Below are 113706 nucleotides of genomic sequence, written 5' to 3' on the forward strand. Positions count from 1 at the left end.
ATCGGCACCTGGACCCGTCGCCTGCGCAATCGCCAGCAGGCCGAGGACCTGGCCCATGACACCTTCGTGCGGGTGCTTGAGTCGGATTCGAGCGGGGTCGAGCAGCCACGGGCCTATTTACATCAGACGGCACGCAACATTGCAGTGGATGGCTATCGGCGCGAAGATCGACGGGGGGCCATGGAAGAGGCTGTTATCGACCCTGGTCAGTCGTTTTCGGGCGACCCGGAGCACTTCATGCACGCGATCCAACTGGCGGACTCCATCGAGCGGGCGCTTGCCGAGCTGCCGGCCAACTGCCGCACGGTGTTCGTCTGGCAGAAGATCGAAGGCTTGACCCAGGCGGAAATCGCCGAGCGCCTGGGCCTGTCAAAAAACATGGTGGAAAAGTATATGATCCGCACCCTGCGGCATCTGCGCGATCGCCTGGACGGACCAGGCCAATGATCCGTCGTCTTCTTCCACCTGAGCCACAGGACCTTCCATGATGGATAGCCGTGAATGCCCGTGCGGGCAGGACAGGGTTCGCGACGCGGCGGCGCAATGGTTCGTGCGTTTGCAAGCGCCGGCCATGAGTGTCGAGGAGCGCCAGCGTTTCGAAGCCTGGCTGGACGAACATGCCAACCACCGTGACGAAATTCAATTGCTCCAGGGTATCTGGAGCGCCACGGACCTGCTGCCCAAGGAACGCCTGCGAGCGCTGTGCGAACCTCCCGCCGAACGTCCCAAGCGTCGGCCGCTGCTGCGCTACGCCGTCGCCGCCGGCCTGTTCGCGGTGGCGCTGGGGTTGGGGCTGTTCAGCGGTTTGAGTTCTTCCACCGACTACAGCGGCGAATACGCCACCGCCCTTGGCGAGCGTCGGCATATCGCCTTGCCGGATGGTTCGATGATCGACCTCAACAGTCGCAGCCGGGTGCGTATTCAATTCGCACACCGCCAGCGCCGGGTGGAGCTGGCCGAAGGCGAGGCCCTGTTCAGCGTCGAACACGATGCAGGCCGGCCATTCACCGTCGATGCGGGCAACGGCCAGGTGACGGTGACCGGGACGCGCTTCGATGTGCGCCGCGATGCCGACAAGACCCGGGTGGCGGTGGCGCAGGGCAGCGTCAAGGTCCAGGGCCAAGTCCAGGGCCGCGCCGCGTCCCCGGCTCAGTTGGTCAGCCTGACAGCGGGCCTCGGTACCCAGATCGATGCCCAGGGCAACGTCGCCACGCCTTACGCGGTCAACACCGAGGCGCTCACTGCCTGGCGTAATGGCAAACTGGTGTTCAACGACGCGCCGCTCAAGGAAGTGGCTGAAGAAGTCTCTCGTTATCGCACCCAGCCCCTGCGGGTCGGCAGCGCGGCGGTGGGCAACCTGCGCCTGACCAGCGTGTTCCGCGCCGACGACCCCGAGGCGCTGCTCAAGGCGCTGCCGAACATCCTGCCGGTGACCGTGCGCAACCTGGATGACGGCAGCCAGGAAATAATCGCACGATAGATTCAGGTTTTTTCCGAGTTCTTCGTCTTCTTGTCCAACTGCAACTGGTTTGCATTAACAGACGCGTATTCTTGCGATCAACAGGACAAGGTTCGACGTGAAAACCACCGCCAAAAACAACAACCGTACCCACGTACGCTGGCTGCCCCTGGCCCTGACCCTGGCGGTCAGCGCCGCGATGCCTCAGGCGTTCGCCGATCAGGCCGCCACCGCCATTCACATCCAGGCGCAACCGTTGGGGCAAGCCCTGAGCCAGCTCGCCCAGCAGACCGCGTTGCAGGTGTTCTTCAGCCCCGAATCGGTGGCCGGTAAACAAGCGCCGGCGGTGGACGGCAACTTGTCCCCGGAAGCGGCCTTGCGCCAATTGCTGCAGGGCAGTGGCCTGCAATACCAGATCGATAAGGGATCGGTGACCGTGTTGCCAGCACCTTCGGCGTCCAACGACGGCCCGCTGGAACTGGGGGCGACTGAAATCCAGGTGGTTGGTGACTGGCTCGGCGATGCCAACGCCGAAGTGGTACAGAACCACCCAGGTGCGCGTACGGTGATCCGCCGCGAAGCGATGGTGGAGCAGGGCGCCATGAACCTCGGCGACGTGCTGCGGCGGGTGCCGGGGGTACAGGTGCAAGACGCCAACGGCACGGGCGGCAGCGATATTTCCCTGAACGTCGGCGTGCGTGGCCTGACCTCACGTTTGTCGCCACGCTCCACGGTGTTGATCGACGGCGTACCGGCAGCGTTCGCGCCCTATGGTCAGCCGCAACTGTCCATGGCGCCGATTGCCCTGGGCAATCTGGACAGCGTCGATGTGGTGCGCGGCGCCGGCTCGGTGCGCTACGGGCCGCAGAACGTCGGTGGGGTGATCAACTTCGTGACCCGTGCCATTCCGGAGAAAGCCACCGGTGAAATCGGCACCACCCTGGAAACCTCCCAGCGCGGCGGCTGGAAGCACATCGACACGGCCTTCCTCGGCGGCACCGCCGACAATGGCCTGGGCGTGGCGCTGTTGTATTCGGGCGTCAACGGCAATGGGTATCGCCGGAGCAACAACGGCAACGACATCGACGACGTGATTCTCAAGACCCATTGGGCCCCCACCGATGTCGACGACTTCTCGCTGAATTTCCACTACTACGACGCCAAGGCCGACATGCCCGGCGGCCTGACCCAGGCCCAGTACGACGCGGACCCGTACCAGTCCGACCGCGACTGGGACAACTTCAGTGGTCGGCGCAAGGATGTGTCGTTCAAGTGGATCCGCCAGATCAATGAGCGCACCCAGGGCGAAGTGCTGACCTATTACTCCGACAGCTACCGGGGCAGCACCATCGCCTCCCGGGACCAGCGCAACCTGGTGTCCTACCCGCGCACTTATTACACCTTCGGCATCGAACCCCGGGTGTCCCACGTGTTCGACCTGGGCCCCACCACCCAGGAAGCCAGCGTCGGTTATCGTTATCTCAAGGAAGGCATGCACGAAGAGGCCAGCCGCCTGGCGTTGCGTAACAACGAACCGGTGGTGCGTCCGGGGGCCGATGGCCACGTCTATCAGGACCGTACCGGCGGCACGGAAGCCCACGCGGTGTATATCGATGACAAGATCGATATCGGCCAGTGGACCATCACCCCGGGTATCCGCTTCGAAAGCATCAGCACCGAATGGCACGACCGCCCGGTACTCGACACCGCCGGCCGCCCCGTGCAGGAAAAACGTCGCAGCATCGACAGCAACGAACCGCTGCCGGCCCTGAGCGTGATGTATCACCTGTCCGATGCCTGGAAGCTGTTCGCCAACTACGAGACCTCGTTCGGCAGCCTGCAATACTTCCAGCTCGGCCAGGGCGGCGATGGCAACAACACCGCCAATGGCCTGAGCCCTGAGAAAGCCAAGACCTACGAGGTCGGCACGCGTTACAACGATGACGTCTGGGGCGGGGAAGTGACGCTGTTCTACATCGACTTCGACGACGAACTGCAATACATCAGCAACGACGTGGGTTGGACCAACATGGGCGCGACCAAGCACCAGGGGCTGGAGGCTTCGGTGCACTACGACATGGACGCGCTCGACCCACGCCTCGAAGGCCTCACCGCCAACGCCGGTTTCACCTACACCCGCGCGACTTACGAAGGCGAGATCCCGAGCTTCAAGGGCCGCGACCTGCCGTTCTATTCCCGCCAGGTGGCCAACCTGGGCCTGCGTTACGAGGTCAATCGCTGGACCTATAACCTCGACGCCTTTGCCCAGTCCAAGCAGCGCTCACCGGGCAACAATGTGAACGCCGATGGCAGCTTCAGCGGCGACTACATCACCGATGGCACCGTCGATGGGCAGTACGGCGACATGCCGGGCTACGTGCTCTGGAATGTGCGCGCCGGCTATGACTTCGGTGCACAGCTGTCGAACCTGAAAGTCGGCGCGGGGGTGAAGAACTTGTTCGATCATCAGTACTACACCCGCTCCAGCGACAACAACTCGGGCATTTACGTCGGTGCACCGCGTACGTTCTTTGTGCAGGCGAGTGTGGGGTTCTGATCGAGAGTCAAGCAAGATTCTGTGGCTTGGAACCCAATCCTGTGGCGAGGGGATAAATCCCCTCGCCACAGATAAATCTCCTCTCCATAAGCGTTGTGTGGAGGCATCAGACCTTCAACACTTTGCCACTGGCCGCCACTACCACCAGCGACAACGCAATCAACCCGAACGCAAAGCTCAAGCTGCTGCCATGGGCGACGAAGCCGATCAGCGCCGGACCGGCGAGGATGCCGGCATAGCCGATGGTGGTGATGGCCGGTACGGCGATCGCTTCCGGCATCAGGGTCTGTTTGCCGACGGCGGTGTACAGCACCGGTACGATGTTCGAACACCCGGCACCCACCAACGCATACCCCAGCAGCGCCGCTTGCCACATCGGCGCGAGGGTCGCCAGCAGGAACCCCGCGGCGGCGATCGACCCGCCATAGATGATCACGCGTTTGGCCCCCAGGCGATGCACCACCGAATCGCCGGTCAGGCGGCCGACGGTCATGGTCAGCGCGAAGGCGGCATAACCCAGCCCGGCATAGGCGCTATCCACCGCGCGCTCGGTGGTCAGGAACACGGCGCTCCAGTCCAGCACCGCGCCTTCGGCCAGGAACACGATGAAGCAGAGGATGCCGATAAACAGCACTACGCCATGGGGAATGGCGAACGCCGGTCCCGAGCTTTCACTGCCGTAGGGCAACAGGTGCGGCGCCGCCTTGAACAACGCCACCAACAGCACGCCATTGACCACCAGCGTCGCCCCCAGCGGCGAAAGCCCCAGGCCGAGCAGGGCGCTCACGCCGGCCGCGCCAATGATCCCGCCGAGGCTGAACATGCCGTGGAAACCCGACATCATGGTCTTGCCACTGGCCCGCTCGACGATCACCGCTTGCAGGTTCACGGTCGAGTCCACGGTGCCGAGCCCGGCGCCAAACAGGAACAACGCCGCCACCAGCCAGGGCAGGGAAGTCATTGTCGCCAGCAGCGGCAGCGCCAGGCAGATCAGAAGCGTGCCGCCGCTGAGCACCCGACGGCAGCCGAACCGCGCCGCCAGCGCGCCGGAAATCGGCATCGCCAGGATCGACCCGACCCCCAGGCATAACAGCAGCAAGCCGAGGGTGCCTTCATCCAGGTTCGCCCGCACCTTGGCATAAGGCACCAGCGGCGCCCAGGCGGCGATGCCGATGCCGGCGATGAGGTAGGCGATGCGGGTGGACATCTGTTCCAGGCGTCCGGGGACAAAGGTGGGCGGGGGCGTAATGGCAGTCATGAAACGTCCTTGGTTTTCGTGCAGTGCAGTGCGGTGGTGCAGGCTGGGGGGCTATGCTTGCATATTCACTGACCGCACCGCGACCCCAAGGTGCCAAAGCCCTGAAGCCCCCTCCTCGGACATTGCGGGTCACTGGGCCTTGTACGGGTTCACCAGACGGCTGCGCACCTGTCGAACCTGACAGGCTTCGCCTAAACTACCGGCCCCTCCTGGCTTTCTCCGGACCCGATGCATGGCACCGTTCTACGACGCACGCGGCAATCTCTATGGAGTCGTTTCACCGCAGCAGGTCCGTGACCATGGTATCGGTCTGCCTCAGTCGGCCGCCCAGGCCGCGCAGACCCGCGAGTCCTGGGCAACGGCGGCCGTGCACGCGTTCTGCGCCTGGGCGCCGGGTGAGGCGCCGCCGGATGGCAAGGCGCATCGCAGTGATGGGTTGCTGATTGGCCCGTTCCAGAGTGAACCGCCCTTTGATCTGTTGATCGTCAATACCGACGGGACACTGGCCGAGCGCAGCGGCAATGGCCTGACGATTTTCTCCCAGGCCTTGCAAGAGCAGGGCTTGATGGCGGGGACGGGTGATTGCTTGCTGCAGGTGCATCACGATAAACCCGACGGTTTGTCACCGCTGCAAACCTCGGTTCGCGCCGCTGAATTCGAAGGCGCCCAAGGCTTCTGGCTGGACTTGGGCAAACCGCTGTTCGGGCCCGGGGCCGTCGGTGCCCAGGATGTCGAGAGTGTGATGTTCAACCAGCGCGATGTCAGCCGTGTGGCGGCGCTTGAACGGTTGAACCCGGCGTGGGGCAACAGCCAGTTCGTGAACATTGGCAATCCTCATTGCGTGACGCTGGTGGACGGTGCCGAGGCGTTGCCGAGCAATTCTCAGATGCGCGCTGCGGCGCTGTCGCAAAGCCTGGTTCGCATCGCCTATGCCGCCCCGGGTGGCGCCGGGCTGCCGTGCCCCGCGGGGGTGAATCTGCAATGGGCCAGCCTGCAGGCCGAAGGGCGAATCGTGGCGCGGGTGTTTGAGCGCGGCGAAGGCCCTACCGCGTCCTCGGGCACCAGTGCCAGCGCCGTGGCCAGTGCTGCGTGGCGGGTGGGCTGGGTGAAGGCGGGAGCGGTGAGGGTGGTGATGCCCGGTGGCACGGCGCCGATTTTGCTGGAAGAAGAGGCGGGCGAGTTGGTGCGGGTCAGGTTGTTCGGTACGGCGCGGCTTGTGCCGTAGGGCGTTCTGGAGGTTTTGCGGTGCGGTTTATACCGCCATCGCGAGCAAGCTCGCTCCCACAAGGGATCTTCAGTGGACATAGATGTTGTGTCCGACACAGAGCCCCTGTGGGAGCGAGCTTGCTCGCGATGGCGGCAGTACATCCAACATCAATGCACCTGACCCACCGCCGTCGCAAGCTCGCCGACAGGAGAATCAGCCCGGCTGCTGCGCAAACTCCACCACCGGCATCTGCCGCTTCATCAGCACTTCGCCATTGCGAATCGAGTAGAGCGGCAAGCCCTGGCTGCGGATCACTTCGTAGTCGCTGTCCGCCGACAGGATCAGCAGGTTCGCCGGGCGCCCCGGTTCCAGCCCGTAGCGCTCGCCCAGGGCCATGGCCTTGGCGCTGTTGTCGGTGACCAGGTCCAGGGCGCTTTGCAAGTTGCGGTAGCCGAGCATGTGGCAGATATGCAGCCCGGCTTCGAGTACACGCAGGATGTTGCCGTTGCCCAGGGGATACCACGGGTCGACGATGGAGTCCTGGCCGAAGCACACGTTCATCCCGGCTTCGAGCAGTTCATTGACCCGAGTGACCCCACGGCGTTTGGGGAAGGTGTCGAAACGCCCCTGCAGGTGAATGCTTTCGGTCGGGCAAGAGACGAAGCTGATGCCCGAATGCCCGAGCAGGCGGAACAGCTTGGCGCAGTAGGCGTTGTCGTAGGAGCCCATGGCCGTGGTGTGGCTGGCGGTGACGCGGGCGCCCATGTCACGGCTGCGGGCTTCTTCGGCGAGCACTTCGAGAAAGCGCGAGTGCGGATCGTCGGTTTCGTCGCAATGCACATCCACCAGGCAACCGGTGCGTTCGGCCAGGTCCATGAGGAATTTCACCGAGCTGACGCCCTGGTCGCGGGTGTACTCGAAGTGGGGAATGCCGCCCACCACGTCGGCGCCCATGCGGATCGCCTCTTCCATCAGCTCGCGGCCATTGCGGTAGGACTCGATGCCTTCCTGGGGAAACGCAACGATCTGCATGTCGATCAGGTGACGGCTTTGCTCGCGCACTTCCAGCATGGCCTTGAGGGCCGTGAGTTCGGGGTCGGTCACGTCGACGTGGGTGCGCACATGCTGGATGCCATGGGCGGCGAGGGCCTGGATGGTTTTCTTGGCGCGGGTGCTGGTGTCTTCCTGGGTGATGGTGGCCTTGCGCTCGCCCCAGCACTCGATGCCTTCGAACAGCGTGCCGCTCATGTTCCAGCGCGGTTCGCCGGCGGTGAGGGTGGCGTCCAGGTGGATGTGCGGTTCGACGAAGGGCGGGACCACCAGGTTGCCGCCAGCGTCGAGGTCTTCCGGGCCGAGGCTGGGGGCTTCGGTCTGACGGGCGATGTTGGCGATCAGGCCGTTTTCCAGGTGCAGTTCATGCAAGCCTTCGTGGTTGCGCAGGCGGGCGTTGATGATGTGCATCGGGCGAATCCTTTATAGGTCTTGTAGAGGTGTATCAGCGGTGCGAGTACCCATTACGCCGATCAATAACACATACGTTAGCGCGCCGGTGGCGATTCCTACCAGTGGCGCGACCCATGGCGAATTGAACGCGGCGAGTGTGCCGAGCCCATAGGCCAACAGCCCGGGCCAGTTGAACGCCGGCAGTTGCGCCTCGGCCAGGCGAGGATAACGGCCGCGCCAGCGGAAGAAGAAATCGGCCATGATCACCCCGCCAATCGGTGGGATGACGGTGCCCAGCAGAATCAGGTACGGCACCAGCAGATCGTACATACCCAACAAGGCCAGCAGCGTGCCGATCACCGCGCCGCAGAGGGTCACGGTCTTGCGCCGGCGGGTGCGCAGCAGGTTGCAACCGGCCACGGCGAAGTTGTAGATGGTGTTGTCCTGGGTGCTCCAGATGTTGAGCAGCAGCATCGCCATCGCCGCCATGGCGAAGCCCTGCAGCAGCAACACTTCGACCACGTCCGGTTGCTGATAGACGATGGCCCCGTAGGCGCCGATCAGCACCATCAGACCATTGCCCAGGAAGAAGCCGATCAGGCTCGCCAGCACCGCGACCTTCGCCGAGCGGGAGAAGCGCGTCCAATTGGTGGCCTGGGTCGCGCCGCTGACGAAGGTGCCGAACACCAGCGTGATGGCGGTGGACCAATCGAGGCTGCCCGTAGGCACCACCGCCAGCAAGCCTTCGAAGCCGCCGACCTTCACCGTCGCCACCCACATCGACAGCATCAGCAGCAACATCATGGCCGGTACGGCGATGTACGAAAGGATTTCCAGCCCGCGATAACCGATGTAGGCGGTGGCGCAGAATCCCAGGCCGAACAGCACCATCAACCCGAGCACGGTGCTCTCGCTCAATTCGAAATACTTGCCCAGCACCACTGCCGCCGTCGCCGTGCCCCAGGCGTACCAGCCGATCTGGGTGAACCCGAGGATCAAGTCACTGAGCTTGCTGCCCACCTCGCCGAAACAGAAACGCCCCATCAACACTGAATTGAGCCCGCTCTTGAAGGCGATGTAACCCAGGCCGGCGGCATAGAGGCCCAGCAGCAGGTTGCCAATCACAATTACGGTGAGCATCTCGGCAAAGCCGAACGCCACGCCCAGCTTGCCACCGGCAAACATCGTGGCGGTGAAAAAGGTGAAGCCCAGCAGCACCATGGCCGTGGAGGCCAGGCCCTTGCGGGCATGCATCGGGACTTCGCTCAAGGGGTAGTCGTTGCCCGGATCGTTCTGAGTCATGTGGCGGTCCTTGCGGATGAGGGGAATATCGCAAGCGTGCAGCGGCCGTGCCAAACGAGTGATCGCGAGGTTATTTATAGACAATCCAGGGGATTGGGTGGGCGCAAGGATCGAAAGCGGTGCGCGAGTGATTCAAGTTGGAACACAGATCTCATTGCGCATGCAGATCCCCTGTGGGAGCGGGCTTGCTCGCGAATGCGGTGAGTCAGGTACGAATATATTGGCTGACACACCCCCTTCGCGAGCAAGCCCGCTCCCACAGGGATGCGGTTTCTTCAGGTACAAGAGGACAATGACAGAAACCGCAACACCGCCGCCACGATGGCTTCCGGTGCGTCTTCCTGGACCAGGTGCCCGGCATTTGGAACGGGGTGAAATTGTGCCCCCGGGATCATCCGTTGCAGGGCCCGGCCGCGCTCGATGGGGATCCACTGGTCATCCTCGCCCCACAGGATCTGGGTCGGGCAGCGCACGTTCGGATACAGGCCCTCGGCTTCACGGGTGTAGCGTTCGTCCATCTGCGCGATCTGCCGGTAGAACGCCGCCTGGCCCGGCTCGCCGAGCCACGGCTGCACGTAGGGCGCCAACTCTTCGTCGGGGATGTCCCGTTTGATCGCGCCGCGGACATAGGTCGGTACGATGGCCCGCTGAATGTAATCGGGCAGGCCGCTGAAGGCCGCTTCATGCTGGCGGACATGCTGCACAAAGGGCGAACCCCAGGGCGACAGCGCCACGGGGTCGATCAGGGTCAGGCTACGGTAATCCTTGCCGTTGAGCAGGTGCGTGCGCAGGGCCGTGGCACCGCCAAAGTCATGGGCCACCACGTCCGGGCAATCCAGGCGCCAATGCTCCAGCAATTGTGCGAGCAACAGGTTTTGCACGCCGAGGGACACGTCGGCATCGGGTTGCGCGGATTGGCCATACCCCAGCAGGTCGAAGTAATGCACCCGGTGGGTGGTGAAGAACAGCGGGGCGATCCGGTGCCACACGTAGGAAGAGAAGGGCGTGCCGTGGACAAACACCAACGGCGGGCCATCGCCTTGGATGGCGTAGCGGATGGGGTGTCCGTTGAAGTCGTAGGTTTGATCCAGCGGCCAGTGGGTCATGCTCGATACTCCCCTGAAAATGGCTCAGGGGAGCAAGCATAGGCCAATGCTGCCGGGACAGGAAAACACAGTGATGGCAGCCAAGCCTGTGGGAGCGAGCTTGCTCGCGATTGCGGTCTGTCTGTCACCTAGGCGTTGAATGTGCCGCCGTCATCGCGAGCAAGCTCGCTCCCACAGGTTTTTATTCGCCGTGGTAGATGCAACCGCTGGTGCAGGTCTCGTGGATGCGGATGGCACTGAGTTCCGGCAGCAACGGCTTCAACTCGTTCCAGATCCATTTGGCCAACACTTCGCTGGTGGGGTTTTCCAGGCCTGGGATGTCGTTGAGGTAGTTGTGGTCCAGACGCTCATAGAGGGGCTTGAAGATCGCCTTGATCTCCGAGAAGTCGCGAATCCAGCCGGTGTGCGGGTCGATATCGCCGCTCAGGTGGATCGCCACCTTGAACGAGTGACCATGAAGGCGGCCGCACTTGTGGCCTTCCGGCACGTGGGGCAGGCGGTGGGCGGATTCGAAGGTAAATTCTTTGAAGATTTCCACAGGTTCGGGCTCTTTAAGGTCGCGGTCGCGAGGCAGGCGGCGGAGTTTATCAGTTTGATAACGGCGTTGCGCGACCGTGCTGACTAAAGGGTCAGCAAACGCTCGCCCAAGCCACCGTTGGCCGTCAGCTCCAGGAACTCGTCACCGAGCCGGCGGCTCTCGTCCATCGCCGTACGCCAATATTTGCGGCGGCTCGGGTCATCGCCCATGAAGCGCTTGAAGTCGTTGCGGTCTGGCAGTTTGCCGTAGGGCAGGCGCGCCAGGTATTCCCGGGACGGTGCCAGCAACAGAACGTCCTGCAGACGGTCGACGTTGCCCCGACGCCACGGCAGGCCCTTGTCGAACCAGCCGGGAATGACCCGGTCGGTGAAATGCGGGTAGAGCACGATGTCCTCGCCGCTGTAGGGCAGGTCGAGGTGGTAGTCCAGCAGACCGCCGTCGCGGTAGGTGCCGGCACCGGCGCCCGGCAGGTCGCGCACGCCTTCCATGACCATCGGGATCGAGCCTGACGCCAGCAGGGCCTGGCGCAGGTTGCCGGCCGCCAACGGAACGAAACGCGACGGAAAGTCGTTCAGCGGATGCAGGGGCGGGGCCAGGCGCGGGTCATGGATGATCAACCGTTCGAAATGCCGCGACAGCCGGGCACGGCCCCGCAGGTTGTCGGCGATCACCGACGACAGCCCCAGGCCCAGCCGGCCGCGATGATCCTGGGCGAGCAGGCCGTGGCTCTTGACGACCATGATATTGAGCCGGTAGCGCGGGTTATCGAGGATCGAGGCGTCGCGGCCGTCGAGCAAGTCATCGAGCATGCGCTGCGAGCTCTGGCTGACACCGGCCATGGTCACGCCTTTGGCGAAGCTTTGTTCGTTATACAAGGTGCCCAGGCGCCGGATCCCTTCGGCGGCGTCCGGCAGGCAGGCGCTGGCGAAGCGCCAGGCTCCCACCGAGGCCCCGATCAGCGAGCGTTCCCGGGGCGCGGCGGGCAGCCATTCGCCGAACAGCGCCAGGTCCAGCCCTTGGATGCCCAGGGCCTTGGGGCCACCGGCGGCGCCGGGCAGGATGCCGACGTCGGCGGCGTTCAGGCCGGCCTGGCGAATCCGCCCGAACGCACGGGGACCGGCCTTGAGGGTGAGGGCGGGAAACTTGATGTGAATGGCGGTCATACCGGTCTCGAATACGGGTAAGCGGCTGATTATAACGACACAAAACCCTGTGGGAGCGAGCTTGCTCGCGATAGCGGCGGCACATCTTGCATCGTTACAAGCTGACCCACCGCCATCGCGAGCAAGCTCGCTCCCACATTATTGATGTGGGTTCCAATGATGGCGATTCAGTTTCAGTTAAGTTCATCCCGATACAGTCGCCTCCGTGAAAGATTATAAAAAAGGAGACAACCCATGAACCGCCTGACTGCCTTTTTCATTGCGACCCTGATGGCCCTTGGTACGAGCCTGGCCCACGCACGAGACCTGGGCGCGGACGAAGCCCGTAAACTGCAAGACGCTGATACCATCCTGTCCTTCGAAAAACTCGACGCCGCCGCCCTGGCCGAGCACCCTGGCGCTACCTTGACCGATACCGAGCTGGACGAAGAGTTCGGCAAGTACATTTATCAGGTGGAGCTGCGCGATACGAAGGGCATTGAGTGGGACCTGAAATTGGACGCCACCGACGGCAAGGTACTCAAGAATCATCAGGATCTGTAATGAAGCTTAACTTATGCGCCCGCAGCCGATGGGCGCTGGCGCTGCTAGCGTTTTGTTCGCTGGCCATGGCCCGGGATCTGGATCAGGACGAGGCCCTGCAACTGCGTCAGCAGGGCGTGATACTGCCGCTCGAACAGCTGCTGCAACAGGCGCTGGACCTGCACCCCGGCGCCAAACTGCTGGAAGCCGAGCTGGAGGAGAAACACGGCGTCTATATTTATGAGGTCGAGCTGCTGGACACCGACGGCGTCGTGCGCGAACTGGACCTGGAGGCCAAGACCGGCCGTTTACTCAAAGATAAGGAAGACTGATGCGCCTGCTTCTGGTGGAAGATCACGTGCCCCTGGCCGATGAACTGATGGCCGGGCTTGCACGCCAGGGTTACGCCGTCGACTGGCTGGCCGATGGTCGCGACGCGGTGTACCAGGGCAGCAGCGAGCCCTACGACCTGATCATTCTCGACCTCGGCCTGCCGGGCGTGCCTGGGCTCGACGTGTTGGCCCAATGGCGCGCTGGCGGCCTGGCCACGCCGGTGCTGATCCTCACCGCCCGTGGTTCCTGGGCCGAGCGTATCGAGGGGCTGAAGGCCGGGGCCGACGACTACCTGACCAAACCCTTTCATCCTGAGGAGTTGCACCTGCGGATCCAGGCGTTGTTGCGCCGCTCCCATGGCCAGGTCAACCAGCCGACGCTCAAGGCTGCCGGATTGCACCTGGATGAGAGTCGCCAATGCGTGGTGCGCGACGGCACCGACATCCAGCTTACGGCCGCCGAATTTCGCCTGTTGCGCTATTTCATGCTGCATCCCGAGCAGATCCTTTCCAAAAGCCATCTCGCCGAACACCTGTACGACGGTGAGACCGAGCGCGATTCCAACGTGCTGGAAGTCCACGTCAATCACCTGCGGCGCAAGCTGGGACGCAGCGTGATCGAAACCCGTCGCGGCCAGGGTTACCTGTTCGGCGGGCAGGCGCAGTGAGATCCATCCAGCGGCGCCTGAGCCTGGGCCTGATCGGTGTGATGGTGGTGGTCGGCCTGGTCCTGGCGCAAACCAGTCTGTGGTTGTTCGAGTTGGGCCTGCAGCGCTACCTGGAAGCGGGGCTGCGTAACGACAGCGAGAACCTGCTGGTGGCCTTGGTGCGCGGCCCGCAGGGCTTGCAATTGGATGAGCGCCGCCTGTCGCCGGCCTATCAGCGGCCGTTTTCCGGGCATTACTTCCGCATCGATTTTGCCGATGTGCACTGGCGTTCCCGCTCCCTGTGGGACCAGGAATTGCCTCGGCTCGACCACCCCGGCCTGCACAGCAACCTGCAACTGGGCCCCGAGGGCCAGAAACTGCTGGTGCTGCGTACCGATTATCGACGGCTGGGACAGGCGATTTCCATCAGCGTGGCCCAGGACTACACACCCGTGCGGGACAGCTTCCGCCGGATGCAACAGATCGGCCTCGGGCTCGGGTTGGCGGGGCTGTTGCTGATTCTGTTGCTGCAACGCCTCACCGTGCGCCGAGCCTTGCGTCCGCTGGACCGGGCCCGGGAGCAGATTGCCCAGTTGCAGCGCGGGCAGCGTTCGCAACTCGACGAACAGGTGCCCCGGGAGCTGGAACCGCTGGTGACGCAGATCAACCACCTGCTGGCCCACACCGAAGACAGCCTCAAGCGTTCGCGCAATGCCTTGGGCAACCTCGGCCATGCCTTGAAAACCCCGCTGGCGGTGCTGCAAAGCCTGGCGTCGAACGAGAAGCTCGACCCGTATCCCGAGCTGCGCAAACTGTTTCTCGATCAACTGGAGCAGGTCCGCCAGCGCCTGAACCGCGAACTCAACCGTGCCCGCCTGTCCGGCGATGCCTTGCCCGGTGCGCACCTGGACTGCGACGCCGAACTGCCGGGGTTGCTGGCCACGCTGAACATGATCCACGGTGACCACCTGCACCTGAGCTACGTCGCCCCGCCGGGCCTGCACCTGCCCTGGGATCGCGAAGACTTGCTGGAACTGTTGGGCAACCTGCTGGACAACGCCTGCAAATGGGCCGATGCCGAGGTACGCCTGACCATGACCGAGACGGCCGAAGGTTTCAGCCTGGCCGTGGAGGACGACGGCCCGGGCATCCCCGCGGACCGCCGCGACCAGGTGTTCAGCCGCGGCACGCGGTTGGATGAACAGACCGATGGACACGGCCTGGGCCTGGGCATCGTGCGGGACATCGTCGACACCTGGGGCGGGATGCTGGCGTTGGACGACAGCGAGTGGGGTGGATTGAAGGTCGTGATCGAGCTGCCCAAGCGCTGATCTCTACCGCATGGCGCCGCCCATTCTGTGGGAGCGAGCTTGCTCGCGATGGCGTCAGTTCAGCCACATGGATAGCCACCGAAAGATTGCTATCGCGAGCAAGCTCGCTCCCACAGGGGGGAGGCGGTGGTGGTGGTCAATATTGCGAGACTTGAAAACCCGCTCCACGGCCCTTGCAGCTTGCCGCCGCTTGCTGCAAAGTCGCGACCTTTTTGTCCGGTGGCTTTCCATCGCTGTGCTTTGAGGTAACGATGATAAATGCAGTAATTGCCGCGGTTGGCGTCATGCTGGTGCTCAGCCTGTCCCGCGTGCATGTGGTGATCGCGCTGATTATCGGCGCGTTGGTGGGTGGCCTGACAGGTGGCCTGGGGATCGAGGCGACGCTCAAGGCGTTCAATGCCGGCCTGGGTGGCGGTGCGACGGTGGCGCTGTCCTATGCCTTGCTTGGCGCTTTCGCCGTGGCGATTGCCAAGTCCGGCATGGCCCACGCCCTGGCGGACAAAGCCCTGGCCCTGGTGGATCGCCAGGACGCCGCTGGCGGCACGGGCGTCAAGTGGGTGCTGATCGGCCTGCTGGGAACGGTCGCGGTCGCCTCCCAGAACATTCTGCCGATCCATATCGCCTTCATCCCGCTGCTGGTGCCGCCGCTGCTCTATGTGCTGACCAAGTTGCAACTGGACCGCCGCTTGATCGCCTGCGTCATGACCTTCGGCCTGATCACCCCCTACATGTTCCTGCCGGTGGGCTTCGGCAATATCTTCCTCAACGAAATCCTGCTGGCCAATATCGCCCGCAGCGGCGTGGACGTCAGTGGCATCAATGTCACCCACGCCATGGGCATCCCGGCCCTGGGCATGGTGTTCGGCCTGCTGCTGTCGTTGTTCAGCTACCGCAAGAAACGCGTCTACGACCTGAAGAGGATCGCCCGGGTCGAGCAGGTGGCGGTGCGCTACAACCCCATGACCCTGCTGGTGGCGGGGCTGGCGATTGTCGCGGCGTTCGCCATCCAGCTCCTGGTCGACTCGATGATCATTGGCGCCCTGGTCGGCTTCCTGATTTTCTCGGTATCGGGTGTGGTGCGCTGGCGCGAGACTGACGACCTGTTCACCGAAGGCATGAAGATGATGGCGATGATCGGCTTCATCATGATCGCCGCCTCAGGGTTTGCCGAAGTGATGAAGGCCACCGGTGAAGTCCAGAGCCTGGTGGAAACCTCGGCGGCCTGGATCGGCCACAACAAGGGCATCGGCGCGCTGATGATGCTGTTGGTGGGGCTGCTGGTGACCATGGGCATCGGCTCGTCGTTTTCCACGGTGCCGATCCTGGCGACGATTTTCGTGCCGCTGTGCCTGCAACTGGGCTTCAGCCCGCTGGCGATCGTCTGCATCGTCGGCACCGCCGGCGCCCTGGGCGATGCCGGTTCGCCCGCTTCGGACTCGACCCTGGGCCCGACCTCCGGCCTGAACATCGACGGCCAGCACCATCACATCTGGGACACCGTGGTCCCGACCTTCATCCATTACAACCTGCCGCTGCTGGCGTTTGGTTGGGTGGCGGCGATGGTGTTGTAAGGACGTTCAAAAACACTCCAGGACCGAGTCGAACCCTTCGCGAGCAAGCCCGCTCCCACCAAAGATCTGCTGTGAACACAGAATATGTGACTGCCAGCAATCCAGTGTGGGAGCGGGCTTGCTCGCGAAGAGGCCATTGAGTCCAATGGCAAAGCTGTAGACCACTCGCGCCAAGCCTTCTCACCTTGTCCTACAGTTTTGCCGTGCGGTGCCGTTAATACAGCTAACCACGCCAATAAAACCAACAAGAGTGAACAGCATGCGCCTGAGCCTGAAGGCTAAAGTCCTGTCCCTTGCGATACTGCCGGTATTGCTGTCCGCCGTGATCATCAGCCTGACCACGGCTTTCATCTTGAAGGAACAAGCGGGTAAAGAAGTCCAGCAGACCCGTGAGCGCCTGCTCAGCGAGGCCAAGGCCACGCTGCAGAACTATGTGGCGGTGGGCCTTACCGCGATCAAGCCGCTCTACGATGCCGCCACGCCTGGCGATAACGAGGCGCGTGCCCAGGCGATCAAGCTGCTGTCGAATATCAGCTACGGCAAGGACGGCTACTTCTTCGGTTACGACTCCGAGACCATTCGTCTGTTCAAGGCCAACAGCCCCGATGGCGTGGGCAAGAGTTTCAAGGACAACCGCGACCCGAACGGTGTCTACGTCAACCGTGACCTGGTGAAAGTCGCCAAGGACGGAACGCATTATCTGGAATACAGCTCGCCACTGCCCGGCAGCAAGGACCTGGTTCCCAAGCTTGGCTACACCGAATACCTGCCCAAGTGGGACCTCGCGGTCGGTAGCTCGGTCAACCTGGACGGCATCGAAGCCCAGGTGGCACTGGTGGAGGCCAAGGTCCACGATCGCCTGCAAGGCGTGATCTTGAGCATCGTCGGGATCGCCGCAGTGGTGTTGCTGGTGATTGCCGTGGTGGGCCTGGTGCTCGCCAACACGATCCTGCGTCCCCTGCACCTGATGAAGGACAACCTCGACGACATCGCCGCGGGCGAGGGTGACTTGACCCGTCGGCTGACCATCACCAGCCAGGACGAGCTGGGCCAACTGGCCGGTTCGTTCAACCGCTTCGTCGACAAGATCCACAGTCTGGTACGGCAGATCACCGACATGACTTCGCAACTGACCGGCCTGGTGACGCAGGTTTCCGAGCAGGCCCAGCGTTCCGAGCAGGCCATGGAACGCCAGCGCCACGAAACCGATCAGGTCGCCACGGCGATCAACGAGATGTCCTCGGCTGCCCAGGAAGTCGCCCGCAGTGCCCAGGGCGCCGCCGTCGCGGCCCAGCAGACCGACGAAGAAGGCCAGTCCGCCAAGCGCGTGGTGGCCGGCAGCATCCAACAGATTCATGCGTTGGTGAACGATATCCGCAGCAGCGGTGTGTCCCTGGACAGCCTGCAGCAGGACGTGGCCTCGATCGTCAGTGTGCTCGGGGTGATTCGTTCGATCGCCGAGCAGACCAACCTGCTGGCCCTCAACGCCGCCATCGAGGCCGCGCGTGCCGGCGAGGCGGGGCGTGGATTCGCGGTGGTGGCCGATGAAGTACGGGCCCTGGCCAGCCGGACCCAGCAGAGTACCCAGGAAATCCAGGGCATGATCGACCGCCTGCAATCAGGCACCCATGCGGCGGTGGAAGCGATGCGCCGTTCCAGTGAGGCCGGCGAAGGCACCTCGGAGCGGGCCAACGAGGCGGGCGCCTCCCTCGACACCATGGCGCAGTTGATCGGTACCATCAACTCGATGAACGCCCAGATCGCCAGCGCCGCCGAAGAGCAGACCGCCGTGGCCGAGGAAATCAACCGCAGCGTGCATCAGATCGCCGTGGCGGTGGACAGCGTCGCCGACGAAACTCAACTCGGTGCCCAGACCTCCCGCAGCCTGGCCGATCTGGGCCAGCGCCTGGGCAAATTGGTGGGGCAGTTCCGGATCTGACCCTCAGGAGCTGCCGAAGGCTGCGATCTTTCGCTCTCGATCCAGATGTTTTCACCTGGGCAACCGGGTCTTATCGGGAAAGAAGGATCGCAGCCTTCGGCAGTTTCTGCCGCGGGCCAAAAACCTGTTAGTTCGTAAATCCTGTCTTCACCACAAATCTCTGTGGGAGCGGGCTTGCTCGCGAAGGCGGTGTGTCAGTCAATATATTCACGCCTGACAAACCGCCTTCGCGAGCAAGCCCGCTCCCACATTTGTTCGGTGGCGACTGTCTGATTTGGGGGGGACTTCTACGCCTCCCGCACATCCCGCATCAACAACCCAAACCGCAGATCCACCGCATCCGGGATCGGCACGTAGACCACATGCCCATCCCCCGGTGCCACCTCGATGCTTTTGCCGTTGCTGTCCTGCAATTGATGCAGGTCGAAGTGGAAGTTGCCCTTTGGGGTCATCAGTTCCATGTGATCCCCCAGGCCGAAGCGGTTCTTGACCCGCACTTCGGCCAGGCGCTCGCGCCGCTCGCCGGTCAGTTCGCCGACGAACTGCTGACGCGCCGAGACTGAGCTGCCGTTCTGGTAGTTCTGGTATTCGTCGTGCACGTGGCGCCGTAGAAAACCTTCGGTGTAGCCGCGCTGGGCCAAGGACTCCAGGTCGGTCATCAGGCTGCGATCGAATTCCCGACCGGCCACCGCGTCATCGATGGCCCGGCGATACACCTGGGTGGTGCGCGCACAATAGAAGTGCGACTTGGTCCGGCCTTCGATCTTCAACGAGTGCACGCCCATGCGCGCCAGGCGTTCGACGTGTTGCACGGCCCGCAGGTCCTTGGCATTCATGATGTAGGTGCCGTGCTCGTCCTCGAAGGCTGGCATCAAATCCTCGGGGCGGTTCGCCTCCCGGAGCAGGAACACCTGGTCGGTGGGCGCGCCGAGGCCCAGGGTCGGGTCGGGTTGATAGCTTTGCACAATGTCGCCCGCGGCGTTTTCCACCGCCGGTTGCGCCGAATACTTCCAGCGACAGGCATTGGTGCAACTGCCCTGGTTGGCATCACGCTTGTTCATATAGCCCGAGAGCAAGCAGCGTCCGGAGTAGGCCATGCACAGCGCCCCGTGGACGAACACTTCCAGCTCCATGGCCGGGACCTGCTCGCGGATCTCGGCGATTTCCTCCAGGGACAATTCCCGGGACAAGATGATCCGGCTCAAACCCTGCTGCTGCCAGAACTCGACGCTCGCCCAGTTCACCGTATTGGCCTGTACCGACAGGTGAATGGGCATCTGTGGAAAATGCCGGCGAACCAGCATGATCAGTCCCGGGTCGGACATGATCAGCGCGTTCGGTGCCATGGCGACCACCGGTGCGAGGTCCTTGAGGAAGGTCCGCAGCTTGGCGTTGTGCGGGGCGATGTTCACCACCACGTAAAAGCGCTTGCCCATGGCCTGGGCCTCGGCAATGCCCAAGGCCAGGTTCGCATGGTCGAACTCGTTGTTGCGCACCCGCAGGCTGTAGCGCGGCTGGCCGGCGTACACCGCATCGGCACCGTAGGCGAAGGCATAGCGCATGTTTTTCAGGGTACCGGCGGGCGCCAGCAGTTCGGGGGCGGCGAAGGTCATGGTGGGGTCAGGTCGCAAAAAGTGGGAAGGGTACGCCAGGGCCAGCCGGGTCTTTTTGATCTGGATCAATGCGCAGTGCAAACGTGAAGGCACTCCGGCGAGTCCTGGCGGACTAATGTGTATCCCGCCTTTGGACATGGAAAGCTGATGAATCGAAAGATGCTGCAAAACAAAGCCCAGATGTTGCTCCTGGTGCTGGTCACGGTCGCCTTCATCTGGATTCTGCTGCCATTTTACGGCGCGGTGTTCTGGGCGGTGATCCTGGGTATCGTCTTTGCGCCGATGCAGCGCCGCCTGCAGGTGAAGTTCGGCTGGCACCGCAATGTCACCTCGCTGGTCACGTTGAGCATCTGTGTGGTCTGCGCGATCTTGCCGGTGATCATCATCAGTACGTTGTTGGTCCAGGAAGGCGCGGCGCTGTACAAGAGCCTGGAAAGCGGCGAGCTGGACATTGCCGATTACCTGGCCCGCTTCAAGGATGCCTTGCCACCGTACTTCCAGCACTTGCTGGACCGCTTCGGCCTGGGCAACCTGAACGGCTTGCGCGACAAGATCGTCAAGAGCGCGATGCAGGGCAGCGAGTTCTTCGCCACCCAGGCCTTCAGTTTCGGCCAGGGCACCTTTCAGTTCCTGGTCAGCTTTTTCGTGATGATTTATCTGTTGTTCTTCTTTCTGCGCGATGGCGCGGAGCTGGTGCGCAAGGTGCGCATGGCCGTTCCCTTGGGGGAACATCAAAAGCGCCGCCTGCAGTTGAAATTCAACCGGGTGGTGCGGGCCACGGTGAAAGGCAACCTGCTGGTCGCCATCAGCCAAGGTGCGCTGGGTGGGCTGATCTTCTGGATCCTGGGGATTCCGACGGTATTGCCCTGGGCGGTGCTGATGGCATTCCTGTCGTTGTTGCCGGCGGTGGGGGCGGGCCTCGTCTGGGCACCGGTGGCGGTGTACTTCCTGCTCTCGGGGGCGATCTGGCAGGGTGTGGTGCTGATGCTGTTCGGGGTGTTCGTGATTGGCCTGGTGGACAATTTCCTGCGGCCGATCCTGGTGGGCAAGGACACCAAGATGCCCGACTACATGGTGCTGGTCTCGACACTGGGCGGGCTGGCGGTGTTCGGGCTGAACGGCTTCGTGATCGGGCCGCTGATCGCCGCGTTGTTCATGTCCTGTTGGGCCTTGTTCGTCGAAAGCACGCCGCGTGTGCAGTTGCCCTAGGCGCTCAGCAGGTAGGGCCCGATGCGTTGCGACAGTGCCTGGGCGGCGGGCAGTGAAGTCAGCGGGCCGCTGATGGTCACGCCGTCCTGCACCAGGTACCAGCAGGCCAGCAGCCCGAGTTCCCTGAGTGGGGCGGGAACGGCGCTGCCAATGACAGACATGATTTGAACCTTGGGCATGGGAAACCTCCATCAATCGATGGGGTTACCTTACGGCTCAGGGGGAAGGACGGAAAATCAACTGGCTCAATAGTAGGAATCGATGCCGCTCAATCGACGACCAGATCGAGCATGTGCACCACTTCCTGCTCGTTGAGCAGGCCCTTGCGAACCAGGTTTTCCGCGAGCAGGGAAAGAAACTTGGCGCTGCGGTGGCCTTCCAGTTGCTTGAGTTCGGTCAGTACGTTGTACACCTTGCTGGAGGTGCACAGGCCGACAATGCGATGGGGATTTTGTGTGGGCATACCTTCGTCCTTGTTGTTTTGAAGCTGTTGTTGGCGGACAGTGCCAGTTTGCGGCCCTGTCATGACGCTCACGTGACAGCTTGGGTTGTCGGAAAAATAAAGCAGGATCCGGACCATATTGCCTTTTTGACGCCGGATTATTGTTCCGGCAGCGACCTCGGCCAGACTTATATGGCCATCCACCTGTTTTTCGCCCACAAAAAAAGCCCCTGGATCTTTCGATTCAGGGGCTTTTTGGTGTTGCTGTCTGGCTCCACGACCTGGACTCGAACCAGGGACCCAGTGATTAACAGTCACTTGCTCTACCAACTGAGCTATCGCGGAATGGCGCGTATGTTACTGATTGGAAAAGAGAAGTCAAGTGTCTATTGGCGGAAGGCGCATTCCCGGTGCCCATTGACGGTCAATCCGCGATTGGCAGTTACCGCAAGGGCGGGAGAGGGCTACCATGGTCGCCCGGAAGTGGCAGGACGCGCTGCCGGCCATTCGCCGACATTGAGGTACGCGCCATGAACCACCTGTTACCACTTCACACAGCCCGCTGCGCCGAGGTGTGCTTGTGAGCACCGCCCAGATCAGTTTGCCCAAGGGTGTGGGGCCTCACGCCGAGAAACTGTACGACGCCATCACCCAGGCGAGCACGGCCGAAGAATTGAACCGTGCCGGAGGCAAGGCCGAAGGGTTTGTCCTGGGGCTGGAAAGCACCAAGGCCATCAAGAGCCAGGTGGCCGAGTCGTTGTATGTCATCTATGACGATGCGGCGAGCCAGCGGGCGACGGAGTTGTAGTCTCGACAACAGCGTCATGTCTGGTACTTTTGTGGCCTTGCTTTTGTGGCGAGGGAGCTTGCTCCCGCTGGGCTGCGCAGCAGCCCCAAACAGTCAACTCATTCGGACTGACACACCGAGTTGCCTGATTGGGGGTCGCTTCGCGCCCCAGCGGGAGCAAGCTCCCTCGCCACCCATCCTGATAGGCATACTCAAAAAAAAGGGAAGCCCAATGGCTTCCCGTTTTTTATCCAGCGCCGAGGGCGTCAGATCACCTGGACAATGGCCTTGGTCACCGCATCGATGTTGTTCTGGTTCAGCGCGGCCACGCAGATGCGGCCGGTGTCCAGGGCATAGATGCCGAACTCGTTGCGCAGGCGCGTCACTTGCTCAACGGTCAGGCCGGAGTAAGAGAACATCCCGCTCTGGCGTGCGACGAAACTGAAGTCGTGTTGCGGGGCGGCCTTGGCCAGCATGTCGACCATCTGGTCGCGCATGCCGCGAATGCGCAGGCGCATTTCGGCCAGTTCGGCTTCCCATTGGGCCCGCAGCTCCGGGCTGTTGAGCACGGCGGCGACGATGCTGGCGCCATGGGTCGGCGGGTTGGAGTAGTTGGTGCGGATCACGCGCTTGACCTGGGACAGTACCCGGGCACTTTCTTCTTTCGACTCGCTGACGATCGACAGGGCGCCGACGCGCTCGCCGTACAGGGAGAACGACTTGGAGAATGAGCTGGAGGCGAAGAACGTCAGGCCCGACTCTGCGAACAGGCGCACGGCCGCCGCATCTTCGTCGATACCGGCGCCAAAGCCCTGGTAGGCCATGTCCAGGAATGGCACGTGGTTCTTGGCCTTGACCACGGCCAGCACGTTCTTCCAATCTTCCGGGTTCAGGTCAACGCCGGTCGGGTTGTGGCAGCAGGCGTGCAGCACAACGATCGAGCGATCGGGCAGGGCGTTGAGGTCTTCCAACAGGCCGCTGCGGTTCACGTCGTGGGTGGCGGCATCGTAGTAGCGGTAGTTCTGCACCGGGAAGCCAGCGGTTTCGAACAGGGCGCGGTGGTTCTCCCAGCTCGGGTCGCTGATGGCCACGACCGCGTCAGGCAGCAGTTGCTTGAGGAAGTCGGCACCGATCTTCAGTGCGCCAGTGCCGCCCACGGCCTGGGAGGTGATGACGCGACCGGAGGCGATCAGCGGCGAATCCTTGCCGAACAACAGGGTCTGTACAGCCTGGTCGTAGGCGGCAATGCCGTCGATTGGCAGGTAGCCACGGGAAACGTGCTGAGCCACGCGAATCGTCTCGGCCTCGACCACGGCGCGCAGGAGTGGAATGCGCCCCTCCTCGTTGCAGTAAACACCTACACCCAGGTTGACCTTATTGGTACGGGTGTCGGCGTTGAAAGCTTCGTTGAGGCCCAGGATGGGGTCGCGGGGTGCCAATTCGACAGCGGAAAACAGGCTCATTAGTGCGCGGCTCTGAATGGAGAATGAGGGGACGTGTGACGCTCCAGCCGAATGCACTAGAGCGGTGCACAAACGGGGAGCTAGTATAGAGGCCATCACCCGGCACGGCGACAGGCGATTCGGCTTTCAGGCTAAGTTTTTTCGATTTTTTTCGACCGTTAGTCCTTTCGCCGCGTCAAAGTCTTCAAGGCGTGTAGGACGTTCGTCTTGAAAGCGAAGGCATTCACCTCCACATTGTGTGCATCCCAGCTTTTTCCTCGGGCGACACCCGTCGTTTCGGTCTTTCTCGTTCCTGTCGGCTGGCCGGCAGGGGTGAATCCAGAGGTTATGTCATGTCTGAATTCCAGCTAGTCACCCGCTTCCAGCCCGCCGGCGATCAGCCGGAAGCCATCCGCCTGATGGTCGAAGGCATCGAGGCCGGGCTGGCGCACCAGACGTTGCTCGGTGTGACCGGCTCGGGCAAGACCTTCAGCATTGCCAACGTGATCGCCCAGGTGCAGCGCCCGACCCTGGTCCTGGCGCCGAACAAGACCCTGGCGGCGCAGTTGTACGGTGAGTTCAAGGCGTTTTTCCCGAACAACGCCGTGGAGTACTTCGTTTCCTACTACGACTACTACCAGCCCGAGGCCTACGTGCCGTCGTCGGACACCTTCATCGAGAAGGACGCCTCGATCAACGACCACATCGAACAGATGCGCCTGTCGGCGACCAAGGCGCTGCTCGAGCGCAAGGACGCGATCATCGTCACCACCGTTTCGTGCATCTACGGCTTGGGCAGCCCGGAAACCTACCTGAAGATGGTGCTGCACGTGGATCGCGGCGACAAACTCGACCAGCGCGCCTTGCTGCGGCGCCTGGCGGACTTGCAGTACACCCGCAACGACATGGATTTTGCCCGGGCGACCTTCCGGGTGCGGGGCGATGTGATCGACATCTACCCGGCGGAATCGGACCTGGAAGCCATCCGCATCGAGCTGTTCGACGATGAAGTGGAGAGTCTCTCGGCGTTCGATCCGCTGACCGGCGAGGTGATCCGCAAGTTGCCACGCTTCACCTTCTACCCCAAGAGCCACTACGTGACGCCCCGGGAAACTTTGCTGGACGCCATCGAAGGGATCAAGGCCGAGTTGCAGGAACGCCTGGAGTACCTGCGTTCGAACAACAAACTGGTGGAAGCCCAGCGTCTGGAGCAACGGACCCGCTTCGACCTGGAGATGATCCTGGAACTGGGTTACTGCAACGGCATCGAAAACTACTCGCGCTACCTGTCGGGTCGTCCGGCGGGGGCGCCGCCGCCGACCTTGTATGACTATCTGCCGGCCGATGCCTTGCTGGTGATCGACGAATCCCACGTCAGCGTGCCCCAGGTCGGCGCCATGTACAAAGGCGACCGTTCGCGCAAGGAAACCCTGGTGGAGTACGGCTTCCGCTTGCCTTCGGCGCTGGACAACCGGCCGATGCGTTTTGACGAATGGGAAAGCGTGAGCCCGCAGACGATTTTTGTCTCGGCCACCCCTGGCAACTACGAAGCCGAGCATGCCGGGCGGGTGGTCGAGCAAGTGGTGCGACCGACCGGGCTGGTTGACCCGCAAGTCGAGGTGCGTCCGGCGCTGACCCAGGTGGACGACCTGCTCTCGGAAATCAGCAAGCGCGTGGCCGTGGAGGAGCGGGTGCTGGTCACCACGCTGACCAAGCGCATGGCCGAAGACCTCACCGATTACCTGGCCGACCATGGTGTGCGGGTGCGTTACCTGCACTCGGACATCGACACGGTGGAGCGGGTCGAGATCATCCGCGACCTGCGCCTGGGCACCTTCGATGTGCTGGTGGGCATCAACCTGCTGCGTGAAGGCCTGGACATGCCGGAAGTGTCGCTGGTGGCGATTCTCGACGCCGACAAGGAAGGTTTCCTGCGCTCCGAACGCTCGTTGATCCAGACCATCGGTCGCGCGGCGCGTAACCTGAACGGCCGGGCGATTCTGTACGCTGACCGCATCACCGGCTCCATGGAGCGGGCCATCGGCGAGACCGAGCGCCGTCGCGACAAACAGATCGCCTTCAACCTGGCCAATGGCATCACCCCCAAGGGCGTGTTCAAGGACGTCGCCGACATCATGGAAGGCGCCACCGTGCCAGGCTCGCGCAGCAAAAAACGCAAAGGCATGGCCAAGGCGGCCGAAGAGAGTGCCCGCTACGAGGCCGAACTGCGCTCCCCGAGCGAAATCACCAAGCGCATCCGGCAACTGGAAGAGAAAATGTACCAGTTGGCCCGGGACCTGGAGTTCGAAGCGGCGGCGCAATTGCGTGATGAGATTGGCAAGTTGCGGGAGCGGTTGCTGGCTGTCTGAGGTTGTGTGGCGACCTTAAGGGCCTCATCGCGAGCAAGCTCGCTCCCACAGGGGATCATTGGGTGACTCGATCAAACTGTGGGAGCGAGCTTGCTCGCGATGGGCGCGACTCGGTCTGACGGCTGGCCACACAAATCCCGCTCTCACTGGAGCCCGCCCGCCATCGCCTGTTACCATTCGCCCCCTGTTTGATCTTCGCTTTTCATATTCTTTCCGAGACATGCCATGACCACCGTCCGCACCCGCATCGCGCCTTCGCCCACTGGCGATCCCCATGTCGGCACCGCCTACATCGCTTTGTTCAACTATTGCTTTGCCAAGCAGCATGGCGGCGAGTTCATCCTGCGGATCGAGGACACCGACCAGTTGCGTTCGACCCGCGAGTCCGAGCAGCAGATCTTCGATGCCTTGCGCTGGTTGGGGATCGACTGGAGCGAAGGCCCGGACGTCGGTGGCCCGCACGGTCCGTACCGCCAGAGCGAGCGTGGCGACATCTACAAGCAGTATTGCCAGCAGTTGGTGGAGATGGGGCATGCGTTCCCGTGTTTCTGCACCGCCGAAGAGCTGGACCAGATGCGCGCCGAGCAAATGGCCCGCGGCGAGACTCCGCGCTATGACGGCCGGGCGCTGCTGCTGTCCAAGGAAGAAGTCGCCCGTCGCCTGGCGGCTGGCGAGCCTCATGTGATCCGCATGAAAGTGCCGAGCGAAGGCGTCTGCGTGGTGCCGGACATGCTGCGTGGCGATGTCGAGATCCCATGGGATCGCATGGACATGCAAGTGCTGATGAAGACCGACGGCCTGCCGACGTACTTCCTGGCCAACGTGGTCGACGATCACCTGATGGGCATCACCCACGTATTGCGCGGTGAGGAATGGCTGCCGTCGGCGCCGAAACTGATCCTGCTCTACGAATACTTCGGCTGGGAACAACCGCAGCTGTGCTACATGCCGCTGCTGCGTAACCCGGACAAGAGCAAGCTGTCCAAGCGCAAGAACCCGACCTCGGTGACGTTCTACGAGCGCATGGGCTTCATGCCCGAGGCGATGCTCAACTACCTGGGGCGCATGGGCTGGTCGATGCCGGACGAGCGCGAGAAGTTCTCGCTGCAGGAAATGGTCGAGCATTTCGACCTGTCGCGGGTCTCCCTGGGGGGGCCGATCTTCGATATCGAGAAGCTGTCGTGGCTCAACGGCCAGTGGCTGCGGGACTTGCCGGTGGAAGAGTTCGCCGCACGCGTGCAGAAGTGGGCGTTGAACCCTGAGTACATGATGAAGATCGCGCCCCATGTGCAGGGCAGGGTAGAGACCTTCAGCCAGATCGCCCCGCTGGCCGGCTTCTTCTTTGCCGGTGGCGTGACGCCGGACGTGAAGCTGTTCGAGTCCAAGAAGCTCTCCGGCGACCAGGTACGCCAGTTGATGCAACTGATCCTGTGGAAGCTCGAAAGCCTGCGTCAGTGGGAGAAGGACAGCATCACCGCGACCATCCAGGCCGTGGTCGAGTCGCTCCAGTTGAAATTGCGCGATGCCATGCCGCTCATGTTCGCCGCCATTACCGGCCAGGCCAGTTCGGTGTCGGTGCTCGATGCGATGGAGATTCTCGGGCCGGACCTGACCCGTTTCCGCCTGCGTCAGGCCATCGATCTGCTCGGTGGCGTGTCGAAGAAGGAGAACAAGGAGTGGGAAAAACTGCTGGGCGCGATCGCGTAAGCGCTCGATGAGGCAGGACATACCCCGGTTTTCCGGGGTTTGTCGGTAAGTGATTGTTATCCCGGCAAAAAATTTTCAAATTTGTTGAAAATAAATTTGACAGGCCTCCGATACGCCCTTAAGATTCGCCCCGTCCTCAGCGATGAGGGGCTATAGCTCAGCTGGGAGAGCGCTTGCATGGCATGCAAGAGGTCGACGGTTCGATCCCGTCTAGCTCCACCAATTTACACTTCAAGGCCTGGCCACACCGGACTTGAAGCGATCAACACTCAGCGTTGATCAGTTGTATAGAAGGGTTTGCGTCCCCTTCGTCTAGTGGCCTAGGACACCGCCCTTTCACGGCGGTAACAGGGGTTCGAGTCCCCTAGGGGACGCCAGTTTTACAGAAGCGATGTTGCAAGATGTCGCTCCGCCGCGAGGCGAAAAATCCGGGGCTATAGCTCAGCTGGGAGAGCGCTTGCATGGCATGCAAGAGGTCGACGGTTCGATCCCGTCTAGCTCCACCAATTACAGGTTCAAGGTCTGGCCACACCGGCCTTGAATCGATCAGTTCTCAGCGCTGATCAAGTTAGAAGGTTTGTGTCCCCTTCGTCTAGTGGCCTAGGACACCGCCCTTTCACGGCGGTAACAGGGGTTCGAGTCCCCTAGGGGACGCCACGATTACCCGCTCTGCGGGATTTTATAAGGGTCATTCAATTCTTGAATGGCCCTTTTGTTTGTCTGGCGTTTGGCCAATCCCCTTATCCTTTGAAAAAGTCTTCTGACCAGCGGTGAACATTTACGCTTGCGGAAAATTATTACATGGATAATATTTCAATCGTAATATTCGGAGGCGACGATGAGCGATAAAAAGGCACAAACCCGTGAACGCATTCTCAAGGCCGCCAGCGATGCGCTGATCCAGCGTGGGCCGGCGGAGCCAAGCGTGGGCGAGGTGATGGGCGCGGCCGGGCTGACGGTGGGCGGCTTTTACGCCCATTTCGAAAGCAAGGACGCCTTGATGCTGGAAGCTTTCAAGCAATTGCTCAATCGGCGTCGTGGCTTGATCGCCGATATGGACGGTGAGCTGACAGGCGAAGAGCGGCGTGCGTTGGTCGCCGCGTTCTATCTGTCCCGAAAGCACCGCGACTCCACCGAGCAAGCCTGCCCGATTCCTGCGTCGATCGGTGAACTCGGACGACTGCCGGATGCGTTTCGTGAGGTGCTCAATGAGCATATCGAGTTGATGGTCGCGCAATTGGCGGCCAGCCCGGAGGACGCCGACAAGGCCCTGGCCGACATCGCCTTGATGGTCGGTGGCCTGGCCCTGGCGCGGGCCTTGGGCCCGGGAGAGTTATCGGATCGTTTGCTGCGCGCTGCCAAGTCGGCGGTGCGTTGAGCTGAGGCGCGAGCCCTGGAGATGCGCGATGGACAGGTTTAGCTGGATACGTAGTGTCAATGGCACGCTTGGCTGGGTGGCTCCACGCCTGGTGGCGAAGCAGATGCGTTCGCTGTTCATGCGCCCCCGAAACTTGCCGCCACGGGATTGGGAGCTGCCGTTGCTGGCGACGTCCGAGCGTATCACCTTGCGTTTCGGTCTCTCGGCCTTGCGTTGGGGCAAAGGCCCGGCGGTCTTGTTGATGCACGGTTGGGAAGGGCGGCCGACCCAGTTCGCGGCGCTGATCACGGCCCTGGTGGGCGCTGGTTATACGGTCGTGGCGCTGGACGGTCCGGCCCACGGGCGTTCGCCGGGGCGCGAGGCGAATGTCTTGTCGTTCGCCAGGGCGATGCTCGAAGCCGCCGCCGAGCTGCCGCCGTTGCAGGCGGTGATCGGGCATTCCATGGGCGGTGCCAGCGCCATGCTGGCGGTTCAGTTGGGGTTGCGTACCGAGACGCTGGTCAGCATCGCTGCGCCCGCTCGCATTCTTGGGGTGCTGCGCGGTTTCTCCCGGATGATGGGCCTGCCGCCCAAGGCGCGTTCGGCCTTCATTCGCCAGGTGGAAAGCGACGTGGGCATGCCCGCCTCGAAGATGGATGTGGCGCATTACCAGCTGGACGTGCCGGGGTTGATCGTCCATGCCGAGGACGACACATCGGTCTCGGTCAAGGAGTCGCAATTGATTCATGAGGCCTGGTTCGACAGTCGGCTGTTGCGACTGCCACAGGGTGGGCATCAGCGGGTGCTGGCCGATCCTCGTGTCATTGATGGGGTGTTATCACTGTTGGCCGGTCGCAGCCTGCAAGCGCGGCAATCGGCTTGAGCATCCGTTACACTGCCCCGATCCAAATTCGACCGGGAGAGGGGCATGGGCTGGGATCGGGCAACGCCATTCATCATTGATCTTCAGGTCAATGCCGAAGACATCGACGGGCTGGGCCACGCCAACAACGCGGTATACGTCGCCTGGCTCGAGCGCTGTGCCTGGCGCCATTCCCAGCGCCTGGGCCTGGATCTGGTGGAGTATCGACGCCTGGACCGGGCCATGGCGGTGGTGCGGCATGAAATCGATTACCTGGCGGCCGCCTATGAAGGCGACGAACTGCAATTGGCGACCTGGATCGTCGACTGGGACCAGCGCCTGAAAATGACCCGGCATTTCCAACTGGTCCGTCCCCGCGACAACGCCACGTTGCTGCGGGCCCAGACCACCTTCGTCTGCATCGAACTGTCCACTGGCCGGCCCAAGCGCATGCCGCAGGAATTCATCGAGGGGTATGGCCCCGCCCTGGAACCGTCCGGCATCCTCGTCGACTGACCCACCGCCATCGCGAGCAAGCTCAGCTCCCACAGGGTTTGGTGGTGGACTCCAATTCCGTGAACACCCTGGAGCCAGGGTGGGAGCGGGCTTGCTCGCGAAGGCGGTGGTAAATTCAATATCAATGCAAACTGACCCACCGCTTTCGCGAGCAAGCCCGCTCCCACACAGGATTTGTGCTGAATGCCGGATATGTGGGCAAAATCCGGTAAACTGCCGCACGTTTTTTCGTTGAGTGTATGTTTCCATGCAAATTGCCCTGGCGCCCATGGAGGGGTTGGTCGACAACATCCTGCGGGACGTCCTGACCCGTGTTGGCGGTATCGACTGGTGTGTCACCGAGTTCATCCGTGTCAACGATCGGCTGCTCACGCCGGCCTATTTCCATAAGCTCGCCCCTGAGCTGCTGACCGGTGCCCAGACCGCTGCCGGTGTGCCGTTGCGGGTGCAGTTGCTCGGCTCCGATCCGGTGTGCCTGGCGGAAAACGCGGCGTTGGCATGCGAGCTGGGCTCAGAGGTGATCGACCTTAATTTCGGTTGCCCGGCCAAGACCGTGAACAAATCCCGGGGCGGGGCGGTGTTGCTCAAGGAACCGGAACTGCTCAACGAAATCGTCGAACACGTGCGCCGCGCGGTGCCGAAACACATTCCCGTCACCGCCAAGATGCGCCTGGGTTTCGATAGCCCGGACGGCGCGCTGGTCTGTGCCACGGCGTTGGCCGAAGGCGGCGCGGCGCACATCGTGGTGCATGCGCGGACCAAGGTCGATGGCTACAAGCCTCCGGCCCATTGGGAGTGGATCCCCCGCGTGCAGGAAGTGGTCAAGGTGCCGGTGTTCGCCAATGGCGATATCTGGAGCGTGGAGGATTGGCGCCGTTGCCGCGAAATCAGCGGTGTCGAAGACATCATGCTCGGTCGCGGCCTCGTTTCCCGCCCTGACCTGGCCCGGCAGATCGCCGCCGCCCGGGCTGGCGAGGACGTGGTCGAGATGTCCTGGGCCGAATTGCAACCGATGCTCCATGACTTTTGGCAGCAGGTGGTCGAACAGTTGACGCCGCGCCAGGCCCCGGGCCGGTTGAAGCAGTGGCTGGCGATGCTGACCCGCAATTACCCCGAAGCGGTGGAGCTGTTTACCGCGTTGCGCCGGGAAACCGACCTGGACGCGGTGGGGCATTTATTGGGTGTGCGGCGCACCGAAGCGGCCTGAAAAAAATTCGAAAAAACCTCTTGAAAAGTTTTTGGCGGACCCTAGATAGGGGGTACGCGATGCCGAATTCGGGTCGCGGAGACAAAAAAACTTGCTGAATTTTTCAGGAGATTTGAATCATGAGTACTGCATTTTCGCTGGCCCCTCTGTTCCGTTCCTCGGTAGGCTTCGATCGCTTCAACGATTTGTTCGAAAGCGCCCTGCGCAACGAACCAGGCAGCAGCTATCCACCCTACAACGTGGAAAAACATGGTGATGACGAGTACCGCATCGTGGTCGCCGCCGCCGGGTTCCAGGAAGAAGACCTGGACCTGCAAGTGGAAAAAGGTGTGCTGACCATCAGTGGCGGCAAGCGTGAAGCCAGCAACGACAGCGTCACCTTCCTGCACCAGGGCATTGCCCAGCGTGCGTTCAAGCTGTCCTTCCGGTTGGCCGATCATATCGAGATCAAGTCCGCCGGCCTGCGTAACGGTCTGTTGAGTATCGACCTGTTGCGAGTGGTTCCGGAAGAGGCGAAAGCCAAGCGCATCCCGATCAACGGTGCGCAGCAGCAACCCGCGCTGCAAAACTGATGCATCGCAACTGAAGAAGGGCGCCCGATGGCGCCCTTTTTCATTGTGGATATCACAGGGCAGATTTCATTGTGGTGAGGGTTTGTTTCATAGCGGTATCACGGCAACAACCGCTCAAACGCCTCCAGCGGCAACGGTCGGCTGTGCAGGTAACCCTGGTACAAATGGCAATCGAGCCCCTGCAAAAAATGCAATTGCTCCAGGGTCTCCACGCCTTCGGCGATCATCACCAGATTGAGGCTGCGGGCCATGGCGACGATGGCGCGGATGATTTCGGCGTCGTTGGGGTCGCTGGTGGCGTCGCGCACGAATGACTGATCGATTTTCAGCGTGTCCACCGGCAGGCGCTTGAGGTAGGTCAGCGACGAATAACCGGTGCCGAAATCGTCCATGGCGAAGCTCACCCCCAGTTTCTTGAGGCGGCGCATCTTGGCGATGGTGTCGTCCAGGTTCTGGATCACGATGCCTTCGGTAATCTCCAGTTTCAGCAGCGAGCAGGGCAGGCCGTGGGTGGCCAGGCTGCTTTCGATGCGTTCGACGAAGTCGCTCTGGCGGAATTGTCGTGGGCTGATGTTCACGCACAGGCTGAATCGCTGCGGATCGATCTTGCCCTTGGCGATCAGTTGCTTGAAGCCGTCGCAAGCTTCATCGAGGATCCAGGTGCCGACTTCGAGGATCAGGCCACTGTCCTCCAGCACTTTGATGAATTCGTTGGGCGATTGGGCGCCGAGCTCCGGGTGATGCCAGCGCACCAAGGCTTCGGCGCCGATGATGCGGTTGTCCCGGGCATCGACCTGAGGCTGGAAATGCACGCTGAACTCGCCACGAGCCAGGGCCAGGCGCAGGTCGGTTTCCATGCGCAACCGTTCGCTGGCGGCTTTTTGCATGGTGGTGTGGAACATCTGCGAGGTGTTGCGTCCCGAGTCCTTGGCGCGATACAGCGCAATGTCGGCGCGCTTGAGCAAGTCGGTAGGGGTGGAGCCGTGGTCGGGGATCAACGCGATACCGATGCTCGGCGTGACCTGCAGTCGCTGGCCATCGAGAAACATCGGTTCCGAGAGCAGTTCACGCAGGGTGTCGGCCAGGGCCTGCACTTGCTTGCTGACCTCGTTTCGCGAGCCCTCCAGGCCGCTGAGCAGCACCACGAACTCATCGCCCCCCAGCCGCGCCACGGTGTCCTCCAGGCGTACGCTGGCTTCCAGGCGCGCGGTGATGATTTTCAGCACGGTATCGCCCACCGGGTGACCGAGGGAGTCGTTGATGTGCTTGAAGTGGTCCAGGTCGAGAAACAGCAGGGCGCCGCGCAAGTTGTGACGCTTGAGCAGGGCGATCTGCTGGCTCAGGCGGTCCATCAGCAAGGCCCGGTTGGGCAGGTTGGTCAGCGAGTCGTGGTAGGCCAGGTGGCGGATCTGGGCTTCGGCATTGCGCAGCAGGCTCACGTCTCGGGCGGTCAGTAGCAGGCACTCGGTTTCATTGAGGGTGATGGGCTCCACCGAGACCTCCACCGTGAGGAGTTCCCCACGTTTATTACGCCCGAGCATCTCCTGGTGGTGCACGCGGCCCTTGAGTTGCAATTCGGCCAGCAGGGCGGCGCGTTGCTTTTCTTCGGCCCAGATCCCTATCTCGTAGACCGTATGCCCGATCACTTCGTCGGCGCGGTAGCCGGTCAACCGGCAGAAGCCGTCGTTGACCTCAAGGTAGCGACCGCTTTGGTGTTCGGTGATGGTGATGGCGTCGGGGCTGGAATGAAACGCCTTGGCGAATTTCTCTTCACTGGCCTTGAGGGCGGCTTCGGAGCGTTGTTGCTGCGTGATGTCGCGCAAGGTCGTGACGATGCACGGCTGGTTGCCGACATTGATTTGCCGGCTGGAAATCACACAGGTCAGTGGCTGGCCGTTCTTGTGGTGAACGACGATGGCGACATTGTTCAGCGATTGTTCGCGGACCACCCGTTCGATGCGTTGCAGACTGCTGCCCGAGCCGCCCCAGAGGCCGATTTCGTCGGCGCTGAGGCCAATCACGTCGTTGGTGGTCCAGCCGAAGGTCTGGGTGAAACTGGAGTTGATCTCGAGGAAGCGCCCGCTGTCCTGGTGGGTGACGCAGATCGGGTCGGGACTGACCTGGAACAGCGTGGCGAATTTCTCTTCCGAGGCGGCCAGGCTTTGTTCGCGCTCCACCTGGTCGGTGATGTCCAGCAAGGTCCCGGCCATGCGCGAGGGGCTGCCGTCGTCGTTGCGGTAGAGGCGGGCGCGGCTTTCCAGGTAGCGCGAGCTGCCGTCGGGCAGCTGCACGCGGTAGGTCAATTGATAGTTGCCCGCCGGGCCTTCCCGCAGGCTGCGATAGGCGTTGCGCATGTTGTTGCGTTCTTCCGTGGGGACCCCCTCGAAAAACGCATCGAATGATTCGTGGAACGGCTTGGGTTCCAGGCCGTGGAGCTGCGCGGCCCGGGCCGAGCCGTAGAGCATGCCGCTGGGAATGTGCCAGTCCCAGGTGCCCAGTTGCGCCGAGTCGAGGGCCAGGTCCAGGCGTTCCTGGCTGTCCTTGAGGGCCTGTTCGGCGAGCTTGCGCTCGGTGGTGTCGAGGAACGTACTCAGCAGGTACGGCTGGCCTTCGAGTTCGACTTTCTGCGCACTCAGAATGCCGTTATGAATCTGGCCGTTGCTGGCACGGAACGCCACCTCCATGCTGACCAGTTCGCCCTTGGCCTTGGTTGCCTCCACCAGTTTCGCCCGCTGCTTGGGGTCGACCCACAGGCCCAGTTCCAAAGTGGTACGGCCGATCACGTCATGCACCGGCCAGCCGAACAGGCTTTCGAAATACTGGTTGGCCTCGCTGATCAGCCCGTCTTCCTGGCGGGTCAGCAAGACCATGTTCGGGCACAGATGAAAGAGCGTGGCGAAGCGTTTTTCCGAGCTGCGCAGCGCCTGTTCCCGCTCGCGCTGATGGGTGATTTCACGAATCACCCCGATCATGCGCGGCCGGCCATGCTTGTCGGGGAGCACGCTGCCACTGATTTCCAGCCAGTGCAGGCTGCCGTCGGGCCAGACGATGCGGTGATGCATCGCCTGTTCCAGCGGCGCTCCGGCCACTGCCGCGTGAAAGGCGCGCACGGCCCTGGCCCGGTCTTCGGGCAATAGCAGGTCGAGGTAGTCCACGTCCGCCGGCAAGGGTTGGCGCGGATCGAAGCCGAACAACGCCTGGGTGCCGCGGGACCAACTGATCTGGCCGCTGTCGATGTCCCACGACCAGGCGCCCAGCCGCGCACCGTTCAGGGCGGCCAGCAACTGTGGCGCACTGTCCCAGCTTTGCTCGGACCGCTTCGGGTCGAGCGCCTGAATGCGCGGCAGGGGCGGGAGATGGTCAGCAGGTTTGGGCATTTCTAGCGAACCTTGAGCGGTTTTGGGCATTAAGCACAAGCCTTCAAGGCCCTACAGGCGCGGCACAACCTATGCCTTTGTCCCTGGCAAATCGATTTGTGCGTCCAGTAAGGCCATGAAAGCCCGTGCGGCATTCGATAGCGTCCGTTCGGTGTGCAAGATATAGCCTAGCTGGCGACTGAGCTGTATGCCCGGCAAAGGAATGCGTGCAACCTGTTCATCGAGCATGGTGCGCGGCAGAACGCTCCAGGCCAGGCCGATGGAAACCATCATCTTTATGGTTTCCAGATAGTTCGTGCTCATGGCGATGTTTGGCGTCAGGCCCTGGGCCTCGAACAACCGTTGCACGATGTGGTGGGTAAAGGTGTTGCCCCCCGGGAACACCGCCGGATGCAAGGCAATGTCCGCCAGGCTTACCGCGCTGTTTTCCAGCAACGCATGCTCCGGGGCGACCACGAAATCCAGGGGGTCGTCCCACACCGGCGTGGCCCTGACCAGCGTGTGGGGCTCGGGGGCGAGGGTGATGACGGCCAGTTCCGCCCGGCCATGGAGGATTTCTTCGTAGGCCACTTCCGAATCCAGGAACTGGATATCCAGCGCCACCTGGGGATAACGCCGGGTGAACTCGCGCAATAAAGGTGGCAAGCGGTGCAGGCCGATGTGGTGGCTGGTGGCGAGCGTCAGGCGCCCGGTCACCTCGCCGGTCAGGTTGGTCAGGGCGCGGCGGGTGTCGTCCAGCACGTTGAGGATCTGGTAGGCCCTCGGCAACAGGGCCCGGCCGGCCTCGGTCAGGCCCACCTCACGGCCCAGGCGGTCGAACAGGCGTACCTTGAGTTGTTGTTCGAGGCCGGCAATGCGCTTGCTGATGGCCGGCTGGGTCAGGTGCAGGCGTTCCCCGGCGCCGGAGAAACTGCCCGTCTCGGCGATGGCAATAAAGGCATTGAGGTTGGCGAGGTCCATGGCGATTCCGTTCAGATTCCAGTTGGTTATGCAAAGCATAAAAAATATGAATTTGAGTTATTTAATGTAACCCCATAGGATCAGCCTCACAAGCCAAGGGGTTATTGATTCGTTCAAGGCCCGGGGCATAGAAACAAGCTGATGAGGAAACCGTCTGATGGCCGGCAAAACGCTCTACGACAAGCTCTGGGATTCGCATTTGGTCAAACAGCGCGACGATGGCTCGGCGCTGATCTATATCGACCGTCACATCATTCACGAAGTGACGTCGCCGCAAGCCTTCGAAGGCCTGCGCCTGGCCGGGCGCAAGCCGTGGCGCATCGATGCCAACATCGCGACCCCGGACCACAACGTACCGACCACGCCGGAGCGCAAGGGCGGCATCGAAGCCATTGCCGACCAGGTCTCGCGCCTGCAGGTCCAGACCCTCGACGATAACTGTGACGAATACGGCATCGTCGAATTCAAGATGAACGATGTGCGCCAAGGCATCGTCCACGTCATCGGCCCGGAGCAGGGCGCGACCTTGCCTGGCATGACCGTGGTCTGCGGCGACTCGCACACCTCGACCCACGGTGCTTTCGGCGCCCTGGCCCATGGCATCGGCACGTCCGAGGTCGAGCACGTGCTCGCCACCCAGTGCCTGGTCGCCAAGAAAATGAAAAACATGCTGGTGCGCGTCGAAGGCAAGTTGCCGTTCGGCGTGACCGCCAAGGACATCGTCCTGGCCGTGATCGGCAAGATCGGCACCGCTGGCGGTAACGGCCATGCCATCGAGTTCGCCGGCAGCGCGATCCGCGACTTGTCCGTCGAAGGCCGCATGACCATTTGCAACATGTCCATCGAAGCCGGTGCCCGCGTCGGCCTGGTGGCCGCCGATGAAAAGACCGTGGAATACGTCAAGGGCCGTCCGTTCTCGCCCAAAGGCGCGGAATGGGACATGGCGGTCGAGGCCTGGAAAGACCTGGTCTCCGATGCCGATGCCAAGTTCGACACGGTGGTCGAGCTCGACGCGACGCAGATCAAGCCGCAAGTCAGCTGGGGTACTTCCCCGGAAATGGTCTTGGCCGTGGACCAGAACGTACCGGATCCGGCCAAGGAAATGGACCTGGTCAAGCGCGACTCCATCGTCCGCGCCTTGAAGTACATGGGCTTGAGCGCCAACCAGGCGATCACTGACATCCAGCTCGATCGCGTGTTCATCGGCTCCTGCACCAACTCGCGGATCGAAGACCTGCGCGCCGCTGCGGTGATCGCCAAGGGCCGCAAGGTGGCCTCGACCATCAAGCAGGCCATCGTGGTGCCGGGCTCGGGCCTGGTGAAGGCCCAGGCCGAAGCGGAAGGGCTGGACAAGATTTTCCTCGAGGCCGGTTTCGAATGGCGTGAGCCGGGCTGCTCGATGTGCCTGGCGATGAACCCTGACCGCCTGGAATCGGGCGAGCATTGCGCCTCCACCTCCAACCGTAATTTCGAAGGCCGTCAGGGCGCCGGTGGCCGTACGCACCTGGTGAGCCCGGCCATGGCCGCCGCGGCGGCCGTCAACGGCCGTTTCGTCGACGTCCGCGAATTGATCTGAAGGAGCGCAGCATGAAAGCTTTTACCCAGCACACCGGTCTTGTCGCGCCTTTGGATCGCGCCAACGTCGACACCGACCAGATCATTCCCAAGCAATTCCTGAAGTCCATCAAGCGCACCGGTTTCGGCCCGAACCTGTTCGACGAATGGCGCTACCTGGATGTCGGCCAGCCGTACCAGGACAACTCCAAGCGGCCGTTGAACAAGGATTTCGTGCTCAACGCCGAGCGTTACCAAGGCGCCAGCGTGTTGCTGGCCCGGGAAAACTTCGGCTGCGGTTCGAGCCGCGAACACGCGCCATGGGCCCTGGAAGAGTACGGTTTTCGCAGCATCATCGCGCCGAGCTATGCCGACATCTTCTTCAACAACAGCTTCAAGAATGGCTTGCTGCCGATCATCCTCAGCGATGCTGACGTGGATGAGCTGTTCCAGCAGGTCGAGGCCAGCCCTGGCTATCAACTGCAGATCGACCTGGCCGCCCAGACGGTGACCCGTCCCGACGGCAAGGTGCTGGGTTTCGAGATCGATGCGTTCCGCAAGCACTGCCTGCTCAACGGCCTGGATGACATCGGCTTGACGCTGCAGGACGGCGAGGCGATTGCCGCGTTCGAGGCCAAGCACCGGGCGAGCCAGCCTTGGTTGTTTCGCGACGCATGATGGATTGATGTAGGCAGTACCGGCTTCATCGCGAGCAAGCTCGCTCCCACAGGTGTTTTGTGAACACCCAAATCCCCTGTGGGAGCGAGCTTGCTCGCGATGGGGGCCGCCCAGGCAAAAAAACCATAAGGAAATCCCATGACCAGCACCGCCCACAGTCAGGTTGTACAAAAGCAATTCGGTGAACAGGCTTCGGCCTATCTGAGCAGTGCCGTGCACGCCCAGGGCGCTGAGTTCGCGCTGCTACAGGCTGCGCTGGCCGGTCATGGCGATGCCCGTGTGCTGGACCTGGGCTGTGGCGCCGGTCATGTGAGTTTCCACGTGGCGCCGCTGGCCGGTGAAGTGGTGGCCTACGATCTGTCCCAGCAGATGCTGGACGTTGTGACCGCGGCAGCGGCCGAGCGTGGCCTGGACAACATCAGCACGGTACGGGGCGCCGCCGAGCGCCTGCCGTTCGCCGACGCTGAGTTCGACTTCGTGTTCAGCCGTTATTCGGCGCATCATTGGAGCGACCTGGGCCTGGCGTTGCGGGAAGTGCGACGGGTGCTCAAGCCGGGCGGGGCGATGGCGTTCATCGACATCCTGTCGCCGGGTACGCCGTTGCTGGACACCTACTTGCAAAGCATCGAAGTGCTGCGTGACACCAGTCATGTGCGCGATTATTCGGCCGATGAGTGGTTGCGCCAGGTCAGCGAAGCGGGGTTGCACACCCGCAGCACCTCGCGCCAGCGCCTGCGCCTGGAGTACCACTCCTGGGTCGAACGCATGCGTACGCCCGAGGTGATGCGCGGGGCGATTCTCCAGCTGCAGCGTTCGATGGGCGATGAAGTGCGAGAATATTTTGAGATTGAGGCCGATGGTTCGTTCAGTACAGATGTACTGGTGCTGTGGGCCGAGCGATAGCATTTTTCCCGGCCTGGCCTTGGGTGCGGAACCCAGGCCGGTGTCGACAGAGCAAACGAGGAAAGCATGAGCAAGCAGATTCTGATTCTCCCAGGTGACGGCATTGGTCCGGAAATCATGGCCGAGGCGGTCAAGGTCCTGGAGCTGGCGAACGACAAGTACGGCCTGGGCTTCGAACTGAGCCACGACGTGATCGGCGGCGCCGCCATCGACAAGCACGGCGTGCCCCTGGCCGACGAAACCCTGGACCGTGCCCGTGCCGCCGATGCCGTGCTGCTGGGCGCCGTGGGCGGCCCGAAATGGGACAAGATCGAACGCGACATCCGCCCTGAGCGCGGCCTGCTGAAGATTCGCGCGCAACTGGGCCTGTTCGGTAACCTGCGTCCGGCGATTCTTTATCCGCAACTGGCCGATGCGTCGAGCCTGAAGCCGGAAATCGTCTCGGGTCTGGACATCCTCATCGTGCGTGAGCTGACCGGCGGTATCTACTTCGGCGCCCCGCGTGGCACCCGTGAGCTGGATAATGGCGAGCGCCAGGCCTACGACACCCTGCCATACAGCGAAAGCGAAATCCGCCGTATCGCCCGGGTCGGCTTCGACATGGCTCGCGTGCGGGGCAAGAAGCTGTGCTCGGTGGACAAGGCCAACGTGCTGGCTTCCAGCCAACTGTGGCGTGAAGTGGTCGAGCAGGTGGCCAAGGATTATCCGGACATCGAGCTGAGCCACATGTACGTCGACAACGCCGCCATGCAACTGGTGCGTGCGCCCAAGCAGTTCGACGTGATCGTCACCGACAACATGTTCGGCGACATCCTGTCCGACGAAGCGTCGATGCTCACCGGCTCCATCGGCATGCTGCCGTCGGCTTCCCTGGACGCTAACAACAAGGGCATGTACGAGCCATGCCACGGTTCGGCGCCGGACATCGCCGGGCAGGGCATTGCCAACCCATTGGCGACCATCCTGTCGGTGTCGATGATGCTGCGCTACAGCTTCAACTTGAACGATGCCGCCGACGCGATCGAAAAAGCCGTCAGCGTGGTCCTGGACCAAGGCTTGCGCACCGGTGATATCTGGTCGCAAGGTTGTACCAAAGTCGGTACGCAGCAAATGGGCGATGCAGTAGTCGCCGCGCTGCGGAATCTGTAATCTCTCGGGCCCACCGCTTCGACGGTGGCCCACTTTTGTATAGGTGTAGTTGCGATGAAACGTGTAGGTCTGATCGGTTGGCGCGGCATGGTCGGTTCCGTGCTCATGCAGCGAATGCTGGAAGAGCAGGATTTCGATCTCATTGAGCCGGTGTTTTTCACCACTTCCAATGTCGGTGGCCAGGGCCCGTCCGTGGGCAAGGACACCGGTGCGCTCAAGGATGCCTACAGCATCGAAGAGCTCAAGACCCTCGACGTGATCCTGACTTGCCAGGGTGGCGACTACACCAGCGAAGTGTTCCCCAAGCTGCGTGAAGCCGGTTGGCAGGGTTACTGGATCGACGCCGCCTCCAGCCTGCGCATGCAGGACGACGCGGTGATCATCCTCGATCCGGTCAACCGCAAGGTCATCGACCAGCAGTTGGACGCGGGCACCAAGAACTACATCGGCGGCAACTGCACCGTCAGCCTGATGCTGATGGGCCTGGGCGGCCTGTTCGAAGCCGGTCTGGTGGAGTGGATGAGCGCCATGACCTACCAGGCCGCGTCCGGTGCCGGCGCGCAGAACATGCGTGAGCTGATCAAGCAGATGGGCGCCACCCACGCCGCCGTCGCCGATGACCTGGCCAACCCGGCCAGTGCCATCCTCGACATCGACCGCAAGGTCGCCGAGGCGATGCGCAGCGATGCCTATCCGACCGAGAACTTTGGCGTACCGCTGGCCGGTAGCCTGATCCCCTGGATTGACAAGGAACTGCCCAACGGCCAGAGCCGGGAAGAGTGGAAGGCCCAGGCCGAAACCAACAAGATCCTCGGTCGCTTCAAGAGCCCGATCCCGGTGGACGGCATCTGCGTGCGCATCGGCGCCATGCGCTGCCACAGCCAGGCGCTGACCATCAAGCTGAACAAAGACGTGCCGATCGCCGACATCGAAGGGTTGATCAGCCAGCACAACCCTTGGGTCAAGCTGGTGCCGAACAATCGCGAAACCAGCATGCAGGAGCTGAGCCCGACCAAGGTCACCGGCACCCTGAATGTACCGGTGGGCCGTCTGCGCAAATTGAACATGGGTTCGCAATTCGTCGGTGCCTTCACCGTCGGCGACCAACTGCTGTGGGGCGCGGCCGAACCGCTGCGCCGCATGCTGCGGATCTTGCTCGAGCGTTGATCGACTGCTGTTGTGAAAGAACCCGTGCCTTGTGAGAGGCGCGGGTTTTTTATTGGGAGACGGTTGTGTGTCAGGGCTGGCCCCATCGCGAGCAAGCTCGCTCCCACAGGTTTTGCGGTCACTGAAAATCCTGTGTGGGAGCGAGCTTGCTCGCGATAGGGCCAGTCCAGGCACTGCAACTCCCCTAGCCAATTGCCTGCGTACCCACCACCCGGTAAAGTGCCGCTCCCCACGTTTTACCTGAGGTAGACCCATGAGCCAGTCCTTTGATATTGCCGTGATCGGCGCCACCGGTACTGTCGGCGAAACCCTCGTCCAGATTCTCGAAGAGCGGGACTTCCCGGTCGGCAACCTGCACCTGCTGGCCAGCAGCGAATCGGCAGGCAGCTCGGTGATGTTTCGCGGCAAAAACGTGCGGGTGCGTGAGGTCGACGAGTTCGATTTCAGTAAAGTCCAACTGGTGTTCTTCGCCGCCGGCCCGGCGGTGACCCTGAGCTTCGCCCCGCGGGCCACGGCGGCCGGCTGTGCGTTGATCGACTTGTCCGGGGCCTTGCCGCCCGAGCAGGCGCCGCAGATCGTGCCGGAAGCCAACGCCCAGGTCCTGGCCGGCTTGGGCAAGCCGTTGCAGGTCAGCAGCCCCAGCGCATCGGCCACGGCCCTGGCGGTCGTGCTGGCGCCCCTGCGCGAGTGCCTCGATCTGCAGCGTATCAGCCTGACCGCCAGCCTCGCGGTGTCGGCCCAGGGCCGCGTGGCCGTGAGCGAGCTGGCCCGCCAGACCGCCGAGCTGCTCAACGCCCGTCCGCTGGAGCCGAAGTTCTTTGACCGGCAGATGGCGTTCAACCTGCTGGCCCAGGTCGGCGCGCCGGACGAGCAGGGCCATACGTCGCTGGAAAAGCGTCTGGTTCGTGAGTTGCGCCAGGTGCTGAATCAACCTTTGTTAAAGATTTCCGTCACTTGCATTCAAGCCCCGGTGTTTTTTGGCGATAGCTTTAGCGTGACCGTGCAGTCTGCGAACGCCGTCGACCTGGCCAAGGTCAACGCGGCCCTGGAAGCGGCGCCCGGTATCGAACTGGTGGAGGCGGGCGACTACCCGACTGCAGTGGGTGATGCGGTGGGGCAGGATGTGGTCTACGTTGGTCGTGTACGTGATGGGATCGACGATCCGGCTGAACTGAATATGTGGCTGACGGCGGATAACGTGCGCAAGGGCGCGGCGCTCAATGCCGTGCAGGTGGCTGAGTTGTTGATAAAAGACTTGCTGTAAAAGATACTTGGCATCAATTTGTCGAATGATTCTAGCTGGGCGCTATGCTTGGCCGGAGTGCTGAAGGCGAACATCCCTCTGGGGGACTTCCCGGGGCATGAGTGAAATGATCGCGCGCACCGTCGCTTCGGGGCTGCGCGCAATGCCTTACGGCAGCGGCATCAATACCTTCTCGCTGGCCGAGGAATGTTCAAACAAAGGAAGAGGCTATGGTTCAAGTTCGCAAACTGGTGTTAGCAATAGCGGCCGCCTCGGCGCTGTCCTCCGGTATGGCGCAAGCGCTCGGGCTCGGGGAATTGACCCTGAAGTCGACGCCGAACCAGCCCCTGGTCGCCGAGATCGAGTTGCTCGACGTCCAGCAACTGACCGCCGCCGAAGTCGTGCCGAGCCTGGCCTCGCCCGACGACTTCGCCAAGGCCGGGGTCGATCGCCAGGCCTTTCTCAATGACCTGAGCTTCACCCCGGTGATCAACGCCAACGGCAAGAGTGTCCTGCGGGTCACGTCCAGCCGGCCGCTGTCCGAGCCCATGGTCAAGTTCCTGGTGCAGGTGATGTGGCCCAACGGCCGTCTGCTGCGCGACTACAGCGTACTGCTCGATCCCTCCAAATTCTCGCCACAGGCCGCCGACGCGGCCCGGGCGAAACCGCCCCAGGTGGTGGCCACGCCGGTCACCGGGGCCACCAAGCCTTCCCAATACACCACCACGCCGCGCGATACCCTGTGGGAAATCGCCGCCAAGGTGCGCAACGGTGGGTCGGTCCAGCAAACCATGCTGGCGATCCAGGCGTTGAACCCGAACGCGTTCATCAACGGCAACATCAACCTGCTCAAGACCGGCCAGGTGTTGCGCCTGCCGGACCCGGTGCAAAGCACGGCGTTGCCGCAGCCCCAGGCCATCGCCGAAGTGGCTGCGCAGAACGCCGCCTGGCGCTCGGGGCGTCGTGCCGTGGCGGGTGCTGGCAAACAGCAGTTGGATGCCACCAAGCGTGGCCGTGGCGAAGGCGCGCCGGCACAGGCGGCCGGTCGCGACAACTTGAGCCTGGTGTCGGCCGATTCGGCGAAAGCGGGCGGCAAGGGCAAGGGCGCTGCCGGCGATGCCCAGGCGCTGAGCAACAAGCTTGCGGTTACTCAGGAAAGCCTCGATTCGGCTCGCCGGGATAACGAAGAACTGAAAAGCCGCATGGCGGATCTGCAGAGCCAACTGGACAAACTGCAACGCCTGATCGAGCTGAAGAACAATCAACTGGCCAAGATGCAGGCCGAAGGTGCCGCGGTTCCGCCTGCTGGCGAGGCGCCTGCGTCGATGTCCGCAGAGCTGACTCCTGCGCCAGCGGCACAGGCCCCGACGACTGCACCTGCTCCCGCACCTGCGCCAGAAGCGACCCCGGAAGCGACCCCGGAAGCGACGCCACCCTCCACACCGGTCGAGCCGACGCCTGCCGCGTCCAACGAGCAAAAATACAACGACCTGCTGACCAATCCGATCCTGCTGGGGTTGATTGGCGGCGGCGCGCTGCTGTTACTGTTGCTGCTGTTGTTGCTCGCCCGTCGACGCAAGGCCCAGCAGGAAGCGGAAAAACACTTGCGCATGGCCCGAGCCCTCGAGGAGGAGGCCGACTTCTCCCCGGAGTTCGATCTGCCCCCGAGCAGCTTCGAGGGCATTGATGTTCCACCACCTAGCGTAAAGCTTGAGCCAAAACCCGCGCCGGCCCCTGCGCCAGCACCCAAGCCGGCCCCGGTGGTCGCGCCTGTGGTGGTCACGCCGCCTATCGCCGCGCCATTGGTGGCTCCGGCCGCCGATCGCTCCGACGACGTGCTGCCCCAGGCCCAGTCCCATATGGATCGTGGTCGCTTGAACCAGGCCGCCGACCTGCTCGAACAGGGCATCAAGGCCGAACCCCAGCGCAGCGACCTGCGCCTGAAACTGATGGAAGTCTACGGCCAGCAGGGCGATCGCGACGCCTTTGTCGCCCAGGAACGCCAACTGGTGGCCAATGGCGACAACTTCGCCCAGGTCGAACAGCTGAAAAGCCGTTTCCCGGCCATGGTGGTCGCTACCGCCGCCGGACTGGCCGCGGCGACAGTGGCGGCAGAACTGGACGCGCAGTACGTCAAGGACCTGCTGGAAGACAAGTCGCCCACCGACGAGGAGCTGGACAGCGCCTTCGACCTGAGCCTGGATGACCTGGAAACTCCGGTCGCGCCAGCGCCGGAGCCTGTCGCCGAGCTGGACGCGTTCCCGGAAGACGACGACCTGAGTTTCGAGTCGGTGCTCAAGCAGCAGACTGAAGCCAACGAGAGCTTGGACGACCTGTCGGAATTCGACCTGGACCTGGGGGCTGACGCGCCGACCCCGGTCGCGGCGCTCGATGATGAAGATTTCCTGCTCGACCTGGGTGACGATCTCAAGGGCTTGGACCTTCCAGCAACCGAAACGCCAGCCCTGGACGATACGCCGGCCGACGATCTCGAACTGCCGGCAGATTTTGACCTGTCCCTTGCCGACGAGATGGATGCCCATGACCGGCCAAAGGATGCTTTCGAATCCGAGCTGGACGATGTAAACGCCGAACTGGATCGCCTGTCCGACGGCTTGGCCCAGCCGACCTTCACCGCTGAAGATGCTCTGGTTGGTGCAGAAGACGAGCCCGACTTCGACTTCCTCAGCGGTACCGACGAGGTGGCGACCAAACTCGATCTGGCCCAGGCCTACATCGACATGGGCGACCACGACGGCGCCCGCGACATCCTCGGCGAAGTCCTCAGCGAAGGCGATACCACCCAGAAGAGTGAAGCGCAGGAGATGTTGTCGCGTTTGGTGTAAGTCAGCAGCTAGACAAAAACGGCAGCCGGTGAGGCTGCCGTTTTTGTTTGCAGCGGGATTTTTGGTGTCTGGACTGGCCTCATCGCGAGCAAGCTCGGCTCCCACAAGGGATAGCACCCCAGATCTTTGTGGGAGCAGATCCCTGTGGGAGCCGAGCTTGCTCGCGATGAGGCCCGTCGATCCAACCCAAGACCACCGGTTACACTGGCATCCCGCCTCGCCGGCCTTATAATGCCCGCCTTTGCGTACTCAGCAGGCTGTAATTCCTTGGCAAACATAGACAATCCGGCCGCCGAAATGGCGGCTGACGGCTTTTTCCGGATCGCCTTGGGCGTTGAATACAAAGGCTCGCGCTACCGTGGCTGGCAGCGCCAGGCGTCCGGTGTATTGACGGTGCAGGAAACCCTCGAAAACGCGCTGTCCAAAGTCGCCGACTCGCCTGTGTCGCTGCATTGCGCCGGCCGGACCGATGCCGGCGTGCATGCCTGCGGCCAGGTGGTGCATTTCGACACCCAGGTCGAACGCTCCATGAAAGCCTGGGTCATGGGCGCCAACATCAACTTGCCCCATGACGTCAGCGTCAGTTGGGCCAAGGTGATGCCGGCGCATTTCCATGCACGCTTCAAGGCCATCGCCCGGCGTTATCGCTACGTGATCTACAACGATCAGATCCGTCCGGCGCACCTGAACGAAGAAATCACTTGGAACCACCGCCCGCTGGACGTCGAGCGCATGGCCGAGGCCGCGCAATACCTGGTCGGTGTCCACGATTTCAGTGCTTTCCGTGCGGGCCAGTGCCAGGCCAAGTCGCCGATCAAGGAGTTGCATCACCTGCGCGTGACCCGGCACGGCAAGATGATCGTGCTCGACATCCGCGCCAGCGCCTTCCTGCATCACATGGTGCGCAACATTGCCGGCGTGCTGATGACCATTGGCGCCGGCGAGCGGCCGGTGGAGTGGGTCAAGGAAGTGCTCGACAGTCGCATCCGCCGTTCCGGCGGCGTCACGGCGCATCCGTTTGGCCTGTACCTGGTGCAGGTCGAATATCGCGATGAATTCGAACTGCCGGAGCGTTACATCGGGCCACATTTCCTCACCGGCTTCTCGGAACTCGACGGCTGACGCCCTCCGCAGCATTTGTTACCATCCGGGACTTTCACGCAATTGCCTGAGGTTTTAGCCACCATGCCCGTCGTTCGCAGCAAGATTTGCGGGATCACCCGCGTCGAGGACGCGTTGGCGGCGGTCGAGGCCGGGGCCGATGCCATCGGGCTGGTGTTCTACGCCAAGAGTCCGCGGGCGGTGACGGTGCAGCAGGCGCGGGCGATCGTCCAGGCCTTGCCGCCGTTCGTGACGCCCGTAGGGCTGTTCGTCAATGCCAGTCGTTGCGAGCTGGGCGAGATCCTCGATGCGGTACCGCTGGGCTTGTTGCAGTTCCATGGCGACGAAACCCCGGCCGACTGCGAGGGCTGGCATCGTCCGTATATCAAGGCGTTGCGGGTCAAGGCCGGTGACGACATCGCCGCCGGTTGCGCAGCCTTTGCCGGTGCCAGCGGTATCTTGCTGGACACCTATGTGGAAGGCGTGCACGGCGGTACCGGCGAAGCGTTCGACTGGTCACTGGTGCCACAAGGCCTGGGCAAGCCGATCGTCCTGGCCGGTGGCCTGACGGCGGAAAACGTCGCCGCGGCCATTCGCCAGGTTCGCCCCTACGCGGTGGATGTGAGCGGCGGGGTGGAGCAGGGCAAGGGCATCAAGGATCCGGCAAAGATTCGTGCGTTCATGGCTGCTGTTCGCAACAGCCAGTAGTCAATGTGACGGCTGGCAGACTGCCGCCGTCCATACCTGCACTGTACAAAGCAGGCAGGCACCGCCCCTGGGTGGGCCGATAGCGTAGGGGCAACCGCAGTGCAGCGGTTGCCGGGATGGCTGAGGAGATTGGGCTGCACGCAGGTCATGTTTCGCGCTGACCGTGGTGGCCTCGACCCTCGCCGCACAATGAATTTAGCTCAAGGGCATACGCGGGGCTGCGAACCAGAGCGTTCGGGCCGCCGGTACTGGAGAAAGAAAGCATGAGCAACTGGTTGGTAGACAAACTGATCCCTTCGATCATGCGTTCCGAGGTGAAGAAAAGCTCGGTGCCTGAAGGTCTGTGGCACAAATGTCCATCCTGCGAGGCGGTGCTGTACCGTCCCGAGCTGGAAAAGACCCTGGACGTTTGCCCCAAATGCAACCACCACATGCGCATCGGCGCGCGTGCCCGTATCGATATTTTCCTGGACGCAGAAGGCCGCGTGGAGCTGGGTGCCGACCTGGAGCCGGTGGACCGCCTGAAATTCCGCGACGGCAAGAAATACAAGGATCGCCTGACCGCTGCCCAGAAGCAGACCGGTGAAAAGGACGCCCTGGTGTCCATGAGCGGCACCTTGCTGGGCATGCCGGTGGTGGTCTCGGCCTTCGAATTCTCCTTCATGGGCGGTTCCATGGGCGCCATCGTCGGCGAGCGTTTCGTTCGCGCCGCCAACCATGCCCTGGAAAACCGTTGCCCGATGATCTGCTTCGCCGCTTCCGGCGGTGCGCGGATGCAGGAAGCGCTGATCTCCCTGATGCAAATGGCCAAGACCTCCGCGGTGCTGGCGCGTCTGCGTGAAGAAGGCATTCCGTTCATCTCGGTGCTGACCGACCCGGTCTACGGCGGTGTTTCCGCGAGCCTGGCCATGCTGGGCGACGTCATCGTCGGCGAGCCGAAAGCGCTGATCGGCTTTGCCGGCCCGCGTGTGATCGAGCAGACCGTGCGTGAAAAACTGCCGGAAGGCTTCCAGCGCAGCGAGTTCCTGCTGGAACACGGCGCCATCGACATGATCATCCATCGCCAGGAGCTGCGTCCGCGCCTGGGCAACCTGCTGGCGCAACTGATGGGCCTGCCGACGCCGACATTCGTCGCTGCACCGGTCGAGCCGATCGTGGTTCCGCCAGTGCCTGCCGGGCTATGACCCAACGCACCCTGGGCGACTGGCTTGCCTACCTCGAGCAGTTGCATCCATCGGCCATCGACATGGGGCTGGAGCGCTCGCAAACGGTAGCGTCCCGCATGGGACTGGCCAAGCCGGCGCCCCGGGTCATCACTGTCACCGGCACCAACGGCAAGGGTTCCACCTGCGCCTTCCTGGCCTCGCTGCTGCGGGCCCAGGGGCTGAGCGTCGGTGTCTACAGCTCGCCGCACCTGCTGCGCTACAACGAGCGGGTGCAAGTGAACGGCGTCGAAGCCACTGACGCCCAGCTGTGCGAAGCCTTTGCCGCGGTGGAAGCCGGGCGAGGCGATACAACCCTTACGTATTTCGAGATGGGCACCCTGGCGGCGTTCTGGTTGTTTGCCCGTGCCGGTCTCGATGCGGTTGTGCTGGAAGTCGGCCTGGGCGGGCGGCTGGATACGGTCAACCTGGTGGACGCCGACATTGCACTGGTCACCAGCATTGGTGTGGACCATGCCGATTACCTGGGCGATACCCGCGAATCCGTGGCCTTCGAGAAGGCCGGTATCTTCCGCCAGGGCGCGCCTGCGCTCTGTGGCGACCTCAATCCTCCCCAGCCATTGCTGGACAAGGTTCGCGAACTGAGCTGCCCGTTCTTTCTGCGGGGTCGGGATTTCGACCTGGCGATGACCGAGCAGCATTGGCAATGGCGCGGCAGCGACCTGCGCGGCAATCCGGTGGAGTTGCGCGACCTGCCGCTGCTGGACCTGCCGATGGAAAACGCCGCGCTGGCGCTCCAGGCCTACTTGTTGCTGGGCTTGCCCTGGGAAGCCGGGCAAATCGTCCAGGCGTTGCAGGCGACCCATGTGGTCGGTCGCCTCGACCGCCGTCAGTTCGATTGGCAAGGCAAACGCTTGAACCTGTTGCTGGACGTCGGCCATAACCCCCATGCGGCGCAGTACCTGGCCGAGCGCCTGGCGCGGCGGCCCGTGGCAGGGCGGCGCCTGGCGGTGTTCGGGCTGCTGGCCGACAAGGATCTGGATGGCGTTGTCGAGGCGTTGGATGATAGTGTCCAGCACTGGGCGGTAACGCCACTGGATTCGCCGCGCTCGCGTACGGCGGCTGAGCTGCAGGGGGCCTTGCAGCGTCACGGTGCTCCGGTGCAAGCCTATGCCAGTGTGGCCGCCGCCCTGGAAGGGCAGTGCGCCCTGGCGACGGCTGATGATGAAATCCTGCTGTTCGGATCATTTTTTTGTGTTGCCGAGGCCCTTCAATGGTTGGCCCGGCACTCCACGGAGGAAGCTGCAGATGGCATTGCTGGATAAGGCGTACAAGCAGCGCATGGTCGGGGCCCTGGTGTTGGTGGCCCTGGCGGTGATTTTCCTGCCGATGCTGTTTTCCCGCCAGGACGAGCAGCGCCAGGTCACGGTCGACGCCCCAGCCGCGCCCCAGGCGCCTTCGGTGCCGCCTGTGCAGGTCGATCCGGTGGCCGTGCCCGAGCCTCAGGCGTTGCCTCAGGAACCGGTGCCAAGCGACGAGGAACTGGCTGGGCAACCTGCCGCGCCTTCCACGCCGATTGCGTCGGCGCCTGCCACGCCGGCTCCCGCCGCACCGAGCAAACCGGCTGTCGCCCCCGTGCCTGTTCCAGCGGCACCGGCTATCAAGCCGGCGCCGAGCCAGCCGATCACCGCCGCTCCGGCCAAGCCGGACACGACCCAGAGTCGTGTGGATGCCAATGGCCTGTCGGTCAGTTGGTCGGTGCAACTGGCCAGCCTGACCAGTCGCGAAAGTGCCGAGAACTTGCAGAAAACCTTGCGCAGCCAGGGCTATAACGCCTACATCCGTTCCGCCGATGGCAAGAATCGGGTGTTTGTCGGTCCGCTGATCGAGCGCGCCGAAGCCGACCGCCTGCGTGACCTGCTCAGCCGCCAGCAAAACCTTAAGGGGTTCGTCGTGCGCTTCCAGCCAGAGCGTGGTTGACGGCGATTTAGCTGATTTGAATCACGCAGCTTACCGACAGCCCTGGGCTCTGCTAAAATGCGCCGCCTTATCCGTATGTAGGCTGCACCGTGCCATTTACCTGGGTTGACTGGGCGATCGTTGCGATCGTCGCCATCTCCGCATTGATCAGTCTGAGCCGCGGCTTCGTCAAGGAAGCCCTCTCTCTGCTGACCTGGATCATCGCGGGAGTCGTAGCCTGGATGTTTGGTGGTTCGCTGTCCCAGTACCTCGCCGGATACATCGAAACTCCCTCGGCCCGCGTGATCGCGGGCTGTGCCATCTTGTTTATCGCCACCTTGCTGGTTGGCGCAATGATCAATTATCTGATCGGCGAACTGATTCGCGTCACCGGGCTTTCCGGGACGGACCGGTTCCTGGGCATGGCCTTTGGCGCGGCGCGCGGCGCGTTGCTGGTGGTCGTGGCCGTCGGGCTCTTGAGCCTGGGGCCGGTGCAGCAGGATACGTGGTGGCAGGAGTCCCGGCTCGTGCCACAATTTCTATTGGTCGCAGACTGGTCCAAAAACCTGATCCTGGGTTGGAGCAGTCAGTGGCTTGCCAGCGGTATCAGCGTACCCGCTGAAATACCGTTCAAGGAACACCTCTTGCCGACGGCCAAAACGCCGCAGTGAGTGTTGTTCAGTTCAGATCCATTAAGTAGGGGTTGCGTCGCATGTGTGGCATCGTCGGTATCGTCGGTAAGTCGAACGTCAATCAGGCGCTGTATGACGCGCTAACCGTGCTCCAGCACCGCGGCCAGGACGCTGCCGGTATCGTGACCAGCCATGACGGCCGGTTATTCCTGCGCAAGGACAACGGCCTGGTGCGTGACGTGTTCCACCAGCGTCACATGCAGCGCCTGGTCGGTCACATGGGTATCGGCCACGTGCGCTACCCGACCGCGGGCAGCTCGACGTCGGCTGAAGCCCAGCCGTTCTACGTCAACTCGCCTTACGGCATCACCCTGGCGCACAACGGCAACCTGACCAACGTCGAGCAATTGGCCAAGGAGATCTACGAATCTGACTTGCGCCATGTCAACACCAGTTCCGACTCGGAAGTGATGCTCAACGTGTTTGCCCATGAGCTGGCCCAGCGTGGCAAGCTGCAGCCGACAGAAGAAGATGTGTTCGCCGCCGTGACCGACGTGCACAACCGTTGCGTGGGCGGCTACGCGGTGGTGGCGATGATCACCGGCTACGGCATCGTCGGTTTCCGCGATCCCCATGGCATCCGCCCGATCGTGTTCGGCCAGCGTCACACCGACGAAGGCGTCGAGTACATGATCGCTTCCGAAAGCGTGTCCCTGGACGTGCTGGGCTTCACCCTGATTCGCGACCTGGCCCCGGGCGAAGCGGTCTACATCACGGAAGACGGCAAGCTGCACACCCGTCAGTGCGCGACCAACCCGTCCCTGACCCCATGCATCTTCGAACACGTCTACCTGGCGCGTCCGGACTCGATCATCGACGGTATCTCGGTCTACAAGGCGCGCCTGCGCATGGGCGAGAAACTCGCCGACAAGATCCTGCGCGAGCGTCCGGAACACGACATCGACGTGGTCATCCCGATCCCGGACACCAGCCGCACCGCGGCCCTGGAACTGGCGAACCACCTGGGCGTCAAGTTCCGCGAAGGCTTCGTGAAGAACCGCTACATCGGCCGGACCTTCATCATGCCGGGCCAGGCCGCACGGAAAAAATCCGTACGCCAGAAGCTCAACGCCATCGAGCTGGAATTCCGCGGCAAGAACGTGATGCTGGTGGACGACTCCATCGTCCGTGGCACCACTTGCAAGCAGATCATCCAGATGGCCCGTGAAGCCGGCGCCAAGAACGTGTATTTCTGCTCCGCGGCCCCAGCCGTGCGCTACCCGAACGTCTACGGCATCGACATGCCGAGTGCCCATGAGCTGATCGCTCATAACCGCACCACCCAGGACGTGGCCGACCTGATCGGCGCCGACTGGCTGATCTACCAGGACCTGCCGGACCTGATCGAAGCGGTGGGCGGCGGCAAGATCAAGATCGAACAGTTCGATTGCGCGGTATTCGATGGCAAGTACGTCACCGGCGATATCGACGATGCGTACTTGAACAAGATCGAGAACGCGCGTAACGATGCGTCCAAGGCCAAGACCCAGGCGGTCAGTGCGATCATCGATCTGTACAACAACTGAGTACGAACCGGCCCCGAGGGGCCGGTTTGCGTTTAACCGATTAAGGAGTGGCAGCATGAGTCAGGATTGGGATGCCGGTCGGCTGGACAGCGACCTTGAAGGCGTAGCGTTCGATACCCTGGCGGTTCGCGCGGGTCAGCACCGTACACCGGAAGCCGAACATGGCGATCCGATGTTCTTTACCTCCAGTTACGTGTTTCGCACGGCAGCCGACGCTGCGGCGCGGTTTGCTGGTGAGGTGCCGGGCAACGTCTACTCGCGCTACACCAACCCGACCGTGCGGGCGTTCGAGGAGCGTATCGCCGCCCTGGAGGGCGCCGAGCAAGCCGTGGCGACCGCCACCGGCATGGCCGCGATCATGGCCGTGGTGATGAGCCTGTGCAGCGCCGGCGACCACGTGCTGGTGTCGCGCAGCGTCTTCGGTTCGACCATCAGCCTGTTCGAAAAGTACTTCAAGCGTTTCGGCGTGGAAGTCGATTACGTGCCCCTGGCGGACCTGTCCGGTTGGGATGCGGCAATCAAGGCCAATACCAAGCTGCTCTTCGTCGAGTCGCCATCCAACCCTCTGGCCGAGCTGGTGGACATCGCCGCGCTGGCGGAAATCGCTCACGCCAAGGGCGCCATGCTGGTGGTCGATAACTGTTTCTGCACCCCGGCACTGCAGCAACCGCTGAAGCTGGGTGCGGACATGGTGGTGCATTCGGCGACCAAGTTCATCGACGGCCAGGGCCGTTGCATGGGCGGCGTGGTGGCCGGTCGTGGCGAGCAGATGAAAGAGGTGGTGGGCTTCTTGCGCACCGCGGGTCCCACCCTCAGCCCATTCAACGCCTGGATCTTCCTCAAGGGCCTGGAAACCCTCGGCCTGCGCATGAAGGCCCATTGCGCCAATGCCCAAGCCCTGGCCGAGTGGCTGGAGCAGCAGGACGGCATCGAGAAAGTGCATTACGCCGGCCTCAAGAGCCATCCGCAACATGACCTGGCCTTGCGTCAGCAGCGCGGTTTCGGTGCGGTGGTGAGCTTCGAGGTCAAGGGAGGCAAGGAGGGCGCCTGGCGCTTCATTGATGCGACCCGATTGATTTCCATCACGGCCAACCTGGGTGACAGCAAAACCACCATCACCCACCCGAGCACCACGTCCCACGGGCGCCTGTCGCCTCAGGAACGCGAGTCGGCGGGTATTCGTGACAGCCTGATCCGCGTCGCGGTCGGCCTGGAAGACGTCGCGGACCTGCAAGCCGATCTGGCCCGCGGGTTGGCGGCCTTGTGATTGAGCTGGCTACGCCGCCGAGCGGCACTCATGGCCGGGTTGCACTGGTTACGGGCGCCGCGCGGGGCATCGGCCTGGGCATTGCTGCCTGGCTGATCTGTGAAGGCTGGCAGGTAGTACTGACCGACCTGGACCGCGAGCGCGGTTCCAAGGTGGCGAAAACCTTGGGCGGCAATGCCTGGTTCATCGCCATGGACGTGGCGGACGAGGCGCAGGTCGCCACTGGTATCGCCGAGGTGCTCGGGCAGTTCGGGCGGCTCGACGCGCTGGTGTGCAATGCGGCTATCGCCGACCCGCACAACATCACCCTGGAAAGCCTCGACCTGGCTTACTGGAATCGGGTCCTGGCGGTGAACCTGGGCGGGCCGATGCTGCTGGCCAAGCACTGCGCGCCGTATCTGCGCGCGCACAACGGCGCCATCGTCAACCTGGCCTCGACCCGCGCCGCGCAATCGGAGCCCGACACCGAAGCCTATGCGGCGAGCAAGGGCGGCCTGCTGGCCCTGACCCACGCCCTGGCAATCAGCCTGGGACCGGAGATCCGGGTCAACGCCGTCAGCCCTGGCTGGATCGACGCGCGGGATCCCTCCCAGCGTCGCGCACAGCCGCTGACCGATGCCGATCATGCCCAGCATCCCGCAGGCCGGGTCGGCACGGTAGAGGATGTGGCGGCGATGGTGGCGTGGCTGTTGTCGCGCAATGCCGGTTTTGTCACGGGGCAGGAGTTCGTGGTGGACGGTGGCATGACCAAGAAAATGATTTATGAGTGAGGGCGGTTGCAGGTGCCGTTTGAAACTGTTTTGAAAAAACTTCAACCCTGCTATTGACTTAGCTTCGGTACCTGCGTAAATTTCGCGGCCTCAACGAAGCAAAGGGTGATTAGCTCAGCTGGGAGAGCGTCTGCCTTACAAGCAGAATGTCGGCGGTTCGATCCCGTCATCACCCACCATGTTTTACGAGAGTTTTGCGAAAGCAAAACGGAAGCTGTCAAAAGCCTCCACCGACGCGCAGCGGTAGTTCAGTCGGTTAGAATACCGGCCTGTCACGCCGGGGGTCGCGGGTTCGAGTCCCGTCCGCTGCGCCATATTTTCCGAAGCAGGTTCGCCTGGTTCGAGATCCAGACCCAAGGGTTTTGATCAGACGAGTTAACTTGACGAAAGTCCCCAGCGATACGCAGCGGTAGTTCAGTCGGTTAGAATACCGGCCTGTCACGCCGGGGGTCGCGGGTTCGAGTCCCGTCCGCTGCGCCATATTTTCCGAAGCAGGTTCGCCTGGTTCGAGATCCAGACCCAAGGGTTTTGATCAGACGAGTTAACTGGACGCAAGTCCATAGCGATACGCAGCGGTAGTTCAGTCGGTTAGAATACCGGCCTGTCACGCCGGGGGTCGCGGGTTCGAGTCCCGTCCGCTGCGCCATATCTGCTTCGAGGCCCGCTGAACGCCTTGAAGCTAAGAAGAAAGCTGCAAAGCTACTTCTAGTCGATAGCAAAGACCCTGGTCGAAAGACCGGGGTTTTTTGTTTTTGGAATAACGATTGGAACAAGTTCGTGGGGAGGCAGCTTGCTGTGGCGAGGGGATTTATCCCCGCAGGGCTGCGAAGCAGCCCTTGTTGTTGGCAGCTTCAGAACCCCAATTTATCCCGCAACCCGTAATACCAGGCACCCATCGCCGCAAACGGCGTGCGCAATAGCTGCCCACCAGGGAAAGGGTAGTGAGGCAGGTCTGCAAACGCATCAAAACGCTCAGCCTGACCACGCAACGCCTCGGCCAGAACCTTGCCCGCCAAGTGCGTATACGTCACGCCATGGCCGCTGCAGCCCTGGGAATAATAAATGTTATCCCCCAGTCGCCCGACCTGCGGAAGACGCGACAGCGTCAGCAGGAAATTTCCGGTCCAGGCGTAATCGATCTTCACGTCCTTGAGCTGCGGGAACGCCTTGAGCATCTTCGGCCGAATGATCGCCTCAATGTTCGCCGGATCCCTCGCGCCATACACCACGCCGCCCCCGAAGATCAGACGCTTGTCACCCGTCAGCCGGTAGTAATCGAGCAAGTAGTTGCAGTCTTCGACGCAATAATCCTGAGGCAGCAGGCTATGAGCCAACTCATCGCCCAATGGCTCGGTGGCGATCACCTGGGTACCGCAAGGCATGGACTTGGCCGCCAGCTCCGGCACCAGATTGCCCAGGTAGGCATTGCCCGCCACGATAATGAACTTGGCCCTGACCTTGCCTTGTGGCGTATGCACAACCGGGCTGGCGCCACGCTCGATGCGCACCGCTGGCGACTGCTCATAAATTACCCCGCCCAGCGACTCCACAGCCGCCGCTTCACCCAACGCAAGGTTGAGCGGATGAATATGCCCACCGCTCATGTCCAGCATGCCGCCCACATACTCCTCGCAAGCCACCACCTCACGAATACGCCGCTGATCCAGCAGCTCCAGCTGGGTATGACCGAAACGCTCCCATAAACGCTTCTGCGACTCCAGATGGCCCATCTGTTTAGCGGTGAGGGCGGCGAATACACCGCCGTCCTTCAAATCACATTGAATCTGATACTTCGCCACCCGCTCACGAATGATCCGCCCACCCTCAAACGCCATGTTGCCCAGCAACTGCGCCTGCTGAGGACCGACGCTGCGCTCGATCACATCGATGTCGCGGCTATAACTGTTGACGATCTGCCCGCCGTTACGTCCCGAAGCCCCAAAGCCCACCTTCGCCGCCTCAAGCACGGTGACCTTGAAACCGTTCTCCAGCAAAAACAGCGCAGAAGACAGCCCGGTGTAGCCAGCGCCGATCACGCAAACATCCGTCTCGACGTCATCCTGCAGGGCAGGGCGCGGAGGCACCGGGTTGGCCGATGCGGCGTAGTAGGACTCTGGGTACGGTGTGTTCGCCATTCTGGAACCTCTGTTTTATATTTTTTACGAATACGCCGATCCTACCCGAGATAAAAATCGGCCGCCAGCCACCTCCGAATCTGCGTGGCATTGGCGAAATTAAATATTTTGCATATTCATAGGGTTAGGTGAAAAAAAGGTGTTGACACCCCTTTGGAATTCCGTAGAATGCCGCCTCACAGCAGGCACGTAGCTCAGTTGGTTAGAGCACCACCTTGACATGGTGGGGGTCGTTGGTTCGAGTCCAATCGCGCCTACCAAACAAAATCCGCTCTGCTGGGCGGTCTAGAAGGGCTCACCGAAAGGTGGGCCCTTTTTTGTTGGTGTTTGGAAAAACTTTGGAAAAACGACCACCGATATCAACCCTTTGATCACAATGGAAGTATCAAAGTATGGGCTCATGGAAGACCTTGGTAATCGCCATCACGGTATCGATCAGCGCTCAAGCTGATGCGGAAGACCGGGGCTCGTATCAAAACTCGATGATGATGATAACGTTGGCTCCAACTGTCCTCCTTTCGGGGACTACGGGGCTTTCTATGCTGGCTGCGAAAAACTTCAAGCCGGCCAAGGCCGATGCGCTTGCATTCATTGGCTCAGACGGCCAGATTCGCGGCGCTCAGTTTGAGCAAGCAGTACGCTATTACCGTACGACCTACAGACCGGCGCTGATGACTGACCAGCAGCTCGCCGTAGCAATCGTAACTTCGTATTGAGCCGGGATTTCCACATCTCTTTCACCGTCATTAGGCCTATGGCTATCTCGGTTCCTAGTGAAACCTTCATTCTCTCTGGAATCTTTCCACGTGCTAGCGGCACCTTGAGCAAACCTAAGGACAGGTCATGATTGCGAGGCGGGCCGATTACAGGTGGACTCAAAATCGTGGTCTGTCCCCGGCTTCCCGAAGAGCTTCGCGGTCATAGGCAAGCGTTAATTTCCGTGACACGTTTTCGGGTATTACGTATTCGTGTCGCAGCGGTTCTAGAAGCGGTAGGAGAAAAGGGGACGGATATATTCTTTGCTTCGCTGCGCTGAGCGTTTTTATCGAATGGACTCGCTTGGATCAACTGGCAGGCGGCTAGAAAATAAATCTGTCCCCTTTTCACCGCACGCCTTTTCACGTCCCCTTTTCACCCTTTTCAGGAAGTTGGCCTGGGCGCCCCTTGCGAATGCAATCAGGTAGCAGCCAGGATAGGCGGTCGGAAAAGCCAGCTATCAGATAAGAATCCCCCGATAGCTGCTAACTTCGCGTCTACTCAAGTAGCGGGAGGTTCCCTAAATTATCTCGCTTGGTGCTATTGCGGACGGTACTGAGAAACTCGTCTTCTACGACATGAATGTCGGCGCCTTTAATCCATTGTTTCTTTGTGGAGTTAAAGATACGAGTTTGAAAGCTCGCCATATTACGTCGGATTAGATCTGCCACGAATGCTCGCTCTACGACACGCTCGGATCCGATTTTTCCTTCCAGCTCCTCTCTGACTACTACCCACTCAATGTGCTCGCCGTCGTCGCTGTATTTCACTTTTGTAATGCAGAAGTCCGCCACGGTAGCCTCCTGATAGGCTCATACCTCAAATGAGGCGATGGCTAAATGGTGGCGCCCGGTAAGGAATTCAAGGGGGCGATTGAGCACCGTTGAGTCATGGTCCGAGATTCACATGGTCAGCCCTTACCTGCATCATCTCCCTGCGGCGTTGCATGGGATTTGGTTGCAGTCGGCTGGACGGCGGAGAGAGAGTCCCACTGTAGGAATATCCAACGCTAGGTTATTGATTCTTATAGGCTGATCGACGTGTTTTTGAGTATGTCAAAAATGATTAGTTTTCCTTTTTAATCAAATGGTTACAATCGTCAGCCGATCACCTTGACATGGTGGGGGTCGTTGGTTCGAGTCCAATCGCGCCTACCAAACAAAATCCGCTCTGCTGGGCGGTCTAGAAGGGCTCACCGAAAGGTGGGCCCTTTTTTGTTGCTATCTAGTCCTGAAATAGGTTTACACCTGTTCCACCCTAACGCCCGATGCACCGCGTCGGGCGTTTTGTATTTCAAAGACAGATAAGGCCGGCACACAACGCGACTTGCATGAGATTGGCCAGCGACATGGCGTTATTGGATCGATTATCGCCACGAAAAGTAAAGCCTCTCTCAGGCGGCGCCCCTCAGCTCTGCTGTTGCCATCGGTGATGAAGCCCAGATGCAGCAGGAGGAAAAAAGGGGACAGATTTATTTCGCCGCGCTGAAAGTCTTTTTTTGGCTGGTTGGGGAAAAATTGTCCTCTTTCCGTCTCCTTTCCCCTACGTCCCTTCGCTGCGGCTTATGACGACTCAAACGAGCGCCGCGAGTGGCAGCGACGCAAATTCCTACACAAACCTCGGAAACCAGTGCATTGCAGCCTCTGGACGTGCCATTTATTGTCTCTCTGTCGCCCAGGTGGCGATTCGGGTTTGGCGACTCGATTGAATGAAGCGCAGAAGCTCCTGCTACACTGCGGGGCTTTTTTGCAGTTGCAGACTGCTTTATGGCAGCTGTGTGCGGGAGACTTTCGAGTCTGCCGGTTCGCTTTCATTCCCGGTTCGCCAACCCGAGCACAGCTGCCACCCTTTCGTTTGGCGACGTTTGAGTGGTAGTCCTTAACAATTGAATGAAGGTACTACTCATGACCCGATACATGCCCATCACCGGTATCGATTGCATCCCCGCAACCCTGCTCATCGACACCGAAGCGCCTCTGGACGTCCTTTTCGAAACCGCTGATTACCGTATCCGCACTGTGACCCAAGTCCTGGAAAATATCGCGTTCCGCTCGGACATCAGCTCAGACACGGTGGTGTTGACTGACTTTTGTAAATTGCTCACCACATCGTTACGCGATGGTTGTGATGTTATGGATGTAATTGGAAGACGATTGCGGGCGCAGGCGGCGGAATAATGAGGGCGGGCAACTTATAAGCTGCCTGTTTCATAAGAGGAAAGTGGGGGCAGACTACGATTACGAGACGGTCCGATTACAAGTGAGCTCAAATCGTGGTCTGTCCCATCCCCGTTTTCATCAATTTTGTCCGTTATTACATCGTCGATGATACTCACAGGCGCACTTGTCCTTGCCGCTATAGCGGTAGACCTTGAATGGGGGAGAGTTAAGGGGGCGGAGACAACCAGCTATGATTTATGTGAATTGATTACGCGGTGGCGCAGATGCTCAACGAGACCGATACGGTAGGACACACTTTTAAGCGGGCCTTTTTCCGCTTCGATGGCGTGACGATGTACTTTTTCTGGGCAATATGGGCGGGTTTTTTGATTTGGGCTCTGTTTGACCCGGCCAAACCAGGCGCTGAAGCGTTGGCCTTGTTCATGATTGGCATGCTGAACCCATTTCTTTACATTTTTCTGGGTGTGATGCGCTCACCCGGCCTTTTAACAGCGCTGGTTCTGATTTTCCTTAACGTTAGGTTCCTATGGGCCTTTATCTAATTGAAGGGGGAGTGATCACGGGTAGTTCTGGCTGATGCGCTTGGCGATGGCTTCGAGCTGTTCGTCTATGCCGCACATGTCAATTGTTGTCACGGCGGGACACCACGGCCGCGCGGTGGACGTTGCGACCGCTCAGAATCCAGGTGACCAGCAGGATCAGCCAGGCCTTGGCCTTACGGCGAATCAAATGCGTTGCGTCGCCGGGCAAGTCTAGGGACACACCACGATTATGCAGGCTCCACCGAGTTCGGTCCTCCAAGCAACTGTGTCCTGTTCGCTCGTTGCATTGACTCACGGCAAATTGACGCTACGTATTTTTTGCGAAGCTTAGAAAGGTTGCGCGGTAGATGCTCCGCAACCGTCTTTCTATTTTCACATCGAAATCAATTTGCGGACGCAAGGGGAAATGCATGCTAACCAACATCAAACCGGGACCTAAACCAGCGCGCGACGATGGTAAGGATGATAGAAGGCGCCACGTAAACCCAGAAAATAAGCCGAAACATCCAACCCTGCCAGTGCACAAGCCTTCTAAATAGAGAAAACCGGGACCGGCCATGATTGTGAGAGCCAAGTAAGTTATTTCAAATCGTGGTCTGTCCCTGAGGAATCCCGATTCTTGGCCGAATCGTAGACGCTGCTTCGTTCCCGCTTGCCGACGGCCAGCACCAGGATGACAATCCGTTCATCCTCAACGCGGTACACAAGTCGGTAGCCGGCGCCGCGCAATTTGATCTTGTAGCAATCCTTCATACCGTGAAGCGCATCGCCTGGCACTCGTGGCCCGGCTTGCCGTTCCTGGAGCTTTCGCAAGAACTGGAGGCGGATGGTGCCGTCGAGCTTTCGCAGTTCTTTCAGCGCCTTGATCCCACTCGACTTCGTACTCAACGGCCATTGTCGATATCTGCCTCGGCCTCGCCAATGAGATCGTCGAGAGATACTCGAACAGGTGTTTCGTTGGCGTCGAGTCGTGACTTGACCAAATGAACCAGTTCCAGTTCATCCAAGCGCTCAACCATCGCCTCGTAGACGTTGGCGGGGACCATGTAACCCATGACTCGGTTGTGGTTCAGCACGGCCACGGGCAACCCATTGGCGCTGCTCAAGACGGAAGACGGGTTCTTCTTGAGTTCAGATACGCTGACAGCCACGTCAGCCAGAATATTTTGCATGGATAAGACTCCTATATAGTCCTTTATTTTGGTCTTTTTATTTTGGGGGGCAAGCGCTCTGGATCTGGATTTCACGCTCAAGTCCGGTCAATGCACTGAAAGCGTGAGCCTGGTATCGGCCTGTTTCGTTTTAGGATGATGGCAGGGCGGCGACCAGCTCCTCGAAGTTCGCTCTATCCTTCTCCAAATAGCTGGCTTCTTTGTAAGTCATCGCAATCTGCTCACCGCCGATCTCTACGATGTCGACCAAGCCGAGGAGGGCGAGCAGGTCGTATCCCTCAGCCCTAGCGATCTCCTAATCTTCTAAGTCCTTGTCGGCGAGCTGATTCGCGAGGTCTTGCGCCTCTTTGTGTGTCTCGAACAGCTCAATTCCTAGTGGGGGCTCGCAGCCTGACCGAGTAAAACAGCGGGCGCTCGGTTTGCAGATGCCGATTACCAGCAACCGATCCACTCGTTTGATGGTGTATTTGGGATAGGTTTTGCTCGGTAAAAATCGACCAAGCCCCGTCAGAGTGAGCCGACGTCCTCGTAGCAATGCGCTGACACAACACATCAACGTTTTCAGGCGACGAGAGTGAACACCGGTAAGTGCTTGAGCGAGCGCGCTGTGTAAGAATCGGATGGACTGCCTGGGGCGGGATCTTGTTTTGTGTGGTGCAGCACAAGCTGCCGACTCATGCAGGTCTCTTCAATATTCCAACTTCTTGATTTTTCGTAAGAAAATTCGGAGGTTCCTCAGGGATTGTCCCCGTTTTCTGCGTTTTCACCGGGAACGGTAACCTCTTTTTGCTTCCCGCCATTTGCAACCCCCCACCTCGGAACGCCAATTCGGCGCACACCTCGATTGCTGGGTGTGTTGTCAGTCAGCGGCGCAATGATTTTTCTCATAAGTAAATTCAGTTTATTCACTTATTGGCCGATGGCTTCTTAAGGAGTCAAGGAACCAAGGAACCATCGGAATGAGAAATAATCAGCCGGTAACACAGCGTGAGATTTCACTCGCGCCTCAGCAGAAGCTCATCTCGACGACAAACGTTCGGGGGGTTATTACCTACTGCAATGATGCCTTTGTAGAGATCAGCGGTTTTGAGAGAGCCGATCTGATTGGTGCTCCGCAAAATATTGTCCGTCATCCCGACGTTCCCCCTGCCGTTTTCGCCCACATGTGGGCGGCTCTCAAGCAGGGCCGGCCATGGATGGGCATCGTTAAGAACCGCTCCAGAAATGGCGATCACTATTGGGTCAACGCCTACGTCACACCAATATTTGAAGGCAGCCAGGTGGTAGGCTTCGAATCGGTTCGAGTGAAACCAACAGCTGATCAGATCCGCCGCGCGGAATCCCTCTATAAGCGCATCGGTCAGGGAAAGCCGGAAACCCCTCGCCGAGACCGCTGGTTGCCCGCTCTAATGGGTTGTTTGCCGTATGTCGCCATAGGTTTGACTGGCTCCTCGTTAGGATTGTTCTTCAGTGCATCTGTGGCGATAGCCCTGACCATAGCCATAGCAGTGCCGGTGGGATTGCTCTCTTCGCACTGGCAGAGTCGAGGCACTCTGCGTCTGTTGCAGATGGCTGAACCCTCTACTTCTGATTCACTCATCGCCCAGATGTATAGCGATGCGAGCGGACTACAAGCCCGTTTAGAAGCAGCCTTCGTCAGTCAGACTTCGCGCCTGAAGACTTGCCTGACTCGACTGCAAGACACCGCCGAACAACTTAGTGCGCTCGCTGAGCAATCTGACGTGCTCGCCACTGACAGCTCTAAAGGTTTGGACCGTCAGCGCCTAGAAACCGAGCAGGTCTCTGCCGCGGTCAACCAAATGGCTGCGACCACCCAGGAAGTTGCGAGCCATGTTCAAAGGACGGCTGACGCCACGCAACAAGCGAACCTCCTTACCGGTCGAGGCCGTGAAGTCGCTCGGGATACCCGTGTGGCTATTGAGCGCCTCTCTACCGTTGTAGGCGAAACAAGTTTGACAGTTGCCCAGTTGGCCAAGGACAGCAGCGAAATCAGTACGGTTGTCGATGTGATCAAAGGCATTGCCGATCAGACCAATCTGCTCGCACTCAATGCCGCGATCGAAGCAGCGCGTGCTGGCGACATGGGTCGAGGGTTCGCTGTAGTGGCTGATGAGGTTCGTCAATTAGCCCAGCGCACTGCGCAATCAACAACCCAGATTCATGACCTGATCACCAAGCTCCAGACGTCATCCAACAATGCAGTGGAGAAAATGGAAAGCGGTCACCGTCAAGCGCAGGAAGGCGTTTCTTGGGTGCTTGAGGCGGATAAGGCTTTACAGGGCATCAGCGAGGCCGTCTCTCACATCACCGACATGACCACACAGATTGCTGCCGCCACTGAGGAGCAAACAGCCGTCGCCGAAGAGATCAGTCGTAACATCACAACGATCGCTCACCTGGCCGACCAAACTTCTGAACAAGCAAACCAATCGGCAAATCTGAACAAGGAGTTGACCAAGACAGCGTCAACGCAATATTCGCTTGTCGAGCGCTTTAATCGATAGCTGGCGTACTTTCGTGAGTAGCCCGTCCATGGCGGGCCTTGAATTCAAGTGCCTGGCAGGGCGCCTATCAGGTCATCAAGACCTGCCTCTTCCTTCTGCAGATAACAGGCTCCGTTGTGGGCCACTGCGAGCTGCTCATCGACGATTTTCACAATGTATAAAGAGAGGGGGGGGTAGCGAAAAACCTATACATAAATTATATTTTGTACAGGTTTGGTCGGAATGTTAGAAAATGACACCCCTCGAAAAGCTCATCTCCTGGCACGAAAAATGGGCCCTTCAGAATCAGATCGTGAAATGCAAAAGCTGCGGCATGGAGCAGTCCGAGCTAGATAGAAATCTCATGTTTAGCCATGAGTCGGGCTGTCCAAATGAGAGGTTCGGCGCTGAACCATGGCAGGCTTTAGATGAGGTGAGAGATGCCTATTGGATCCCTCCGAAAGCTGCGTCAGACGATCAGGATGTCACTCCATCGTCATCAGAACAGCCAGGGCCATCCTTATGAATGCCTCGTTTTGATCGAGCGTTGCCAGGGCGTCCCTAACGTTTGCTGCGACCACATAAAAGCTGTTTGACTCCCGGTGAGCCAACAAGCCATCATCTGTTCATCCTGTCATTCCTGCGTATGTAGGCGTGCACAAAAAGCCCGGCCATAGTGCCGGGTTTTTTTTTGGATTTATCGAGTACATAAGGACATGGTCATGCGGGTTGTCGCTTTCGTAACTTTTTTGCTGCAGCCCTTACCGGTTGCTCTGGAATACCTTCGGTTCCATACGAAGAGCCTGCTCAGTCAGAGGGAGTGGCGCGTGTTCGTGTTGCCATGAGCCAGAAGCTCTTGGGTGAGAACCGCGACCTGAAACCAGAGTTACGGTGACGAATACGGCAAGAAAAAGCCGTTCCCGTGATAGATAGGCTGCACGCCTGGATGATCGCCCAGCGCGAGCTTATGCATGATGGCGTGGCCATTGCCAAGGCTCTGGATTACAGCCTGAAACGCTGGCCAGCATTGTCAGGTGCGGTGCCTATTGATAACAACCACATCGAGCGACAGATCCGGCCATGGGCTCTTGGACGCAAGAATTGGCTCTTCGCAGGATCATTGCGCAGCGGCAAACGCGCGTCGGTGCTGATGAGCCTGATCCAGCCGGCGAAGCTCAACGGCATGACCCATATGCTTACTTGAAAGACGTTCTGGCGCGACTGCCAACACAGCGTGCAAGTGACATCGCCGAGCTGCTGCCGATTAGGGGTTTACTTTTCAAAGGCGATTCAATATAAATTTTACCCGGCGCACACTCACTGTTGTGCCCTTTGATATTAACAGGAGGATGCTATGTCACCGTTAAACGTGATGAAGTTCTAAACGATCAAACTGTCACCCCCTCGCTCGAAAACCTTGAAACACGCTGGTCTCAACGTTGGCAGCTCGAAGGCACATACGCCTTTGACCGCACAGCCCAACGCGACGCTGTGTTCTCCATCGATACACCCCCGCCGACGGCCTCAGGCTCGTTGCATGTCGGTCATGTCTTCAGCTATACCCATACAGATATCATCGCTCGATTCCAGCGCATGCGAGGTAAGGCTGTGTTCTACCCCATGGGGTGGGACGACAACGGCTTGCCTACCGAACGCAGGGTCGAGAATTTCTATGGCGTACGTTGCGACTCGCTGGCAGCTTATCAGCCTGATTTCAGGCCACCTGAGCCCATTCCATTAAAGCGAGGTGACTTTACTGTCATCAGTAGGCGCAACTTCATCGAGTTGTGCCACGAACTGACGACCATTGATGAGCAAGCGTTCCGTGCACTCTTCGTGCAACTGGGCTTGTCCGTTGATTGGAGCCTTTCATATGCCACCATTGATGAGCGCTCTCAACGAGCGAGTCAGCGCGCTTTGCTTCGTAACTATCAGCGTGGCGAACTTTATAGCCAGGAAGCCCCATGTCTGTGGGATGTAACGTTCCAGACAGCCGTGGCTCAAGCAGAGCTTGAAGAGCGCGAGGTCGCTGGTGCGTATCACGAACTCGGCTTTGAGACGGCTGATGGCGCCGCATTGAGGGTTGCTACCACTCGGCCTGAGCTACTGATGGCATGTGTGGCGCTGGTGGCTCACCCGGACGACGTTCGTTATCAGGCGCGGTTCGGACAATCCGTGCGCACGCCGATTTTTGACTTGGACGTACCGCTGCTGGCACACCCTTTGGGTGATCCTGACAAGGGCACCGGCTTGGTGATGGTCTGCACCTTTGGCGATCTTAACGATGTGATTTGGTGGCGGGAGTTGCAGTTGCCAACGCGGTCAATACTAGGAAAAGATGGGCGCCTGTTGCTTGAGACACCCTCCTGGTTGACGACACCCCGCAGCCAACAGGCCTATGCAGGCTTGGCTGGCCGTAATTTGTCCCAGGTTCGCACACAGCTCGTGTCGATGTTGCTCGACTGCGGCGCCATGCAAGATGAACCCCGACCGATTCAACACGTGGTTAAGTTTTTCGAGAAAGGCGACCGGCCTTTGGAAATTCTCGCCACTCGGCAATGGTATTTGCGTAATGGCGGACGCGACGCAAGCCTGCGGGACTTGTTGCTTGCCTCTGGTCAGACGCTGGACTGGCATCCGCAGCACATGCTCAGGCGTTACGAGCATTGGGTAGGCGGTTTGAACGGTGATTGGCTCATCAGTCGTCAGCGCACATTCGGCGTACCGATTCCGTTCTGGTATAGGCTGGATGCACAAGGCGAAGTGGACTACAGCACGCCGATTATTGCCTGCGAGGAAAGCCTGCCCGTTGATCCAAATCTGGATACTCCGCCTGGGTATCGACCCGAGCAGCGTGGTCAACCCGGCGGTTTTGTTGGCGAACAGGACATCATGGATACCTGGGCCACCAGTTCCCTGACGCCTCAGATCGTCGGAGGCTGGGGCGAGGACGACGCGTTGTTCGCCAAAATATACCCCATGGATCTCAGGCCCCAAGGTCACGACATAATACGCACTTGGCTATTTTCGACACTGGTACGCAGCCATTTTGAACATGGTTGCGTGCCATGGCGTAATGTCGCGCTCTCTGGGTGGATCCTTGATCCCGACCGTAAGAAAATGTCTAAATCCAAGGGTAACGTGGTAACCCCTCAAGCCTTGCTCGACCAGTATGGAAGTGACGGTGTGCGCTACTGGGCAGCCTCAGCGCGGCTCGGCAGTGATACAGCCTTTGAAGAACAGCAGATGAAGATCGGCCGCCGTTTGGCCGTCAAGCTGTTCAATCTATCAAGGTTGGTTCAAGGCTTTGCGAAGGATGACAACGGGGATATCGACCAACCGCTGGATCAGGCCATGCTTAAACGCTTGGACGGCGTAGTCCAGGACGCTACGTTCGCGCTGGAGGCGTACGACTATAGTGCAGCGCTGTCGCGTATCGAAGGGTTCTTCTGGTGGTTTTGCGATGACTACGTCGAATTGGTCAAGCGTCGCGCCTATCGACCAGAAGGCCATTCGGCCCGTAATGCTTTTGCACATGCGCTGAGTGTGCAGCAGCGACTGTTTGCGCCATTTCTGCCATTTGTGTGTGAGGAAGTCTGGCAATCTTGGAATTGCGGCTCAGTGCACAATGCGTCTTGGCCGCAAGGGGGGGCTTATCCTGACGCGTCTATTGAAAGCTTATTGATGAATGTTAGTGCCGTGCTATCTGCGATTCGCAAAGCAAAATCCGATGCCCGCCAATCCATGAAGGCTTCGGTAGCACGTGTTGAACTGGTTGACGTTGCTGCGCAGCTTGAAATGATAAAAGGCGTTCGCCAAGACTTGATCGAAGCAGGTCAGGTTGAAGTTTTGGTGTTTATAGAGGGAACTGAGCGGCAGGTCGGTGTATGGCTGGAGTGACGTAGACTTAAGGTCAAGTCAATTCGCGGGGCGATCAAGGAGATCGCTTCGCGAGCACGTCTATAGTCGTTACCTGGGAGGCAATGGCCGGGCATCATCCTCGCAAGCCTTGTTGTGATGTGGTGGGCATATCAACTGGGCAGGGATATCAGCGAGCGTGCTTCACTGATTGTGCGATCGTCTGGTGTGGCTTTCCTCGGATGGTATCGGCTAACGAAACGTACGCCGCTGCGAATAGTGCTCAAGCCCGACGGCACGCGGCTGTTTTTTCGCTCGTCCAACGGTGAGCTTCCCAGCGCAACCAAGCCAACGAAGCCCTGCCAAGGCACGTACCTACGCATTGCGGGTCAAGTCTTATAAGTTAGCGCTCTGTGAGTGATAACCTGCGAGCTCTTCTATAAGGATACAGTTATGAAAAGCTGTTTGAGGACGCTCGGAGCTAACCTCGCTAACAGTATAGTGATCCCCGCCGCTTGGGTATCGGGGCTTGTGACGATAGGACTCTTGTGGGGCGTGGTACGGTTTTGGCCCGATCAGCTTACAGTCGAGGGACGTCAGCTCTTCGTGGTTTCCTGTTCTATTTTTTGCCTCGCCATAGGGTACTTGATATGGCGCAAGAGACGGGCAAAAGCACTTGTAGCATCCATCAACCTGAAAGAAGGTCTGAGCCTTGACGATACTCAGATGCTCGGCTATCCAAGCCCCCTGTTTTTTGTCTTTGACCTTTCCAACAAGAAACTCGCTCAATGCCAAAGCGCCACCGGCGACTATCAGATTCGAGATCTCACGTGGGTGACAGGCTGGCAGTGTGAGTGGCTACGGGTTGACAGCAGGGTGTCGGGCGGGGTTATGCAAGTAGTCGATGGGGCAGGCATGAGCGTTCCAGCCGACGAGCTTCGGCGTAGATTCATAAAATTCTCACTGGTTTTGACGGTTGCCGATACAAGTCATCCTCCCTTCCGTTTTCCAATGAACCGGAGCGCAGTTGAAGGGTGGTGTACCCGGTGCAATGTACTTTTCAAGTGCTAAGCACGAAGCACCAGAAGATAATTATCTTTAGAACTCGCAGCAGCGCTGATGCTAACGGAATAAATGCAGGCGCCTATTGATACGCATAAGATTTGCGACAGATTCAAAAGCGCAAGGCATCTACTCTTTTCTCTGATAGCGTTGCGGGAAAGGATCATGGTTGCAGCGAATCGGCAAACTGGGAGCGCTAATGCCGTACAACTATACGAACGGCCGCTACCTGGTCTTCAAAGGCAATGGCAGCGATGGGGCGCCCTTGGGCCGGATTCATCAGGACGGAAAAGTTCGAAATCTCCTGGGTGAGCCGCTGTACTACATAGACATGGACGAACATGCGTTCTGTTCGGTCGATTTTATCTTTCAGGGCAATATACAAAAATGTCTCGGCACGTTTTACGTGCTCAGCGACAAAACGCTTTTCACTTTTTCCGAGATGAAGGTTGAGCCTCTGGGAAACGAGACCGAGGAGCAGATGCTTCACAGAGAGTTCAAAAGAAGGGCGCTAAGTTTGGCTGGGCAGATCGTCCAGGCCAAAAATGAAATGGTGCAGGCACGCTTGGATATGGCCTGGTCCAATTTAAACCCCTTGCGTCGTTTCCGTGCCTTCTTCACTGGCCGAGCCCGTAGGGAGCGAGCATCACCACGGGGGCATTACAGTGGAGTGGAAAGTGAGCATGAGTTCAAATCTAAGTCTTTCCCCACTCCATCATCGTCGCTCGCGACAATGGTCTTGCGGGCTGCGGATGCAAGGAAAACAGGGGCCGACCACGATCATGAGGCGGTCCGATTACACGTGAACTCAAATTGCGGTCTGTCACCAACTTTCTGGTTTCCGCCGATTGAGGTGGGTTGTATAGCGGCACTTGCAGCAAGTCCTCATCGTGGCTCACGCTGGGAAAGCATCCGATCAATCTACACTCCGCGTTTTTTGCCCGGCCCCTCATTGGGCGCCTTCACGGACGATGGCATCTAGTCTGTTGCTGAATTTATTGAGACTTAAATGAAAAAGGTAGTTTTGGCCCTCTCGCTGGTCACACTGGTTGCCTGCATGCCTTATCAATCAGTGACCTCGCCAGATCCAAATTGGATGCGTCTGGGTGGAGATAGGCCTGAAGGTTATCCAAGGACGTTTGTTGAGAACCTGAGCGGCAATTGCGCTCTGGTTACCGAGTCATGGTCCGATGGAAGAATCAACGGTCGTCTTCTGTGGACCAAGAAGCAGTCTCGAAAGGCTCTTACTTGTCCATAAGTGCATGTATGAGGGCTGATTTCGTGAGGGAGAAGGGGGACAGATTTTTTTCTGCGTTGGACCTTTTATGAAAAGCGGAGCCAGTTAAGCCCGGGACGATTAAATGCTTACAAGTGCGATATCTGGCAAAGGACAGCTATTCAACAATCGCCTTTTTGATATCCCCGTGCTTGTTTTGTAAGTAAATCGTGTAGGGCAAAACAAGCGTGTCAGCGAGCCCAGACAGCCCCATATCCAGCGCAATGAGCGATGCGGAGGGCTGTCCGTCGAAGCCGGTGCTTTGACGAGGTTCAGCATCAAGCGTGCAGTAATCAAAAACAGCACCACTATAGATTCTTGGCACCGAGTCGCAGTGCGAGTTCCAACTGGCCAGCTTGTTGCTTGCGATGATGTCGTCGCGGAAGGTGGTATTGATGGTTCCACAGCCTGAAACTGACGTGGCTACGAGAAACGCCCAAACGGTTCTGAAATTCATTAGATTGGCTCCTTGCCAAAAATCAAAGATTAGCCGAAACCGTGACATTGCGCTTTAAGACGGCGCTTACTGGCATGTCCCCGGCTTCACACAGTGGTTGCGTCCGGTGCAAGCGGTCTCGATGATCCTCATTCGATTCTTGCCCAATGAGTAGAGACCCTGCAAGCGGTGAGCATCGCCTCGCAATGAATTTACCGGTGGTCTGACCCTTTTGAATTACTGCCGCCCGGGGGACTCCATTCTTCGAGGAGTGTTTATTCCTCAATGGCGGTGAGCACCGCCCGAGGTAAATGGAATGACGTCGTTCGAAGAATTCAGGGCCACATCCCATGAGCTTCTCAAAGAGCTGGATGCCGCAACGATAAAAATGATGATGCTGGTTTCTGCGAAAGAGGTATCTGGTCCTTTTTGGGAGGATGCCGCCCAGCGGCATCATGACGCTGTGGATGCTTGGCATTCCTTTCTCAATATCCCTACGGATTTCACGGCGGATCCACCTCTTTCTTAGATGAACTCGAAATCGTGGTCCGTCATCCACTTTCTGAAGAACCGCTCAGGTGTCATGCAGCGCCGAGCGTCCTGTCATCCGAGAGGCAGATACCTGAACCAGACAGGGCACATATTGGTTGATTCAGGTTGTTCAAGAACGCCTGATTCACCCAATACTCAACTCCAGCAACCACTGACTAAAAGCCCGCACCTCCACTTGCCGCTCCCGCCCCGGCACGCACACCACGGTATACCGCGCACCCGCCAAGCGAACCTCAGGGCGATAATCAACCAGCTCCCCACGCGCAACAGCCTCAGCAACCAGCACATTGCTGGCGAGCACCAGCCCGTGCCCGGCGATCGCCGCTTGCAGGGCATGCTGTTCTTCGTCATAGCGCCGCAAACGCGCGCGCTCCAGCCAGCCGAGGGTACCGGCCTTGGCACACCATGCAGGCCAGTCGACTGCGACGTTCGCGCTGCTCAGCCATGGCACGTCGATCAGTTCAACAGGCGAGCCCGCCGCGGGTGGTTGCCAACCGGGGCGGCAATAAACGCCAAAGTACTCATCCAATAAAGGCTGTTCGAACAGCTGTGGGTCCGGCTTGAACAGGGCGCGGATCGCCAGGTCGATGCTGGCGTCTCGTCGCAGGTCCACCACGTCGTTGCTGCTGTGCAGCCTGACGTCGATCTCCGGGTGCAACCGATGAAAGTCCCCGAGCCGAGGTATCAGCCACAGGCTGGCGAACGCCGGCGTTGTGCTCACCACCAGGGACTGCGCGGCACACGTCGGCGACAGTATCTGCAGGCCCTGCTGGATATCGAGCAGGGCGCGGTGCATGTATGGGTGAAGGCGCTCGCCGTCGGCGCTCAGGCGCACGTTTTGACTGGAGCGATCGAACAGGCGCACGCCAAGGAAGGCTTCAAGGCTTTTGACTTGGTGGGAGATCGCCGCCGGGCTGACGTTCAGTTCCTGAGCCGCCGCCTTGAAGCTGCCCAGCCGTGCGGCGGACTCGAAGCCGCGCAAGGCGGTGAGGGGCAGTTTGGCGAACATGGCGGGCAGGTTACTCAGGTTGAGCGTGGCTCAATTTAGCTCAATTGTGCGCGGAGGCTCAACTTGCCAGGCTGTGGTCTTCCAACCCGGCTCAGGAGCCCACCGATGCAAGGCACGCCCCGTAAAATCCTCCAGGCCATCCTCTACGAAGCCGGCGGTGTGCTGTTCGTGGCCCCGGCGCTCGCGCTGACCTACGAACAAGGGATGGGGTATTCAACCCTGCTGTCGCTGGTGATTTCTGCCGTTGCGCTGGCCTGGAACATGCTTTTCAACGGCCTGTTCGAGTGGTGGGAGCGACGCCAACCCAGCCGTCATCGCAACTGGAAGCGACGACTGATTCATTCCCTGGGATTTGAAGGCGGCTTGACGTTGATCCTCACTCCAGTGATTGGCGCATGGTTGGGCATCAGCCTGTGGCTGGCGTTGGTGACCAACCTGGGGTTGTTCATGTTTTTCTTTTTTTACGCGCTGGTTTTTCAATGGGGGTTCGATCGAATGTTTGATGTTCCGCTTTCGGCGCAGGCTGATCAGGGTTCTGTCTCTAGCGCCCGCTGAGTCAGTGGTATGAATTTGTAGGGGCGGAACGTTAACGGGAATCCAGGCAGGCACTTGCTTGGCTGTCCCTTCTGGTCGTTCGAGCGGCTAATAGTGCCAGCCATAAAAAAGAGGACAGCCATACATAGAATCCGTAGCTGTAGCCAGTGACCGTTACTCGTCCGTCGCCATCATTCCACATGCTCGTGTACAGGTACGACGATAGACCGAGTAGCGTGGCGCACAAGGCGCTAATCAGGCGCCGTCTCGCTCTCTTATGTGAGAAAAATGCCACGATGAAGAAGGGATTGGCCAACCAAGCAGCACTATCACCCAATAGTGCTAGAAACCCGAAGCAAAGAGCTTCGTAGCCGTAGGTGACGCTCTCAAATTCCCATACTTCGTTTCGGGTGTTGATGGCTGGCAACATGAGGCTGACGGCAAAAAGGGCCAAGCTTAAGTCTCGAGCTTCTAATCGAAGTGGGTGGAATTTCATCAGCTCTCCCTGCTGTAGAAAAGTATCGTCCGGCAAAGGCTACACCAAGAAAGGGTTAGCCTCTCGGCGCAAGGTGGGGGACCGGGCGGTACGTTCGAAAGGCAGCAGCCCTCCAGGTAGTGGCGATTAGGTGGCATGATTAGCGCTCACCTAAGGAGAGACGCATGCAATTTCTACAAAAAGAAAAACGCCATTATCTGACTGACGAGTTTATCGGCACGGAGCAAGGGTGTGGCATATTCATACCGGCCAACAAAGCGCTCTACAACTTCGTGCGAGAAAATCCCAGCCATACCGATCATGCGCAGGTGGCTTCAAAGGCGCTGATCATTGGTCGCAGCCTGGCGGCATCGGTCGAGCGTCGCACCAAGGATGAGGAGGATGGCTATGAGGGCTCCACAGGAGGCTTCTATTCGCGGTTGGCTAAATCTATTTGCAGCTCAGACGTAGGTTTGGAAGCGTCCCTTCTTCCAGTCGGGGAAAGGCTTGCCGGATCTGTCTGTACCGCCGTGGATAAGGTGCATTCTCGGCTCTGCGAGGCCATCAGTGCCGTCACTAACAAGGACGCAAGCAGCTTCGCTTCGAAGTATCTGCACTTCCATTATCCGACTTTGTTTCCAATGGTTGATTCGCGAGCCAGGGAAGCGTTGAAGTGGATCGCGGATGAGGAGGGGCTGGTTTTCGCTCCGACCACGGCGGGCATGTCAAAAAATTACGCAACCTACGTAAGCTTTTACATACACGTTCGTAGCCTGTTTGAAGAAGAACTTGGCCGGGAAATCAGCCTTAGGCAGATGGATAATATTCTGCTTAATCGTTACGACAATTGGATTTAGGAGACCGTATGAAGCGGACTATGGTCGTCGCGATCGCGATCGCGATCGCAATCGCGATTCTGAGCGGGTGCACGACGGGGCCCGCCTGGAAGATATCCAGTGAGAGTGAAGTATTCCCCAAAAGAACCAGTTTGATCGTCACGACTGGAAACTACACAGCGGGTAACTCGTTTCTTAATATTTCGAACATATTTCCAGTTGTACGTAAAGAGGGCGAGGAGATCTATGTCGGACTGATGTCCAATGGAGATGTTCGGATTCCGATCGTAACGGCTCAAATATGGATTGATCAGAACGAGGTATGGACAATCTCGTCTCAGGAGACCCCTATGATCTTGGGGAAGCCATCTCTGGAATATGAATTGGGACCACGTTCGGAGCTAACAAGACAAGCCCAGGCGCAGGGTTTGAATATTTACAAAATATTGGGTGGTTGCGCAGTGACTGGAGGGGACAAAGCCAAGGCAATTCTTAAACAGATGCTCAGGGGCAGCGTTTTAAGATTCAGGACGATTGGTATCGATAAAAACGTGTCTCCGATACAGGAAGTAGTAATGGATGAGTCGTTCTCTCAATCGCTCGGATGGGCTGGGATTGATCAGAAGAGTTTATAAGCCTCTGCATTGCGTCTGGCGTGGGTTGTCTCCAGCGTCAGCACTAGCGGTCCCGATGGTCATTAACCGATTCCAATCGAATGCGTAGACTGGAAATAAAAGGGAATGGATTCTAGTGCTGTGCTGACGCTTTTCTGGAAGGGAGGGCGGTTTTGCTGATCGTGGGTCACGACGAGGTGTTGTTCGGCTAGTTGGCGGTTTAGCAATTTTTCAAAGAGTAAGGCGGGGGCAACTCCCTGGTGCTCTGCGTCCAATTCTTCCTGATCGACAAGCCCGGCTTCCATTCGGGCTCGGGCTTGGCATTGCCCTTGTCCCTTCGGCGCGTAGATCGACCGCTATGAAATCACGCAGTGGCGCTCCGGGGCAGGGTGTCATTGGTCGGCGACTCGTCTAGATCGGGGGTTTACGCCGTGTCAAGGGTTGCCACTCAGGTTGTTGGCGACTACCCTGAAAATGTTTGGATTGTTACGAGAAAATTCAAGCGTGGCAATTTTCGGTCAACCGACTTAAGGATGAGGTGAATACAATGTTTTCTCATGAAGGTGCTGCAATAGAGGTGTTGCTATTTGTTTTTGGCTTTGCCGGCTTTGCCCTGGCACTGTGGTTTGCTCATGCCTATTTTGAGCGAAAGACTAAAAATGGTGTAAAAAAACAACATTCGGCTCATCGGGGCAGTTAAGCATCGGCTGATGCTGCTTCCCAAGAATTGTTAATCCTCAGAAACAACAAGCCCGCACACTCATGATGAGGCGCGGGCTCTCGATGACCCAAGCCTGCAATCAGAGACGCATGCCTTTGAACGGGTTCCAGCCTTGCTCGCCTTTCACTTCTTTGAGGTAGTACGCGTAGTTGGCCATGAGTGCGTACATCATCGACATGGCGATGCTCAAGCCTGTACTCAAGGGACGGGGAAACTCCATGCCGATGAGTGCGAAAATCACGCTCAATGCAATATTGATCGCCAGGAAAATACCCAGCAGGGCCAGGTTTTTCTTCCAGAGGCCCAGGACAAACAAATAGATAGGGCCGAAGAAAAACGCAATCACGTTGGCGTTGATGAGGATTTTCTTCTTGACGCCAGGCAGCGTCTTGACGGCTTCCTTGTAGCGCGGGTCGTTTGGCGCACCGTAGGTGTCAAAGAAGTCGAAGCGTTCCTGCCACTTGGCGCTGTATTTGCCAGTGCTTTGTACCTGTTCAGTCGTACTCATTTTCAAGGCTCCTGTTTTCCATAAATAGTTGTCTTTCTTCCAAGAAATCCTGTGCTCTGGTCTAGAGCATTGGTTACGTTGGTTTTGTCGAAGATTCGGGCGAGTCGTCCGGGGAGTTTATTTTGCCGCTTTATGACCGTTGATGTGGAACATTCCGCATTGGCAGCTTGAGCGGTCGCTTGGTCTGTGACGCGCTTCACTCTATTTGTTTCAATGGCACCTACTGCTGCAAGGCCGTCAGGTAGTCAGTCGCCTTGCGGTACTTTTCAATTCGATCCAGGTCTTTCTGGCTTGGCTCGCTTATGCGGGATAAATCGCTGTTTTCCGCAAGGTCAGCCAGTTTCACTCGGCGCGCGATCGGGTCGCGTGCAGCCCGCTCGATAAAGGCCTGGTAAGTCTCGCCTTCGCGTTTGGTGAGCGCGTCGATGGCGCCCAGGATTGCTTCGCTGAAGCCTTCATTGCGCAGGTCGGCGAGGGTTGTCGCGGTGTCTTCGACCACGTCGTGCAGCACCGCCACGATGCGCTCTTCGTCATGGGCCAGGCGCAGCATGACCTTCAGGGGGTGCAAAATGTAAGGAGCGCCGCCCTTATCCACTTGCCCTTCATGGGCCAGCGCGGCAATCGATATCGCTTTTTCAAGGGTGCTCATGGTATTCACCTATGACGTAGTAGCAGTTTGAATAACGCCCATTTTGAATCGGGAAATGGGGCACGGTACGCGCTCATCGCGGGCTTTACGACGGATAGGATTCGCCGAGTTGACGGATATAGGTCCGCCAAGAAGTTTTCGCCATGAAGATTCAGCTTCATACTCCCAGCTTTTTCACCGTGAATAACCAGAAGAGGCGATGTTTTGTCGAGCGAACAACCCCATTTGCATGAGTTAAAGCTGAAGCACATTTACGACGGTTTCAAGCAACTGATCCCCCTCGCTCTTTTTGTCGTCGTGTTCGGCGTTGCTTTCGGCCTGGCGGCTGCGCAAACGGGCTTGAGCGATACGTCAGCCGTGCTCATGAGCACCTTGGTTTTTGCCGGCGCTTCTCAATTTGCCGCGTTGGATCTGTGGGGGCAGCAAGTGCCGGTGGTTCCGCTGATGATCACCGTCTTCGCCATCAACGCCCGGCACTTGTTGATGGGCGCTACGCTTTACCCGTGGTTGCGGGAGTTACCCGTTGCCAAACGCTACGGTGTGATGCTGGTTGTCTCGGACGCCAATTGGGCCATGGCGATGCAGGCGTTCAGTCAGGGCAAGCCGGGGCTGGGGATTTTATTTGGTGGTGGCATTGCACTGTGGGTCACTTGGATCCTGGGGAGTTGGCTGGGGCTTCATTTTGGCAGCGCTATCGAGGACCCGGTCAGTTTCGGGCTCGATATGGTGATGGGCTGTTTCTTGTTGGCGATGGTCGTGGGCGGGAAAAAGAACCTGCGCATGCTCATCATCTGGACCGTGGCGGCCTGCTCATCGCTGTTGGCCTATTGGTATTTACCGGCTAACAGTCATGTCGTGGTGGGGGCTTTGGCGGGGGGCATTCTGGGAGCACTGTGGATGGAGAAAAAACAATGAATATTGAAACGGCGGGGTATGGCACCTTGCTGGTCGTATTGATAATGGCCGCCGTGACATTGGCGACTCGGTGGGGCGGTGTTTTTGTGATGTCCTTCGTGCCGATCAACTATCGGGTGCAGCAGTTCATCACGGCCATGTCCGGCTCGGTGTTGGTGGCAGTGCTGGCTCCGCTGGCCGTAAAAGGTGATAACGGCGCGCGCTTGGCGTTGCTCACCACGGCAGTTGTCATGCTGGTCCTGAAAAAACCGTTGCCGGCGATTGCGGCGGGCATACTGGCAGCTGCTGTGGTGAGGCACCTCTGATGCCTATGATTTCATGGGTGGAAAGCCCCGGTCGTGAGCTTTTCATGATTTCCCTATGAAGTCGCTACGCTCTTTTCCATATCACCCCTTCAATCGCAATGCGAAAGGAAGTACTCGGCGGCTCTCGACAAACCGACCGACTACGACGATGGCATGGTCGCGCTGTACCGTCAGTGCTGACAGGAGCATTTCGTCCTTCATGGGATACTCGGTCCAGCCATGGTTTTTGCCGAAGCTGGCATCGAACGTCCCATCGGGCTGATAACGGCCAACAATCAGGGTATTTTTAGTTTCCCCGGGATTATCCCTGGAGCTGCCACAGGTGACGATGCGTCCGTCCTGTTGAATCGTACAGGCGTGCCATGCAGAGCTATTGTTCATGATGCTCAAGATGGGCTCGCCGTAATTGAAGTTCGGATCTGCCTGGCCTTCCATATCGAGGCTTGCCAGCATCCCGTGAGACGTAAGACGAGTGGCGGCGGTCCTGCCGTGTCCGACACCGACAAGTGTGCGGTTGTTTGTTAATGCAATGGAGTTGAAAGCTCCTCTGCCTTTATCGCTGACATCAAAGACAAAGCCACCTGCGCCAAAGCCCAAGTCGAGCTGCCCGTTCAAGTGTACCCTGACCCATGCCATATAATTTCTTTGGTTGATCTGTATATGGCCTCCCAGGTAGATATGGCGATCCGTGACCAGCATGCTCCGTGCATTCACATGGTGAGTATTGGGATACGGCTTGGGATGCTCAATGATACTTCCTCCCTTGTTGCCGAAGTCCTGTACGAGATTGCCTGAGTCATCCAGACACATGAGCAGTGTCAAGCCTTTGCCTTCTCTTGTAGTAAATCCCGAAATGTAAGTGCGCCCTTCGTGCAGAACTAACGAAGTTTGGCCAGGTTCAAGATATTTTGCCGCAGGGGAGTCGGCCGCAAAATCGTAGCTGTCCATGCTGAGATCGTTGAAGTCTTCATGAAGTGGAACCGAGTGGCCGTTGACGCCGAATGAAAGATCCAGCATGCCGTTTGGCAGGTAACGTGCCAATGCGAAATTACTACGAAGAAAATTAGGCGATATTATTACTTTTCCAAGTACAAGGATTTTTCCATCGGGTAACACGTAAACCTGTTCTGCCAGGCTTGTTGAATCAGGTACGAATGTGTTTGTGACGGGTACGCCGTTATTGAAGGATTCATCGGCGCTACCGTCAGGATTGAGGGCAGTAATGATGTATTGGCTACTGTCGTTGAGGGCGGTGCCACCCACGATATACAGCTTGTTCCCTGGACCGATTGCGACATCGGTGGCATCTGTCCCGGGAAGAATGATGATCTCACCTCTATTGAATTCGGGATCGAGTTCGCCTGCTCGGGGGGAGGCTAAGTTCTCTGTTTTACTGTTGTCGGTGTCCACGCCTGTATCTCCATTGGGGTACTGGCGTCATTTCATGCCTCGATCCGGTTCACGGCTACTGTCAGAGTTGACAGGTCGCGCAGTTTATCTGATGAGTGGCGAGGAAAAGGATTTATGCGGTTCATAAATCCTGAACACGTTTTTCCAGAAGGTGCTTCTCCGGTCCCTTCACCGGAGTGAAAAATCAGATCGTGCAGCCAGTGCCTTCCGTGTGCTCCAGAACGGAAGTCATGAAGAACAGGGGCGCTTCCTGTGTCGCCTCAACAGATGGCAGTTCAAAGCTACCCAGTACTTGCGCATGAAACTCGCCCAGCCGCATCGACTCTTCTTCCTTTGCCTTTGCCATTCTCGCGTGGTTCGCTGCGATTTCGTTGAGAGTTGACACGGTACATCTCCGTTTGCTGACCAAGCATTGATTGATTTGCCGCCGCGTCAGAATTACGTCGTTCTTGGCTGCTGGAGCAAGCCGGTGCAAACCCTAAGCCAGACTTTGCCGTCGGTTGGCCGTAACGTTCGACAAGCGACGAATGGCGGGGAAAGCACCCAGGCAGACGCGTACGACGCCGCAACGTTGCAACCATGCCTCAATAATAAGTCACTGATAATACAAACCGACCCATTCGAAACGATTGTGTGTGCCGGGCCGGTCCACGTCTTCGATGTCAACCTCGATCATTCCGGATCGACGCCATAGGCTGCCGGCGCGGGTGTCGCTTTTTTAAATGCCACGATCACTGCGATGCCGATCAGGCTGGTGGCGAACGCCAGCAGCAGGATCACCTGTTGCGTGCCGATCGGCGCGGCCAGCACTGCGACCAACAGGCCTGCCAGCGGTTGGGACAAGTTGTTGAGCAGCGTAATGACGCCAACGGTCTTGCCAAAATCCTGGGGCGGAATGACTTGTTGGCGGATGCTGCGCATGTACACGTTGAACATCTTGTCGAAGCCGACAACCAGCAGGAAACCGATCACATAACCCCAGGCATGGGGGCTGAACGCGGTGATGAATGCACCGGCGGCAATCAACGTGTAGGACAGGGCACCCAGCAATTTCAAGGGCAGCGTGACCCGCGCCAGGAAGAACAGGATGACGATGGTGGTCACGGCACCGGCCGCCTGCACCCCGGCGTAATAGTCCTTGCCGGCGCTGTATTGACCGATGACCATGGCCGCCGAAGTGGCGAGTGTGACACCGATGATCAAGTTGACGCCCACCGCCAGGCTGATGACCTTCTTCAGTTCCGCCAGGTTGCGGATATGGCCGAAAGCGATGCGCAACGGGTTGAGCCAGAGGTCGTGATGCTGCTCGAACGTTTCCAGGGTGACCGAACTGGTGCGCTGCCAGTACAGCATCGCCAGGTCCGCCAGCAGGAACAGCCCGGCAATCGCCAGCACCACCCAGTGCCACGCCCACACCTCAAGCATCAGCGCGGCGAGCAACGGGCCCAGCACCAGGCCGGTCTGGTCGGCGATTTGCGAGTACGACAGGGTCTTGGTGTAGGTGTAGTGCTTGAATATGTAAGGCATCACCACTTCGCGGGCCATGATGCCCTGGGTGGTCAGTACGCCACACAACGCCGAGAGGGCCACGATCCAGTAGATGCCGCCAAAGATCGCGTACAGGACCACTGCCGCGACACACGCCGCGGCGCGATAGACCTGGCTGATGTGCAGGATGCGGATGGGCGAGAACTTGTCGCACAGGGCGCCGCAAATCGGGAACGACAAGTAGCGCGGCAGGGACTCGACGAAGAAGGCCAGGCCCGCCCAGGAAACGCTATTGGTGGTCTGGAACACAATCAGCGGGACGATGAACAACAGTATCTGGTCGGCCAGCCGGGAGAGGAACATTGAGGTGAAAAAAGCCAGGTAATCCTTGCGCATGGTGTTCTCGTGTCGAGGAGCGGGGGAGCCGGTTGAAGCTCAATAGGCAGAGCCGGACGCGTCATTCAGGTTGTGTCGCTCGTCGCCCTTGAGGGGGGGATTGAAGACGCTGACCAGGATCAGGTCCTGGTCTTTCCCGCCGCGCAGGTAATGACGGTCATGCTGGTCGAGTACGTAGATATCGCCGGGGCGAATCGGGTACACGTTGCCCTCCATGTCTTCGACTTCACCCTCACCGGCAATGCAGTAGCAGGCTTCGAGGTGGTTGCGATAGTGCAGCAATGACTCTGTGCCGGCGCGCACTACGGTATGGCACACGGTGTAGCCCATCCCGTCTTTTTCGGTCAGCAACCGATGGCTGGTGCCGGCTCCCCACTCGACGAAGTGGGCGGTTTTTTCGATGTCGGATTTGTTGCGAACAAACATACCTGTCTCCTGGGTGATATTACGGCGTGATCAGTGTCGGGCAGGCCGGCGCATCGACGACAAAGTCGGCGTAGCCCAGCATGGCGCTGTCCCAATGGACATCGCGGTGCGCCACCATGGCCTGCAGGTCGCGCCAATGACGATGCAGCGAGTTGTCACGGGTCATGGACGAGGCGCCCGCATGTTCCACCAGGCGCTGGATGGCTTGAAGGCAAAGCCGCGCCACGTAGCTGCGATCGCGCTTGAGCCGTAGCAGTTCGTCCATGGACAACGGCCGTCGCGCCAGGCCGGACTCATGCAGCATGGACACCAGCGTGGTGTACAAGGCCGTTGCGGCCGACAATTGCGCGGCGCTGTGGGCCAGCCGTTCCCTGGCCGGGGCCGAGGACGGGGTTTTTTGCTGTCTCAGTGATTCGAGATGGCTGGCATAAGCCCCTTCGGCACAGCCCAGCACGGGCCCGAGAAGGGACGTGGTGATAAAAGGCACGATCGGCACGCTGTACAGGTAGTCGCCGGCTAATTCGCTCATGCGATGGGCGAAGATCTCCTCAAGGTGGAACACCTGTTCGGCGGGCACCAGGACGTCCCGCAACAACACATCGTGCGAGCCCGTGGCCGCCATGCCGCAGGTGTCCCACGTGTCCAGTATCTCCACATCGCGGGTCGACACCACCACCAGCATCCGCTCCGGACCGGGTGTGCCGTCGTGATCGGTCACGGGGGCGTTGAGCAACAGCCAGGTGGCGTGCCCGATCCCCGAGCTGAAGCGCCAGGTGCCGTTGACCCGAATACCGTCCGCGTCCGCCGACAACCGGCTGTGAGGGCCGACGGATGCGGAGGCGAATAGCTGCGGCCGACCATTCTCGAACAAGCGGTGCTGGCATGCCTGGCTCAGGCGACCTGCAATGGCGGCATGTCCACCCACCAGGCTGATCATCCAGGCTGTCGAGGCGCAGGCGCGGGCAGCCAGCCGCGAAGCTTCCATCAGCATGGGCCAGCCGGGCGCGTCCAAGGGCTCACGGCGAGGGGAGACCAGTTCAAGCAAGCCATCGTCGAACAATTCGTCGAACGTCGCCTGGCTCAATGTTCGATTCCGCTCGGCCTCGGTCGCGCGTTGCTGCCAGTGCGCCAGGCGTTGTCGGACCCGCTCCACCGGCGTTGGCCGGCTCGCCTCGCCGAGGCGGTGCATGCTTTCGTCACGCATCGGCGCGCTCCTCTTCGCGCGGCAGCGGGGCGCGAGTCACATAGCCAATGGCCGAAGGCTCGAAGCAAAACCCTTCAGGCTGGTGGATCGGGCCCAGTACGTTGAGGAATTGCTCGAGTCGGGCCCCATCGTCCGTGGCAACGAACTCATAGAAATTCGTACTGTTCCACAGCAGGTAGACGTATTTGAAATGACTGGACAGCGCTTCGACGAGCTCGGGCATCAGCACTTGGCCGTTTTGCATCTGCTCCAGCATCTGCTGGCGTTTCCAGTCGATCTCTTCCTGGGTGAAATAACGCGTCTTGAAACCGTTGTCCTTCATCCGCTCGCGCTCCAGGTACTGCCCGACATCCTCGTGGTTGAGCTTTTCCAGAAAAAACACCAGGGCACCGGGTTTCAGCAAGGGCTTGATGTGATTGACCTGGGCTTTGCGGTCGCGGCTATAGAACTGGAAGGCCGCGGTTTCATAGACGTAATCGAACCCTTCTCGGAATCGCCCGTAAGGCGCTTCAGCGAACAGTCGGGGTTGCAGGGTCAGGAAGGACTGGGGATAGAACAGGGAACGCGTCGGGTCGGCGTACCGGTCGAAGTGAGCTTGGTTGGCTGTGTTGGGCGAGGTGGTGAAGGTGTTGATCAAGCCTTGGGAATGCGCAGCGAGTGCGCGCCCGTTGCTGCCATCAAACGCATCGATCTCGAAAAAACTGAAGGTTCGAGGCTCATCAGCCTGCCGGGCCTGGGAGAGCCGCGTGAGGGCGACGCCGATTCTCGCCATCTCTTCGAGAATGTACGGAACGCTCGCCAGAAAGTGCAGGAACAGCGGGCCGGCGTCCGCCACCAGTCGGTCGTGGTAGGCCACGACGTCGGCATCGGCCATGGCGTGCCGCAGATGGCTGGTCAACGACTGCGCCGGAACCTGGGTCGCACCGGTGGCCAAGCGATGGAAGTGATCGGCCAGATGCAGCATCGAGCTGTTTTTCAGGTCTTCGTCCGGGCTGAAAGGAATGGCCGGTGGGGTGGTGTCCATTTTTATCGCTCCTTGATATCAGATCAGTCCCTTGGCGGTGATCTTTCCCGAGTCGGTTTTTGGCAACGTGTCCATGAATACACACTGGGTCGGTACCATGTGCCAGTCCAGTAACGCCTGGCAGTGTTCCAGCAGCGCCTGCTCCGTTGTGTCCTGGCAATCGGCTTCCAACACGACGCAGGCCTTGGGGACGAACCCGGCGGACTCGTCGGCGACGGGGACCACCACGACCTGTGCGACCGAAGGGTGGGACGCCAGGCATTGTTCGATTTCCCGTGGGTTCACTTTCCACAGATTGCGCGCGAACAGGTCGTCTTTCCGGCAGACGTAATACAGATAACCGTGCGCATCCCTCCGGAAGAAGTCGCCGGTACGGTAATACCTGTCCCGGCCGAAACAGTTGTATTTGAATGCCCTGGCTGTCTCTTCAGGCATCTTCCAATATTCCAGCATCAAATAATCGCTGCTCACCAGAAGTTCGCCGACCACATCCGGTTCTGTAATCGGCTCGTCATGTTCGTTGACGATCACGGCCTGCACGCCTTTAAGCGGCTTGCCTACCGAGCCAGGGTACTGTGCAATATCGGCTGGTGGCAGATAACTGACTCGCTTGCATTCGGTAAGACCGTAGTTGGAAAAGATATCGACGTTGGGAAGTGCCTGTCTTATTTGTTGAATGTGCCGTGGATAAAGCGGTTGGCCACTGCTGGATATATAACGAAGCGAGGGTAATTGCCGTTGCCAATGCTTGCCCATGCTGGCCAGCAGGAAAAACACCGGTGGGAAGACATGCAGGCCGGTCACCTGTTCTCGCCTGATCACTTCGAGCACGTCGTCGGCACAGTTCGCGGGTTGGCTTTCGATCACGGCCGTGCCGCCAAAGAACAACGGCATCATGATGTTGTAGACGCCATAGTCGGAAGCCAGGGTCGAGTAACTGAGGATGACATCGCTGGCGGTATTGCCCAGGTAATCGATGACGCTGGTCGCGGCCGCGATCATGATGGGGTGGTTGACCACCACGCCCTTGGGGTTGAAGGTGGATCCGGAGGTGTAGAAGATCGAGGTCGGCAGGCGTTCGTCGATAGCGGGAAGCGGTTTTTCCAGGTCCTCCGGCGTCAGTGCTTCCAAGGCTTTTGCAAGGCTGGGGGCGTCTGCCGGGAGGTCCTGGGGCGCACCGAACACAAGGATCGTCTCCAGATTCGCCGCCGAGGCCAGCACCCCTGGATCCTCGTAGCGATCGGTGAGCAATACCCGGGCATCGGTGTGCTCCAGTTGATAGAGCAGTTTGCTGCGGCTGTAGGTGGGGTGTGTCGCGGCAGTGATTGCGCCGATTTTCAATACGCCCAGAAAAGCCGCGATCAAGTCTGCGCTGATCCGCGAGTACAGGGCCACACGGTCGCCACGCTTGACGCCGCACTTGATCAGCAAAGCGGCGATCGATGTGGCGCGCTTTTCCAGGGTGTCATACCGAGTGTGGACACCATCGATGACCAGTGCTGATTTACCAGGCGTAAGACGGGCATTGTTTTCGAAGAAATGATGAAAAAGAGGCATCAGCGATCCCTTTGCATTAACTGCCTGTCGTTTCAATTGAATCGAAGATTCACCAGGACGGCGATACTTATCGGCGAGAAGAAATACACGCCAGTGCAGGGTCGAGAAGAGTATTCAGAGGCGATAGGCAGTGGGGCGCCGAGAGGCGGCATAAGCGTGATCTCCTTGTTGTTTTTATTGCCATCCATGATGAAGCTGTAGCTTGAAGTCGGCCTGATAGTTCCATTGAGAAGTTTGACTGTCAAGCTTGCCGGGCCGAGCTGGCGCAAGGTTTTTGTCACGGTGTTGTGACAATATTAGATGTCCGCAGAAAGTGTGGGAAATTGCCTAAATATCAGTCTTTGACCTAAGTAAGAATATTCTTGAAGCCCAGTAGGCCCGAGTATTTATAAACTGAATGTAGCCTCGTTTGCGTGGGCCTTGTATCCGCGGTTACGGCGGCACGAACCGATGACCGTGCTGATCGTCTACATTGACAGGGGGATATCCCCTTTCTTGAGAGCATTACCATGTTCAGATCACGCTCGTTGATTGCAGCTTTAACTTGCCTTGCCCTGGTGGCGGCTTCCGAGGTTGTCGTGGCGGACCCGGGTAACGGCAAGGGCAACGCCCAATTCGATCAAGGCCAGGGCCACGGGCAAGGAGGTAAAGGTGGGCAGGGCAACAAGGGCGGGCAGGGGAATTCCGGCAACAAAGGCAATCAGGGTGGCAAGGGCGACCCGGGTGGCGATTGGCATAACGGTCCCAGCATTGACCGCGGCGGTGTACTCAGCCTGATCGGCGGTCATCGCGATTATTGGAGCCCCGGCCCGCCCTTGCCGCCGGGCATCCAGAAAAACCTGGCCCGAGGCAAGCCGTTGCCTCCTGGCATCGCCAAGAAGCTTGATGGCCGACTGCTGGGGCGTTTGCCGCACTATGACGGTTATGAATGGCAGCAGGTCGGCACGGACCTGATCCTGGTGGCGATCGCCAGCGGCATCATCTACGAAGTGCTCAATGGCGCGTTCGACTGACCCGGTGTTCCAACTGACTGGCACCTCTTTGCAGCGGTGCCAGTCAGTGAAGCGAACCTCCTGTGGGAGCGAGCTTGCTCGCGATGGCGTCGTGTCAGTCACTTCATCATTGGCTGAGTGGACGCTATCGCGAGCAAGCTCGCTCCCACAGTTGTCGCGGTGTTCACGCAATCGGCATTCACCACAAAGCCCTTGTGGGACAGGGGGTGTATCAACTTTCAAGTTGTCGCAGGCGCTTGTACAGGGTATTGCGGCTGACGCCCAACCGTCGCGCCAGGTGTGAAATGTTTCCGCCCACGGCCTGCAATTGGCGGTTCAGGTCTTCGGCATCGTTGAGATCCACCCTCAGCGGCTCCGGTGTTTCCACCGGCTCCATTTCCAAGTCGACAAAAAAGTCGTCGGGCAGGTGCTCCGGTCGGATTGGCTGTTCCTCGGCCATCGCCAGGGCCACTTGCAGCACGCTGCTGACCTGTCGCAGGTTGCCCGGCCAGGGATGGCGTTCGAACAGGTCCAGGACCTCACGGCTCAGGCCGGCCCATTGGGTCGGTTCGCGGTGGTGTTCCCAGAGGCGTTTGAACAGCGCCTGCTTGTCGCTGCGTTCGCGCAGGGGCGGCAGTTCCAGGGTCAGGCCGCCGATGCGGTAGTACAAGTCTTCGCGAAACCGGCCCAGTTGCACCTGTTCGCGCAGCGAGCGGTTGGTAGCGGAGATGATACGGATGTCTACCGGGAACAGCTCGGCGCTGCCCACCGGTTGTACGCAACGCTCCTGCAAGACCCGCAACAGTCGGGCCTGGGTCGGCAGGGGCATGTCGCCGATTTCGTCGAGGAACAGCGTTCCGCGGTCAGCCTTGCGGATCAGGCCGATGCTGCCTTTCTGGTTGGCGCCGGTGAAGGCGCCTTTTTCGTAACCGAACAATTCAGATTCCACCAGCTCGGCGGGGATCGCCGCGCAGTTGACGGCTATGAACGGCTGTTTGCAGCGCGAGCTGGCCTGGTGCAGGGCTTTGACGAACACTTCCTTGCCGACGCCGGTCTCGCCATGGATCAGCAGCGGAATGTCCTTCTCCAGCAAGCGCTCGGCCTGGCGCACGGCTTTTTCCACACGGCTGTCACCGAAGTGCAGGGTATTGAGGCTGATGACGTTGCTGGCGGGGGCTGGCGCAGGCGTCGCTTCGGTGAAGACCCGTGCCCTGATCGACACCTGGCTCGGGCGCCTGAGCAAGCACTGGAATCGATTGCTGCCAGACGCTTGCAGGGCGAACGGCAGGCCGTCGGGTTGGTTCAGCAGTTCCAGCAGCGAAACCTTGAACAGGCTTTCAATGCTCACCCGTGACAGGCTCAGGCCCAGCAGGTTGTCGGCCCGGCGGTTGGCGGAAAGCACCTGGCCGCTCTCATCGAAGATCAGCAGCCCGGCCCATTGGCTGTCGAGGTTGTTCAAGCCGGTGTTGAAGGTCAGCTGGAAGTGTTCACCGCGAAACAGGTTGAGGATCAGCCGGTTCTCCACGGTCTGGCTCATCATCTTGACCATGCCCAGGGTGTGGGATGGCGGCAGGTAGCTGTCGCTGGAGACGTCCAACACGGCGATGACCTTGCGCTCGGCGTCGAAGATCGGCGCGGCGGAGCCGGTCATGAAGCGGTTGGCCTTGAGGAAGTGTTCATCGTGCTCGATGTGCACTGCCTGTTCGCAGGCCAACGCGGTGCCGATGGCGTTGGTGCCGGTGCAACGCTCCATCCAGCTCGCCCCGGCGCTGAAGCCATGGGCCAGTTTCGGCTCGATGAAGCGCTGGGTGCCCCAGGAGGTCAACACCTGGCCCTGGTTGTCGGCCAGCATGATCAGGCAATTGGAGTTGCTCAGGATGTTCTCGTAATACGGCAAGACTTCCTGATGGGTGGTCTGCACCAGCGAATGCTGGCTCTCCAGCAACTGGGCGATGCCTTGGGCGGGCAACTGATCGAAGGCCGGCGCGCTCTGGTGATTCAGGCCAAAGGCGCGGCAACGGGACCAGGAGGCCTGGATGATGGCCTCGTGGGACAAGGCTGGTGCAGGTGCGGCCATGGGGCACTCTCGCAGGTGCTGTTTTTATTGTTGTGGCAAGTCTCGCACAGACTCCTTGTGCTGGGGCAAGCCTGAATAGCACGTAATACACAGACCATGTGGGAGCGGGCTTGCTCGCGAAAGCGCCGTGACAGCCGACATTTGTACTGACTGACACACCGCCTTCGCGAGCAAGCCCGCTCCCACAGGGATCGAATTCAGGCTAACCGAAAACGTTCATTCAGTGTTGTTCAAAATTGTTCATTGTCAACCCGTGAATTGTTCAGTTGTTCAGTTGTGGCTGTTCACTTGTGTTCATCTGCGAACGTGTTGTTCTCGGCTTTTTTTAAAAAAAATAAGCCAGGTCAATGGCTTGTGATTTCTGGCACGGCTTTCGCTTTGCAACTCGGGTCGCTTGACTCCAAATAATAAAAAGGCCGAGCCATGTCATTAAAGCTTGAGCACATCTGTCGCACCGTCGAAGGCCAGACCTGGATCGACGATGCCAATCTGAGTTTCGAACCCGGATCCTTCAACGTCCTGTTGGGCCGCACGCTGTCCGGCAAGACCAGCCTCATGCGCCTGATGGCCGGTCTGGACAAGCCCGACAGTGGCCGCATTCTGATGAACGGCGTCGACGTCACTAACCGCCCGGTGCGGCTGCGCAACGTGTCGATGGTTTACCAGCAGTTCATCAACTACCCGACCATGACCGTTTTCGAAAACATCGCCTCGCCGTTGCGCCAGGCCGGTGTGTCCGACGAAGTCATCCAGAGCAAGGTGCTGGAAACCGCCAGGATGCTGCGGATCGAGAAATTCCTCAAACGTCATCCATTGGAGTTGTCCGGCGGCCAGCAGCAGCGCACGGCCATGGCCCGGGCGCTGGTCAAGGACGCCGAACTGATCCTGTTCGACGAGCCCTTGGTGAACCTGGACTACAAGCTGCGTGAAGAGCTGCGCCAGGAAATGCGCGAGCTGTTCCAGGCCCGCCACACCATCGCTGTCTACGCCACCACCGAGCCTAACGAAGCGCTGGCCCTGGGCGGCACCACCACGATCCTGCATGAGGGCCGGGTGATTCAGAGTGGCAAGTCGTCTTCTGTCTATCACCAGCCACAAACCGTGCTGGCCGCCGAGTTGTTTTCCGAACCGCCGATCAACCTCATGCCGGGTCGTATCGCCGGCAATGAAGTCAGCTTCGCCAATTTCGTGCACTTCCCGCTGAACGTCGACCTGCGCCCGGTGGGCGAGGGCGAGTTCCGTTTCGGCGTGCGCCCCAGCCATATTTCCCTGGTGCCGAGCAACGACGACGACCTCGAACTGGCGGTGACCGTCGAAGTGGCCGAGATCAGCGGCTCGGAGACGTTCCTGCACGTGCGCAACGAACATTTCCTGCTGGTGCTGCACTTGCCAGGGGTACATGAGTACGACGTGGATGCGCCGATTCGCATCTACATTCCGACCCATAAACTGTTTGTCTTCGACGCCCAGGGCAAGCTGGTCCAAGCCCCAGGGCAGCGTATCGCGAGGGTTGCCTGATGGCTGAAATTCGTTTGCAGAACCTCGCCCACAGCTACACCAGCACCCCGGCGGGCCCCGAGGATTACGCGATCCGCGAGATGAACCACATCTGGGAGCAGGGCGGCGCCTATGCGCTGCTCGGACCTTCGGGCTGCGGCAAGTCCACCTTGCTCAACATCATTTCCGGCTTGCTCAGCCCTTCCGAAGGGCAGGTGATGTTCGACAGCAAAGTCGTCAACGACCTGACCCCGGAACACCGCAACATCGCCCAGGTGTTCCAGTTCCCGGTGGTGTACGACACCATGACGGTGTTCGACAACCTGGCGTTTCCGCTGCGCAACCAGGGCATGGCCGAAGCGCGGATCCACACCAAGGTGCAGGAAATCGCCGAGGTCCTGGACCTGCAGAACCTGCTGGACAAAAAGGCCCGCAACCTCACCGCCGATGAGAAGCAGAAAGTCTCCATGGGCCGCGGGCTGGTGCGCGACGATGTGTCGGCGATCCTGTTCGACGAGCCACTGACGGTGATCGACCCGCACCTGAAATGGAAACTGCGGCGCAAGCTCAAGCAGATCCATGAGCAGTTCAACATCACCATGGTCTACGTCACCCACGACCAGTTGGAAGCTTCGACGTTCGCCGACAAGATCGCGGTGATGTACGGCGGCCAGATCGTGCAGTTCGGCACGCCCCGGGACTTGTTCGAGCGTCCGAGCCACACCTTTGTCGGCTACTTCATCGGCAGCCCGGGGATGAACCTGATCGAGGTCACGGCGCAGCCCGGCGGTGTCGGTTTCGCCTCGACCCACTTGCCGCTGTCGGAAACCTTGCAACGTCGTGTCGCCGAAGCCAAAGGCAAAAGCCTGAAGGTCGGTATCCGACCCGAGTTCGTGCATGTCTGGGAGGGCCCCTACGACGACGCGATGCGGGCTGATGTGGTGCACGTCGAAGACCTGGGCACCTACAAGATCCTGACCCTCAACCTCGATGGCGCACCGCTGAAGGTCCGCCTGGCCGAAGACAAGCCGGTGCCGGAAGGCACGGCGTACATCAGTTTTCCGGTCCAATGGCTGATGGTCTATGCCGATGAATACCTGCTGGAACCGTTGAGCGAGGTGCAGCCATGAACAAGGTGCAGAACAACAAGGCCTGGTGGCTGGTATTGCCGGTGTTCCTGCTGGTGGCCTTCAGCGCCGTGATTCCGATGATGACCGTGGTCAACTATTCGGTGCAGGACATCTTCGACCAATCCAGCCGCTACTTCGTCGGTGCCGACTGGTACAAGCAGGTGCTGCTCGACCCGCGGCTGCATGACTCGCTGTTGCGCCAGTTCATCTACTCGGCGTGCGTGCTGTTGATTGAAATTCCCCTCGGCATCGCCATCGCCCTGACCATGCCGACCAAGGGCAAATGGTCGTCCCTGGTGCTGATCATCCTGGCGATTCCGCTGCTGATCCCGTGGAACGTGGTGGGCACCATCTGGCAGATTTTCGGCCGCGCCGACATCGGTTTGCTGGGCTCGACCCTCAACGGCCTGGGCATCAACTACAACTACGCGGCCAACACCATGGACGCCTGGGTCACCGTTTTGGTGATGGATGTCTGGCACTGGACTTCGTTGGTGGCGCTGCTGTGTTATTCGGGGCTGCGAGCGATTCCCGACGTGTACTACCAAGCCGCGCGGATCGACCGGGCGTCGAACTGGGCCGTGTTCCGTCACATCCAGTTGCCGAAGATGAAGAGCGTGCTGCTGATCGCCGTGATGCTGCGTTTCATGGACAGCTTCATGATCTACACCGAGCCGTTCGTACTCACCGGCGGCGGGCCGGGCAACGCCACCACGTTCCTCAGCCAGACCCTGACGCAGATGGCCATCGGCCAATTTGACCTGGGCCCGGCGGCGGCGTTTTCCCTGGTGTATTTCCTGATCATTCTGTTGGTGTCCTGGCTGTTCTATACCGCCATGACGCACTCCGACGCCAACCGTTGAGGCCCGCACGATGAGCAAGAAAAAGCTGATTCCGCTGTTGATCTACATCCTGTTCCTGCTGGTGCCCATCTACTGGCTGCTGAACATGTCGTTCAAGAGCAACACCGAGATCCTCGGCAGCCTGACCCTGTGGCCGCAGGATTTCACCTTCCACAACTACAAGGTGATCTTCACCGACCCGAGCTGGTACACCGGTTACTTGAACTCGCTGTACTACGTGAGCCTGAACACGGTGATTTCCTTGGGCGTGGCGTTGCCGGCGGCCTATGCGTTTTCCCGCTATCGGTTCCTGGGGGACAAGCATCTGTTTTTCTGGCTGTTGACCAACCGCATGGCGCCACCGGCGGTGTTCCTGTTGCCGTTCTTCCAGCTGTATTCGTCCATCGGGTTGTTCGACACCCATATCGCCGTGGCCCTGGCCCATTGCTTGTTCAACGTGCCGTTGGCGGTGTGGATCCTCGAAGGCTTCATGTCCGGGGTGCCGAAAGAAATTGACGAGACCGCCTACATTGACGGCTACAGTTTCCCCAAGTTCTTCGTCAAGATCTTCATTCCGTTGATTGGCTCCGGCATCGGTGTCACGGCATTTTTCTGCTTCATGTTTTCCTGGGTCGAACTGTTGCTGGCGCGCACGCTCACCTCGGTGAATGCCAAGCCGATCGCGGCGGTCATGACCCGTACGGTATCGGCGTCCGGTATCGACTGGGGGGTGCTGGCGGCGGCGGGGGTGTTGACCATCCTGCCGGGCATGCTGGTGATCTGGTTCGTTCGTAACCACGTGGCCAAGGGCTTTGCCCTGGGCCGGGTCTGAGGAATCGATGATGGAATGGATGAACTGGACCGGCCCGACGGCGGCTTTTTTTGGGGTCATCGCCTTGCTGCTGGCAGGTATGACCACGTGGGAACTGCGTTCGCCGAGCATTCCTCGGCGTGGTTTCCTGCCGATTGCCACCACCCGTGGCGATCGGTTGTTTATCGGTCTTCTCGGTAGCGCCTACCTGCATCTGCTGGTGATCGGCGCCACCGACTGGAGCATCTGGATAGCGTTCGCGTTGTCTTGGGTGTGGCTGTTGGCAGTGATGCGGTGGGGCTAATCGCGACAATTCGACGATCAGGCTCTTAAACCCAAACAGGAGGTCTCTATGTTCAATAAAAACAATAAGCTGCGACATAGCGTTTCATTGGCAGCCATGCTGGCACTCAGTGGGCTGAGCGCTACGGCCTGGGCCGACGCCTATGAAGACGCCGCTAAAAAATGGATCGGCAGTGAATTCAAGCCGTCGACCCTGACAGCCGAGCAGCAGCTCGAAGAACTCAAATGGTTCATCAAGGCCGCCCAGCCGTTTCGCGGGATGAAAATCAACGTGGTGTCGGAAACCATCGCCACCCACGAATATGAATCCAAGGTGTTGGCCAAGGCCTTCATCGAAATCACCGGGATCCAGCTGACCCACGACCTGCTCCAGGAAGGCGACGTGGTGGAGAAGCTGCAGACCCAGATGCAATCGGACAAGAATATCTATGACGGCTGGGTCAACGACTCGGACTTGATCGGTACGCACTTCCGCTATGGCAAGACCGAATCGATCACCGACCTGATGGCCAACGAAGGCAAGGATTTCACCTCGCCAACCCTGGACCTCAAGGACTTCATCGGTATTTCTTTCACCACCGCGCCGGACGGCAAGGTCTATCAACTGCCCGACCAGCAATTCGCCAACCTGTACTGGTTCCGCGCCGACTGGTTCGAGCGTGCGGACCTGAAGGCCAAGTTCAAGGAGAAATACGGCTACGAGTTGGGCGTGCCGGTGAACTGGTCGGCCTATGAAGACATCGCCAAGTTCTTCTCCGAAGACGTCAAGGAGATCGATGGCAAGCGCGTCTACGGGCACATGGACTACGGCAAGAAAGATCCGTCCCTGGGCTGGCGCTTCACCGATGCCTGGTTCTCCATGGCCGGTGGCGGTGACAAGGGCCTGCCCAATGGCCTGCCGGTGGACGAGTGGGGCATTCGCGTCGAGGACTGCCATCCGGTCGGTTCCAGCGTGACCCGTGGCGGCGACACCAACGGTCCCGCGGCCGTGTTCGCCACCACCAAATACGTGGAATGGATGAAGAAATACGCGCCACCGGAAGCGGCGGGCATGACCTTCTCCGAGTCCGGCCCGGTGCCGTCCCAAGGCAACATCGCCCAGCAGATCTTCTGGTACACCGCTTTCACGGCCGACATGACCAAGCCGGGCCTGCCGGTGATGAACGCCGACGGCACGCCGAAATGGCGCATGGCACCTTCGCCACGCGGCCCGTATTGGGAAGAAGGCATGAAGCTTGGGTATCAGGATGTGGGTTCCTGGACGTTCATGAAGTCCACGCCTGAGAAGCAGAAACTCGCGGCCTGGCTCTATGCGCAGTTCGTGACGTCCAAGACCGTGTCGCTGAAGAAGACCATCGTTGGCCTGACGCCGATTCGTGAGTCGGACATCAACTCCCAGGCGCTGACCGACCTGGCACCGAAACTCGGTGGTCTGGTGGAGTTCTACCGCAGCCCGGCCCGCGTGCAATGGACCCCGACCGGGACCAACGTGCCGGACTACCCACGCCTGGCGCAATTGTGGTGGAGCCACATCGCCGAAGCTGCCAGCGGCGAGAAAACGCCGCAGCAGGCCCTCGACGGGTTGGCCAAGGATCAGGATGCGATCATGACCCGCCTGGAACGCTCCAAGGCCCAAGCCACCTGCGCACCTAAGATGAACCCTGAGCGCGATGCGCAATACTGGTTCGACCAACCGGGCGCACCGAAGCCGAAACTGGCGAACGAGAAGCCTAAGGGCGAAACCGTGAGCTACACCGAGCTGTTGAAATCATGGGAGGCGGCACGCAAGTAAAGCCCCGGATGTGAAAACGAACGGCACCGAAAGGTGCCGTTTTTTTTGGCCTGGGCTCACCGCAGCAGGCAGACCCGCCGCCATCGCGAGCAAGCTCGCTCCCACAGGGGTTGGTGGTGACCCCGGATATTGCGTACACCCAAAATCCATTGTGGGCGCTGCTCCCACAGGATTTGGCGATGTCCATGAATGCTGCATACACCACAGTTTCCCCTGTGGGAGCGAGCTTGCTCGCGAAGAGGCCGGCAGGCCATCCACATAAACCGACAGGCAAAAAAAACCGGCGCAACCGAGGTCGCGCCGGTGGTGGTGCCAGTGGCTGCACGGATATTCGTGGGTCCGTGCCGCCACCGTTGAACCCGTGTCGGTTATGCCCGTTCCAGCGCCAGGGCCACGCCTTGGCCGCCGCCGATGCACAGGGTCGCGAGGCCTTTCTTGGCGTCGCGCTTGATCATTTCATGCAGCAGCGACACCAGGACCCGGCAACCCGACGCGCCGATGGGGTGGCCCAGGGCGATGGCGCCGCCATTGACGTTGACCTTGTCCATGTCCCATTTCAGTTCCCGGGCCACCGCCAGCGACTGGGCGGCGAAGGCTTCGTTGGCTTCGATCAGGTCCAACTCCTCCAGCGACCAGCCGGCCTTGTCCAGGCAGCGACGGGTGGCCGAGACCGGGCCGATGCCCATGATCGCCGGGTCGACACCGGCATTGGCGTAGGCAGTGATTTTCGCCAGCACCGGCAGGCCCAGGGCCTTGGCTTTTTCCGCGCTCATCAGGATCACGGCGGCGGCGCCATCGTTGAGCGAGGACGCATTGCCCGCGGTGACGCTGCCGTCCTTCTTGAAGGCAGGCTTGAGCTTGCCCAGGGATTCGGCGGTGGTACCGGCGCGCGGTTGTTCATCCGTGGCGAACGCCACGGGATCGCCTTTGCGCTGGGGAATCAGGATCGGCGTGATCTCATCGGCAAACCGACCTCCCTCAATGGCGGCGACGGCCTTCTGCTGGGAAGCGGCAGCGAAGGCGTCCTGCTCCTCGCGGCTGATGCCGTACTTGTCCACCAGGTTCTCGGCGGTGATGCCCATGTGGTAATCGTTGAAGGCATCCCACAGGCCGTCGGTGATCATGCTGTCGATCATCTTCGCGTGGCCCATGCGCAGGCCGGTGCGGGCGGCCGGCAGGACGTAGGGCGCCAGGCTCATGTTTTCCATGCCGCCGGCGATGATGACCTCGGCGTCGCCACAGCGGATCGCCTGGGCGCCCAGGTGCAACGCCTTGAGGCCCGAACCGCAGACCTTGTTCAAGGTCAGCGCTGGCACCGCATGGGGCAGGCCGGCGAGGATCGACGCCTGGCGCGCCGGGTTTTGCCCGGAACCTGCGGTCAGCACCTGGCCGAGAATCACTTCATCGACCTGTTCGCCGGACAAACCGGTCTGCTCCAGCAGGCGACGAATCACCGCGGCACCGAGTTCCGGCGCGGGAATGGCAGCCAGCGAACCCTGGAAGCTGCCGATGGCGGTACGGGTAGCGGCGACAATCACGACTTCTTGCATCGAATCTCTCCTCACTGGGCAGCGAACTGCATTTCAGGCACGTGGTCCGGCACGATCAACTTGCCGGCGGTCTTGGCGACGATTTCCTCGACGCTGACGCCTGGGGCACGCTCTTTCAGGATGAAGGCGCCGTCCTGGATTTCCAGGTAGGCCAGGTCGGTCAGCACACGCTTGATGCAACCGGCGCCGGTCAGCGGCAGGCTGCAGCGCGGCAGCAGTTTCGACTCACCGTCCTTGGACGCATGGGTCATGGTGACGATGATGTTCTCGGCGCCGGCCACCAGGTCCATCGCACCGCCCATGCCCTTGACCAGCTTGCCGGGGATCATCCACGAGGCAATGTTGCCTTGGACATCCACCTCGAATGCGCCGAGCACGGTCAGGTCGATGTGGCCGCCGCGGATCATGGCAAACGATTCGGCGGAAGAGAAGATCGACGCGCCGATGCGCGCAGTAACCGTCTGTTTGCCGGCGTTGATCATGTCGGCATCGACTTCGGCTTCGGTGGGAAACGCGCCCATGCCGAGCAGGCCGTTTTCCGACTGCAGCATGACTTCCATGCCTTCGGGAATGTAGTTGGCGACCAGGGTCGGGATACCGATGCCCAGGTTCACGTAGTAGCCGTCCTGCATTTCGCGGGCGACGCGTTGAGCCATTTGTTCGCGGGAAAGTGCCATGTTCTTATTCCTTCATTCAGGCCGGGGGCAGGGGATCATTTACGCACGGTGCGCTGTTCGATGCGTTTTTCGAACGTGCCGCAAATGACCCGGTCGACGTAGATGCCAGGGGTGTGGATCTGCGTCGGGTCCAGCTCGCCGGGTTCGACGATTTCTTCGACTTCCACCACGGTGATCTTGCCCGCCGTGGCGGCCAGCGGGTTGAAGTTCTGGGCGGTATGGCGATAGATCACATTGCCGAAATGGTCGGCCTTCCAGCCTTTGACGATGGCGAAATCGCCGGTGATGGACTCTTCCATCAGGTACTGGCGGCCATGGAATTCACGCACTTCCTTGCCTTCGGCCACGGGCGTGCCGACGCCCGTGGCGGTGAAGAACGCGGGGATGCCGGCACCGCCGGCGCGCATTTTTTCGGCGAGGGTGCCTTGGGGGGTGAGCACGACTTCGATTTCGCCGCTCAGCAATTGCTGCTCGAACAGGGCGTTCTCGCCCACGTAGGAGGCGATCACCTTGCGGATCTGCCGGTCTTCCAACAGCACGCCGAGGCCGAAACCGTCGACGCCGCAGTTGTTGGACACCACGGTGAGGTCGCGGATGCCCTTGCGCTTGATCTCGGCGATCAGGTTTTCCGGAATACCGCACAGGCCGAAGCCGCCGGCGATGACGGTCATGCCGTCCTTCAAGCCTTCCAGCGCTTGTTCATAAGAGCTCACGCGTTTGTCGAAACCTGCCATAGACACCTCTTTTATTCTTGATGGGGTCGCAATGAGATGCAGTGTTGCGCCAAGTCATATATTTGTTAAGTTGATTTTTAGATTGGATTGATTGATAAAACTCAACAATTGCCCTCGGAGCACAGCGACCATGACCCTCAAGCAAATCCGTGCCTTCCTCGCGGTGGCCCAGAGCCTGAGCTTCGCCGTGGCCTGCGAGCGGCTGCACCTGTCCCAATCGGCCTTGAGCCTGACCATCAAGGCCCTGGAAGAAGGCCTCGGCGGTCGTTTGTTCAGCCGTAATACCCGTAACGTGGCGTTGACCCCCGAAGGTGAATCCTTGCTGCCACTGGCTCGACGGCTGGTGGCCGACTGGGACAACGCCGAGGACGAGATGCGCCAGCGCTTCACCTTGCAGCGCGGTCGCGTGACGCTGGCGGCGATGCCTTCGTTTGCCGGCAACCTGTTGCCGCCGATCCTCAAGACCTTCCGCGCCCGCTATCCGAATGTCAACGTCACGGTCAACGATGTGATCAACGAACAGGTGCTGGAAATGGTCCGTGATCGTCATGTCGAACTGGGCGTGGCATTCGAGCCGACGCAGGGTTCGTCCCTGGCGTTCACGCCCTTGTACCTCGATCGTTTCGTCGCGGTGGTGCCGTTGGATTCGGCCTTTGCCCAGCGCGACGAAATCCACTGGGAAACCCTGCTGGAGCAGCCGTTCATCACGCTGCAACGACCCTCCACCGTACGGGTGATGCTGGAAGAGCATCTGCAAGCCCGGGGCATGAAACTGCCTGTGGAGTTCGAGAGCCACCAATTGGCGACCGTCGGACGGATGGTCGCCAGTGGGCTGGGGGTCAGTGCCGTGCCGGCGCTGTGCGTCGGGCAGATGCATGAGCTGGGTGCCCGCTGCATCACCTTGAGCGATCCGGTGATCGAGCGAGCCATCGGCGTGCTGACCAAGCCGGGGCATGAATTGTCGGCGGCGGCGCAGGCGTTGTTCGATACGCTCAGGGATCAGGAGTTGGGTATGCAGTTGGCCGCAGGTTGACCCCGGCCACTGTGGGAGCGGGCTCGCTCGCGAAAGCGGTGTGTCAGTCGACAGCAGCATCGAATGTTCCATCGCCTTCGCGAGCAAGCCCGCTCCCACAAAGGGGCCGGGTGTTGCTAGAGCAGGTGTTGTGCCAGCAATGGCAGTAATTGCTCACACGGCTCTTCAAACTTGAGGTCCAGCAGCTCATCGGCCCGGGTCTTGCCGCGGTTGATTGCCAGCAGCGGCTTGCCCTGGTCCTTGATGGCCCGGCACAGGCGAAACGCCGAATACGCCATCAGCGAAGAACCCACCACCAGCAGGCCGTCCGCTTGCTCGACGGCTTGCATGGCGCGGGCCGCGGTGAGGGGGGCGACATTCTCGCCGAAAAACACCACGTCGGGTTTCAACCGCTCGCCGCCGCAATGGGGGCAATGGGGCACTTGGAAGCGCGCCTCGAACGCGGGGTCGAGCAGGGTGTCGCCATCGGGGGCCTGCACCGCATCGACACCCGCCAGGTAAGGGTTTTCGGCTTCCATCAACCGTTGAATCTGCTGTCGCTCGCTGAGCTGGCCGCAATCCAGGCACCGCACGCGATGCAGGCTGCCGTGCAGTTCGATGACGTCCTGGCTGCCGGCCTGGTCATGCAGGGTGTCGACATTCTGGGTAATCAGGCCGGTGATGCGTTGCTGCGCCTGCAACTCGGCCAAGGCTTCGTGAGCCACGTTCGGCCTGGCCTGCCTGACCCGGGGCCAGCCCAGCATCGCCCTTGCCCAATAGCGCCGTCGTGCCTCGGGCTGGGCGAGGAACTCCTGGTACATCATCGGTTGTCGACCCCGACGGACTCCGTCGCTGTCGCGGTAATCGGGGATGCCCGACGGGGTACTGATGCCGGCGCCGGTGAGCACCAGGAAGCGGCGCCCGGCGGTGTACGCCAGTAACTGATCGATGGGTGCCTGGTGAAGATCTTCGGGCATGGGAGGTGTCTGCGCTGGTCTTGAGCCGTTGAGGTTAGCACTTGGATCGAGCCGACGCCTTTCGTCGCCCTGGGGGTTGGTTTGTTCAAACTTTCCCCAGTGCCGCGCTATCCACTTTTATGTGCGGTACTTCAGAACCGTCGCGCTGCGTTGCAGTAGCGACCACGGCTAAGGAGAAGGAAATGGCAACGCCTAAAGAGAACCTGCTGGACTGGCTCAACGATGCCCATGCCATGGAGCAGCAAGCGGAAAAAATGCTCAAGGCCCAGGCCGAACGCCTGGAGCATTATCCGGTGCTCAAGGCCCGCATCGAGGAGCACTTGCAGGAAACCCTCGGACAACAAAAATTGGTCGAACAATGCATCCAGCGGCTGGGCGGCAGTACGTCGACGCTCAAGGACCTGGCCGGCAAGCTCATGGCCTTTGGTCAGGCGGTGGGCGGCATGACGATGAGCGATGAAGTGGTCAAGGGAGCCATGAGTGGCTATGTGTTCGAGAACCTTGAAATCGCCTCGTACACCGTATTGATCGAGGCGGCGAAAGTCGCCGGGGATGTGGAAACGCAACGGGCGTGCGAACAGATCCTGCCCCAGGAAATCGCCATGGCCGAGTGGTTGCGCGACCACTTGCCGGAAATCACCCGGGCGTTTCTGGAGCGTTCGGCCAATCCGCACACCGAAGCCAAGCGCTGAGTACGGCCACGTGTGGAAGAGCGACAGGCTAGCGTGCCGGTCGCTCCTTGAAGCTGCCGAGAAGAGGAAACGTATGAAGCAGACCACGGGTGAAGTACGGGCCATCAATCGACAGAGCGCAATGGTAGGGGTGTATGTGGCACAGGAGGACGGCCATACCGTGCTCGAGCTGGGTTCGGCCAACGACATTGATATTGGCGACATCCTCGAGTGGAACAGCGGCACGGCCTTGGGCACGCAGTCCTATCACAACCTGACCAAAGGCTGGACTGCCGATGTGTATGTGGCCAACCACGGCGTTGCGGCGGCGAATCTCGAGGTTCAGCTGATGGTCGGCTCTTCCTGACGGCGCCTTCGACCCCTTATCTCGGGAGAAAGAGCATGAGCGAATTAAAGTGCGGTTGCCCCGATTGTCAGTGCGAGGTAGATCCGCAACGGGTTTTCAATCACGACGGTGAAGCTTACTGCAGCCAAGCCTGCGCCGAACAACACCCCAACGGGGAGCCGTGTCCGGCGCCAGACTGCCATTGCGAACGCAGTGGCAAGGTGGGTGAGCGGGACGTTAGCAGTAAGCAGCTGGACGACGCGCTGGAGGAAACGTTTCCGGCCAGTGATCCGATTTCACCTTGATCGATCTCTTATCCGGGTGCCGGCGACAGGGCATCCGGACGCCGCAAGCCGGTCAGTGCGGTGGTGCAGGAAAACACCGGCAGCCCGCGAGTTTTGGCTTCCTGGAACGGCGCGAGGCCAGGGTGACGAGACCGGTGCAATGGGGTGCCGGCGCCGCCCGACCTTTGGCGGACAGCGTGGAAAGACACGCACTGCTTTCAATTGAATGTAATAAGTAATTGCTAAGGTGTTTAAGATAATTTATGGCTCGCCGTTTAATTGATAGCGAGTTGTAATGTTCAGGCGTTGAATGGATTTGAATTGTCTGGTTCTGACCGTTCGTCGCCGCTCGCTGAATTTCTTTCAAACCTTGGCGAAGTCCAATTCTCATAGTAAATACGGGCCAGCGAGGCTCGTTAAACACTAACTAACGAGGTGAATGAAATGGCTAATACAGGAAATAACAATCCTGGCAATTTCGCTAACGATCGTGAGAAGGCATCGGAAGCCGGGAAAAAAGGCGGACAAGCGTCCGGCGGCAATTTTGCCAACGACCCTGGGCGCGCATCCGAGGCTGGGCGTAAGGGCGGACAGGCATCGGGCGGCAACTTTGCCAACGACCCTGGACGCGCTGCAGAGGCCGGCCGCAAAGGCGGGCAGGCATCGGGTGGTAATTTCGCCAACGATCCTGAGCGCGCCTCGGAAGCGGGCCGCAAAGGTGGCCAGGCTTCGGGCGGCAATTTTGCCAATGACCGGGAAAAGGCCTCCGAAGCCGGTAGGAAGGGCGGCGAAAACAGCCGTGGCGGCGGTCGTGACTCGTAATGCCCGCTGACCAGGCAGGCCCCGTGCCCATGGCATGGGGCCCCATGGGCGGCAATAATTGAATGCGGATATAAAGTTTCGCCTGGCTTTACAATCTTTTCCTTTTTTATTCGAGGTGAGAGGTTCGGTATTGTCTTTGTCATTACCGTTCGTCTCATTTATCGAATAAAAAATAAATCACGTTCCCTTAACTTTTTCTGATGCCTTGTGGGCCTGTTATTGCTGGCAGTGTCTCCATGGTTTATGTCTGATCGAGGGCTTTGATCATGTTTTTACATAATAAAAGACTGCAATACACCGTGCGCGTCGCCGAACCCAATCCCGGGCTCGCCAACTTGCTGCTTGAACAGTTCGGTGGTGCCCAGGGTGAGCTGGCGGCGGCGTCGCGCTACTTCACCCAGGCCTTGTCCGAGGACGATCCAGGCCGTAAGGATTTGCTGATGGACATCGCCACCGAGGAACTCAGCCATCTGGAGATCATCGGTTCGATCATCGTGATGCTGAACAAAGGTGCCAAGGGCAAGATGGCCGAGGGCGTGGAAAAGGAGGGCCAGTTGTACCGGGACATCAACGGTGCCGGCAATGATTCCCACATCACCAGCCTCCTGTATGGCGCCGGCTCGCCATTGACCAACTCCGCCGGTGTGCCCTGGACCGCCGCCTATGTGGATACGATTGGCGAGCCGACAGCGGACATGCGTTCCAATATCGCGGCCGAGGCGCGGGCGAAAATCGTCTATGAGCGCTTGATGAATGTCACTGACGATCCCGGTGTGAAGGAAGCGCTGGGCTTTTTGATGACCCGCGAAATCGCCCACCAGCTGTCGTTCGAAAAAGCCCTGCACTCGATCCAGCCCAATTTCCCTCAAGGCAAATTGCCGGGCATGCCGGAGTTCACCAACGTGTACTTCAATATGTCCCAGGGCGAACCTACTGTGCGCGGCCCATGGAATCAGGGCGACGATTGGGAGTTCGTCGAAAATCCAGCGCCGGCGGTGGATGGCGGCGATGGCCTGGCCAGCGTCCAGCTCAGTGAAAAAGACGAAGCGCTGCTGATGGACATGAAGGCACGGACGATGTCCAACCCGGAAAGCAACCCCACTACGGGTGCCGACTTGGGTTCGGGGATGCAAGGTGACAAACTGTAAACAACGGCGAGGGGGGTAACTCCCTCGCCTGAACTTTCCGTCAGATCGTTCCCGCCATGCAACGATCAGACTAGCCATGCCCGCAGAGCATTAAGGACCTACGATGGACCAGCCCACTTCCCGGATCCGATCCCCCTGGCGTACCTGGCTGGGTCCTGTGCAAAACAACCTACTGCTCGGGGTGAGTTTCTGGCTTGGGCTGGCAGTGATCACCGCGTTGTTACTCTACAGCGGCTACAACGCCTTGGTCGGTGCTGATCGGCACAATCTAGGCTACGCGGTCCTGGGCGGAACGTCCGGTTTCGCCGCCACGGCCTTGGGCGCATTGATGGCGGTGGTGCTGCGGGATATCTCGTCACGCACCCAGGACATCATGCTGGGTTTTGCCGCCGGCATGATGCTCGCCGCCAGCTCTTTCTCGCTGATCCTGCCGGGCATCGAAGCCGCGCAGGTGATTTGTGGCAATCAGTTGCTGGCCGCGTTTGTCGTCGTGGTCGGCCTGGGCTTGGGTGTGGCCCTGATGATCGGCCTCGACCGTTTCGTGCCCCACGAACACGAGTTGAGTGGGCGGCGCGGTCCTGAGGTCGAGCGCATTAACCGTGTGTGGCTGTTCGTGCTCGCCATCACCTTGCACAACTTGCCGGAAGGCATGGCCATCGGCGTCAGTTTTGCCGACGGCGACTTCAAGGTTGGCTTGCCCCTGACCACTGCCATCGCCATCCAGGACATCCCCGAAGGCCTGGCCATCGCTATGGCGCTGCGGGTGACGGGCATCAGCACCTTGCGTGCTGCGCTGATTGCGGTGGGCTCCGGGCTGATGGAACCGTTGGGATCGGTGATTGGCCTGGGTATGTCGTCGGGTGTCGCCGTCGCGTACCCCATCAGCCTCGGGTTGGCGGCGGGGGCGATGATCTTCGTGGTGTCCCACGAAGTGATTCCCGAGACTCACCGCAACGGCCATGAAACCCCGGCGACGCTGGGCCTGATGATGGGGTTTGCGGTGATGATGTTTCTCGACACGGCGCTCGGTTGAACGCCGCTCGACTGTCTCGATACCCTCCGTCCACGCTTCGAAAAATTTCTTGAACATCTGAAATTTTCTTCGGGTCAGTGTTGATGACAGGTGAAGCGGCGTAGGCCGGCTTCACCTCATTTACCCTTTGAGGCCCGCCCAGTGCGGTGCCTTTTCTTGACCGGAGGATGATTGAAATGGCCAGGAAAACAGTGACCGACCTGTTCATTCACGAACTGTCCGATATCTACAGCGCCGAGAAGCAGATCACCCGCGCATTGCCCCGCATGGCCAGGGCCGCGACCAACCCTTTGCTGGCGCAAGCCTTCAATGATCACCTTGAAGAAACCCAAGGCCAGATCGAGCGCATCGACACCCTCATCGAAGTGGCCGGCATCAAGCTCAAGCGCATGAAGTGCGTGGCCATGGAAGGTTTGGTGGAAGAGTCCAAGGAACTGCTCGAGGAAATCGAGAAGGGGGCAGTGCTCGATGCCGGGTTGATCGGTGCGGCGCAAAAAGTCGAGCATTACGAGATCGCCAGTTACGGGACTCTGATCGCCATGGCCAAGCACTTGAACCTGGGCGATGAAGTGGTCGGGTTGTTGCTGGCAACGCTCAAGGAAGAAAAAGCCACCGACGAGAAACTTTCCAAGATCGCTGAGCAGGGCGGTAACCAGGCCGCGACGATGGACTCTTGACGACCTATCGGGGGGCTGGCGCAGGATCGACAATGCCTGCGCCAAGCGCCTGTCGACTCTGACAGTAGCCAAAGCCTCGATGCCGGTATCTCATGGCTCCATTGTTTGCGTTCTGCCCGGAGGCAGCTCATGGAACATCGGGTCCCGTTCACCGGCCATCTGATCTTCATCGGGTTTGGTTCAATCACCCGGGCCACTTTGCCGTTGCTATTGGGGCAGGATCATGTCCCGGTCCAACACATCACGGTCATCGCGCCCGTTATCGAGAAGAACATCTGGTTCAAGGAGCGAGGGATCAGTTTCGTTCCCAAGGCGCTGACTGAACCAACCTTCGTGCAAATCCTGGATCGCTTCGTCAGGCGCGGCGACTTCATCGTCAACCTGTCGGTGGAGGTCAGTTCGTTGGCGCTGATGGCCTATGCCTTCAACAAGGGCGCGCTGTACCTCGATACCTGCGTCGAGCCTTGGGCGGGCGGCTACGACGATCCGCAATTGAGCCTGTCGCGTCGCACCAACTACGCCTTGCGCTATCAGGTCCTGGCCTTGCAAAAAAAACTGGGCAAGGGGCCAACGGCGGTGGTGGCCCATGGCGCCAATCCCGGTCTGATCACCCATTTGCTCAAAGCCGGCCTGGTGGAGCTGGCGGTGCAACTGAATCATCCGCTGCCACACAATCGCGAGGGCGTGGATTGGGCCCGGTTGTGCATGGAGACGGGTATCAAGGTGATCCATTTTGCCGAGCGTGACACCCAGCGCTCCAAGCAAATAAAGCAGGACGATGAGTTCGTGAACACATGGTCAGTGGAAGGATTCATCAGTGAGGGTTGCCAGCCGGCGGAGTTGGGCTGGGGCACTCACGAGCGCAGTTGGCCGTCGTCTGCCAGGCGCCATCGCTTCGGGAGCCGCAACGCCATTTACCTGGAACGGCCGAGCGCCAGTATACGGGTCAAGACCTGGACACCGTTGGCCGGGCCCTGCCTGGGCCTGATGATCACCCATCACGAAACGGCGTCGACCGCCGACCTGCTGACCGTGAAGGATCAACGCCAATTGATCTACAGGCCGACCCTGTATTACGCCTACCGCCCGTGCAACGATGCCTTGTTATCGATGCACGAGCTGATCGGTCGCGGCTGGCAGAGCCCGCCTCGGCAACGCATCCTCAACGGTGAAATCGACAGCGGCGGCATCGATGCGCTGGGTGTCCTGCTGATGGGGCACGAACTGAATGCCTACTGGTTCGGCTCGGTGTTGAGCATCGATGAGGCACGCGCGCTGTTGCCCTTCAACAACGCCACCAGCTTGCAGGTGGCCGCGGGCGTGTTGGCGGGAATCGTGTGGGCGGTGGAGCATCCGGATCGCGGCATCGTCGAACCGGAGCAGATGGACTACGAGCGCGTACTGGAAGTGGCCAGGCCCTACCTTGGCAGCCTGGTGGGCAAACGTACCGACTGGCAGCCGAGCGCTGCTCTCTACGAAACTTCACGGAACCGAGCGGCATTTGACTGGCAGTTCGAGCAGTTCATCCGGCTTTGATGAAATCGCCGAAAAACCACCACGCCGTAGTAACTGCAAACGCCAGATAAGCCTGCCTGAGCCCGCAGGTTTTGTCGCTCGCCACCTATACTCAATCCGTGGATGACATGAATCCGGGGTGGCGCGATCGTGCTGCGTTCGCTGATGTTGGCCGTTGTGCTCGTTCTGGCGGGGTGCGCCACGCCCCAGCGCGGTCAACAGGCCACCCCGGTGGCGATTTCCCAGGACACTTGGCGACAGGTGGACCAGCAGCTCATCGCAGCCTCGAAAAGCGCCGTCGAACAAGCGGCACTCTACGCCCGCGGGTCGATGGAGCACTGGCGCGCATTGGTCTATGAGCGCACCGAGGTTGAATTCATCCCCTGGTTCAGCAGCTATTGGACCCAGGAGTGGCTGGCGGTGAAGGTCAGTTGGTACGCCGCCAGCGCCGAGGGCGAGACGGATTCCTCGGCCAGGCGCCTGGCGGTTTACCTGCAGGAACAATATCGCGAGCAGGTGCTGGAACCGGTGGCGGTGGAAGTCGATCCCGAGGCGATCAGGGCCAACGCCATAGGCTACTACCTGCGCCAACTCGATCAGCAGGTCCAGGTCATCGCTCTGCGGCATCGCATCCCGAACGAACTGATGAACCGACGCCTGCACGGCATCCCGGCGATTCGCCTCGGCCCGCCAGCGGCGCGTGACGCTTCGTTGTACGAGATGGTCCACACCGAACCGTTGAACACCCTGCCGGCCTATGCGGCCCTGATCGATCACGTCAACAAGGCTGCAACCACAGGGGCCGGACCCTCGGAGGCGGTGATCGCCACGGTGGCGCAACGCACCAGCGAAAAAATCGAGGCCCAGTTCGCCACGCGTGGGGCAACCGGTGCGGCGGCGGCCGTGGCCGGGAAGGCGGCGGGGGCGTTGATTTCGGTGGGCGTGGCGGGCATCCGCGCGATCATCCATGAGGGCGAGCGGCCGGAAATGGAGGCGCAGATCCGCAAAAGCCTGAGCGCTGCGTTCGACGAAGCGTGGTTCAAGTCACTCAAGCATCCCCTCAGCGGGGTGATGGCACCGGTGTACTATCTGGACGAGGAAATAGAAGGCAACCTGGTGGAGGCGGACCTGGCTAATCGAGCGGTGGCATTGCCGGACATCAAGCCGTGACGGGCCGCTTCATTCTGAGCCGAGGGTGACGCGACACCCCTTGCGATGGCGGATCTGCTCGTCCGATGGGCGTTCCTTGATGAACTCGAAGCGCGGCTCGCCTTCGCTGTAGATCACCAGCCAGCCCCATTCCAGTTCGCTTTCATCCTGCCCGGGCTGGGGCGGCGAGGCCCACCAGGGTTCTTTTTGCATGATCTGACGCATCGTCTACTCCTGCCGATTGATCCTTTGAACTATAGACCGCTCGATGAAGACGCTTGCATCCTGTGGGAGCAAGGCTTGCCCGCGAAGCAGGCGACTCGGTTCCAGATAGACCGTGTGATTTTCATCGCGGGCAAGCCTTGCTCCCACAAAGTCTGCTCCCTCCGTTCCCTCGCCAGGGTTGTGTGCCTGAAGCTTGATAATCAGTGTGCTCTGACTCCGCCCACCAGCGTCTAGCGTCTGTATCCCCGCACTCGAACGGGGAATGACTGGACCCCGCGCCTATGCAAGCACTGTTGAACGAGATCCTTGATGCGGTTCGCCCCCTGATCGGTCAGGGCAAGGTAGCCGATTACATTCCTGCCTTGGGCACCGTGGTGCCCAACCAGTTGGGTATTGCCGTGTATGGCAATGATGGCGAGTTGTATTGTGCCGGCGACGCCGAAACAGCGTTTTCGGTGCAGAGTATTTCCAAGGTGTTCAGCCTGGTGCAGGCCATCGAGCATTCCGGCGAAGCGATCTGGGAACGCCTGGGCCATGAGCCATCCGGTCAGCCCTTCAATTCCCTGGTACAACTGGAGTTCGAGCGTGGCCGGCCGCGCAATCCGTTCATCAATGCCGGCGCGTTGGTGATTTGCGATATCAACCAGTCGCGTTTCGCCGCGCCGGCGCTGTCGATGCGCGATTTTGTGCGCCGCCTGTCGGGTAACCCACAGGTGATGGTGGACGGCAAGGTTGCCGAGTCGGAATACCAGCACCGCGCCCGCAACGCAGCGATGGCGTACCTGATGCAATCGTTCGGCAACTTCCATAACGACGTGGAAGCGGTGCTGCGCAGTTATTTCAGCCATTGTGCCTTGCGGATGAGCTGCATCGACCTGGCGCGAGCATTCTGCTTCCTGGCCAACGACGGGTTCTGCAAACACAGCGGCGAACAGATCCTCAGCGCCCGGCAGACCCAGCAGGTCAATTCCATCATGGCCACCAGCGGCCTGTACGATGAGGCCGGCAACTTCGCTTATCGCGTCGGCCTGCCGGGCAAGAGCGGTGTCGGTGGCGGGATTGTCGCCGTGGTGCCGGGGCGGTTCACCGTATGCGTCTGGTCGCCGGAACTCAACGCCGCCGGCAACTCCCTGGCCGGCATGGCGGCGCTGGAATTGATGAGCCAGCGGATTGGCTGGTCGGTGTTCTAGTTTCCTGGCGCATAAAAAAGGGCCCGCTCCTGATTCAGGAGCGGGCCCTTTTGTTGGGGGATATCAGCAGAGGCGGTCGATGACCCGGACCTCTGAAGTGTTCTGCATCGACTGCCAGGCCTGGGTCAGCGTTTGCAGCACACGGCCCATGAAGTCTTTGTCAGCCGCGGCCTTCTTGCCGACGTAGCCCTGGCCACGGCGGTACATCTTCAGCCGGGCACACAGTTCTTGCGTGTTCTTTTCGAACTCGTCTTCTTGGGTGTAGGGCGACAGGCAGTCCATATGGACTTGGCCAGTCTTGCTGATCCACAGGATATGGCTGTCGAGTGTGTCTTTGTGTGCGGCGAACATGCGAGCCAGTTCATCAATAGATGGTTGATTGTTCAGATTCATGTGTAAGCCCCTTGACCATTTGGTTGATCTGTCTGGTGGTTCGCAAAACTTCGCTTCTCGGTAAGTGCCTGCCTGCTACCGAAACCAGGCCGTCAGCGTTCGTCCGTCGAACTTCGAAGGAGTCCTGCGTTGGTTGTGTAGTGTTATCGAAGGGCTGCTACGCAAATGCGCTACAACGAAGAGAAACAGCGAAGAATCATCAGGCAGTGTCAACTTTCGAGGGTCGACCACGCGCGTCATGAGGATCTTCGCCGACGTTTCTCGTCCTTGTCACCGGACGGTCATGCCAGGTCAGCACCTTCAATCTGCCTTGTGGGCAGTCCCTTATCCAAAAAACAGCTCGGCGGTCAGACGAGCTTGCTCAAACAGTTGCCTGTACTCCCGATCGGGGAGACGTCTGCATCATGCAAGGGCAAATCGGAGGCGTCAACGGTTTTGTAGTGATTATTTTTGTTCACTACATATTGTCGAACAAAATGGTTGGGGTATGAGGATTTCCGGTCAGACCCACAATCAATGTGGGAGCGAGCTTGCTCGCGATGGCGGTGTGTCAGCCAATTATCTGATGGCTGATTTACCGTCATCGCGAGCAAGCTCGCTCCTACAGGGGGGATCAGGGGGGCTGATTTTTGTTCAGATGGGCTTGGCCTTGCTCGCCTTGCGCGGTGCACCGGCTGCCTTACGCTTGGCCGGCTTGCGCTTGTTCTTCCACGGGGTCGCGCCTCGCCCGGCGGGGCTGGCCGGGCCGCTGATGGTCAGGCTCATGCCCTGGCAGCGGGCGACGTGCTTGCTCATCCAGGCGGCTTGCCGGGTCACGAACTCTTCCAGGCTCATTTCTCCGCTTTGCACCATGTCCAGGGCCTGCTCCCAGATGGCGGTGGTGCCCGGGTCGGCGATGGCCCGGGGCACGGCGTCGATGAGGCTGAAGGCCGCGGGTGTGGCGGACAGGGCCTTGCCGTTTTTCACCAGGTAACCGCGGTCGAGTAGCCCCTGGATGATCGAGGCTCGGGTCGCTTCGGTGCCGATGCCGGTGGTGTCCTTGAGCTTCTGTTTGAGCAATGGATCTTCCACCAGTTTGGCGACGTTTTTCATCGCCTTGATCAGGTCTCCTTCAGTGAAGGGTTTGGGCGGCTGGGTCCATAGGTCCTTGGGGTTCACCTCGTCCACCGCGCAATCGCGACCTTCGGCCAATGCCGGCAAGGTTTGCGGTGCCGGTGCTTCACGGCCCTTTGCCGGCGCCAATGCTTCGGGCAGGGCGCGTTTCCAGCCGGGTTCGACGATCTGCTTGCCCACGGCACGCAGCGCCTGGCCGGCACAGTCGAAGTCGGCCTGGGTCCGGTCGTATTCGTGGTTGGGCAGAAACTGCGCCAGGTAGCGCGCGCGAATCAACGTATAGACCGCACGCTGCTTGCCGGCGAGTTTGTCGAGGTTCCTGGCGGCGGCGGTGGGAATGATGCCGTGGTGGGCACTGACCTTGGCGTCGTTCCAGGCCCGGGATTTGCGCTGCGGCTGCAAATGCTCGCGCAGCGGCGCGAGGCTCGGGTCGGCCTGGGCGAGGGCGGCCAGGATGGCCGGTGCTTCGCTGTGCTGGCTCAAGGGCAGGAAACCGCAATCGCTGCGGGGGTAGGTGATGAGCTTGTAGGTCTCGTAGAGCGACTGGGCAATGTCCAGGGTTTCCTGGGCACCGAGGCCGAGTTTCTTCGAGCAGACTTCTTGCAGGGTGCCCAGGTCGAAGGGCAACGGTGCCGCTTCGCGCAGGCGCTCGGTACGCACCTTCAGTGTCCGGGCGGTGGTGGCGTTGCTCATGGCCTGGGCCGCGTCTCGGGCCAGGGCCTGGTTCAGGCAGCGTTCCTGGTCGTCGCAGGCATCCGGGTCGGCGCGCCACTGGGCGGTGAACGCCGTGCCTTCATGGCTGAGCTGCACGTCGATGGCCCAATAGGCGACCGGCACGAAGTTGGCGATGCTGCGGTCGCGGTCCACCACCAGTCGCAGCGTCGGTGTCTGCACGCGACCTACCGGCAACACGCCCTGGTAGCCGGACTGGCGCCCCAGCAGGGTGAACAGGCGACTCATGTTCATGCCGATCAGCCAGTCGGCCCGGGAGCGGCCCAGGGCCGAGTGATACAGGTTGAAGGTTTCTACGCCCGGCTTGAGGGCGGCCAGGGCCTTGCGGATCGACGCTTCGTCCAGGGCGGACAGCCATAGCCGCCGGATCGGTCCGCGATACCGGCAATGTTCCACCAGCTCCCGGGCGATCATTTCGCCTTCGCGGTCGGCGTCGGTGGCGATCACCAGCTCCTTCGCTTCCCCCAACAGGCGCTTGACCGCCTTGTACTGGCTGGCGGTTTTCGGCTTGACGGTCATTTTCCATTGCGCGGGCACGATGGGCAGGTCGGCCAGGACCCAGCGCTTGTAGCGCGCGTCGTAGGCGTCGGGTGGGGCGGTTTCCAGCAGATGGCCGATGCACCAGGTGACCGTAACGCCAGGACCCAGCCAGCAGCCGTCGCCACGGCGCGTGGCACCGAGCACAGCGGCGATGTCCTTGGCCTGGGACGGCTTTTCACACAGGTACAGCTGCATAGCGCCCTTTTCCTGAGCAGATTTCATGGGGCTGTAGCATGGTCATGGATGCGCGCAAGGGCAAGTTTTATCTGTATGGATATACAGATAAAAGCGTTGCGCTGCGTTGCCAAGGGGTGTCTGGCGTGACATTCGGCGGCCTGTCGGCACGCAGAATGAATTTCTCGCAGGGGTATTGCTCATAACTTCAAGGCGGTTGAAACCCGCAAAGTAGGTTTATGAGGTCAAGGAGAGTCACTTTCATGAATTCGATGCCAAATGGCAACGGCCAGGCGACTACGCGTTTGATTCTCGTGGTGGAAGATGATCCAACTATCCTGGAGTTTCTCTGTGAAATCCTCGAGGAAGAAGGATTTGTCGTGGAGCCTCAGAAAAGCGCTGACGATGCCTTGGAGTTCCTCGAACAGAGCGCCCATTTCGTCGATCTGTTGCTCACCGACATCACTATGCCCGGCAAGATCGACGGTGCTGACCTGGCCAATCTGACCGGAGACCGCTGGCCGCAGATCCCGCTGCTGATCATGTCCGGCTTCGAAACGCCGGAAAGCGCCGGGATCAAGCACCACGCGTCGTTCATCGCCAAGCCTTGGGCTCTGGGCCAGATGCTGGATCTGGTGGAGAGCACGGTGAAAAATCACCCCATGCATTGAGTGATCCCGGTGGATGGCGGCGGTCAGGCACGTTTGGGTTGCAAGCGGCGATGGGCTCCATGACAATGCGAGTCATTATCAGTCGCGAATTATTCCATAGCCATGCCCGCCAACGATCTGTCCCTACGCAGTGCTGTCGACGTTCTGTACAGTGATCATCACAATTGGCTCCAGGGCTGGTTGCGCAAGCGCTTGGGCAACGCGTTCGATGCCGCCGACCTGACCCAGGATACGTTTGTGCGAGTCATCAAGGCGCGCACCGCGCTGGACATCCGCGAGCCGCGACCGTACCTGTCGATGATCGCCAAAGGGCTGTTGATCGACCTGTTTCGCCGGCGCTCGTTGGAACAATCCTACCTCGAAGCCTTGGCCGCCATGCCGCAAGAGCAGCACCCCTCGCTGGAAGAGCAGGCGATCCTGCTCCAGGCCCTGATGGAGATCGACCGTCTGCTCCTGGGGCTTGGGCCGCGCGTAAGACAGGCGTTCATCCTGTCGCAGTTCGATGGCCTGACGTACCCGCAAATTGCCGAGCGCCTGGGTGTCAGCGTCCGCACCGTCAACAAC

The 113706-nt window shown here is 60.1% G+C and carries 105 protein-coding genes, 10 tRNA genes and 1 pseudogene (2 of these 116 running past the window's edge); 78 read left to right on the forward strand and 38 right to left on the reverse strand.

Annotated elements, in window-relative coordinates:
* From BLO80_RS05455 to BLO80_RS05465, 3 genes are all read left to right on the forward strand, one after another.
* Positions 1-447: the 3' portion of a sigma-70 family RNA polymerase sigma factor gene (locus tag BLO80_RS05455; RefSeq protein ID WP_092331437.1), read on the forward strand. 54 nt of this gene lie to the left of the window's left edge; the window shows 447 of its 501 coding nt (coding positions 55-501); its start codon lies off the left edge, out of view; the stop codon is at positions 445-447.
* Between the two features lie 37 nt (positions 448-484).
* Positions 485-1480: a FecR family protein gene (locus tag BLO80_RS05460; protein ID WP_092331434.1), complete on the forward strand. Its 996-nt coding sequence runs from the start codon at positions 485-487 to the stop codon at positions 1478-1480.
* Positions 1481-1577: 97 nt separating this feature from the next.
* Complete coding sequence (locus tag BLO80_RS05465) at positions 1578-4016, forward strand: TonB-dependent siderophore receptor (RefSeq protein ID WP_092331432.1); 2439 nt, start codon at positions 1578-1580, stop codon at positions 4014-4016.
* Between the two features lie 106 nt (positions 4017-4122).
* On the opposite strand, the gene BLO80_RS05470 is transcribed toward BLO80_RS05465, so the two are convergent.
* Positions 4123-5274, reverse strand: coding sequence for an MFS transporter (locus BLO80_RS05470; RefSeq protein WP_092331429.1), 1152 nt, complete (start codon positions 5272-5274; stop codon positions 4123-4125).
* 232 nt (positions 5275-5506) lie between these two features.
* On the opposite strand from BLO80_RS05470, the gene BLO80_RS05475 reads away from it, so the two are divergent.
* Positions 5507-6499 carry a diaminopimelate epimerase gene (locus BLO80_RS05475; protein ID WP_092331427.1) on the forward strand — a complete coding sequence of 331 codons (993 nt, stop codon included), beginning with the start codon at positions 5507-5509 and terminating at the stop codon, positions 6497-6499.
* A gap of 195 nt (positions 6500-6694) precedes the next feature.
* Here BLO80_RS05475 and codA read toward each other — a convergent pair whose 3' ends face one another.
* The 5 genes from codA to BLO80_RS05505 form a co-directional block, all read right to left on the reverse strand.
* Positions 6695-7942: a cytosine deaminase gene (codA, locus tag BLO80_RS05485; protein WP_092204177.1), complete on the reverse strand. Its 1248-nt coding sequence runs from the start codon at positions 7940-7942 to the stop codon at positions 6695-6697.
* Positions 7943-7954: 12 nt separating this feature from the next.
* Positions 7955-9226 carry a cytosine permease gene (gene codB, locus BLO80_RS05490; protein WP_092331421.1) on the reverse strand — a complete coding sequence of 424 codons (1272 nt, stop codon included), beginning with the start codon at positions 9224-9226 and terminating at the stop codon, positions 7955-7957.
* Positions 9227-9501: 275 nt separating this feature from the next.
* Positions 9502-10332: an alpha/beta fold hydrolase gene (locus tag BLO80_RS05495; RefSeq protein ID WP_092331418.1), complete on the reverse strand. Its 831-nt coding sequence runs from the start codon at positions 10330-10332 to the stop codon at positions 9502-9504.
* A gap of 181 nt (positions 10333-10513) precedes the next feature.
* Complete coding sequence (gene queD / locus BLO80_RS05500; RefSeq protein WP_025212792.1) at positions 10514-10870, reverse strand: 6-carboxytetrahydropterin synthase QueD; 357 nt, start codon at positions 10868-10870, stop codon at positions 10514-10516.
* Between the two features lie 83 nt (positions 10871-10953).
* Positions 10954-12033: a hypothetical protein gene (locus BLO80_RS05505; RefSeq protein WP_092331415.1), complete on the reverse strand. Its 1080-nt coding sequence runs from the start codon at positions 12031-12033 to the stop codon at positions 10954-10956.
* 234 nt (positions 12034-12267) lie between these two features.
* Between BLO80_RS05505 and BLO80_RS05510 the strand changes: the two genes are divergently transcribed.
* The 6 genes from BLO80_RS05510 (at position 12268) to BLO80_RS05535 (ending at position 18375) form a co-directional block, all read left to right on the forward strand.
* On the forward strand, positions 12268-12576 hold the full coding sequence (locus BLO80_RS05510) for a PepSY domain-containing protein (protein WP_092331413.1): 309 nt from the start codon (positions 12268-12270) through the stop codon (positions 12574-12576).
* Entirely contained in the window at positions 12576-12887 is a 312-nt protein-coding gene (locus tag BLO80_RS05515; RefSeq protein ID WP_092331410.1) for a PepSY domain-containing protein, read from the forward strand. Before BLO80_RS05510 ends, BLO80_RS05515 begins: the two co-directional genes overlap by 1 nt.
* Complete coding sequence (locus BLO80_RS05520; protein WP_053123507.1) at positions 12887-13555, forward strand: response regulator transcription factor; 669 nt, start codon at positions 12887-12889, stop codon at positions 13553-13555. The genes BLO80_RS05515 and BLO80_RS05520 overlap by 1 nt, the downstream gene beginning before the upstream one ends.
* Positions 13552-14865, forward strand: a complete 1314-nt coding sequence (locus BLO80_RS05525; protein ID WP_092331407.1) for a sensor histidine kinase — start codon at positions 13552-13554, stop codon at positions 14863-14865. Before BLO80_RS05520 ends, BLO80_RS05525 begins: the two co-directional genes overlap by 4 nt.
* Positions 14866-15119: 254 nt before the next feature.
* Entirely contained in the window at positions 15120-16436 is a 1317-nt protein-coding gene (locus BLO80_RS05530) for a Na+/H+ antiporter family protein (protein ID WP_162491262.1), read from the forward strand.
* Between the two features lie 259 nt (positions 16437-16695).
* Positions 16696-18375 (forward strand): methyl-accepting chemotaxis protein, encoded by a 1680-nt coding sequence (locus BLO80_RS05535; RefSeq protein WP_092331404.1) that lies wholly within the window; start codon positions 16696-16698, stop codon positions 18373-18375.
* Positions 18376-18662: 287 nt separating this feature from the next.
* Here BLO80_RS05535 and yegQ read toward each other — a convergent pair whose 3' ends face one another.
* Positions 18663-19988 (reverse strand): prephenate-dependent tRNA uridine(34) hydroxylase TrhP, encoded by a 1326-nt coding sequence (yegQ, locus tag BLO80_RS05540; RefSeq protein WP_092331503.1) that lies wholly within the window; start codon positions 19986-19988, stop codon positions 18663-18665.
* A gap of 147 nt (positions 19989-20135) precedes the next feature.
* Here yegQ and BLO80_RS05545 point away from each other — a divergent pair, with 147 nt between their 5' ends.
* Positions 20136-21197, forward strand: a complete 1062-nt coding sequence (locus BLO80_RS05545) for an AI-2E family transporter (protein ID WP_092331401.1) — start codon at positions 20136-20138, stop codon at positions 21195-21197.
* Here BLO80_RS05545 and BLO80_RS05550 read toward each other — a convergent pair.
* The 3 genes from BLO80_RS05550 to BLO80_RS05560 form a co-directional block, all read right to left on the reverse strand.
* Complete coding sequence (locus BLO80_RS05550) at positions 21194-21376, reverse strand: hypothetical protein (protein WP_003203898.1); 183 nt, start codon at positions 21374-21376, stop codon at positions 21194-21196. The two genes, BLO80_RS05545 and BLO80_RS05550, sit on opposite strands and share 4 nt — an antisense overlap.
* A gap of 89 nt (positions 21377-21465) precedes the next feature.
* The gene (locus BLO80_RS05555) at positions 21466-21660 is read right to left on the reverse strand and encodes a hypothetical protein (protein WP_003203896.1); all 195 of its coding nucleotides are present in this window, start codon (positions 21658-21660) and stop codon (positions 21466-21468) included.
* A gap of 248 nt (positions 21661-21908) precedes the next feature.
* Positions 21909-21984 (reverse strand) — tRNA-Asn (locus tag BLO80_RS05560).
* Between the two features lie 235 nt (positions 21985-22219).
* Between BLO80_RS05560 and BLO80_RS05565 the strand changes: the two genes are divergently transcribed.
* Positions 22220-22447: a hypothetical protein gene (locus BLO80_RS05565; RefSeq protein WP_018612405.1), complete on the forward strand. Its 228-nt coding sequence runs from the start codon at positions 22220-22222 to the stop codon at positions 22445-22447.
* A 245-nt stretch (positions 22448-22692) separates the two neighbouring features.
* Here BLO80_RS05565 and BLO80_RS05570 read toward each other — a convergent pair whose 3' ends face one another.
* Positions 22693-23889, reverse strand: coding sequence for an amino acid aminotransferase (locus BLO80_RS05570; RefSeq protein WP_092331399.1), 1197 nt, complete (start codon positions 23887-23889; stop codon positions 22693-22695).
* A gap of 332 nt (positions 23890-24221) precedes the next feature.
* On the opposite strand from BLO80_RS05570, the gene uvrB reads away from it, so the two are divergent.
* The 11 genes from uvrB (at position 24222) to BLO80_RS05630 (ending at position 32458) form a co-directional block, all read left to right on the forward strand.
* Complete coding sequence (gene uvrB / locus BLO80_RS05575; RefSeq protein WP_060741432.1) at positions 24222-26237, forward strand: excinuclease ABC subunit UvrB; 2016 nt, start codon at positions 24222-24224, stop codon at positions 26235-26237.
* A gap of 225 nt (positions 26238-26462) precedes the next feature.
* The gene (gltX, locus tag BLO80_RS05580) at positions 26463-27944 is read left to right on the forward strand and encodes a glutamate--tRNA ligase (protein WP_092331395.1); all 1482 of its coding nucleotides are present in this window, start codon (positions 26463-26465) and stop codon (positions 27942-27944) included.
* A 146-nt stretch (positions 27945-28090) separates the two neighbouring features.
* Positions 28091-28166: transfer RNA gene (locus BLO80_RS05585), tRNA-Ala, on the forward strand.
* Positions 28167-28245: 79 nt separating this feature from the next.
* A tRNA-Glu gene (locus BLO80_RS05590) sits at positions 28246-28321 on the forward strand.
* Positions 28322-28374: 53 nt separating this feature from the next.
* Positions 28375-28450 (forward strand) — tRNA-Ala (locus BLO80_RS05595).
* 75 nt (positions 28451-28525) lie between these two features.
* A tRNA-Glu gene (locus BLO80_RS05600) sits at positions 28526-28601 on the forward strand.
* Positions 28602-28782: 181 nt separating this feature from the next.
* Entirely contained in the window at positions 28783-29322 is a 540-nt protein-coding gene (locus BLO80_RS05605; protein WP_092331392.1) for a TetR/AcrR family transcriptional regulator, read from the forward strand.
* A 28-nt stretch (positions 29323-29350) separates the two neighbouring features.
* Positions 29351-30184: an alpha/beta fold hydrolase gene (locus BLO80_RS05610; RefSeq protein ID WP_092331390.1), complete on the forward strand. Its 834-nt coding sequence runs from the start codon at positions 29351-29353 to the stop codon at positions 30182-30184.
* Between the two features lie 45 nt (positions 30185-30229).
* Positions 30230-30679 carry an acyl-CoA thioesterase gene (locus BLO80_RS05615; protein ID WP_092331387.1) on the forward strand — a complete coding sequence of 150 codons (450 nt, stop codon included), beginning with the start codon at positions 30230-30232 and terminating at the stop codon, positions 30677-30679.
* Between the two features lie 247 nt (positions 30680-30926).
* The gene (locus BLO80_RS05625) at positions 30927-31886 is read left to right on the forward strand and encodes a tRNA dihydrouridine synthase (protein WP_072407044.1); all 960 of its coding nucleotides are present in this window, start codon (positions 30927-30929) and stop codon (positions 31884-31886) included.
* 119 nt (positions 31887-32005) lie between these two features.
* Positions 32006-32458 carry an Hsp20 family protein gene (locus tag BLO80_RS05630; RefSeq protein WP_092203819.1) on the forward strand — a complete coding sequence of 151 codons (453 nt, stop codon included), beginning with the start codon at positions 32006-32008 and terminating at the stop codon, positions 32456-32458.
* Positions 32459-32556: 98 nt separating this feature from the next.
* Here BLO80_RS05630 and BLO80_RS05635 read toward each other — a convergent pair whose 3' ends face one another.
* On the reverse strand, positions 32557-35835 hold the full coding sequence (locus BLO80_RS05635) for an EAL domain-containing protein (RefSeq protein WP_092331380.1): 3279 nt from the start codon (positions 35833-35835) through the stop codon (positions 32557-32559).
* A gap of 69 nt (positions 35836-35904) precedes the next feature.
* Positions 35905-36795, reverse strand: a complete 891-nt coding sequence (locus tag BLO80_RS05640; RefSeq protein WP_060741438.1) for a LysR family transcriptional regulator — start codon at positions 36793-36795, stop codon at positions 35905-35907.
* A gap of 157 nt (positions 36796-36952) precedes the next feature.
* Between BLO80_RS05640 and leuC the strand changes: the two genes are divergently transcribed.
* From leuC to BLO80_RS05740, 20 genes are all read left to right on the forward strand, one after another.
* A complete protein-coding gene (gene leuC / locus BLO80_RS05645; protein ID WP_003203866.1) occupies positions 36953-38371 on the forward strand; it encodes a 3-isopropylmalate dehydratase large subunit in 1419 nt (472 codons plus the stop codon).
* A gap of 11 nt (positions 38372-38382) precedes the next feature.
* Positions 38383-39027 (forward strand): 3-isopropylmalate dehydratase small subunit, encoded by a 645-nt coding sequence (gene leuD / locus BLO80_RS05650; RefSeq protein WP_092331378.1) that lies wholly within the window; start codon positions 38383-38385, stop codon positions 39025-39027.
* Between the two features lie 138 nt (positions 39028-39165).
* Complete coding sequence (locus BLO80_RS05655; protein WP_092331375.1) at positions 39166-39930, forward strand: class I SAM-dependent methyltransferase; 765 nt, start codon at positions 39166-39168, stop codon at positions 39928-39930.
* 66 nt (positions 39931-39996) lie between these two features.
* A complete protein-coding gene (leuB, locus tag BLO80_RS05660) occupies positions 39997-41079 on the forward strand; it encodes a 3-isopropylmalate dehydrogenase (protein ID WP_060741441.1) in 1083 nt (360 codons plus the stop codon).
* Positions 41080-41133: 54 nt separating this feature from the next.
* The gene (gene asd, locus BLO80_RS05665) at positions 41134-42246 is read left to right on the forward strand and encodes an aspartate-semialdehyde dehydrogenase (RefSeq protein WP_024779161.1); all 1113 of its coding nucleotides are present in this window, start codon (positions 41134-41136) and stop codon (positions 42244-42246) included.
* 253 nt (positions 42247-42499) lie between these two features.
* Entirely contained in the window at positions 42500-43510 is a 1011-nt protein-coding gene (locus tag BLO80_RS05670; protein ID WP_092331373.1) for an aspartate-semialdehyde dehydrogenase, read from the forward strand.
* A 209-nt stretch (positions 43511-43719) separates the two neighbouring features.
* Positions 43720-46335 (forward strand): FimV/HubP family polar landmark protein, encoded by a 2616-nt coding sequence (locus BLO80_RS05675; RefSeq protein WP_092331370.1) that lies wholly within the window; start codon positions 43720-43722, stop codon positions 46333-46335.
* A 297-nt stretch (positions 46336-46632) separates the two neighbouring features.
* Positions 46633-47457 carry a tRNA pseudouridine(38-40) synthase TruA gene (gene truA / locus BLO80_RS05680; RefSeq protein ID WP_030142027.1) on the forward strand — a complete coding sequence of 275 codons (825 nt, stop codon included), beginning with the start codon at positions 46633-46635 and terminating at the stop codon, positions 47455-47457.
* A gap of 63 nt (positions 47458-47520) precedes the next feature.
* On the forward strand, positions 47521-48144 hold the full coding sequence (locus tag BLO80_RS05685; protein WP_092331368.1) for a phosphoribosylanthranilate isomerase: 624 nt from the start codon (positions 47521-47523) through the stop codon (positions 48142-48144).
* Positions 48145-48407: 263 nt separating this feature from the next.
* The gene (gene accD / locus BLO80_RS05690; RefSeq protein WP_072407026.1) at positions 48408-49328 is read left to right on the forward strand and encodes an acetyl-CoA carboxylase, carboxyltransferase subunit beta; all 921 of its coding nucleotides are present in this window, start codon (positions 48408-48410) and stop codon (positions 49326-49328) included.
* Complete coding sequence (gene folC / locus BLO80_RS05695) at positions 49325-50632, forward strand: bifunctional tetrahydrofolate synthase/dihydrofolate synthase (protein WP_092203801.1); 1308 nt, start codon at positions 49325-49327, stop codon at positions 50630-50632. Before accD ends, folC begins: the two co-directional genes overlap by 4 nt.
* Positions 50616-51287, forward strand: coding sequence for an SPOR domain-containing protein (locus tag BLO80_RS05700; protein ID WP_092331365.1), 672 nt, complete (start codon positions 50616-50618; stop codon positions 51285-51287). Before folC ends, BLO80_RS05700 begins: the two co-directional genes overlap by 17 nt.
* 89 nt (positions 51288-51376) lie before the next feature.
* Positions 51377-51937, forward strand: coding sequence for a CvpA family protein (locus BLO80_RS05705; protein ID WP_030142022.1), 561 nt, complete (start codon positions 51377-51379; stop codon positions 51935-51937).
* Positions 51938-51978: 41 nt separating this feature from the next.
* Complete coding sequence (gene purF, locus BLO80_RS05710; protein WP_053123453.1) at positions 51979-53484, forward strand: amidophosphoribosyltransferase; 1506 nt, start codon at positions 51979-51981, stop codon at positions 53482-53484.
* A gap of 55 nt (positions 53485-53539) precedes the next feature.
* Positions 53540-54751 carry an O-succinylhomoserine sulfhydrylase gene (locus tag BLO80_RS05715; protein WP_092331363.1) on the forward strand — a complete coding sequence of 404 codons (1212 nt, stop codon included), beginning with the start codon at positions 53540-53542 and terminating at the stop codon, positions 54749-54751.
* On the forward strand, positions 54748-55521 hold the full coding sequence (locus BLO80_RS05720) for an SDR family oxidoreductase (protein ID WP_092331360.1): 774 nt from the start codon (positions 54748-54750) through the stop codon (positions 55519-55521). The genes BLO80_RS05715 and BLO80_RS05720 overlap by 4 nt, the downstream gene beginning before the upstream one ends.
* Positions 55522-55624: 103 nt before the next feature.
* Positions 55625-55700, forward strand: a tRNA-Val gene (locus tag BLO80_RS05725).
* 58 nt (positions 55701-55758) lie between these two features.
* A tRNA-Asp gene (locus tag BLO80_RS05730) sits at positions 55759-55835 on the forward strand.
* Positions 55836-55924: 89 nt separating this feature from the next.
* Positions 55925-56001 (forward strand) — tRNA-Asp (locus tag BLO80_RS05735).
* 89 nt (positions 56002-56090) lie between these two features.
* Positions 56091-56167: transfer RNA gene (locus BLO80_RS05740), tRNA-Asp, on the forward strand.
* A 205-nt stretch (positions 56168-56372) separates the two neighbouring features.
* Here the strand turns inward: BLO80_RS05740 and BLO80_RS05745 are convergent.
* Complete coding sequence (locus tag BLO80_RS05745; protein ID WP_060741450.1) at positions 56373-57656, reverse strand: NAD(P)/FAD-dependent oxidoreductase; 1284 nt, start codon at positions 57654-57656, stop codon at positions 56373-56375.
* Positions 57657-57839: 183 nt separating this feature from the next.
* Here BLO80_RS05745 and BLO80_RS05750 point away from each other — a divergent pair.
* Positions 57840-57916 (forward strand) — tRNA-Val (locus tag BLO80_RS05750).
* A 150-nt stretch (positions 57917-58066) separates the two neighbouring features.
* A complete protein-coding gene (locus BLO80_RS05755; protein WP_371856624.1) occupies positions 58067-58372 on the forward strand; it encodes a DUF2388 domain-containing protein in 306 nt (101 codons plus the stop codon).
* Between the two features lie 537 nt (positions 58373-58909).
* On the opposite strand, the gene BLO80_RS05760 is transcribed toward BLO80_RS05755, so the two are convergent.
* Complete coding sequence (locus BLO80_RS05760; RefSeq protein ID WP_092334458.1) at positions 58910-59206, reverse strand: DUF3892 domain-containing protein; 297 nt, start codon at positions 59204-59206, stop codon at positions 58910-58912.
* A 1110-nt stretch (positions 59207-60316) separates the two neighbouring features.
* On the opposite strand from BLO80_RS05760, the gene BLO80_RS05765 reads away from it, so the two are divergent.
* Positions 60317-60589: a hypothetical protein gene (locus BLO80_RS05765; RefSeq protein WP_003203821.1), complete on the forward strand. Its 273-nt coding sequence runs from the start codon at positions 60317-60319 to the stop codon at positions 60587-60589.
* Between the two features lie 266 nt (positions 60590-60855).
* Positions 60856-61134 carry a hypothetical protein gene (locus BLO80_RS05770; RefSeq protein WP_092327574.1) on the forward strand — a complete coding sequence of 93 codons (279 nt, stop codon included), beginning with the start codon at positions 60856-60858 and terminating at the stop codon, positions 61132-61134.
* 79 nt (positions 61135-61213) lie between these two features.
* Here the strand turns inward: BLO80_RS05770 and BLO80_RS05775 are convergent, their stop codons facing one another.
* The 3 genes from BLO80_RS05775 to BLO80_RS05785 all read right to left on the reverse strand — a co-directional run bounded on the left by BLO80_RS05775 (position 61214) and on the right by BLO80_RS05785 (position 62306).
* Positions 61214-61354, reverse strand: a complete 141-nt coding sequence (locus BLO80_RS05775) for a hypothetical protein (RefSeq protein WP_371914566.1) — start codon at positions 61352-61354, stop codon at positions 61214-61216.
* Positions 61355-61713: 359 nt separating this feature from the next.
* The gene (locus BLO80_RS05780) at positions 61714-62022 is read right to left on the reverse strand and encodes a type II toxin-antitoxin system RelE family toxin (RefSeq protein WP_092327201.1); all 309 of its coding nucleotides are present in this window, start codon (positions 62020-62022) and stop codon (positions 61714-61716) included.
* Positions 62019-62306, reverse strand: a complete 288-nt coding sequence (locus BLO80_RS05785) for a type II toxin-antitoxin system Phd/YefM family antitoxin (RefSeq protein WP_092327202.1) — start codon at positions 62304-62306, stop codon at positions 62019-62021. Before BLO80_RS05785 ends, BLO80_RS05780 begins: the two co-directional genes overlap by 4 nt.
* A gap of 959 nt (positions 62307-63265) precedes the next feature.
* Between BLO80_RS05785 and BLO80_RS05790 the strand changes: the two genes are divergently transcribed.
* The 4 genes and pseudogenes from BLO80_RS05790 (at position 63266) to BLO80_RS05810 (ending at position 70712) form a co-directional block, all read left to right on the forward strand.
* Positions 63266-64831, forward strand: a complete 1566-nt coding sequence (locus BLO80_RS05790; RefSeq protein WP_092327204.1) for a methyl-accepting chemotaxis protein — start codon at positions 63266-63268, stop codon at positions 64829-64831.
* 874 nt (positions 64832-65705) lie between these two features.
* Positions 65706-66109, forward strand: a pseudogene (locus BLO80_RS05795) (transposase); the annotation flags it as partial.
* A gap of 33 nt (positions 66110-66142) precedes the next feature.
* Positions 66143-68710 carry a valine--tRNA ligase gene (gene valS, locus BLO80_RS05800; protein WP_092327205.1) on the forward strand — a complete coding sequence of 856 codons (2568 nt, stop codon included), beginning with the start codon at positions 66143-66145 and terminating at the stop codon, positions 68708-68710.
* 1219 nt (positions 68711-69929) lie between these two features.
* Positions 69930-70712: a hypothetical protein gene (locus BLO80_RS05810; RefSeq protein ID WP_092327576.1), complete on the forward strand. Its 783-nt coding sequence runs from the start codon at positions 69930-69932 to the stop codon at positions 70710-70712.
* Between the two features lie 412 nt (positions 70713-71124).
* Here BLO80_RS05810 and BLO80_RS05820 read toward each other — a convergent pair whose 3' ends face one another.
* Entirely contained in the window at positions 71125-71463 is a 339-nt protein-coding gene (locus BLO80_RS05820; protein ID WP_092327210.1) for a YceK/YidQ family lipoprotein, read from the reverse strand.
* A 295-nt stretch (positions 71464-71758) separates the two neighbouring features.
* Here BLO80_RS05820 and BLO80_RS05825 point away from each other — a divergent pair, with 295 nt between their 5' ends.
* A complete protein-coding gene (locus BLO80_RS05825; protein ID WP_092327212.1) occupies positions 71759-71971 on the forward strand; it encodes a hypothetical protein in 213 nt (70 codons plus the stop codon).
* Between the two features lie 147 nt (positions 71972-72118).
* On the opposite strand, the gene BLO80_RS05830 is transcribed toward BLO80_RS05825, so the two are convergent.
* Positions 72119-73003, reverse strand: a complete 885-nt coding sequence (locus tag BLO80_RS05830) for a LysR substrate-binding domain-containing protein (RefSeq protein WP_092327214.1) — start codon at positions 73001-73003, stop codon at positions 72119-72121.
* A gap of 105 nt (positions 73004-73108) precedes the next feature.
* Here BLO80_RS05830 and BLO80_RS05835 point away from each other — a divergent pair, with 105 nt between their 5' ends.
* Positions 73109-73558, forward strand: coding sequence for a PACE efflux transporter (locus BLO80_RS05835; protein WP_092327215.1), 450 nt, complete (start codon positions 73109-73111; stop codon positions 73556-73558).
* Between the two features lie 31 nt (positions 73559-73589).
* On the opposite strand, the gene BLO80_RS05840 is transcribed toward BLO80_RS05835, so the two are convergent.
* Positions 73590-74033 carry a hypothetical protein gene (locus BLO80_RS05840; protein ID WP_092327217.1) on the reverse strand — a complete coding sequence of 148 codons (444 nt, stop codon included), beginning with the start codon at positions 74031-74033 and terminating at the stop codon, positions 73590-73592.
* Between the two features lie 164 nt (positions 74034-74197).
* Between BLO80_RS05840 and BLO80_RS05845 the strand changes: the two genes are divergently transcribed.
* The 3 genes from BLO80_RS05845 to BLO80_RS29840 all read left to right on the forward strand — a co-directional run bounded on the left by BLO80_RS05845 (position 74198) and on the right by BLO80_RS29840 (position 76162).
* Complete coding sequence (locus BLO80_RS05845) at positions 74198-74869, forward strand: hypothetical protein (protein ID WP_092327218.1); 672 nt, start codon at positions 74198-74200, stop codon at positions 74867-74869.
* 8 nt (positions 74870-74877) lie between these two features.
* A complete protein-coding gene (locus BLO80_RS05850) occupies positions 74878-75483 on the forward strand; it encodes a hypothetical protein (RefSeq protein ID WP_092327220.1) in 606 nt (201 codons plus the stop codon).
* Positions 75484-76009: 526 nt separating this feature from the next.
* Positions 76010-76162 carry a hypothetical protein gene (locus BLO80_RS29840; protein ID WP_175459459.1) on the forward strand — a complete coding sequence of 51 codons (153 nt, stop codon included), beginning with the start codon at positions 76010-76012 and terminating at the stop codon, positions 76160-76162.
* A gap of 100 nt (positions 76163-76262) precedes the next feature.
* On the opposite strand, the gene BLO80_RS05860 is transcribed toward BLO80_RS29840, so the two are convergent.
* Together BLO80_RS05860 and BLO80_RS05865 are read right to left on the reverse strand one after the other, a co-directional pair.
* The gene (locus BLO80_RS05860; RefSeq protein WP_072406990.1) at positions 76263-76691 is read right to left on the reverse strand and encodes a DUF2628 domain-containing protein; all 429 of its coding nucleotides are present in this window, start codon (positions 76689-76691) and stop codon (positions 76263-76265) included.
* Between the two features lie 220 nt (positions 76692-76911).
* Positions 76912-77340, reverse strand: coding sequence for an HD domain-containing protein (locus tag BLO80_RS05865; protein WP_092327223.1), 429 nt, complete (start codon positions 77338-77340; stop codon positions 76912-76914).
* A gap of 204 nt (positions 77341-77544) precedes the next feature.
* Here BLO80_RS05865 and BLO80_RS05870 point away from each other — a divergent pair, with 204 nt between their 5' ends.
* Positions 77545-78255: an AzlC family ABC transporter permease gene (locus tag BLO80_RS05870; protein ID WP_092327225.1), complete on the forward strand. Its 711-nt coding sequence runs from the start codon at positions 77545-77547 to the stop codon at positions 78253-78255.
* Positions 78252-78560, forward strand: a complete 309-nt coding sequence (locus tag BLO80_RS05875; protein ID WP_092327226.1) for an AzlD family protein — start codon at positions 78252-78254, stop codon at positions 78558-78560. Before BLO80_RS05870 ends, BLO80_RS05875 begins: the two co-directional genes overlap by 4 nt.
* Before the next feature lie 81 nt (positions 78561-78641).
* Here BLO80_RS05875 and BLO80_RS05880 read toward each other — a convergent pair whose 3' ends face one another.
* From BLO80_RS05880 to BLO80_RS05910, 7 genes are all read right to left on the reverse strand, one after another.
* Entirely contained in the window at positions 78642-79970 is a 1329-nt protein-coding gene (locus BLO80_RS05880) for a hypothetical protein (RefSeq protein WP_092327228.1), read from the reverse strand.
* A gap of 184 nt (positions 79971-80154) precedes the next feature.
* Positions 80155-80355 (reverse strand): hypothetical protein, encoded by a 201-nt coding sequence (locus BLO80_RS05885; protein WP_092327229.1) that lies wholly within the window; start codon positions 80353-80355, stop codon positions 80155-80157.
* Between the two features lie 287 nt (positions 80356-80642).
* The gene (locus BLO80_RS05890; protein ID WP_092327231.1) at positions 80643-81854 is read right to left on the reverse strand and encodes an MFS transporter; all 1212 of its coding nucleotides are present in this window, start codon (positions 81852-81854) and stop codon (positions 80643-80645) included.
* A 39-nt stretch (positions 81855-81893) separates the two neighbouring features.
* Positions 81894-82280 carry an ectoine synthase gene (locus tag BLO80_RS05895; protein ID WP_092327232.1) on the reverse strand — a complete coding sequence of 129 codons (387 nt, stop codon included), beginning with the start codon at positions 82278-82280 and terminating at the stop codon, positions 81894-81896.
* A 19-nt stretch (positions 82281-82299) separates the two neighbouring features.
* Positions 82300-83484, reverse strand: coding sequence for an acyl-CoA dehydrogenase family protein (locus BLO80_RS05900; RefSeq protein WP_092327234.1), 1185 nt, complete (start codon positions 83482-83484; stop codon positions 82300-82302).
* Positions 83477-84508, reverse strand: a complete 1032-nt coding sequence (locus BLO80_RS05905; RefSeq protein WP_092327235.1) for a hypothetical protein — start codon at positions 84506-84508, stop codon at positions 83477-83479. The genes BLO80_RS05900 and BLO80_RS05905 overlap by 8 nt, the downstream gene beginning before the upstream one ends.
* A gap of 18 nt (positions 84509-84526) precedes the next feature.
* Positions 84527-86065 carry a class I adenylate-forming enzyme family protein gene (locus BLO80_RS05910; RefSeq protein WP_092327237.1) on the reverse strand — a complete coding sequence of 513 codons (1539 nt, stop codon included), beginning with the start codon at positions 86063-86065 and terminating at the stop codon, positions 84527-84529.
* Positions 86066-86574: 509 nt separating this feature from the next.
* Between BLO80_RS05910 and BLO80_RS05915 the strand changes: the two genes are divergently transcribed.
* Positions 86575-87078: an anti-virulence regulator CigR family protein gene (locus BLO80_RS05915; protein WP_092327238.1), complete on the forward strand. Its 504-nt coding sequence runs from the start codon at positions 86575-86577 to the stop codon at positions 87076-87078.
* 211 nt (positions 87079-87289) lie between these two features.
* Here BLO80_RS05915 and BLO80_RS05920 read toward each other — a convergent pair whose 3' ends face one another.
* On the reverse strand, positions 87290-89134 hold the full coding sequence (locus BLO80_RS05920; protein WP_092327240.1) for a sigma-54-dependent Fis family transcriptional regulator: 1845 nt from the start codon (positions 89132-89134) through the stop codon (positions 87290-87292).
* 423 nt (positions 89135-89557) lie between these two features.
* Between BLO80_RS05920 and BLO80_RS05925 the strand changes: the two genes are divergently transcribed.
* From BLO80_RS05925 to BLO80_RS05950, 6 genes are read left to right on the forward strand one after another with little or no spacing between them, the layout of a single operon-like run.
* A complete protein-coding gene (locus tag BLO80_RS05925) occupies positions 89558-90652 on the forward strand; it encodes an ABC transporter ATP-binding protein (RefSeq protein WP_072406974.1) in 1095 nt (364 codons plus the stop codon).
* A complete protein-coding gene (locus tag BLO80_RS05930; protein WP_092327241.1) occupies positions 90652-91761 on the forward strand; it encodes an ABC transporter ATP-binding protein in 1110 nt (369 codons plus the stop codon). The genes BLO80_RS05925 and BLO80_RS05930 overlap by 1 nt, the downstream gene beginning before the upstream one ends.
* Positions 91758-92624, forward strand: a complete 867-nt coding sequence (locus BLO80_RS05935; protein WP_030142069.1) for a carbohydrate ABC transporter permease — start codon at positions 91758-91760, stop codon at positions 92622-92624. The genes BLO80_RS05930 and BLO80_RS05935 overlap by 4 nt, the downstream gene beginning before the upstream one ends.
* A 10-nt stretch (positions 92625-92634) precedes the next feature.
* Positions 92635-93435, forward strand: a complete 801-nt coding sequence (locus BLO80_RS05940; RefSeq protein WP_060741473.1) for a carbohydrate ABC transporter permease — start codon at positions 92635-92637, stop codon at positions 93433-93435.
* Positions 93436-93445: 10 nt separating this feature from the next.
* Positions 93446-93718, forward strand: a complete 273-nt coding sequence (locus tag BLO80_RS05945) for a DUF2160 domain-containing protein (RefSeq protein WP_053123382.1) — start codon at positions 93446-93448, stop codon at positions 93716-93718.
* 48 nt (positions 93719-93766) lie between these two features.
* Entirely contained in the window at positions 93767-95509 is a 1743-nt protein-coding gene (locus BLO80_RS05950) for an ABC transporter substrate-binding protein (RefSeq protein ID WP_092327243.1), read from the forward strand.
* 368 nt (positions 95510-95877) lie between these two features.
* Here the strand turns inward: BLO80_RS05950 and BLO80_RS05955 are convergent, their stop codons facing one another.
* The 3 genes from BLO80_RS05955 to BLO80_RS05965 are packed head-to-tail and all read right to left on the reverse strand — an operon-like array spanning position 95878 to position 98470.
* Positions 95878-97059: an acetyl-CoA C-acetyltransferase gene (locus tag BLO80_RS05955; RefSeq protein ID WP_092327244.1), complete on the reverse strand. Its 1182-nt coding sequence runs from the start codon at positions 97057-97059 to the stop codon at positions 95878-95880.
* 11 nt (positions 97060-97070) lie between these two features.
* A complete protein-coding gene (locus tag BLO80_RS05960; protein ID WP_092327245.1) occupies positions 97071-97736 on the reverse strand; it encodes a CoA transferase subunit B in 666 nt (221 codons plus the stop codon).
* Between the two features lie 35 nt (positions 97737-97771).
* Positions 97772-98470: a CoA transferase subunit A gene (locus BLO80_RS05965; RefSeq protein ID WP_060741476.1), complete on the reverse strand. Its 699-nt coding sequence runs from the start codon at positions 98468-98470 to the stop codon at positions 97772-97774.
* Between the two features lie 130 nt (positions 98471-98600).
* On the opposite strand from BLO80_RS05965, the gene BLO80_RS05970 reads away from it, so the two are divergent.
* Entirely contained in the window at positions 98601-99503 is a 903-nt protein-coding gene (locus BLO80_RS05970; RefSeq protein ID WP_092327247.1) for a LysR family transcriptional regulator, read from the forward strand.
* Between the two features lie 116 nt (positions 99504-99619).
* Here the strand turns inward: BLO80_RS05970 and BLO80_RS05975 are convergent, their stop codons facing one another.
* Positions 99620-100459, reverse strand: coding sequence for an NAD-dependent protein deacetylase (locus BLO80_RS05975; RefSeq protein WP_092327248.1), 840 nt, complete (start codon positions 100457-100459; stop codon positions 99620-99622).
* A gap of 182 nt (positions 100460-100641) precedes the next feature.
* On the opposite strand from BLO80_RS05975, the gene BLO80_RS05980 reads away from it, so the two are divergent.
* From BLO80_RS05980 to BLO80_RS06020, 9 genes are all read left to right on the forward strand, one after another.
* Positions 100642-101151: a ferritin-like domain-containing protein gene (locus BLO80_RS05980; protein ID WP_092327249.1), complete on the forward strand. Its 510-nt coding sequence runs from the start codon at positions 100642-100644 to the stop codon at positions 101149-101151.
* 73 nt (positions 101152-101224) lie between these two features.
* The gene (locus BLO80_RS05985; protein WP_092327250.1) at positions 101225-101497 is read left to right on the forward strand and encodes a hypothetical protein; all 273 of its coding nucleotides are present in this window, start codon (positions 101225-101227) and stop codon (positions 101495-101497) included.
* Between the two features lie 35 nt (positions 101498-101532).
* A complete protein-coding gene (locus tag BLO80_RS05990; protein WP_092327252.1) occupies positions 101533-101781 on the forward strand; it encodes a metallothionein in 249 nt (82 codons plus the stop codon).
* Between the two features lie 423 nt (positions 101782-102204).
* Positions 102205-102582 (forward strand): con-10 family general stress protein, encoded by a 378-nt coding sequence (locus tag BLO80_RS05995; RefSeq protein WP_092203736.1) that lies wholly within the window; start codon positions 102205-102207, stop codon positions 102580-102582.
* A gap of 266 nt (positions 102583-102848) precedes the next feature.
* Positions 102849-103730 (forward strand): manganese catalase family protein, encoded by an 882-nt coding sequence (locus BLO80_RS06000; protein ID WP_092327253.1) that lies wholly within the window; start codon positions 102849-102851, stop codon positions 103728-103730.
* Between the two features lie 103 nt (positions 103731-103833).
* Complete coding sequence (locus BLO80_RS06005) at positions 103834-104763, forward strand: ZIP family metal transporter (protein ID WP_072406953.1); 930 nt, start codon at positions 103834-103836, stop codon at positions 104761-104763.
* Positions 104764-104939: 176 nt separating this feature from the next.
* Positions 104940-105440 (forward strand): YciE/YciF ferroxidase family protein, encoded by a 501-nt coding sequence (locus BLO80_RS06010; RefSeq protein WP_072407072.1) that lies wholly within the window; start codon positions 104940-104942, stop codon positions 105438-105440.
* A 129-nt stretch (positions 105441-105569) separates the two neighbouring features.
* A complete protein-coding gene (locus tag BLO80_RS06015) occupies positions 105570-106976 on the forward strand; it encodes a saccharopine dehydrogenase C-terminal domain-containing protein (protein WP_092327255.1) in 1407 nt (468 codons plus the stop codon).
* 129 nt (positions 106977-107105) lie between these two features.
* Positions 107106-108125 (forward strand): hypothetical protein, encoded by a 1020-nt coding sequence (locus BLO80_RS06020; protein ID WP_092327256.1) that lies wholly within the window; start codon positions 107106-107108, stop codon positions 108123-108125.
* 9 nt (positions 108126-108134) lie between these two features.
* Here the strand turns inward: BLO80_RS06020 and BLO80_RS06025 are convergent, their stop codons facing one another.
* Complete coding sequence (locus BLO80_RS06025; protein ID WP_053123348.1) at positions 108135-108329, reverse strand: hypothetical protein; 195 nt, start codon at positions 108327-108329, stop codon at positions 108135-108137.
* A 281-nt stretch (positions 108330-108610) separates the two neighbouring features.
* Between BLO80_RS06025 and glsB the strand changes: the two genes are divergently transcribed.
* The gene (gene glsB, locus BLO80_RS06035; protein WP_092327259.1) at positions 108611-109519 is read left to right on the forward strand and encodes a glutaminase B; all 909 of its coding nucleotides are present in this window, start codon (positions 108611-108613) and stop codon (positions 109517-109519) included.
* Between the two features lie 63 nt (positions 109520-109582).
* Here glsB and BLO80_RS06040 read toward each other — a convergent pair whose 3' ends face one another.
* On the reverse strand, positions 109583-109912 hold the full coding sequence (locus tag BLO80_RS06040) for a hypothetical protein (protein ID WP_060741484.1): 330 nt from the start codon (positions 109910-109912) through the stop codon (positions 109583-109585).
* 633 nt (positions 109913-110545) lie between these two features.
* On the reverse strand, positions 110546-112492 hold the full coding sequence (locus BLO80_RS06045) for a DNA topoisomerase III (protein ID WP_092327261.1): 1947 nt from the start codon (positions 112490-112492) through the stop codon (positions 110546-110548).
* A 242-nt stretch (positions 112493-112734) separates the two neighbouring features.
* On the opposite strand from BLO80_RS06045, the gene BLO80_RS06050 reads away from it, so the two are divergent.
* A complete protein-coding gene (locus tag BLO80_RS06050) occupies positions 112735-113142 on the forward strand; it encodes a response regulator (protein WP_092327262.1) in 408 nt (135 codons plus the stop codon).
* A gap of 102 nt (positions 113143-113244) precedes the next feature.
* Positions 113245-113706 carry the 5' portion of a sigma-70 family RNA polymerase sigma factor gene (locus BLO80_RS06055; protein ID WP_092327264.1) on the forward strand. Its footprint extends 60 nt past the window's final position, so the window shows 462 of its 522 coding nt (coding positions 1-462); the start codon lies at positions 113245-113247; the stop codon falls past the right edge of the window.

The organism is Pseudomonas sp. NFACC56-3 (assembly GCF_900100025.1).
GTDB classification, from domain to species: domain Bacteria; phylum Pseudomonadota; class Gammaproteobacteria; order Pseudomonadales; family Pseudomonadaceae; genus Aquipseudomonas; species Aquipseudomonas fluorescens_AA.

Coding starts and splice junctions, on each gene's coding strand:
- BLO80_RS05460 (WP_092331434.1), top strand. CDS start 485: ATGATGGATAGCCGTGAATGCCCGTGCGGGCAGGACAGGGTTCGCGAC.
- BLO80_RS05470 (WP_092331429.1), bottom strand. CDS start 5,274: ATGACTGCCATTACGCCCCCGCCCACCTTTGTCCCCGGACGCCTGGAA.
- BLO80_RS05475 (WP_092331427.1), top strand. CDS start 5,507: ATGGCACCGTTCTACGACGCACGCGGCAATCTCTATGGAGTCGTTTCA.
- codA (WP_092204177.1), bottom strand. CDS start 7,942: ATGCACATCATCAACGCCCGCCTGCGCAACCACGAAGGCTTGCATGAA.
- codB (WP_092331421.1), bottom strand. CDS start 9,226: ATGACTCAGAACGATCCGGGCAACGACTACCCCTTGAGCGAAGTCCCG.
- BLO80_RS05495 (WP_092331418.1), bottom strand. CDS start 10,332: ATGACCCACTGGCCGCTGGATCAAACCTACGACTTCAACGGACACCCC.
- BLO80_RS05505 (WP_092331415.1), bottom strand. CDS start 12,033: ATGACCGCCATTCACATCAAGTTTCCCGCCCTCACCCTCAAGGCCGGT.
- BLO80_RS05510 (WP_092331413.1), top strand. CDS start 12,268: ATGAACCGCCTGACTGCCTTTTTCATTGCGACCCTGATGGCCCTTGGT.
- BLO80_RS05515 (WP_092331410.1), top strand. CDS start 12,576: ATGAAGCTTAACTTATGCGCCCGCAGCCGATGGGCGCTGGCGCTGCTA.
- BLO80_RS05520 (WP_053123507.1), top strand. CDS start 12,887: ATGCGCCTGCTTCTGGTGGAAGATCACGTGCCCCTGGCCGATGAACTG.
- BLO80_RS05535 (WP_092331404.1), top strand. CDS start 16,696: ATGCGCCTGAGCCTGAAGGCTAAAGTCCTGTCCCTTGCGATACTGCCG.
- yegQ (WP_092331503.1), bottom strand. CDS start 19,988: ATGACCTTCGCCGCCCCCGAACTGCTGGCGCCCGCCGGTACCCTGAAA.
- BLO80_RS05545 (WP_092331401.1), top strand. CDS start 20,136: ATGAATCGAAAGATGCTGCAAAACAAAGCCCAGATGTTGCTCCTGGTG.
- BLO80_RS05550 (WP_003203898.1), bottom strand. CDS start 21,376: ATGCCCAAGGTTCAAATCATGTCTGTCATTGGCAGCGCCGTTCCCGCC.
- BLO80_RS05555 (WP_003203896.1), bottom strand. CDS start 21,660: ATGCCCACACAAAATCCCCATCGCATTGTCGGCCTGTGCACCTCCAGC.
- BLO80_RS05570 (WP_092331399.1), bottom strand. CDS start 23,889: ATGAGCCTGTTTTCCGCTGTCGAATTGGCACCCCGCGACCCCATCCTG.
- uvrB (WP_060741432.1), top strand. CDS start 24,222: ATGTCTGAATTCCAGCTAGTCACCCGCTTCCAGCCCGCCGGCGATCAG.
- gltX (WP_092331395.1), top strand. CDS start 26,463: ATGACCACCGTCCGCACCCGCATCGCGCCTTCGCCCACTGGCGATCCC.
- BLO80_RS05605 (WP_092331392.1), top strand. CDS start 28,783: ATGAGCGATAAAAAGGCACAAACCCGTGAACGCATTCTCAAGGCCGCC.
- BLO80_RS05610 (WP_092331390.1), top strand. CDS start 29,351: ATGGACAGGTTTAGCTGGATACGTAGTGTCAATGGCACGCTTGGCTGG.
- BLO80_RS05615 (WP_092331387.1), top strand. CDS start 30,230: ATGGGCTGGGATCGGGCAACGCCATTCATCATTGATCTTCAGGTCAAT.
- BLO80_RS05625 (WP_072407044.1), top strand. CDS start 30,927: ATGCAAATTGCCCTGGCGCCCATGGAGGGGTTGGTCGACAACATCCTG.
- BLO80_RS05630 (WP_092203819.1), top strand. CDS start 32,006: ATGAGTACTGCATTTTCGCTGGCCCCTCTGTTCCGTTCCTCGGTAGGC.
- BLO80_RS05635 (WP_092331380.1), bottom strand. CDS start 35,835: ATGCCCAAACCTGCTGACCATCTCCCGCCCCTGCCGCGCATTCAGGCG.
- BLO80_RS05640 (WP_060741438.1), bottom strand. CDS start 36,795: ATGGACCTCGCCAACCTCAATGCCTTTATTGCCATCGCCGAGACGGGC.
- leuC (WP_003203866.1), top strand. CDS start 36,953: ATGGCCGGCAAAACGCTCTACGACAAGCTCTGGGATTCGCATTTGGTC.
- leuD (WP_092331378.1), top strand. CDS start 38,383: ATGAAAGCTTTTACCCAGCACACCGGTCTTGTCGCGCCTTTGGATCGC.
- BLO80_RS05655 (WP_092331375.1), top strand. CDS start 39,166: ATGACCAGCACCGCCCACAGTCAGGTTGTACAAAAGCAATTCGGTGAA.
- leuB (WP_060741441.1), top strand. CDS start 39,997: ATGAGCAAGCAGATTCTGATTCTCCCAGGTGACGGCATTGGTCCGGAA.
- asd (WP_024779161.1), top strand. CDS start 41,134: ATGAAACGTGTAGGTCTGATCGGTTGGCGCGGCATGGTCGGTTCCGTG.
- BLO80_RS05670 (WP_092331373.1), top strand. CDS start 42,500: ATGAGCCAGTCCTTTGATATTGCCGTGATCGGCGCCACCGGTACTGTC.
- BLO80_RS05675 (WP_092331370.1), top strand. CDS start 43,720: ATGGTTCAAGTTCGCAAACTGGTGTTAGCAATAGCGGCCGCCTCGGCG.
- truA (WP_030142027.1), top strand. CDS start 46,633: ATGGCGGCTGACGGCTTTTTCCGGATCGCCTTGGGCGTTGAATACAAA.
- BLO80_RS05685 (WP_092331368.1), top strand. CDS start 47,521: ATGCCCGTCGTTCGCAGCAAGATTTGCGGGATCACCCGCGTCGAGGAC.
- accD (WP_072407026.1), top strand. CDS start 48,408: ATGAGCAACTGGTTGGTAGACAAACTGATCCCTTCGATCATGCGTTCC.
- folC (WP_092203801.1), top strand. CDS start 49,325: ATGACCCAACGCACCCTGGGCGACTGGCTTGCCTACCTCGAGCAGTTG.
- BLO80_RS05700 (WP_092331365.1), top strand. CDS start 50,616: ATGGCATTGCTGGATAAGGCGTACAAGCAGCGCATGGTCGGGGCCCTG.
- purF (WP_053123453.1), top strand. CDS start 51,979: ATGTGTGGCATCGTCGGTATCGTCGGTAAGTCGAACGTCAATCAGGCG.
- BLO80_RS05715 (WP_092331363.1), top strand. CDS start 53,540: ATGAGTCAGGATTGGGATGCCGGTCGGCTGGACAGCGACCTTGAAGGC.
- BLO80_RS05745 (WP_060741450.1), bottom strand. CDS start 57,656: ATGGCGAACACACCGTACCCAGAGTCCTACTACGCCGCATCGGCCAAC.
- BLO80_RS05765 (WP_003203821.1), top strand. CDS start 60,317: ATGACCCGATACATGCCCATCACCGGTATCGATTGCATCCCCGCAACC.
- BLO80_RS05770 (WP_092327574.1), top strand. CDS start 60,856: ATGCTCAACGAGACCGATACGGTAGGACACACTTTTAAGCGGGCCTTT.
- BLO80_RS05785 (WP_092327202.1), bottom strand. CDS start 62,306: ATGCAAAATATTCTGGCTGACGTGGCTGTCAGCGTATCTGAACTCAAG.
- BLO80_RS05790 (WP_092327204.1), top strand. CDS start 63,266: ATGAGAAATAATCAGCCGGTAACACAGCGTGAGATTTCACTCGCGCCT.
- BLO80_RS05810 (WP_092327576.1), top strand. CDS start 69,930: ATGCCGTACAACTATACGAACGGCCGCTACCTGGTCTTCAAAGGCAAT.
- BLO80_RS05820 (WP_092327210.1), bottom strand. CDS start 71,463: ATGAATTTCAGAACCGTTTGGGCGTTTCTCGTAGCCACGTCAGTTTCA.
- BLO80_RS05825 (WP_092327212.1), top strand. CDS start 71,759: ATGACGTCGTTCGAAGAATTCAGGGCCACATCCCATGAGCTTCTCAAA.
- BLO80_RS05830 (WP_092327214.1), bottom strand. CDS start 73,003: ATGTTCGCCAAACTGCCCCTCACCGCCTTGCGCGGCTTCGAGTCCGCC.
- BLO80_RS05835 (WP_092327215.1), top strand. CDS start 73,109: ATGCAAGGCACGCCCCGTAAAATCCTCCAGGCCATCCTCTACGAAGCC.
- BLO80_RS05840 (WP_092327217.1), bottom strand. CDS start 74,033: ATGAAATTCCACCCACTTCGATTAGAAGCTCGAGACTTAAGCTTGGCC.
- BLO80_RS05845 (WP_092327218.1), top strand. CDS start 74,198: ATGCAATTTCTACAAAAAGAAAAACGCCATTATCTGACTGACGAGTTT.
- BLO80_RS05850 (WP_092327220.1), top strand. CDS start 74,878: ATGAAGCGGACTATGGTCGTCGCGATCGCGATCGCGATCGCAATCGCG.
- BLO80_RS29840 (WP_175459459.1), top strand. CDS start 76,010: ATGTTTTCTCATGAAGGTGCTGCAATAGAGGTGTTGCTATTTGTTTTT.
- BLO80_RS05860 (WP_072406990.1), bottom strand. CDS start 76,691: ATGAGTACGACTGAACAGGTACAAAGCACTGGCAAATACAGCGCCAAG.
- BLO80_RS05865 (WP_092327223.1), bottom strand. CDS start 77,340: ATGAGCACCCTTGAAAAAGCGATATCGATTGCCGCGCTGGCCCATGAA.
- BLO80_RS05875 (WP_092327226.1), top strand. CDS start 78,252: ATGAATATTGAAACGGCGGGGTATGGCACCTTGCTGGTCGTATTGATA.
- BLO80_RS05890 (WP_092327231.1), bottom strand. CDS start 81,854: ATGCGCAAGGATTACCTGGCTTTTTTCACCTCAATGTTCCTCTCCCGG.
- BLO80_RS05895 (WP_092327232.1), bottom strand. CDS start 82,280: ATGTTTGTTCGCAACAAATCCGACATCGAAAAAACCGCCCACTTCGTC.
- BLO80_RS05900 (WP_092327234.1), bottom strand. CDS start 83,484: ATGCGTGACGAAAGCATGCACCGCCTCGGCGAGGCGAGCCGGCCAACG.
- BLO80_RS05905 (WP_092327235.1), bottom strand. CDS start 84,508: ATGGACACCACCCCACCGGCCATTCCTTTCAGCCCGGACGAAGACCTG.
- BLO80_RS05910 (WP_092327237.1), bottom strand. CDS start 86,065: ATGCCTCTTTTTCATCATTTCTTCGAAAACAATGCCCGTCTTACGCCT.
- BLO80_RS05915 (WP_092327238.1), top strand. CDS start 86,575: ATGTTCAGATCACGCTCGTTGATTGCAGCTTTAACTTGCCTTGCCCTG.
- BLO80_RS05920 (WP_092327240.1), bottom strand. CDS start 89,134: ATGGCCGCACCTGCACCAGCCTTGTCCCACGAGGCCATCATCCAGGCC.
- BLO80_RS05925 (WP_072406974.1), top strand. CDS start 89,558: ATGTCATTAAAGCTTGAGCACATCTGTCGCACCGTCGAAGGCCAGACC.
- BLO80_RS05930 (WP_092327241.1), top strand. CDS start 90,652: ATGGCTGAAATTCGTTTGCAGAACCTCGCCCACAGCTACACCAGCACC.
- BLO80_RS05935 (WP_030142069.1), top strand. CDS start 91,758: ATGAACAAGGTGCAGAACAACAAGGCCTGGTGGCTGGTATTGCCGGTG.
- BLO80_RS05940 (WP_060741473.1), top strand. CDS start 92,635: ATGAGCAAGAAAAAGCTGATTCCGCTGTTGATCTACATCCTGTTCCTG.
- BLO80_RS05945 (WP_053123382.1), top strand. CDS start 93,446: ATGGAATGGATGAACTGGACCGGCCCGACGGCGGCTTTTTTTGGGGTC.
- BLO80_RS05950 (WP_092327243.1), top strand. CDS start 93,767: ATGTTCAATAAAAACAATAAGCTGCGACATAGCGTTTCATTGGCAGCC.
- BLO80_RS05955 (WP_092327244.1), bottom strand. CDS start 97,059: ATGCAAGAAGTCGTGATTGTCGCCGCTACCCGTACCGCCATCGGCAGC.
- BLO80_RS05960 (WP_092327245.1), bottom strand. CDS start 97,736: ATGGCACTTTCCCGCGAACAAATGGCTCAACGCGTCGCCCGCGAAATG.
- BLO80_RS05965 (WP_060741476.1), bottom strand. CDS start 98,470: ATGGCAGGTTTCGACAAACGCGTGAGCTCTTATGAACAAGCGCTGGAA.
- BLO80_RS05970 (WP_092327247.1), top strand. CDS start 98,601: ATGACCCTCAAGCAAATCCGTGCCTTCCTCGCGGTGGCCCAGAGCCTG.
- BLO80_RS05975 (WP_092327248.1), bottom strand. CDS start 100,459: ATGCCCGAAGATCTTCACCAGGCACCCATCGATCAGTTACTGGCGTAC.
- BLO80_RS05980 (WP_092327249.1), top strand. CDS start 100,642: ATGGCAACGCCTAAAGAGAACCTGCTGGACTGGCTCAACGATGCCCAT.
- BLO80_RS05985 (WP_092327250.1), top strand. CDS start 101,225: ATGAAGCAGACCACGGGTGAAGTACGGGCCATCAATCGACAGAGCGCA.
- BLO80_RS05990 (WP_092327252.1), top strand. CDS start 101,533: ATGAGCGAATTAAAGTGCGGTTGCCCCGATTGTCAGTGCGAGGTAGAT.
- BLO80_RS05995 (WP_092203736.1), top strand. CDS start 102,205: ATGGCTAATACAGGAAATAACAATCCTGGCAATTTCGCTAACGATCGT.
- BLO80_RS06000 (WP_092327253.1), top strand. CDS start 102,849: ATGTTTTTACATAATAAAAGACTGCAATACACCGTGCGCGTCGCCGAA.
- BLO80_RS06005 (WP_072406953.1), top strand. CDS start 103,834: ATGGACCAGCCCACTTCCCGGATCCGATCCCCCTGGCGTACCTGGCTG.
- BLO80_RS06010 (WP_072407072.1), top strand. CDS start 104,940: ATGGCCAGGAAAACAGTGACCGACCTGTTCATTCACGAACTGTCCGAT.
- BLO80_RS06015 (WP_092327255.1), top strand. CDS start 105,570: ATGGAACATCGGGTCCCGTTCACCGGCCATCTGATCTTCATCGGGTTT.
- BLO80_RS06025 (WP_053123348.1), bottom strand. CDS start 108,329: ATGCGTCAGATCATGCAAAAAGAACCCTGGTGGGCCTCGCCGCCCCAG.
- glsB (WP_092327259.1), top strand. CDS start 108,611: ATGCAAGCACTGTTGAACGAGATCCTTGATGCGGTTCGCCCCCTGATC.
- BLO80_RS06040 (WP_060741484.1), bottom strand. CDS start 109,912: ATGAATCTGAACAATCAACCATCTATTGATGAACTGGCTCGCATGTTC.
- BLO80_RS06045 (WP_092327261.1), bottom strand. CDS start 112,492: ATGCAGCTGTACCTGTGTGAAAAGCCGTCCCAGGCCAAGGACATCGCC.
- BLO80_RS06050 (WP_092327262.1), top strand. CDS start 112,735: ATGAATTCGATGCCAAATGGCAACGGCCAGGCGACTACGCGTTTGATT.